The sequence below is a fragment of the Cypionkella aquatica genome (assembly GCF_030161095.1).
Classification (GTDB): domain Bacteria; phylum Pseudomonadota; class Alphaproteobacteria; order Rhodobacterales; family Rhodobacteraceae; genus Cypionkella; species Cypionkella aquatica.
The window spans coordinates 226145-339608 of record NZ_BSPP01000010.1; the positions used below are offsets into that span (position 1 = coordinate 226145).

The 113464-nt window shown below is 60.9% G+C and carries 109 protein-coding genes and 1 tRNA gene (2 of these 110 cut by a window edge); 56 read left to right on the plus strand and 54 right to left on the minus strand.

All coding sequences use genetic code 11. The annotated features are described in order from the left end of the window. From QQJ98_RS14035 to ypfJ, 3 genes are all read right to left on the minus strand, one after another. On the minus strand, positions 1 to 716 hold the 5' end (the start) of the coding sequence (locus QQJ98_RS14035) for a Hint domain-containing protein (protein ID WP_284325973.1). Its footprint begins 1609 nt before the window's first position; the window shows 716 of its 2325 coding nt (coding positions 1–716); it begins with the start codon at positions 714 to 716; the stop codon falls past the left edge of the window. 943 nt (positions 717 to 1659) lie between these two features. Further along, positions 1660 to 1743: transfer RNA gene (locus QQJ98_RS14040), tRNA-Leu, on the minus strand. Between the two features lie 155 nt (positions 1744 to 1898). Continuing rightward, positions 1899 to 2762 carry a KPN_02809 family neutral zinc metallopeptidase gene (ypfJ, locus tag QQJ98_RS14045; RefSeq protein WP_284325974.1) on the minus strand — a complete coding sequence of 288 codons (864 nt, stop codon included), beginning with the start codon at positions 2760 to 2762 and terminating at the stop codon, positions 1899 to 1901. A gap of 130 nt (positions 2763 to 2892) precedes the next feature. Between ypfJ and QQJ98_RS14050 the strand changes: the two genes are divergently transcribed. From QQJ98_RS14050 to QQJ98_RS14060, 3 genes are all read left to right on the plus strand, one after another. Then, positions 2893 to 3477, plus strand: a complete 585-nt coding sequence (locus QQJ98_RS14050; protein WP_284325975.1) for a YqaA family protein — start codon at positions 2893 to 2895, stop codon at positions 3475 to 3477. 7 nt (positions 3478 to 3484) lie between these two features. Beyond that, positions 3485 to 3946: a disulfide bond formation protein B gene (locus QQJ98_RS14055; protein ID WP_284325976.1), complete on the plus strand. Its 462-nt coding sequence runs from the start codon at positions 3485 to 3487 to the stop codon at positions 3944 to 3946. 101 nt (positions 3947 to 4047) lie between these two features. Further along, positions 4048 to 4728, plus strand: coding sequence for an ankyrin repeat domain-containing protein (locus QQJ98_RS14060; RefSeq protein WP_284325977.1), 681 nt, complete (start codon positions 4048 to 4050; stop codon positions 4726 to 4728). A gap of 160 nt (positions 4729 to 4888) precedes the next feature. Here QQJ98_RS14060 and QQJ98_RS14065 read toward each other — a convergent pair whose 3' ends face one another. Continuing rightward, complete coding sequence (locus QQJ98_RS14065; RefSeq protein ID WP_284325978.1) at positions 4889 to 6052, minus strand: deoxyguanosinetriphosphate triphosphohydrolase; 1164 nt, start codon at positions 6050 to 6052, stop codon at positions 4889 to 4891. A gap of 95 nt (positions 6053 to 6147) precedes the next feature. Here QQJ98_RS14065 and QQJ98_RS14070 point away from each other — a divergent pair, with 95 nt between their 5' ends. The 4 genes from QQJ98_RS14070 to QQJ98_RS14085 are packed head-to-tail and all read left to right on the plus strand — an operon-like array spanning position 6148 to position 9320. Further along, on the plus strand, positions 6148 to 6474 hold the full coding sequence (locus tag QQJ98_RS14070; RefSeq protein WP_284326217.1) for a HesB/IscA family protein: 327 nt from the start codon (positions 6148 to 6150) through the stop codon (positions 6472 to 6474). 53 nt (positions 6475 to 6527) lie between these two features. Next, entirely contained in the window at positions 6528 to 7220 is a 693-nt protein-coding gene (locus tag QQJ98_RS14075) for a hypothetical protein (protein ID WP_284325979.1), read from the plus strand. Between the two features lie 40 nt (positions 7221 to 7260). After that, entirely contained in the window at positions 7261 to 8040 is a 780-nt protein-coding gene (gene xth / locus QQJ98_RS14080; RefSeq protein ID WP_284325980.1) for an exodeoxyribonuclease III, read from the plus strand. After that, positions 8037 to 9320 carry an NAD(P)/FAD-dependent oxidoreductase gene (locus QQJ98_RS14085; RefSeq protein ID WP_284325981.1) on the plus strand — a complete coding sequence of 428 codons (1284 nt, stop codon included), beginning with the start codon at positions 8037 to 8039 and terminating at the stop codon, positions 9318 to 9320. The genes xth and QQJ98_RS14085 overlap by 4 nt, the downstream gene beginning before the upstream one ends. A 139-nt stretch (positions 9321 to 9459) precedes the next feature. On the opposite strand, the gene QQJ98_RS14090 is transcribed toward QQJ98_RS14085, so the two are convergent. Further along, positions 9460 to 10653, minus strand: coding sequence for an FAD-dependent monooxygenase (locus QQJ98_RS14090; protein WP_284325982.1), 1194 nt, complete (start codon positions 10651 to 10653; stop codon positions 9460 to 9462). 78 nt (positions 10654 to 10731) lie between these two features. Beyond that, positions 10732 to 11154 carry an RNA polymerase-binding protein DksA gene (dksA, locus tag QQJ98_RS14095; RefSeq protein ID WP_284325983.1) on the minus strand — a complete coding sequence of 141 codons (423 nt, stop codon included), beginning with the start codon at positions 11152 to 11154 and terminating at the stop codon, positions 10732 to 10734. A gap of 171 nt (positions 11155 to 11325) precedes the next feature. Here dksA and QQJ98_RS14100 point away from each other — a divergent pair, with 171 nt between their 5' ends. The 8 genes from QQJ98_RS14100 to QQJ98_RS14135 all read left to right on the plus strand — a co-directional run bounded on the left by QQJ98_RS14100 (position 11326) and on the right by QQJ98_RS14135 (position 18663). After that, the gene (locus QQJ98_RS14100; RefSeq protein WP_284325984.1) at positions 11326 to 12165 is read left to right on the plus strand and encodes an AAA family ATPase; all 840 of its coding nucleotides are present in this window, start codon (positions 11326 to 11328) and stop codon (positions 12163 to 12165) included. Between the two features lie 889 nt (positions 12166 to 13054). Continuing rightward, positions 13055 to 14428, plus strand: coding sequence for a DUF2927 domain-containing protein (locus tag QQJ98_RS14105; RefSeq protein ID WP_284325985.1), 1374 nt, complete (start codon positions 13055 to 13057; stop codon positions 14426 to 14428). A 48-nt stretch (positions 14429 to 14476) separates the two neighbouring features. Beyond that, on the plus strand, positions 14477 to 14647 hold the full coding sequence (locus QQJ98_RS14110; protein ID WP_284325986.1) for a hypothetical protein: 171 nt from the start codon (positions 14477 to 14479) through the stop codon (positions 14645 to 14647). A 4-nt stretch (positions 14648 to 14651) separates the two neighbouring features. Continuing rightward, the gene (locus QQJ98_RS14115) at positions 14652 to 15833 is read left to right on the plus strand and encodes a vWA domain-containing protein (protein WP_284325987.1); all 1182 of its coding nucleotides are present in this window, start codon (positions 14652 to 14654) and stop codon (positions 15831 to 15833) included. Further along, a complete protein-coding gene (locus tag QQJ98_RS14120) occupies positions 15833 to 16183 on the plus strand; it encodes a hypothetical protein (RefSeq protein WP_284325988.1) in 351 nt (116 codons plus the stop codon). Before QQJ98_RS14115 ends, QQJ98_RS14120 begins: the two co-directional genes overlap by 1 nt. After that, positions 16180 to 16776, plus strand: coding sequence for a DedA family protein (locus tag QQJ98_RS14125; protein ID WP_284325989.1), 597 nt, complete (start codon positions 16180 to 16182; stop codon positions 16774 to 16776). The genes QQJ98_RS14120 and QQJ98_RS14125 overlap by 4 nt, the downstream gene beginning before the upstream one ends. 65 nt (positions 16777 to 16841) lie before the next feature. Next, positions 16842 to 17525 carry a M48 family metallopeptidase gene (locus QQJ98_RS14130; RefSeq protein ID WP_284325990.1) on the plus strand — a complete coding sequence of 228 codons (684 nt, stop codon included), beginning with the start codon at positions 16842 to 16844 and terminating at the stop codon, positions 17523 to 17525. A gap of 61 nt (positions 17526 to 17586) precedes the next feature. Beyond that, a complete protein-coding gene (locus QQJ98_RS14135; RefSeq protein ID WP_284325991.1) occupies positions 17587 to 18663 on the plus strand; it encodes an aromatic ring-hydroxylating oxygenase subunit alpha in 1077 nt (358 codons plus the stop codon). Between the two features lie 110 nt (positions 18664 to 18773). Here QQJ98_RS14135 and QQJ98_RS14140 read toward each other — a convergent pair whose 3' ends face one another. From QQJ98_RS14140 to QQJ98_RS14150, 3 genes are all read right to left on the minus strand, one after another. Continuing rightward, complete coding sequence (locus QQJ98_RS14140; protein ID WP_284325992.1) at positions 18774 to 19322, minus strand: RSP_2648 family PIN domain-containing protein; 549 nt, start codon at positions 19320 to 19322, stop codon at positions 18774 to 18776. 9 nt (positions 19323 to 19331) lie between these two features. After that, positions 19332 to 20600, minus strand: coding sequence for an RSP_2647 family RNA methyltransferase (locus QQJ98_RS14145; protein WP_284325993.1), 1269 nt, complete (start codon positions 20598 to 20600; stop codon positions 19332 to 19334). Between the two features lie 75 nt (positions 20601 to 20675). Further along, the gene (locus QQJ98_RS14150) at positions 20676 to 21377 is read right to left on the minus strand and encodes a DUF6778 family protein (protein ID WP_284325994.1); all 702 of its coding nucleotides are present in this window, start codon (positions 21375 to 21377) and stop codon (positions 20676 to 20678) included. Between the two features lie 288 nt (positions 21378 to 21665). Between QQJ98_RS14150 and edd the strand changes: the two genes are divergently transcribed. Next, positions 21666 to 23471 carry a phosphogluconate dehydratase gene (gene edd / locus QQJ98_RS14155; RefSeq protein ID WP_284325995.1) on the plus strand — a complete coding sequence of 602 codons (1806 nt, stop codon included), beginning with the start codon at positions 21666 to 21668 and terminating at the stop codon, positions 23469 to 23471. Positions 23472 to 23601: 130 nt separating this feature from the next. Further along, positions 23602 to 24240, plus strand: coding sequence for a bifunctional 4-hydroxy-2-oxoglutarate aldolase/2-dehydro-3-deoxy-phosphogluconate aldolase (gene eda / locus QQJ98_RS14160; protein WP_284325996.1), 639 nt, complete (start codon positions 23602 to 23604; stop codon positions 24238 to 24240). A 390-nt stretch (positions 24241 to 24630) separates the two neighbouring features. Here eda and QQJ98_RS14165 read toward each other — a convergent pair whose 3' ends face one another. Then, positions 24631 to 24906: a hypothetical protein gene (locus tag QQJ98_RS14165; RefSeq protein ID WP_284325997.1), complete on the minus strand. Its 276-nt coding sequence runs from the start codon at positions 24904 to 24906 to the stop codon at positions 24631 to 24633. A gap of 18 nt (positions 24907 to 24924) precedes the next feature. Then, positions 24925 to 27726: a [protein-PII] uridylyltransferase family protein gene (locus QQJ98_RS14170; protein WP_284325998.1), complete on the minus strand. Its 2802-nt coding sequence runs from the start codon at positions 27724 to 27726 to the stop codon at positions 24925 to 24927. Positions 27727 to 27820: 94 nt separating this feature from the next. Between QQJ98_RS14170 and QQJ98_RS14175 the strand changes: the two genes are divergently transcribed. From QQJ98_RS14175 to QQJ98_RS14215, 9 genes are all read left to right on the plus strand, one after another. After that, entirely contained in the window at positions 27821 to 28285 is a 465-nt protein-coding gene (locus QQJ98_RS14175) for a YbaK/EbsC family protein (RefSeq protein WP_284325999.1), read from the plus strand. A gap of 396 nt (positions 28286 to 28681) precedes the next feature. After that, positions 28682 to 29170, plus strand: a complete 489-nt coding sequence (locus QQJ98_RS14180; protein WP_284326000.1) for a DUF2852 domain-containing protein — start codon at positions 28682 to 28684, stop codon at positions 29168 to 29170. Positions 29171 to 29380: 210 nt separating this feature from the next. Beyond that, on the plus strand, positions 29381 to 30220 hold the full coding sequence (locus QQJ98_RS14185) for an arginyltransferase (RefSeq protein WP_284326218.1): 840 nt from the start codon (positions 29381 to 29383) through the stop codon (positions 30218 to 30220). Between the two features lie 13 nt (positions 30221 to 30233). Next, positions 30234 to 30608 (plus strand): VOC family protein, encoded by a 375-nt coding sequence (locus tag QQJ98_RS14190; RefSeq protein WP_284326001.1) that lies wholly within the window; start codon positions 30234 to 30236, stop codon positions 30606 to 30608. Positions 30609 to 31074: 466 nt separating this feature from the next. After that, entirely contained in the window at positions 31075 to 32829 is a 1755-nt protein-coding gene (locus tag QQJ98_RS14195) for an acetolactate synthase 3 large subunit (RefSeq protein ID WP_284326002.1), read from the plus strand. Between the two features lie 68 nt (positions 32830 to 32897). Beyond that, the gene (ilvN, locus tag QQJ98_RS14200) at positions 32898 to 33458 is read left to right on the plus strand and encodes an acetolactate synthase small subunit (protein ID WP_284326003.1); all 561 of its coding nucleotides are present in this window, start codon (positions 32898 to 32900) and stop codon (positions 33456 to 33458) included. Positions 33459 to 33542: 84 nt separating this feature from the next. Beyond that, on the plus strand, positions 33543 to 35516 hold the full coding sequence (locus QQJ98_RS14205) for a heme lyase CcmF/NrfE family subunit (protein WP_284326004.1): 1974 nt from the start codon (positions 33543 to 33545) through the stop codon (positions 35514 to 35516). Continuing rightward, the gene (locus QQJ98_RS14210) at positions 35513 to 35962 is read left to right on the plus strand and encodes a cytochrome c-type biogenesis protein (RefSeq protein WP_284326005.1); all 450 of its coding nucleotides are present in this window, start codon (positions 35513 to 35515) and stop codon (positions 35960 to 35962) included. Before QQJ98_RS14205 ends, QQJ98_RS14210 begins: the two co-directional genes overlap by 4 nt. A 59-nt stretch (positions 35963 to 36021) precedes the next feature. Continuing rightward, entirely contained in the window at positions 36022 to 36804 is a 783-nt protein-coding gene (locus QQJ98_RS14215) for an enoyl-CoA hydratase-related protein (RefSeq protein WP_284326006.1), read from the plus strand. A gap of 198 nt (positions 36805 to 37002) precedes the next feature. On the opposite strand, the gene QQJ98_RS14220 is transcribed toward QQJ98_RS14215, so the two are convergent. Next, complete coding sequence (locus tag QQJ98_RS14220; RefSeq protein WP_284326219.1) at positions 37003 to 37434, minus strand: Lrp/AsnC family transcriptional regulator; 432 nt, start codon at positions 37432 to 37434, stop codon at positions 37003 to 37005. Between the two features lie 107 nt (positions 37435 to 37541). Here QQJ98_RS14220 and rocF point away from each other — a divergent pair, with 107 nt between their 5' ends. Together rocF and ocd are read left to right on the plus strand one after the other, a co-directional pair. Then, positions 37542 to 38465 carry an arginase gene (rocF, locus tag QQJ98_RS14225; protein WP_284326007.1) on the plus strand — a complete coding sequence of 308 codons (924 nt, stop codon included), beginning with the start codon at positions 37542 to 37544 and terminating at the stop codon, positions 38463 to 38465. Positions 38466 to 38474: 9 nt separating this feature from the next. Continuing rightward, the gene (gene ocd / locus QQJ98_RS14230) at positions 38475 to 39518 is read left to right on the plus strand and encodes an ornithine cyclodeaminase (protein WP_284326008.1); all 1044 of its coding nucleotides are present in this window, start codon (positions 38475 to 38477) and stop codon (positions 39516 to 39518) included. Here ocd and QQJ98_RS14235 read toward each other — a convergent pair. After that, positions 39515 to 40543 (minus strand): lysine-2,3-aminomutase-like protein, encoded by a 1029-nt coding sequence (locus QQJ98_RS14235; protein ID WP_284326220.1) that lies wholly within the window; start codon positions 40541 to 40543, stop codon positions 39515 to 39517. The two genes, ocd and QQJ98_RS14235, sit on opposite strands and share 4 nt — an antisense overlap. 157 nt (positions 40544 to 40700) lie before the next feature. On the opposite strand from QQJ98_RS14235, the gene gyrA reads away from it, so the two are divergent. The 6 genes from gyrA to gluQRS all read left to right on the plus strand — a co-directional run bounded on the left by gyrA (position 40701) and on the right by gluQRS (position 46836). Continuing rightward, a complete protein-coding gene (gene gyrA, locus QQJ98_RS14240; protein WP_284326009.1) occupies positions 40701 to 43418 on the plus strand; it encodes a DNA gyrase subunit A in 2718 nt (905 codons plus the stop codon). Next, positions 43411 to 43734 carry a hypothetical protein gene (locus tag QQJ98_RS14245; RefSeq protein ID WP_284326010.1) on the plus strand — a complete coding sequence of 108 codons (324 nt, stop codon included), beginning with the start codon at positions 43411 to 43413 and terminating at the stop codon, positions 43732 to 43734. Before gyrA ends, QQJ98_RS14245 begins: the two co-directional genes overlap by 8 nt. Before the next feature lie 136 nt (positions 43735 to 43870). Continuing rightward, positions 43871 to 44248, plus strand: coding sequence for a DoxX family protein (locus tag QQJ98_RS14250; RefSeq protein ID WP_284326011.1), 378 nt, complete (start codon positions 43871 to 43873; stop codon positions 44246 to 44248). A gap of 70 nt (positions 44249 to 44318) precedes the next feature. Next, the gene (locus tag QQJ98_RS14255; RefSeq protein ID WP_284326012.1) at positions 44319 to 44669 is read left to right on the plus strand and encodes a DUF6614 family protein; all 351 of its coding nucleotides are present in this window, start codon (positions 44319 to 44321) and stop codon (positions 44667 to 44669) included. A gap of 26 nt (positions 44670 to 44695) precedes the next feature. Beyond that, complete coding sequence (gene trmFO, locus QQJ98_RS14260) at positions 44696 to 46024, plus strand: methylenetetrahydrofolate--tRNA-(uracil(54)-C(5))-methyltransferase (FADH(2)-oxidizing) TrmFO (protein ID WP_284326013.1); 1329 nt, start codon at positions 44696 to 44698, stop codon at positions 46022 to 46024. Beyond that, positions 46012 to 46836 (plus strand): tRNA glutamyl-Q(34) synthetase GluQRS, encoded by an 825-nt coding sequence (gene gluQRS, locus QQJ98_RS14265; RefSeq protein WP_284326014.1) that lies wholly within the window; start codon positions 46012 to 46014, stop codon positions 46834 to 46836. Before trmFO ends, gluQRS begins: the two co-directional genes overlap by 13 nt. Here gluQRS and hisI read toward each other — a convergent pair. Next, positions 46831 to 47187 carry a phosphoribosyl-AMP cyclohydrolase gene (gene hisI / locus QQJ98_RS14270; protein WP_284326015.1) on the minus strand — a complete coding sequence of 119 codons (357 nt, stop codon included), beginning with the start codon at positions 47185 to 47187 and terminating at the stop codon, positions 46831 to 46833. The genes gluQRS and hisI overlap by 6 nt on opposite strands. A 61-nt stretch (positions 47188 to 47248) precedes the next feature. Here hisI and QQJ98_RS14275 point away from each other — a divergent pair, with 61 nt between their 5' ends. Then, entirely contained in the window at positions 47249 to 47677 is a 429-nt protein-coding gene (locus QQJ98_RS14275) for an iron-sulfur cluster assembly scaffold protein (RefSeq protein ID WP_284326016.1), read from the plus strand. Between the two features lie 166 nt (positions 47678 to 47843). Here QQJ98_RS14275 and QQJ98_RS14280 read toward each other — a convergent pair whose 3' ends face one another. From QQJ98_RS14280 to sciP, 5 genes are all read right to left on the minus strand, one after another. Next, on the minus strand, positions 47844 to 47966 hold the full coding sequence (locus QQJ98_RS14280) for a hypothetical protein (RefSeq protein WP_284326017.1): 123 nt from the start codon (positions 47964 to 47966) through the stop codon (positions 47844 to 47846). Between the two features lie 144 nt (positions 47967 to 48110). After that, the gene (recG, locus tag QQJ98_RS14285; RefSeq protein ID WP_284326018.1) at positions 48111 to 50195 is read right to left on the minus strand and encodes an ATP-dependent DNA helicase RecG; all 2085 of its coding nucleotides are present in this window, start codon (positions 50193 to 50195) and stop codon (positions 48111 to 48113) included. Continuing rightward, the gene (gene ligA, locus QQJ98_RS14290; protein WP_284326019.1) at positions 50192 to 52306 is read right to left on the minus strand and encodes an NAD-dependent DNA ligase LigA; all 2115 of its coding nucleotides are present in this window, start codon (positions 52304 to 52306) and stop codon (positions 50192 to 50194) included. The genes recG and ligA overlap by 4 nt, the downstream gene beginning before the upstream one ends. A gap of 72 nt (positions 52307 to 52378) precedes the next feature. Next, positions 52379 to 53092 (minus strand): response regulator transcription factor CtrA, encoded by a 714-nt coding sequence (gene ctrA, locus QQJ98_RS14295; RefSeq protein ID WP_284326020.1) that lies wholly within the window; start codon positions 53090 to 53092, stop codon positions 52379 to 52381. Positions 53093 to 53187: 95 nt separating this feature from the next. Continuing rightward, positions 53188 to 53466, minus strand: coding sequence for a CtrA inhibitor SciP (gene sciP, locus QQJ98_RS14300; protein WP_284326021.1), 279 nt, complete (start codon positions 53464 to 53466; stop codon positions 53188 to 53190). Between the two features lie 139 nt (positions 53467 to 53605). On the opposite strand from sciP, the gene mnmA reads away from it, so the two are divergent. Beyond that, positions 53606 to 54739 carry a tRNA 2-thiouridine(34) synthase MnmA gene (gene mnmA / locus QQJ98_RS14305; protein WP_284326022.1) on the plus strand — a complete coding sequence of 378 codons (1134 nt, stop codon included), beginning with the start codon at positions 53606 to 53608 and terminating at the stop codon, positions 54737 to 54739. Positions 54740 to 54944: 205 nt separating this feature from the next. On the opposite strand, the gene lpxB is transcribed toward mnmA, so the two are convergent. The 13 genes from lpxB to pyrH all read right to left on the minus strand — a co-directional run bounded on the left by lpxB (position 54945) and on the right by pyrH (position 67103). Beyond that, positions 54945 to 56093 (minus strand): lipid-A-disaccharide synthase, encoded by a 1149-nt coding sequence (gene lpxB / locus QQJ98_RS14310; protein WP_284326023.1) that lies wholly within the window; start codon positions 56091 to 56093, stop codon positions 54945 to 54947. Beyond that, positions 56081 to 56875: an LpxI family protein gene (locus QQJ98_RS14315; RefSeq protein WP_284326024.1), complete on the minus strand. Its 795-nt coding sequence runs from the start codon at positions 56873 to 56875 to the stop codon at positions 56081 to 56083. The genes lpxB and QQJ98_RS14315 overlap by 13 nt, the downstream gene beginning before the upstream one ends. Then, positions 56872 to 57669 (minus strand): acyl-ACP--UDP-N-acetylglucosamine O-acyltransferase, encoded by a 798-nt coding sequence (gene lpxA, locus QQJ98_RS14320; RefSeq protein WP_284326025.1) that lies wholly within the window; start codon positions 57667 to 57669, stop codon positions 56872 to 56874. Before lpxA ends, QQJ98_RS14315 begins: the two co-directional genes overlap by 4 nt. A gap of 2 nt (positions 57670 to 57671) precedes the next feature. Then, positions 57672 to 58154: a 3-hydroxyacyl-ACP dehydratase FabZ gene (gene fabZ / locus QQJ98_RS14325; protein WP_284326026.1), complete on the minus strand. Its 483-nt coding sequence runs from the start codon at positions 58152 to 58154 to the stop codon at positions 57672 to 57674. Positions 58155 to 58265: 111 nt separating this feature from the next. Further along, positions 58266 to 58862, minus strand: coding sequence for an OmpH/Skp family outer membrane protein (locus QQJ98_RS14330; RefSeq protein WP_284326027.1), 597 nt, complete (start codon positions 58860 to 58862; stop codon positions 58266 to 58268). Beyond that, positions 58862 to 61186: an outer membrane protein assembly factor BamA gene (gene bamA, locus QQJ98_RS14335; protein WP_284326028.1), complete on the minus strand. Its 2325-nt coding sequence runs from the start codon at positions 61184 to 61186 to the stop codon at positions 58862 to 58864. The genes QQJ98_RS14330 and bamA overlap by 1 nt, the downstream gene beginning before the upstream one ends. Positions 61187 to 61323: 137 nt before the next feature. Then, positions 61324 to 61449, minus strand: a complete 126-nt coding sequence (locus QQJ98_RS14340; RefSeq protein WP_284326029.1) for a hypothetical protein — start codon at positions 61447 to 61449, stop codon at positions 61324 to 61326. Positions 61450 to 61527: 78 nt separating this feature from the next. Continuing rightward, positions 61528 to 62865: an RIP metalloprotease RseP gene (rseP, locus tag QQJ98_RS14345; protein ID WP_284326030.1), complete on the minus strand. Its 1338-nt coding sequence runs from the start codon at positions 62863 to 62865 to the stop codon at positions 61528 to 61530. A gap of 1 nt (position 62866) precedes the next feature. After that, positions 62867 to 64048 carry a 1-deoxy-D-xylulose-5-phosphate reductoisomerase gene (gene dxr / locus QQJ98_RS14350; protein WP_284326031.1) on the minus strand — a complete coding sequence of 394 codons (1182 nt, stop codon included), beginning with the start codon at positions 64046 to 64048 and terminating at the stop codon, positions 62867 to 62869. Beyond that, positions 64049 to 64840, minus strand: a complete 792-nt coding sequence (locus tag QQJ98_RS14355; RefSeq protein WP_284326032.1) for a phosphatidate cytidylyltransferase — start codon at positions 64838 to 64840, stop codon at positions 64049 to 64051. It abuts the gene before it with no gap. Continuing rightward, positions 64837 to 65514 carry a polyprenyl diphosphate synthase gene (gene uppS / locus QQJ98_RS14360; protein WP_431307827.1) on the minus strand — a complete coding sequence of 226 codons (678 nt, stop codon included), beginning with the start codon at positions 65512 to 65514 and terminating at the stop codon, positions 64837 to 64839. Before uppS ends, QQJ98_RS14355 begins: the two co-directional genes overlap by 4 nt. A 154-nt stretch (positions 65515 to 65668) precedes the next feature. Beyond that, positions 65669 to 66232, minus strand: coding sequence for a ribosome recycling factor (gene frr, locus QQJ98_RS14365; protein ID WP_284326034.1), 564 nt, complete (start codon positions 66230 to 66232; stop codon positions 65669 to 65671). Between the two features lie 139 nt (positions 66233 to 66371). Next, on the minus strand, positions 66372 to 67103 hold the full coding sequence (pyrH, locus tag QQJ98_RS14370) for a UMP kinase (RefSeq protein WP_284326035.1): 732 nt from the start codon (positions 67101 to 67103) through the stop codon (positions 66372 to 66374). Positions 67104 to 67267: 164 nt separating this feature from the next. Between pyrH and miaA the strand changes: the two genes are divergently transcribed. The 6 genes from miaA to QQJ98_RS14400 all read left to right on the plus strand — a co-directional run bounded on the left by miaA (position 67268) and on the right by QQJ98_RS14400 (position 75754). Continuing rightward, positions 67268 to 68140 (plus strand): tRNA (adenosine(37)-N6)-dimethylallyltransferase MiaA, encoded by an 873-nt coding sequence (gene miaA / locus QQJ98_RS14375; protein ID WP_284326036.1) that lies wholly within the window; start codon positions 67268 to 67270, stop codon positions 68138 to 68140. Between the two features lie 130 nt (positions 68141 to 68270). Further along, positions 68271 to 69083, plus strand: a complete 813-nt coding sequence (locus tag QQJ98_RS14380; protein WP_284326037.1) for an AraC family transcriptional regulator — start codon at positions 68271 to 68273, stop codon at positions 69081 to 69083. Positions 69084 to 69489: 406 nt separating this feature from the next. Next, positions 69490 to 71184: an ABC transporter substrate-binding protein gene (locus QQJ98_RS14385; RefSeq protein ID WP_284326038.1), complete on the plus strand. Its 1695-nt coding sequence runs from the start codon at positions 69490 to 69492 to the stop codon at positions 71182 to 71184. Between the two features lie 128 nt (positions 71185 to 71312). Continuing rightward, the gene (locus tag QQJ98_RS14390) at positions 71313 to 72398 is read left to right on the plus strand and encodes an ABC transporter permease (RefSeq protein WP_284326039.1); all 1086 of its coding nucleotides are present in this window, start codon (positions 71313 to 71315) and stop codon (positions 72396 to 72398) included. 7 nt (positions 72399 to 72405) lie between these two features. Continuing rightward, positions 72406 to 73578: an ABC transporter permease gene (locus tag QQJ98_RS14395; RefSeq protein WP_284326040.1), complete on the plus strand. Its 1173-nt coding sequence runs from the start codon at positions 72406 to 72408 to the stop codon at positions 73576 to 73578. Between the two features lie 88 nt (positions 73579 to 73666). Next, complete coding sequence (locus QQJ98_RS14400; RefSeq protein WP_284326041.1) at positions 73667 to 75754, plus strand: dipeptide ABC transporter ATP-binding protein; 2088 nt, start codon at positions 73667 to 73669, stop codon at positions 75752 to 75754. A 153-nt stretch (positions 75755 to 75907) separates the two neighbouring features. Here QQJ98_RS14400 and QQJ98_RS14405 read toward each other — a convergent pair whose 3' ends face one another. Together QQJ98_RS14405 and argE are read right to left on the minus strand one after the other, a co-directional pair. Beyond that, positions 75908 to 77251, minus strand: coding sequence for an NAD(P)/FAD-dependent oxidoreductase (locus QQJ98_RS14405; RefSeq protein ID WP_284326042.1), 1344 nt, complete (start codon positions 77249 to 77251; stop codon positions 75908 to 75910). Then, the gene (argE, locus tag QQJ98_RS14410) at positions 77251 to 78408 is read right to left on the minus strand and encodes an acetylornithine deacetylase (RefSeq protein WP_284326043.1); all 1158 of its coding nucleotides are present in this window, start codon (positions 78406 to 78408) and stop codon (positions 77251 to 77253) included. Before argE ends, QQJ98_RS14405 begins: the two co-directional genes overlap by 1 nt. Before the next feature lie 227 nt (positions 78409 to 78635). Between argE and QQJ98_RS14415 the strand changes: the two genes are divergently transcribed. The 6 genes from QQJ98_RS14415 (at position 78636) to QQJ98_RS14440 (ending at position 85481) form a co-directional block, all read left to right on the plus strand. Beyond that, the gene (locus QQJ98_RS14415) at positions 78636 to 79661 is read left to right on the plus strand and encodes an ABC transporter ATP-binding protein (protein ID WP_284326044.1); all 1026 of its coding nucleotides are present in this window, start codon (positions 78636 to 78638) and stop codon (positions 79659 to 79661) included. After that, positions 79654 to 80715 (plus strand): ABC transporter ATP-binding protein, encoded by a 1062-nt coding sequence (locus tag QQJ98_RS14420; protein ID WP_284326045.1) that lies wholly within the window; start codon positions 79654 to 79656, stop codon positions 80713 to 80715. The genes QQJ98_RS14415 and QQJ98_RS14420 overlap by 8 nt, the downstream gene beginning before the upstream one ends. Then, positions 80712 to 82412, plus strand: a complete 1701-nt coding sequence (locus QQJ98_RS14425; protein ID WP_284326046.1) for a peptide ABC transporter substrate-binding protein — start codon at positions 80712 to 80714, stop codon at positions 82410 to 82412. The genes QQJ98_RS14420 and QQJ98_RS14425 overlap by 4 nt, the downstream gene beginning before the upstream one ends. Before the next feature lie 212 nt (positions 82413 to 82624). Next, the gene (locus QQJ98_RS14430) at positions 82625 to 83632 is read left to right on the plus strand and encodes an ABC transporter permease (protein ID WP_284326047.1); all 1008 of its coding nucleotides are present in this window, start codon (positions 82625 to 82627) and stop codon (positions 83630 to 83632) included. Further along, positions 83625 to 84548, plus strand: a complete 924-nt coding sequence (locus QQJ98_RS14435; RefSeq protein WP_284326048.1) for an ABC transporter permease — start codon at positions 83625 to 83627, stop codon at positions 84546 to 84548. Before QQJ98_RS14430 ends, QQJ98_RS14435 begins: the two co-directional genes overlap by 8 nt. Before the next feature lie 6 nt (positions 84549 to 84554). Continuing rightward, positions 84555 to 85481, plus strand: coding sequence for an asparaginase (locus QQJ98_RS14440; protein ID WP_284326049.1), 927 nt, complete (start codon positions 84555 to 84557; stop codon positions 85479 to 85481). 141 nt (positions 85482 to 85622) lie between these two features. On the opposite strand, the gene QQJ98_RS14445 is transcribed toward QQJ98_RS14440, so the two are convergent. The 3 genes from QQJ98_RS14445 to QQJ98_RS14455 form a co-directional block, all read right to left on the minus strand. Further along, positions 85623 to 86897, minus strand: coding sequence for a DUF3422 family protein (locus QQJ98_RS14445; RefSeq protein WP_284326050.1), 1275 nt, complete (start codon positions 86895 to 86897; stop codon positions 85623 to 85625). Between the two features lie 168 nt (positions 86898 to 87065). Beyond that, on the minus strand, positions 87066 to 88499 hold the full coding sequence (locus tag QQJ98_RS14450) for an NAD(P)(+) transhydrogenase (Re/Si-specific) subunit beta (protein ID WP_284326051.1): 1434 nt from the start codon (positions 88497 to 88499) through the stop codon (positions 87066 to 87068). 12 nt (positions 88500 to 88511) lie between these two features. After that, positions 88512 to 90089, minus strand: coding sequence for a Re/Si-specific NAD(P)(+) transhydrogenase subunit alpha (locus QQJ98_RS14455; RefSeq protein WP_284326052.1), 1578 nt, complete (start codon positions 90087 to 90089; stop codon positions 88512 to 88514). Between the two features lie 383 nt (positions 90090 to 90472). On the opposite strand from QQJ98_RS14455, the gene kynU reads away from it, so the two are divergent. The 3 genes from kynU (at position 90473) to QQJ98_RS14470 (ending at position 94029) form a co-directional block, all read left to right on the plus strand. Further along, on the plus strand, positions 90473 to 91666 hold the full coding sequence (kynU, locus tag QQJ98_RS14460) for a kynureninase (RefSeq protein ID WP_284326053.1): 1194 nt from the start codon (positions 90473 to 90475) through the stop codon (positions 91664 to 91666). 241 nt (positions 91667 to 91907) lie between these two features. Continuing rightward, positions 91908 to 92777: a tryptophan 2,3-dioxygenase gene (kynA, locus tag QQJ98_RS14465; protein WP_284326054.1), complete on the plus strand. Its 870-nt coding sequence runs from the start codon at positions 91908 to 91910 to the stop codon at positions 92775 to 92777. A gap of 190 nt (positions 92778 to 92967) precedes the next feature. Further along, positions 92968 to 94029 carry a L,D-transpeptidase gene (locus QQJ98_RS14470; RefSeq protein WP_284326055.1) on the plus strand — a complete coding sequence of 354 codons (1062 nt, stop codon included), beginning with the start codon at positions 92968 to 92970 and terminating at the stop codon, positions 94027 to 94029. Positions 94030 to 94116: 87 nt separating this feature from the next. On the opposite strand, the gene QQJ98_RS14475 is transcribed toward QQJ98_RS14470, so the two are convergent. From QQJ98_RS14475 to QQJ98_RS14485, 3 genes are all read right to left on the minus strand, one after another. Continuing rightward, positions 94117 to 94800 (minus strand): D-lyxose/D-mannose family sugar isomerase, encoded by a 684-nt coding sequence (locus QQJ98_RS14475; protein ID WP_284326056.1) that lies wholly within the window; start codon positions 94798 to 94800, stop codon positions 94117 to 94119. A gap of 111 nt (positions 94801 to 94911) precedes the next feature. After that, a complete protein-coding gene (locus QQJ98_RS14480; RefSeq protein WP_284326057.1) occupies positions 94912 to 95139 on the minus strand; it encodes an N-(5'-phosphoribosyl)anthranilate isomerase in 228 nt (75 codons plus the stop codon). Positions 95140 to 95172: 33 nt separating this feature from the next. Next, entirely contained in the window at positions 95173 to 96042 is an 870-nt protein-coding gene (locus QQJ98_RS14485) for a gamma-glutamyl-gamma-aminobutyrate hydrolase family protein (protein ID WP_284326058.1), read from the minus strand. A gap of 225 nt (positions 96043 to 96267) precedes the next feature. On the opposite strand from QQJ98_RS14485, the gene QQJ98_RS14490 reads away from it, so the two are divergent. Then, a complete protein-coding gene (locus tag QQJ98_RS14490; RefSeq protein WP_284326059.1) occupies positions 96268 to 97170 on the plus strand; it encodes a DMT family transporter in 903 nt (300 codons plus the stop codon). 210 nt (positions 97171 to 97380) lie between these two features. On the opposite strand, the gene QQJ98_RS14495 is transcribed toward QQJ98_RS14490, so the two are convergent. Then, positions 97381 to 97803, minus strand: a complete 423-nt coding sequence (locus QQJ98_RS14495; RefSeq protein WP_284326060.1) for a GFA family protein — start codon at positions 97801 to 97803, stop codon at positions 97381 to 97383. A gap of 183 nt (positions 97804 to 97986) precedes the next feature. Continuing rightward, positions 97987 to 99195 carry a pyridoxal-phosphate-dependent aminotransferase family protein gene (locus QQJ98_RS14500; RefSeq protein ID WP_284326061.1) on the minus strand — a complete coding sequence of 403 codons (1209 nt, stop codon included), beginning with the start codon at positions 99193 to 99195 and terminating at the stop codon, positions 97987 to 97989. A 168-nt stretch (positions 99196 to 99363) separates the two neighbouring features. Here QQJ98_RS14500 and QQJ98_RS14505 point away from each other — a divergent pair, with 168 nt between their 5' ends. Next, positions 99364 to 101106 (plus strand): ABC transporter ATP-binding protein, encoded by a 1743-nt coding sequence (locus QQJ98_RS14505; RefSeq protein ID WP_284326062.1) that lies wholly within the window; start codon positions 99364 to 99366, stop codon positions 101104 to 101106. A gap of 3 nt (positions 101107 to 101109) precedes the next feature. Continuing rightward, positions 101110 to 101859: a CAF17-like 4Fe-4S cluster assembly/insertion protein YgfZ gene (gene ygfZ / locus QQJ98_RS14510; RefSeq protein WP_284326063.1), complete on the plus strand. Its 750-nt coding sequence runs from the start codon at positions 101110 to 101112 to the stop codon at positions 101857 to 101859. A gap of 77 nt (positions 101860 to 101936) precedes the next feature. Here ygfZ and QQJ98_RS14515 read toward each other — a convergent pair whose 3' ends face one another. Then, positions 101937 to 102752: an inositol monophosphatase family protein gene (locus QQJ98_RS14515; RefSeq protein WP_284326064.1), complete on the minus strand. Its 816-nt coding sequence runs from the start codon at positions 102750 to 102752 to the stop codon at positions 101937 to 101939. A 73-nt stretch (positions 102753 to 102825) separates the two neighbouring features. Continuing rightward, on the minus strand, positions 102826 to 103389 hold the full coding sequence (gene efp / locus QQJ98_RS14520) for an elongation factor P (RefSeq protein WP_284326065.1): 564 nt from the start codon (positions 103387 to 103389) through the stop codon (positions 102826 to 102828). 214 nt (positions 103390 to 103603) lie between these two features. On the opposite strand from efp, the gene QQJ98_RS14525 reads away from it, so the two are divergent. Further along, a complete protein-coding gene (locus tag QQJ98_RS14525; RefSeq protein WP_284326066.1) occupies positions 103604 to 103930 on the plus strand; it encodes a DUF6280 family protein in 327 nt (108 codons plus the stop codon). Positions 103931 to 104076: 146 nt separating this feature from the next. Here the strand turns inward: QQJ98_RS14525 and QQJ98_RS14530 are convergent, their stop codons facing one another. The 4 genes from QQJ98_RS14530 to QQJ98_RS14545 form a co-directional block, all read right to left on the minus strand. Then, complete coding sequence (locus QQJ98_RS14530) at positions 104077 to 105009, minus strand: hypothetical protein (RefSeq protein ID WP_284326067.1); 933 nt, start codon at positions 105007 to 105009, stop codon at positions 104077 to 104079. A gap of 190 nt (positions 105010 to 105199) precedes the next feature. Then, positions 105200 to 106621, minus strand: coding sequence for a TolC family outer membrane protein (locus QQJ98_RS14535; protein ID WP_284326068.1), 1422 nt, complete (start codon positions 106619 to 106621; stop codon positions 105200 to 105202). A gap of 51 nt (positions 106622 to 106672) precedes the next feature. After that, on the minus strand, positions 106673 to 107320 hold the full coding sequence (locus tag QQJ98_RS14540) for a protein-L-isoaspartate O-methyltransferase family protein (RefSeq protein WP_284326069.1): 648 nt from the start codon (positions 107318 to 107320) through the stop codon (positions 106673 to 106675). A 112-nt stretch (positions 107321 to 107432) separates the two neighbouring features. Continuing rightward, positions 107433 to 108404 (minus strand): hypothetical protein, encoded by a 972-nt coding sequence (locus tag QQJ98_RS14545; RefSeq protein WP_284326070.1) that lies wholly within the window; start codon positions 108402 to 108404, stop codon positions 107433 to 107435. 177 nt (positions 108405 to 108581) lie between these two features. On the opposite strand from QQJ98_RS14545, the gene QQJ98_RS14550 reads away from it, so the two are divergent. Beyond that, entirely contained in the window at positions 108582 to 108755 is a 174-nt protein-coding gene (locus QQJ98_RS14550; RefSeq protein ID WP_284326071.1) for a hypothetical protein, read from the plus strand. A gap of 187 nt (positions 108756 to 108942) precedes the next feature. Here QQJ98_RS14550 and QQJ98_RS14555 read toward each other — a convergent pair whose 3' ends face one another. The 6 genes from QQJ98_RS14555 to QQJ98_RS14580 form a co-directional block, all read right to left on the minus strand. Next, positions 108943 to 110562, minus strand: a complete 1620-nt coding sequence (locus QQJ98_RS14555; RefSeq protein WP_284326072.1) for an AMP-binding protein — start codon at positions 110560 to 110562, stop codon at positions 108943 to 108945. Further along, positions 110562 to 110966, minus strand: coding sequence for a RidA family protein (locus tag QQJ98_RS14560; RefSeq protein WP_284326073.1), 405 nt, complete (start codon positions 110964 to 110966; stop codon positions 110562 to 110564). The genes QQJ98_RS14555 and QQJ98_RS14560 overlap by 1 nt, the downstream gene beginning before the upstream one ends. Next, on the minus strand, positions 110963 to 111373 hold the full coding sequence (locus QQJ98_RS14565) for an acyl-CoA thioesterase (protein WP_284326074.1): 411 nt from the start codon (positions 111371 to 111373) through the stop codon (positions 110963 to 110965). Before QQJ98_RS14565 ends, QQJ98_RS14560 begins: the two co-directional genes overlap by 4 nt. A 3-nt stretch (positions 111374 to 111376) precedes the next feature. Continuing rightward, positions 111377 to 111826 carry a cupin domain-containing protein gene (locus QQJ98_RS14570; RefSeq protein WP_284326075.1) on the minus strand — a complete coding sequence of 150 codons (450 nt, stop codon included), beginning with the start codon at positions 111824 to 111826 and terminating at the stop codon, positions 111377 to 111379. A gap of 35 nt (positions 111827 to 111861) precedes the next feature. Beyond that, positions 111862 to 112998, minus strand: coding sequence for an acyl-CoA dehydrogenase family protein (locus tag QQJ98_RS14575; protein WP_284326076.1), 1137 nt, complete (start codon positions 112996 to 112998; stop codon positions 111862 to 111864). A 63-nt stretch (positions 112999 to 113061) separates the two neighbouring features. Further along, positions 113062 to 113464: the end of an enoyl-CoA hydratase family protein gene (locus tag QQJ98_RS14580; RefSeq protein WP_284326077.1), read on the minus strand. 407 nt of this gene lie beyond the right edge of the window; only the last 403 of its 810 coding nucleotides appear in the window; the start codon falls outside the window, past its right edge; the stop codon is at positions 113062 to 113064.

Sequence of the window (113464 nt, forward strand, 5' to 3'; positions counted from 1 at the left end):
TCGGGATCGCCCGTGTAGCTGGTGTCGATCAGATCGCCGCCGATTGTGCCATCGACGTAGCCATCACGCTCGGGAGTGTAATTGTCCACAGAGTCAGACAGTTGGAACGTATCCACCGAACCTGCAAAGTGCTGGTCAATATTGTCTAACGAGCTTGCATCCGACAGCGATTGGCCCGCGCCGACGATCCATGGCTGGTTCTCTGCGCCCATATCCATCGTCAGAGTGTTGGGCACGCTGTCGTTGAACGTTGCGGTACTGGTCAGGTTGTTGATCTGCAACGCGCCACCTGCGCCGCCTTCATCCCAGGAATAGGACAGGCTGACAGTATCGCCGGGGTTCGCAAAGCCCGCCGCAGTGCCAAAGGTTTCCGTTCCGGTGCCGGTTTCGTGGCTGATCACGACTGAACCATCGGCTTGAATTTCAATCCGGTAGCTGCCTTCGTTGTCGCCAGCGCTGTCACGCGACAGCACGGTTTGGGTAGCGGTCAGCGGCTGATCTGCCAACGTGAACTGAATGTCCAGCGTGCCGCGATCCATCTGATAGCTTGGGTCCTGGTAGATCTTCACCAGATCATCCTGCCCGTCGAGCACTGCTTGCCCACCCGTGGATGTCGCACCATTGCGGTAGGTGCCAAGCTGATCACCAAACGCCGGCGCACTGTCCAAGGCGTCGGTGCCAACGTCATTGAAATTAAAAAGCGCAAAAACCGGCATGTCATATCCCTCATTTCACCTGAGAGCCGGATCCCCGTCTCTCTCCGACCCAAGCTCAGATCGCGGTTAAGCGACCCCGAATAGGCGCGATCCCGGAGTGATCCGAGGTCGACGCCGTTGCCTGCCGTCTGAGGTGAAGCAAAAGCAATGCTGTTCAGGGGCCGAAGGCTCCTGGTCAAAACGTTACGGTTTTCATGACAAGCCTCTGGTCGCAGAACCCAAGGCTAAGGCAGCAAATCTTTCACAACACATGCGCCTTTCGACGCAACACCATTCAACGACCGCCCCCACGGCCTTTCGTCTTTCCCAGTAAGACTTGCTCTGGATAGCGCCAGTTAAGGATGGCGCAAAGTAAAAAAAGACCGAATTGGGGCCGAACGGCGGCAGGGCATGTCGCTTGGCATTGTTCTGAGAATGGCGATAAACACGCTATGGTTGTATTGATCTTGTGAGGGTTTCTGAACTGAAAACAGTGACTAAATTTGAAAAACCCAGCCATATCAGGCGTTAGACCAAGGTGGTCGCCACATGGTCAGCACCAGTCTGCCACGCGACTGTTTCCATACGAGAAACCTCTAAAAAACGTGATACTACCTTAACCATAACTAAGATTCTTTGCCATTCTTTCACCACAATCTCAAAATGCTGTTGCTTGGGTGGGATCAATCGAGTGGGTTAAGCGAAACTGTGCAGATTTACGCAAGGTAAGCCAGGCACAGCACGCGAATCGGGCAGAGTTCTCATCGGCTAAGCGGCTCAGAATTAACTATAAATGGACGAACGGGACCGGCGATTCTTGGTGTTAACCATGAATCGCCGCAGCTTTGCCACAATCTGCGCGTGCAGGCGCGAAAGCCTTTGCACGGGCTCCCGTCGTAAGCAGTCAGCTTCAGAACCGAATGAAGGTTACGCTAGGATCACGACTGGCTCGGGTATCAGGATTTGGTACGGGCGGCCGGACTCGAACCGGCACTTCTTGCGAAAGCAGATTTTGAGTCTGCCGCGTCTACCATTCCGCCACGCCCGCACAACAAACACTTCTTGGTAGTGACGGCCCGACACACAAACATCGGGCGATCAGAAGTGTCATGGCCAGCAGCTGGCCCATGTAAAGCGCGGTTTAGCCGTGCCTCGCCGCGGCGTCAACTGCCATTGCAACAGTATTTCGAGGCTTTTCGTCGCTTACAGAGAGGCAGCGCTGAAGGTGTCGCAGGTTTTCAGCTGACCCGAGTTCAAGCCCTTGATAAACCACTCTGAACGCTGTGCCGACGTGCCATGGGTAAAGCTTTCCGGCATCGGCACCTGCCCCGCGTTGCGCTGCAAAGTGTCATCGCCGATTTTCTTGGCCGCGTTGACCGCTTCCTCAAAATCGCCCTTTTCGATATTGCCGTAGTTCTGCACTTCACGCGCCCAGATGCCGGCAAGGCAATCTGCCTGCAACTCAATCCGCACCGAGATTTCATTGCTATCGGCTTCGGACGAGCGCGCCCGGATGTCGTTGGCTCTGGCCAGAATCCCCAACTCGTCCTGCACATGATGGCCGATCTCATGCGCGACGACATAAGCCATGGCGAAATCCCCGCCTGCGCCGAGTTGCCGGGACAAGGTGGTGAAGAAGTCGGTGTCGAGGTAGACTTTCTTGTCCCCGGGGCAATAGAACGGCCCGGTCGCCCCCGATGCATCGCCGCAGGGCGAGCGTGTCACTCCCTTATACAGCACCAGCGTCGCGGGCGTGTAAGTCTCGCCCAATTGCTGCTTGAAAATAGTTGCCCAGATGTCTTCGGTATCGGCCAAAACGACCGATACAAACTGCCCGGCTTGCTTGTCGGCCTCGGTAATCTCGACAGGTGCGCCGGATTGCTGGCTTTGACCTTGGCCATCGTTCAGCAAGGGCGTCAGATCGACACCAAGGAAATAGCCGATCACCACCACAGCAATTACGCCGATCCCCCCAACACCGCCAACGCTGGCACCACGAGAGCCACCACCGCGAACGCTGCGCCGATCTTCAATATTGCCGCTGCCTCTGCGCCCACGCCATTCCATCAACCGTCCCCCTCAAGTTCTTATCGGTAACTTAACCGTCAACGCCTGAAGTGCAATGCGGTTGCGTGTGATCTGGGCTTGACCGCAGCGCCCCCGCATGGCCATTGAGCCAAAACGGCGGAGGCTCGGGATGTTTCGCAAGCTTTATGACTGGACGTTGCGTTGGGCGGGTTCGCGCTATGCCGAGCCTGCGATGGGCGCTGTATCCTTTGTTGAAAGCTCGTTCTTTCCGATCCCTGCGGATGTATTGTTCATTCCGATGTGTCTGTCGCGGCCAGATCGGGTCTGGCGCTATGCGCTGATCGCCACGATCACTTCGGTTCTGGGTGGCATCTTTGGCTGGATGATCGGGCATTACGCCTTTGATCTGCTCGCCCGTCCCGCGTTGGAGTTTTACGGCAAGCTTGCCGCGTTCGAGACGTTGAAGGCGCAGACAGGCGATACCGCTGTTCTGGTGATGTTGGTCACTTCGGGCCTGACGCATCTGCCGCCAATGAAGGTTGTCACGATCTTGTCAGGGGTGGTGTCATTCGATCTGAAATGGTTCATCCTGTCGGCGATCGTGGCGCGCGGCGGGCGGTTCTATCTGCTGGCCTTTCTTTTGCAGCGCTATGGTGCCGCGATGGCGGGCTTTATCGAGCGGCGGCTGGCGCTGATCATTGGCGGTCTGGTGGTGGTGGTTGGCCTGATCTGGCTGGCAACCCGGATGATATGAGGCATTTATGACGCGGAATGGTTTGATCTGGATTGCGATGCTGGGCTCCGTCGCGCTGCTGGGCGGGGCGCTGGCGTTTCAATATGTTGGCGGGTTGATCCCTTGCGTGCTGTGTCTTTATCAGCGCTGGCCGCATGGCGTGGCCATTCTGATCGGCCTGCTGGCGCTGCGCAGCCGGGGGGCTGGCCTGCCTCTGTTGGGAATGCTGGCGCTCGCGATCACCGCCGGGATTGGATTTTATCACGCGGGGGTCGAGTTGGGCTGGTTTGCGGGTCTTGCCACCTGCACCGTTGATACTTTGAAAGGCATCAGCGGCGGCGATCTTTTGAACATGGATGTAAGCGTCGGCAAACCGGTGCGCTGCGATGCGGTGCCATGGGCGCTGCTGGGGGTTTCGATGGCGGGATGGAATGCAATCCTGTCGGCTGGGCTTGCGGTGATCTGGGGCATGGCCGCGCGGAAATCGTGACTGTCCACGCGTGGACACACTTCCCAGCCACGCCAAATCAATGGCTTAGAAGGTTTGTTTAAGCATTTGTTAAGCTTTGCCGGGCGTGGCATGATCGCGCAATGACCAGAACTCCACCGCCAACCACCCCAAGGCGCCCCCTGCCGCATCGGTTGCGCGATCTGCGCGCACGCGCGGCATTTTTCGCGCGGCTGATCTGGCGCATCGGTGGCCGGGCGGTGGCGCAGATTGATCGGCCATCCGCTGTAACCAAGCCTGCCGCCACATCCACCACAGATTTCGACGCCATTATCGAGGCGCTGCAATCGGGCGAGCTTGCAGTTTTCGCCCAATTGGGCCCCGATTTCGCCAGCAGCGATGATCCGCAAAGCGGCCAGCCTTGGTTGTTCTATGCGGTTGATCTGGGCAATCTTGCCAGCCTGAAGTGGTTTACCGCGCAAAACGTGGCGCTGGATGGTCTTGATAAAGACGGCCGATCTGTGCTGCAGGCGGCCGTGGAGCGCGCGGCAGCGGTGGATGAATTTGATGACACGCCCGAAGATCCGCTGCCGCTGATCACAGCATTGTTGGATGCGGGGGCTGCGATCAATGCAGCCTCTGGTCAAGGCCTGACCCCCTTGCATATCGCTGCGGCCTTGGGTCTGGCAGATGTGGTCCAGCTGCTGCTGGCGCGCGGCGCAGACCCTAGCCTGCGCGACGAGGGCTTCGCGCAATCAACCCCGCGCGATTTTGCCCTGCAGGCCGGGCATCAGGCAGTTGCCGCCCTGTTGGAACGTCCATAAAGCAGCGCTTTTGTAATTCACATTGGCTTAAATATTCCCGCCGGAGGCTTGGGTGGCTGATGTAGCAGGCCGGCGGGGATTTTTAGGCACAGAGGATGACCAAGAACCTAAGCGCAGCAGTGCAGGTGTATAGTCGAATTTCGAGTCGAAACTCGCCTCTCTAACCCAGCAACCTTTGGCCCTCTTGCAATGCAAAGCGGTCGGTCATGCCTGCGACATAATCCGCCACCAGCCGGGCGAGTTCGATTTGCGATTGCGCGGCGGCGATGTCGCTGTGCCATTCTTCCGGCAGCATTTCGGGCTGGGCGAGATACAACGGGAACAGACCGTTGACCACTTCGGTCACCTGTTTGCGCATCACGATCACCGTTGGGGCGCGATACATGCGGTGGAACAGAAAGCTGCGGATGGCTTTCAGTTCCTGATACAGCGGCTTGGAAAACCGGATGATCGTCATGCCCATCGCGCGGATTTCTTCCACCGATTGCGGTTGGGCTGCATCAAGACGGTTTTTCGCCACCGCAATCACGTCTTCGACCATACGGCCAAACACCCGGCGCAAAGCTTCGTGTCTGCGGCGCATTTTATCAAGGCCGGGGTATAAGGCATCGACTTCGGCAAAAGCCGGGCCAGTGACGGGCAGCTCCATCAGATCATTTTCGTCAAACAGGCCCGAGCGTAACCCGTCGTGCAGATCGTGGTGCGAATAGGCCACGTCATCGGCGATGGCAGCGACTTGGGCTTCGGCGGAGGCATGGGTGTGCAGTTCCAGATCCCACTCGGCGTTCACCTCGGCCAAGGCATAGGGCAAGGGGCCGCTGTGTTTCTCATCGGCATTGGGGCCAGTGACGGGGCCGTTGTGCTTGGCGATGCCCTCCAGGCTTTCCCATGTCAGGTTGAGGCCATCAAAATCGGCGTAGTGACGTTCCAGCCGGGTGACGATGCGCAGCGCTTGAGCATTGTGATCAAAGCCGCCGTAGGGCGCCATCAGCAGCGCCAAGGCATCCTCGCCGGTATGGCCAAACGGGGTGTGGCCCAGATCATGCGCAAGCGCGATGGCCTCGGCCAGATCGGTGTTCAACCCCAAGACGCCCGAGATGGTGCGGGCGACCTGTGCGACCTCGATCGAATGGGTCAGCCGGGTGCGGTAATAATCGCCTTCGTGTTCGACAAAGACTTGGGTTTTGTGTTTCAGGCGGCGGAAGGCGCTGGAATGAATGATGCGGTCACGGTCGCGTTGGAACGGCGAGCGGAAGGACGACATGCGTTCGGGGTGCAGACGGCCACGCGATTGGTCGGGTTGGCAGGCGAAAGGGGCAAGCATAGCGGGACCAATCTTGTTAGGGCCGTTCTTGTTCAATAGGTTCGCATCCCCTATATTCGGATTCAGCCGCCAATGGATAGAGAAATGCCATGGAATTGAACTTGCCCCCGCGTGTGACCCCCCGTGCATTTGCCCGGCTGGCCGAAATTGCCGAAATGACCGGCGAAAAGAAAGCCTTGCGGGTCGCGGTTGAGGGCGGCGGCTGCTCGGGCTTTCAATATGATATCAAGCTGGATGAGCCCGCGGCTGACGATCTGGTGCTTGAGGGCGACGGCCAATCGGTGCTGGTCGATCAGGTGTCTTTGCCGTTTCTGGCGAATGCGGTGATTGATTTCAGCGACGAGCTGATCGGCGCGCGGTTTGTGATTGAAAACCCCAATGTCGCCAGTGCTTGTGGCTGCGGCACCAGTTTCTCGATTTAGGGCTGGACGTCGGGCAGCTGTGATCTAGCTTTGGCCTCTGATTTGGGGGCGCTATGACGACTGTTTTGATGCTGGGCTCGGCACCGATGGCGGTGCAGGCGGCGGGGTGGCCGCGCTGTTTTGATACGGTTTTGGCGATCAACAATGCGTGGCGTGTACGACCCGATTGGGATTACTCGATCTATCCTTGGGATTTCGATGCAGCGCGGGTGCCGGTGGCGGGTGCTGGTCAGGTCTTGGTGACAGAAGCTGATTTTGTGCCCGCGCAAAACGCCTATGGCGGATTCGTCTATGCCGGAGCGACGATGGCCTACACGGCGGCCTACTGGGCGCTAGCGACGCTGAAGCCGCGCGTGTTGGCGGTGTTTGGCTGCGATATGCACTATCCCGCCGGGCAGACGCATTTTTATGGCACTGGCACGCCGGACCCTTTGCGCGCCGATATCACCCTGCGCAGTCTTGAGGCGAAATCGGTGAGGCTGATGGTTCTTGCGGCGGCGCAGGGCTGTGCGGTGGTGAACCTGTCGCAGGGCGTGTCGCGGTTGCTTTGCCCGCGGGCCGCGCTGGCAGAGTTTGGCGATGCGCAGCCTTTGACGTTTGATCCGGGCCGCGTGCAGGCCGCACAGGCGCGCGAGGCAGAGTTGGGTTACTTTGCGCCATCGGGGCGGTATTGGGAGGATCTGTCGGCCTATGACGTGGCAGAGATTGACGCACTCGATGCGCTTTGGCTGGCTTGTTTGCCGTAACGGCTCGGCCTAAGACTGCGGTGTAACCCCGGAGGCCCGCATGAAAATCGCCACATTCAACATCAACGGCATCAAGGCGCGGATCGAGGCATTGCCGCGCTGGTTGGAAGCGGCGGCACCCGATGTGGTCTGTTTGCAGGAAATCAAGTCGGTGGATGAGAATTTCCCGCGTGAGATCTTTGAGGCGATCGGCTACCGAGTGGAAACCCATGGCCAGAAATCGTTCAACGGGGTGGCGATCCTGTCGAAACTGCCGCTTGAAGATGTGACTCGCGGTCTGCCGGGCGATGCGGAGGATGAGCAGGCGCGCTGGATCGAGGCCACCGTGATCGGGCAAAAAGCGGTGCGGGTCTGTGGGCTGTATCTGCCGAACGGAAACCCGACTCCGGGCCCGAAATATGACTACAAGCTGGCATGGATGGCGCGGATGCAGGCGCGGATTGAGGCGCTTTTGCCGCTGGAAGAACCGCTGGTCTTCTGTGGCGATTACAACGTGATCCCGCAAGCCCAAGATGCCGCCCGCCCCGAGTTGTGGCTGGAAGACGCGCTGTATCTGCCGCAGACCCGCGCCGCCTTCCGCCGCCTGCTTAACCTTGGCCTGACTGAAGCGTTCCGGGCGCGCAACCAAGCCCCCGGCCAATATTCGTTCTGGGATTATCAGGCCGGCGCGTGGGAGCGCAACAATGGCATCCGCATCGACCACCATCTGCTGTCACCGCAGGCCGCCGATCTGCTGCGCGATTGCCAGATCGACAAGCAAGTGCGCGCGGGCGACAAACCCTCAGATCATGTGCCGGTCTGGATCGAATTGGACGCATGATGCCCCTCCCCTATCCCGCCACCTATTATGCGCAAAGCCTGAACGATAGCGCCGCGCGCCCTGCCCTGCGTGGCATCGAGCAAGCCGATGCCATCGTGGTGGGCGGCGGTCTTGCGGGGCTGATCACCGCGCTTGAACTGGCGAAGGGCGGCTTGAAGCCAATCGTGCTGGAGCAGCACGTCGTGGGCTGGGGGGCATCGGGACGCAATGGCGGCATCGTCTCGCCTGCTTTTGCCTGTGGCGCGGATGCGATTGCGGCGCGGGTGGGGGTGCCTGCGGCGCGGGCTCTGCACAAGCTGACAATTGAAGGTGTGGCGCGGGTGCGCGGCTATATCGACGATCTGGGCATCAGCGGGGCCGATCCGATCCCGGGGCTTTTGAACCTGCGGCGGTTTGACCGCAGTGACGATCTGCATGCCTATGCGGCGCAATTCGCGGATGATTTCGGCTATGAGCTGACTTATCTGAACCGCGCCGCCATCCGCGAGCGACTGGTCAGCAACCGTTATTATCACGGGCTGGTGGATGCCCAAGCGTTCCATATCCATCCGCTGAACTATCTGCGCGGGCTGGCGGCCGAGTTGGAACGCCTTGGCGGGCGGATTTATGAAGGCTCGGCGGCGGGGCAAGTGCGCTTCAGCGGTGCGGAAAAGTCGGTCAAGACCGCGCAGGGTGAGGCGCGCGCGCCGCGCGTGGTGTTTGCGACTGGCGGCTATACTGGCGGGTTGGTGCCGCGATTAAGGCGCGCCGTCCTGCCGATTGCCACCTATATGATGGTGTCAGAAGTCGCCCCCGATCTGATCGCCAGTGCCATCCGCACGCGCGAGGCGGTGCTGGATGACCGGCGCGCGTCGGATTACTACAGGGTGATCGAGGGCGGGAACCGCTTGCTTTGGGGCGGGCGGATCACCACCCGCGCCGCCGATGCGGCGGGTGTCGCACAAGAGTTGCGGCGCGAGATGATCGGGGCGTTTCCGCAGCTGGCGGGGCTGAAAACCGAACTCAGCTGGTCGGGCCAGATGGGCTATGCCCGGCATCTGATGCCGCAGGTTGGCATGATGGAACCCGGAGCCTGGCATATCACCGCATTTGGCGGTCATGGGCTGAACACCACGGCGGTGGCGGGCAAGGTCTTGGCCGAGGCGATCCTGGGAGAAAGCGACCGGCTGGCGATGTTCGCGGGTTTTGGCCTTGATTGGGCGGGCGGCCCACTTGGCTTGGCAGCAGCACAAGCGACTTACTGGAAATTGCAGCTGCAGGATTGGTGGCGCGAGCGCTGAACGATTTCTACTGGTCTAAATATCCCCGCCGGAGGCATCCGCGGCCCACCGAAGGTGCCTCCGGCGGGAGTATTTTGAAAAGAGCAATTCCTTGCGGCCCTGCCATGGGTTACGCCCAGCTTTACATCTGGCCCCCGCCTTACGTCTGGCCCCCGCCCTGCGTCACATCGTAATCGTAAAGCCAATCAAAGCGTTTCAGCGCGAGGTTGGGGGCAAGCATGCCGCCAAGGCGCAAGCCGGTATGGGCGATTTTCTGGCTGAGCCCGGACAGATGATAGATCCGGGCATTGCTATTTGCGGCGGCGACGGTGCGGCTGGTGCGGGGGTGGCGGGCGGTCTGATAGTCGGCCAGCGCCTCGGGCAGCGGCAGGTTTGCCAATCGGTCGGCCAAAAGCCAGGCATCCTCAAGCGCCATCGCGGCCCCTTGGGCGAGGAAGGGCAGCGTCGGGTGTGCGGCGTCGCCCAAGATCACGGCGGCACCTTTGGGCAGGGCTTTGCCCCAGATCTTGGCAACGTCGTGGCGGAAAAGGCCCCACAGATTGACCTCTTGCACCTGCGCCAACCAGCCTTGCACGCGGGGCGAGAAGTCACCAAAGGCCCGTTGCAGGGTTGCGGGGTCATCCGGTTGCGCCCAGCTTTCGGCGGTCCAAGCGCTGCGCTCCTGCACTGCGACGATGTTGCGAACCTGGCCCCCACGCAGCGGATAGCTGACCAGATGGCTGCCCGACCCCATATGAATTTCGGCGATCGGGCTGGGGTTTGGCTCGGCTGCGATCAGGCTGCGCCATGCGACATGGCGGGTAAAAAACGGCGCTGACCGGCCATTGAGGGCGGCGCGGGTTTTAGAATGCAGTCCATCCGCCCCGATCAAAATGTCGGGGTGGTGTGTTTCGGCCAAAGTGGTGACAAGGCGCGGACGCACGCCCGTCAGATCGACGGTTTCGATCTGTTGTGACAGCGTGATCTGCACTCCCGCAGCGCGTGCGGCCTCTGCCAGCAGATCAATCAGATCGGCGCGGTGCAGGAAAAGATAGCTTTGCTGAGGCCGCAACCGGGCAAGATCCAACCGCAGCACCCGGCGGCCCGAACGGCCATCCAGCAGATCAACCGCCTGTGCGCGCATTGCGGTCGCATCCACGGCCGCGCCCAGACCCAAAGCGCGCAGCACGCAGGCCGCGTTGGGCGAGATTTGCAGCCCCGCGCCAACCTCGCGGATCGCATCCGCCTGTTCCAACACGGTAACTTGAGCACCCTGCCGCGCCAGCGCAAGGCTGACGGCAAGCCCCGCCACACCCGCCCCCAGCACTGTGATCTGTTGCCCTGTGATGCCCATCCGAGCCCCCAAATGAAAACGCCGGACCCAAAGGCCCGGCGCTATCTGTTTCGCATCCACGTCTTGGCTGCAAGCGGCTCAATCGTCGCGGTGAACCTTCTCGCGACGCTCGTGCTTTTCTTGCGCTTCCAGCGTCATGGTTGCAATCGGGCGCGCATCAAGGCGACGCAGGCTGATCGGCTCGCCGGACATCTCGCAATAGCCGAACTCGTTGCTGTCAATGCGGCGCAGGGCGGCGTCGATCTTGGACACCAGCTTGCGTTGACGGTCGCGGGTGCGCAACTCCAACGCGCGGTCGGTCTCTTCCGAGGCGCGATCGGCGATGTCGGGCACGTTGCGGCCAGAGTCTTGCAGATTGTCGATGGTTTCGGCGGATTGACCTTGCAGCTCTTGCTTCCAGGTCAGCAGCTTGCGGCGGAAATACTCCAGCTGCCGGTCGTTCATGAAAGGCTCATCCTCGGCAGGACGATAATCGTCTGGCAAGAAGGTTTCGGCTTTCATTGCAGCACTCTCCTTTTTCCCAGGATGCGCTGCCAGGTGGGCTAATGTCATGGCGCGCTCCTGCATGGGCGTGCATCTAACGGAATCATTAGGGATTGTCACTAGTGGTTGCGACAAATTTGCGTGGGCGGTAGTCTTTCACTGAACTTCGCGCATTACCTTGGAAAGCCAATGAAATTTGACTCGACTGACCGCTACATCGTGGCCGACGATCTGGGCATTGCTGTCAATGCAGCGGTGACGTTGCAGCGGCCCCTGCTGGTCAAAGGAGAGCCGGGAACCGGCAAGACCGAACTGGCGCGGCAGGTTGCCAGCGCATTGGATATGCCGCTGATTGAGTGGCATGTGAAATCCACAACCAAGGCGCAGCAGGGTCTGTATGAATACGATGCCGTCAGCCGGTTGCGCGACAGCCAGCTGGGCGATGCGCGGGTACATGACGTCGCCAATTACATCAAGCGCGGCAAGTTGTGGCAAGCTTTCACCGCCCCTGCCCGCGTGGTGCTGCTGATTGACGAGATCGACAAGGCCGATATCGAGTTTCCGAACGATCTGCTGCAAGAATTGGATCGGATGGAGTTTCATGTCTACGAGACCGGCGAGACGGTGCGCGCGTTGCACCGACCGGTGGTGATCATCACCTCGAACAATGAAAAGGAATTGCCGGATGCATTTTTGCGCCGCTGTTTCTTTCACTACATCCGCTTCCCGGACGCGGATGTTTTGGCAGCCATCGTGCGGGTGCATTTTCCCGACATAAAGCCCGCCCTGTTGACGACGGCGCTGACGCAGTTTTTTGAAATCAGGGAAACGCCGGGGCTGAAGAAAAGGCCATCGACCAGCGAGGTGCTGGATTGGCTGAAGCTGCTGCTGGCAGAGGATCTTTCGCCAGAGGATTTGCGGCGCGATGGCAAGCAGGCTTTGCCCAAGCTGCACGGCGCTTTGTTGAAGAACGAGCAAGACGTGCATCTGTTCGAGCGGCTGGCGTTCATGGCACGCGGCCAGCGCTAAGAGGCGCTGATGCAGATTCGATACTCCGCGCCGGACTTGAGTCCGAGCCTTATTGCTGGGTGACGAACCGAGGCCCCGGATCAGGTCCGGGGCGGCGGGGTGAGAGTAGTCCCAATTGCGCCTTTCCAGAAACAATCGCGGATGGATCGCGGAATTGTGCGGGAAGAATCGAGAATCGGGCGATTCTGCCGTGGTTTAGCCTTAGTCTTGCCACAATGTGCTCACGAAAATCATCATTTTTGCAATATATTGCAACATTTAGCGATCAGTGAATGGATAATCTGGCGTTTCCACCCCGGCGACCATCCATAGGTAGACTCTGTCATTTTGTTAAGATTTCTAAAGATTGACATGATCATGCCCGAAAACCGACACTGCAAGCCTGTTGTCTCGCCTTTAGAGTGAGCTTCCTAACTGCAATGAGTTCCAATGACTTACGACCTGCCTTTGTCACCTTGCCAAGCCGCCCTGCCGGGCTGGCTTCAGGGGCACAAAGGTGCTGTGCCGCTGGTGATCTGCCACCAGAGGACTGCAGCAGGGTCTGAGGGTCTGGCCCCTGCGCCGCTGCGGCGCGGTCGGGCGATCAGTGCAGGCAGGAGGCCCATGACAGGAGGCAGGGGCGCTACGGGACGCGCGTTTTGCTTGCCAAACCGGGCCCTTCATCCCTCCACAAGCGTCGGTCTGCTCCGGCGTGCGTGGTTTGGGGTGAAGGGTGACGGCGCCGGGGATATGCGGGCGAAGGACCGGTTGGGCAAGGCTTTGGTGCGGGATGCGGGGGCATCTTTCATCAAAGGTCTGACCGGGGTTTTGCGCGCGTCCCGCCACGCTTCACCAACTCAGAACGGGCCGCTGCGGTCCGTTAAACCCTGTATGAATGGTCTGCCAGCCCATGCGCCTTGTATCCATGATCGCCCTTCTGGGGCTCACCGCCTGCAACCCTGTCCAAAACGCGCAGGTCTCCAAGAATTACACTGAAGCGGGCACGAATGGCATGGGCTTTGCTGCGATGCAAAGCTTTGGCCCGGTGGTGACAACCCGCACCCAGCGTGCCAACGCTGAAACCGCACACGACTTTCTGGATCTGGAGTTCCGCATGGAAAGCGGGCGGGCAAACCCCAGCTTTTCACGCTTTGAAGGTCCGATCACTGTGGCCCTGAAAGGCGACGTGCCGCCGACCGCAACTGCCGAAATGACGCGCCTTATCAGTCGCTTCCGCAGTGAAGCTGGCCTGCCGATCAGCTTTGCCAAGCCCGGCGACAACCCGTCGATCACCGTTGAATTCCAGCCCCGCGCCCAAATGGCCCGCGTGGTGCCGATGGCCGCCTGTTTCGTGGTGCCGCGCGTGCAATCCTGGGCCGAATACAAAGCCGAGCGTGACGGCCCCAAGGTCAACTGGACAACGATGACCTCGCGCGAGCATGTCTCGATTTTCGTGCCGTCAGATGCCGCCCCGCAAGAGGTGCGCGATTGTCTGAACGAAGAAACCGCGCAGGCGATGGGGCCGCTGAACGACCTGTATCGCCTGACGGACTCGGTGTTCAACGATGACAATTTCAACTCGGTGCTGACCGGGTTCGACATGATGATACTGCGCCTGCACTACGCCCCCGAGCTGCGCAATGGCATGAACGAGGCCGAGGTGGCCAAGCGGGTGCCAGCGATTCTTGCGCGGATCAACCCGCAAGGCGAAGGCGGCTCGGCCAATTTCAAGCGAATCGCACCGCGTTCGTGGGTCGCACAGGTTGAAGGCGCGTTTGGCCCGCGTGGCAGCAATGCGCAGCGCCTGCAGGCCGCCAACATGATGCTGTCGATCGCTTTGGCCCAAGGCTGGCAAGATGCGCGGCTGGGCTTCAGCTATTACGCCAAAGGCCGTTCGCTGGCCAATTCCGACCCGGTACAGGCTGTGGCTGCGTTGCAGGAAGCTGCGCGAATTTACCGCGCCATTCCCGGAGCAGGGCTGCATGTGGCGCATGTCGATATGCAGCTCGCGGCGGTTGCGCTGGCGGCAGGCCAATCAGAGCAGGCGATTGCCTTTGCGGACCGCGCCATTCCGGCGGTGAAACGTGCGGAAAACGCCTCACTACTGGCGACTCTGATGTTGATCAAGGCCGAGGCTCTGCAGAATGAGGGTCAGGTTGCCGAGGCGCGGGCCTTGCGGCTCGACAGTCTGGGTTGGGCGCGTTATGGCTTCGGATCAGAGCGGCAAGTGCGCGCAAGGATGGGTGAAATCGCCAATCTGGGCGCGCGCGGCCATCGGGGATAATTTCAGGGTATCGGTCTTTGGCGGCCTGCCCTTGCAAAGGGGCGGGCCGTGATCGTTTTGGCAGGTTTGGTGATCGGGGCGGCATTGGGTGCGTTCAATGCGCGCAGACGTGGTGGGCGCAAGTTGGATATGCTGCAGTATGGTGCGGCTTACGCGATCTGTTTCGCGTTGGTCGGGCTGTTCCTGACGATTTTCTTGTCGCGGACCTTGGCGGGCTAAGGCAATGTTCCTGCCCTTCTTCCAAGCGTTGCGGAAAGAAGGCGTGCCGGTCAGCTTGCGCGAATATCTCGCATTTCTGGAAGGGCTTGCGGCGGGTCTGGTGACCTATGACGCACAGGGTTTCTATCACTTGGGCCGTCTGACCATGGTGAAAGATGAACGTCATATCGACCGCTATGACCGGGCATTTTCACAGTCTTTCAATGGCTTAGAGGGCATTTCCGAGGCAGAAGTGCTGGATGCGCTTGACTTGCCTGCCGAATGGCTGGAAAAGCTGGCCGAAAAGCACCTAAGCCCGGAAGAACGTGCGGCCATCACGGCTTTGGGCGGGTTTGACGCGCTGATGGACACCCTGAAACAGCGGCTTGCCGAACAGAAAGGCCGCCATCAGGGTGGCAACAAATGGGTGGGCACGGCGGGAACCTCGCCCTTCGGGGCTTATGGCTATAATCCCGAAGGCGTGCGGATCGGTCAGGATCAAAGCCGCCACCAGCGCGCGGTCAAGGTCTGGGACAAGCGCGAGTTTCGCAATCTGGATGATCAGGTTGAACTGGGCACCCGCAACATCAAAGTGGCGCTGCGGCGTTTGCGCAAATGGGCGCGCACGGGTGCGGCGGAGGAATTGGATCTTGATGGCACCATCCGCGCCACCGCCGAGCATGGCTGGCTGGATGTGCAGGTGCGGGCCGAGCGCAGAAATGCCGTCAAGGTGCTGATTTTCTTTGATATTGGTGGCTCAATGGACCCCTATGTCAAGGTGATGGAGGAATTGTTCTCTGCCGCGCGGGCCGAGTTCAAGCATCTGGTGCCGTTCTATTTCCACAACTGCCTGTATGAAGGTGTGTGGCGCGACAACGCCCGCCGCTGGAACGCGCAGACCCGCACAGATGAGGTGCTGCGCACCTACGGCGCTGATTACAAATGCATTTTCGTGGGCGATGCTTCGATGAGCCCCTACGAGATTTTGCAACCGGGCGGCGCGAATGAACATTGGAACCCAGAAAGCGGCCAAATCTGGCTTCAGCGCGCCTGTGATCGCTGGCCGAACCATCTGTGGATCAACCCGGTGCCCGAGGCGCATTGGGGGTACACCGCCTCGATCCGCCTGATCTCGCAGATCTTCGCGGGCCGGATGGTGCCGATGACGCTTGAAGGCATTTCCAAAGGGATAAAGGAGTTACGCTGATGTTAACGCTCTGGCGCGCGCGGCCTTATCTGTTTGGCTGCTTTGTTCTGGCCTGTGCCGTGACGCTGTTTTTCGCCGGGCGCTTTGCCTATTCGGTTGTCTATTGGGCCAACCCTGCGCATCAGAACCAAGCGGTGGAGCCTTGGATGACGGCGGGATATATCGCCAAATCATGGTCTGTGCCGGGGCCAAAACTTGATCTGTTGGCGGGTCTGCCGGGTCCAGCGGTCAAGGGCCATCCGCAACCGATGGCCGAGATTGCCCGTGATCGCGGTGTGCCGGTGGCAGAGGTAATCGCGCGTGTTGAAAAAGCCATCAAGGTCTTGCAGTTGTTGGAGCCCGCCAAATGACCGATTGGTTGCTGGCCTTAGTGCCGCAATACGGGCTGTGGCTGTTGGCGGCGACGACGTTTTGTTCCTGTCTGGCGCTGCCGTTTCCAGCCTCGATCTTGATGCTGACTGCGGGTGGATTTGTTGCTGCGGGTGATCTGGATCTGATTCCGACATTTGCTGCGGCGGCACTGGGCGGCATTGCGGGTGATCAGCTGGGCTTTTGGGCCGGGCGCTTGATTGGGGTGCCATTGCTGGCCCGCCTGCGGCAAGACCCGATGCGCGACAAGTTGCTGGGCCGCGCGGTGACGATGCTGCAAAGCAAAGGCGTTCTGGCAGTGTTTCTTTCGCGCTGGTTGTTCAGCCCGCTCGGGCCTTGGGTCAATGTGATCACCGGCAGCACAGGCTATGGCTGGCACCGCTTCAGCCTTGCCAGCGTTGCGGGCGAAGCGGTCTGGGCGGGGCTTTATGTCGGCATGGGCTACAGCTTTGGCGGCAATATCTCGGCGGCAAGCGATATGCTCGGCTCGGGGTTGGGGATGCTGGCCGGCGGCGCTGTCGTGGTGGTGCTGGGAATGTGGTTGCGCAACGCCGTCAAGACCCAACCCGATTAGCGCAGAGCAAACGCCAGGCCAATCTGACCCATTGCGCAGACAGCGCCTTGCACCATATTGGCAGCATGCTGAAACTCCTCCCCCTGCTGCTGATGATTGGCTATGGCCTGCTGATGATGCGCTTTTCGGTGTGGCGCACCAAAAAGCAACTGGCCGAATACAGCCAACCGTTGCGCGACCCTGCCCTGCTGGCCTTGACGCAAAAGCTGGCGGTGGCACTGGAGCTGCCGCAGATCAAGGTCAATGTCTATCAGATTGCTGCGGTGAATGGTCTGGCAGCACCGGATGGGCAGATTTACCTTACGCAAGGCTTTCTGGACCGCAAAGCCGCGGGCGCAGTTTCGGATGCCGAGCTGGCGAGCGTGATCGCGCATGAACTCGGCCATGTCGCTTTGGGCCACACACGGCGGCGGATGATTGATTTCACCGGGCAAAATGCGGTGGTCGTGATGCTGTCGGCGCTGCTCAACCGGATGTTGCCGGGGCTTGGCATGTGGATTGCCAATATGATCTCGGGTCTGCTGATGGCGCATCTGTCGCGGCGCGATGAATTCGAGGCCGATGCCTATGCGGCGGCTTTGCTGGTGAAAGCCGGGATCGGCGTCGCTCCGCAGGTCTCGCTGTTTCGCAAGCTTTCGGCGCTGACCGGAAGTGCGGGTGCAGGCACGCCGGCATGGCTGCTCAGCCATCCCAAAACCGATGACCGCATCGCCGCAATCGAGGCTTTGGCGACGCGCTGGGACGCTTGATCTGCGGCTTGCACCGCGGTGGGGAATTTGCCAAGCTGGCAGCAATCGAAAGGATGCCAGCATGTCGCTAGACACTCCGCCGAACAATGTTGCGCCCAAGGCTATTGCGTCGCAAACCGAGGCCCCTGCGCAATATCTTAACCTCGATCCGCAGCTTTACGTCCGCGAGGATATATTCCAGCAAGAGCGGCGCGAGATTTTCGCGCGCTCGTGGCAGTTCATCGGGCCTGCGCAATCGGTGGCCGAGGTTGGCCAATATCTTGCCATCGACATCGCAGGCACCCCTGTTTTCGCAATACGGGGCCGCGACGGTGCGCTGCGTGGCTTCAAAAATGTCTGCCGCCACCGTGGTGCCAAGCTGCTGGCGGATGGAACGGGCAGCTGCGGGCTTATCGTTTGCCCCTATCACAAATGGAGCTTTGCCGACACCGGACGGCTGGTGCAGGCGCCATGGTATGGCAAAGATCCCGCGATCATCCCTGAAGATTGGCCGTTGGAGCCCGTTGCGGTCGACATATGGCGCGGCTTGCTGTTCGCAAGGCTTGATCCGGCGCAAAGCCTGCTGGAGCAATTGGGCGATCTTCCCGACGAACTCGCAGCCGAACCGATGGAAAGCTATGCGGCCACCGACACCGCGACCGTCAGCTTCGACGCCAATTGGAAAATCTACACCGATAATTTCGTCGAGGGCTATCATATCCCAGGCACGCATCCCAGCTTTTACGCCGCGATCGAGTTTGAGGCCTTTGAGACCACCGCGCACAACGGCTTTGTCAAGATGACCGCGCCGCCGAAACAGGGGCTGTTCTATCGCGGCAAATGGCTGTGGATGTGGCCGAACTGGACGTTGAGCCTGTTTGACGGCGGCATGAATGTCAGCCGGATCAACCCGGCCTCGACCCATCACACCGACCAGCACTACCATTTCTTTTTCGCCGATACCTCTGCCAGCGGAGCCGTGGCGCGGGCGAAATCAGTGGATGGCACTTTGGCGGTGGTGAAAGAAGATTACACCGTCTGCGCCGAAACCCATCGCAACTATGCCTCAGGCGCATACACCGCCGGACCGCTCAGCGGGCGGCATGAAAAAGGCGTGCAGTATTTCCAGACCCGGGTGGCGCAGGCTTTGGGGCGTTAACCTCAAACCCGGCGGCACGAAAACCCTTCCTGCGGCCGAGACCCGGAGGGGCGAGGCTGCGGGGCGGGACGCAAATTTTCAAATTGTTTTACGCAAAGCCCGCGCTGGCGTCAGGCTGCGGCCGCGATGGCTTTGGCCAAGCGTGGCAGGCCTGCGCGTTTCAGCAGTGATTTAAGCACCACCGGCGCGCCGTTCATGGCTTCGGCCGTCGCGTGGACATTTGCGACCACGGCACCAACTTCGAGCGGGTGAAATGAATAGAGTTGCCACAGCAGGCCATCGGGGTCGCGGCGTTCAAGGCCCTCTTCTGCCAGCAGGTGGCGGGGAAAGTCTTTGGCGTTGAAGGTCACGATACAATCGGCATTGCCCGCGATAGCAATGGCCAGCACATGCACGTCGTTTTCATCCGGCAGCATCAGCCGGGCTTCGATGTTGGGCTGCTCGCGCACGAAACCGCGCGCGAAGCTGGCGCGCATCAGGGCGGCTTCGGTTTCGGCCTGCGCCTGGGCTTGGACGCCCAGTTTCGCGGTGGCGCGGGTCCATTCGGCGAGGATCCGATCGGACCACAGGGCCTGATATAGCCCCTTGGCCGCCACGCCGAGCAGAATCTCGCGCAGCACGGGCGGATAGAGCACGCAAGCGTCCAAGACGGCTTTCATCACCAATGCTCAATCCAACCGGAAGAAAAGCGCCTTGAGATAGCCGCTTTCGGCCAGTTGCGGCAGCATCGGATGGTCCGGCCCGGCAAATCCGGTGTGCAACAACTGCCCACGTCGCCCACCACGTCCGATGCCGCGTGCGCTTGCGTTGCGGAACGACGCAAGATCGGCGGCATGGCTGCACGAACACAGCACCAGATAACCACCCGGAGCAACCAAGGGTGCGGCCAGCCGGGCGATGCGCTCGTAAGCACGCAAGCCTGCCTCCAGCGCCGGTTTGGCGGGGGCGAAGGCGGGCGGGTCGCAGATCACCAGATCGAACTGCGCGGCCTCTGCGCCCAGCGCTTCCAGCACTTCAAAGGCATCTCCCTGCCGGGTGGTGAAGCGATCCGCAAAGCCCGAAGCCGCCGCCCCCTGCCCGGCCAAGGCCAAAGCTGGGGCCGAGGCATCCACCGCAAGGGTCGAGGCCGCACCGCCCGCCAAAGCCGCCAGCCCAAAGCCGCCGACATGCGCAAACACATCCAGCACCCGCGCATCGCGGGCCAAACCGGCAGCAAACGCATGGTTGGGGCGCTGGTCAAAGAACAAACCGGTTTTCTGCCCGCCAGTGACATCGGCGAGATAGGTCGCGCCGTTCATCGGCACTTGGATCGGGGCAGACACGCCACCCACCAGCACCAGATTTTCTTCGTTCAGCCCTTCCAGCCCGCGCGAACGGCCGGTGGCGTTTTTCACCACGGTTTGCACCCCGGTGACCGCCTGCAAAGCCGCGACCAAAATCGGCAGATGCGCCTCGGCCCAAGCGGCGTTGGGTTGGATCACTGCGGTATCGCCAAAGCGGTCAATCACGATGCCCGGCAAGCCATCGGCTTCGGCATGCACCAACCGGTAGAAGGGTTTGTCGTAGATCCGGGCGCGCAGGCCCAGCGCGCGGGTCAGTTTGGCCTCAAACCATGCCTGATCCAGCGTGGCCTCGGGGTTGCGATCCAGCATCCGGGCGATGATCTTGGAATTGGTGTTGACCGTGACCAGCCCCAGATCGCGGCGCTCGCCATCAACCAGAATCGCCAAAGCGCCGGGGGCGAGGTTGTTGGTGCGCCGGTCGGTGACCAGCTCATCCGCATAGACCCAAGGAAAGCCGTGGCGAATAGCCCGGGCTTCGGCCTTGGGGCGCAGACGCACGACCGGATAGCGGCGCTGCGTGGTTTCCGGGGAAACCAAGTCGGCGGCATCATCGGCAGAGTTCGGGGCGGGTTCATGTGAAATGGGGAGGCTCATACCCCCCCATACTAAGATATCGCGTCTGTGAAAAGGCCCCGTTGGATCTGGGCCGGGGTTCGATTGCTGTGGCAATCAGCGCGTTGGATAGGCCGAGGCAAGTTGCACCGGGCTGCCATCGAAGCGCGTCACCACGGCATCATCGGGCAGCACTTTCACAGGTGCCGACAATTCCCGGCGGATCACTTCGGCAAGACGATCTGTCACCACGACCTTCTGCGTGCGGCCAGCCTGATCTTCGGCGACAGCGCGATTGCCGCCCGCCGCTTTGACATCGGCCACAATGCGGCGCGGGCCTTGCAGGACCGCACCCGTGGTCGCATCACGCACCGTCATCATGAAGTGCATGGAATGAACGCCGCCCACGGTATAGCGGGTCTTTTCGGTCAGGCAATGAAAGCGCACGACTTCAAGATCGACCACCACGGGCGCGCCGCTGTGCATGGTTGCGGTGCTGCGTGCGGCTGCGGTCTCAAAGATCGCCTTGACTTGCGCATGACGCTCTCCCGGTTGATCGCCGCGCCAGACGATATCGGCGCTGGGATGGAATGTGTTGGCTTCTGACACCCGCAGGCTTTGCGGCACCGAGATGTTGACCGCTTTCACGTCATATTCCGACTGCATCATCATGGCTGTCTGCCCCGAAGCGGTCTGCGGCAACAACGGTGCCTGCGAGACATCGGACGAGACCTGATTTTGCGTGGACATCGAGGTGGTCTGCGCACAGGCCGAAAGACCCAAGGCCAGTACCAGAATGGAAAGAGACGTGATCTTCATGGCTTCACCCTTTGGTTTGCCCCCGGCGTTAAGCAATAAAGCCCGGTAAATGTGGCAGGTTTTGGGTGAACATGGCGCGAAACCAAGGTATGATGGCGGTGGTTTCACGACGCTTTGCCTTTCGTATCGACGTGCCCCCCCTGCCATCAACAGCTTTCGCAGAATTTCGCGGCGCTGATGCGCAATCGTGTTGTTAGCGCTAACAGTTTCTGCTATCCTATGATGAATGCAGCTTTGACCCAGCCTGTTTGTCCTAACCTGCCGATCCGCCAAGCCCGAGGTGCCCCCATGTCGCTGAACTCGACCATTGACCGCGTGACCGACCGCATCCGCGAACGCTCGCAGCAGACGCGGGGCGATTATCTGGCGCGGCTGGCGGCGGCGGTGGCGCAGGGGCCGGCGCGCGGGCATCTGGCTTGTGGCAATCAGGCGCATGCCTATGCGGCGATGGGGGGCGATAAGGATGCGCTGGCGACGGGGCGCAGCCCCAATATCGGCATCATCACCGCCTATAACGATATGCTGTCGGCGCATCAGCCCTATGAGGATTACCCCAAGCTGATCCGTGACACCGCGCGCCGCGCCGGGGCCACGGCTCAGGTCGCGGGTGGGGTGCCTGCGATGTGTGACGGTGTCACCCAAGGTCAGGCGGGGATGGAGCTGTCGTTGTTCTCTCGCGATGTGATTGCTTTGGCCGCTGGGGTTGGGCTGTCGCACAATACGTTTGATGCGGCGGTGTTCCTTGGGGTGTGCGACAAGATCGTGCCGGGTCTGGTGATGGCGGCGGCGGCGTTTGGCCATATCCCGGCGGTGTTCGTGCCTGCGGGGCCGATGACCAGCGGGTTGCCGAATGACGAGAAAGCCCGCGTCCGCAATGCTTTTGCCACCGGCGAAGTTGGCCGCGAAGAATTGATGGCAGCCGAGATGGCCAGCTACCACGGCCCCGGCACCTGCACGTTTTATGGCACCGCCAACACCAACCAGATGCTGATGGAGTTTATGGGCCTGCACCTGCCCGGTGCCTCGTTCGTCAATCCCAACACCCCCCTGCGTGAGGCTTTGACCACCCATGCTATCGAGCGTGCCGTGGCGATCACCGCTTTGGGCAACGACTTCCGCCCGGCGGGTGAGATTCTGGATGAACGCGCCTATGTCAACGGCCTTGTCGGTCTTATGGCGACGGGGGGCTCCACCAACCTTGTGCTGCACCTGCCTGCGATGGCGCGGGCTTCGGGCGTTTTGCTGGATCTGGCGGATTTCGACGAGATCAGCCAAGCGGTGCCGTTGATGGCCAAGGTCTATCCCAATGGTCTGGCCGATGTGAACCATTTCCATGCCGCAGGTGGGCTTGGTTATATGATCGGGCAGTTGCTGGATCACGGCCTGCTGCATGGCGATGCCAAGACCGTGGCGGGCGACGGCTTGCGGCACTACCGCTCAGAGCCGACCTTGCGCGACGGCAAGCTGACGTGGGCGGCTGGGGCCAACCACACGCTGAACGACAAGATCCTGCGCCCGGCCTCTGATCCGTTCCAGCCGACTGGGGGCTTGCGGCAGTTGTCGGGCAACCTGGGGCGCGGCGTGATCAAAGTGTCGGCGGTGGCGCCCGAGCGGCATATCATCGAGGCGCCTTGCCGGATTTTCCACGATCAGCACGACGTGAAAGCCGCATTCAAGGCGGGGGAGTTCACCTCTGACACCATCGTCGTGGTGCGTTTCCAAGGGCCGCAAGCCAATGGCATGCCGGAATTGCACAGCCTGACGCCGATGTTGTCGGTGTGTCAGGATCGCGGGCTGAAAATGGCGCTTGTCACCGATGGCCGGATGTCAGGCGCATCGGGCAAAGTGCCAGCGGCGATCCATGTCTCACCCGAGGCTGCCAAGGGTGGCCCGCTTGCCCGGCTGCGCGATGGCGATATCGTGCGGCTGGATGCGGTGGCGGGCACGTTGTCGGTGCTGTCCGATGATTTCGAGACCCGCGAGCCCGTCACAGCCGATCTGTCCGCCAACCGCTTTGGCATGGGCCGCGAATTGTTTGAGGCGTTCCGCCAGTCGGTCGGCACCTCTGAAACCGGCGCGGCTGTGGTAATCTGATTTTGCCTCCGGCGGGGATATTTAGACAGAGAGGATGACCAGAAGCCTTCGGTTTATCCTCTCTGTCTAAATATCCCCGCCGGAGGCTTCGACCTTTCAAACTGCCCCGCGATCGGGGATGGAGATACAAATGACCCCCACCGAACAATCCCGCTTGGCTTCCGAAATCTGCCGCCTTGCCCCGGTCGTCCCCGTCTTGGTGCTGGACGATCTGGCACATGCCAAGCCTTTGGCCGAGGCTTTGGTCAAGGGCGGCTTGCCTGCTTTGGAAGTCACCTTGCGCACCGCTTGCGCGCTGGATGCGATCCGCGCCATGGCGGAGGTGCCGGGGGGTATGGTTGGGGCTGGCACGTTGTTGACGCCTGCGGATGTGAAGGCGGCCAAGGCGGCGGGGGCGAAGTTTGGCGTCTCGCCGGGGGCGACCGAGCGGTTGCTGGACGCTTGTGCCGAATATGAATTGCCGCTGTTGCCGGGGGCTGCCACCGCATCCGAGATCATGGCGCTGCTGGAAAAGGGCTATACCGTGCAGAAGTTCTTTCCGGCAGAGCAGGCGGGCGGTGCGCCTTATCTGAAATCCATCGGCTCGCCTATTCCGCAAGTGTCGTTTTGCCCGACGGGTGGCATCAGCCTGAAGAACGCGCGGGATTATCTGGGGCTGAAGAATATCCTGTGCGTTGGCGGGTCTTGGGTCGCGCCGAAAGACGCGATGGCCAAGGGCGATTGGGCGGCGATCACCGCTTTGGCTGCCGAGGCCGCCGCACTGCGCTAAGGCGCGATTTTCGCGGGCGCGTTGCGGATAAAGCCAGAGGCGCTTTGGGTCGGCTTGCAACCGGGTGTTGCTGCGGGGGAAAGTGGTGATTTGTCCCCGCGGGGACAGATCACTTGCCCCACCCACTGGCCCCGTCGTTGGCCGCGTTACTGTCCCCGCGGGGACAAATTGCGACAAGATCGCGGGCTGCGTCTCTGTCCCCGCGGGGACAGAATGTTAGAAATCACTGTCCCCGCTGGGACAAATCTCTTTAGCTTGCGGTTTTTGGACTTGTCACCGCATCATGTTGATGCGCGCGGCATAGAGCCTGCTACGGCCTGAAGAGGTTGTTAACCAGTTTCGTCAGCGGCTGTTTTCCGCAAAGGCCGGTTTCCTCAGGGGCCGGTTTGTTCAGGGGCGGTCGGCAAACCGGGCGGCGCGACCACCACGGCGTTTGGGCTCGGTGGGGGCGGTCAGCGCCTCGGTCAGCACGCGGCTCATGGGGTGATTGGGGTTTGGCAGCGCGTAATGCACGATCAGGGCGCGGATATAGTCGGGCGTGTCGACCACTGCGGGCAGGCTGAGCACCCAATCAATGAAGATCTGGCCACATTCGCCGTAGCTGATGCCCTCGATGTTGTAGCTTTCGCGCACCAGCCCTTTCGGGTCTGCCTGAGATAAATCCACTGCGCGTCTCCCCATAGATCACCCGTTCAGATGGGCCAGAATGGCCCGTTCCGCAAGGGCCGCCGCCTGCGCCAGCCGATCTGTCAACGTCTGGGTGCTGGCTTCGGTTTCCGCAGCCCCAACCTCGCGCAGCAAGAACGCCTGACCGCCCAGCCCCACAGTCGCAGGGTCGAGCGGTTTATCGGACAGCAGCTTGCTTGCCGCCTGCATTTGCCAGCATAACCTGTAGGCATCCAGCAGCGCCGTCTGATCCGAATACGACAGTTTAGCCTTGGTTTCACCGCTGATCTGGCTGCCTGCCGCGATCTGGCGTTCAACGCTGCGCGCGGGGCTTGCGGCTTGCAGGGCAAGGGTTTGCGCCAGCAGTTCAATATCCATCAGCCGACCGGGGCCGAATTTCGCATCCCAGCCGCCTGTCCCCGGTTTGGCTTCGGCCAAGCGCGCGCGCATATCGGCCACGTCTTTAAGCACCGAGGCACCCTGCCCCTTTTCGGCGATGATGGCGCGGCGAAAGGCTTCGACCTCGGCGGCAAGCGTCGGCTCGCCTGCCAGCACGCGGGCGCGGGTCAGGGCAAGGTGTTCCCATGTCCATGCCTCGGAGCTTTGGTAGTTGCGGAACGAGTCGATCGAGGTGGCAACCGGGCCTTGCCGCCCCGAGGGACGCAGGCGGACATCGACTTCGTAAAGGCGGCCCTCGGCCATTTGCGCCGACAGCGCTGTGACCATGGCTTGGGTCAGGCGGGCGTAATAGGGGCGCGCGGCCAGCGGGCGGTTGCCGTCAGAGCTTTCCACCCCGGCGGCGTCGTAGATCATGATCAGATCAAGGTCTGATCCGGCGTTCAAGCGCCCAGCGCCCATGCTGCCCATGCCCAGCACGATGGCACCGCGCCCCGGAGCCGCGCCGTGTTTGGCGGCGAAATCGGTGCAGACCACAGGCCACAGGGCGGCGATCACGGCCTCGGCCAGATCGGCGTATTGCTTGCCAGCCTCAAAGCCATCAATCAGACCGCGCAAATGATGCACGCCGATGCGAAAGTGCCATTCCTTCATCCAGCGGCGGGCGGCGTCGAGTTTACGCTCGTAATCGGGGATGTCGTTCAGACGTTTGCTCAGCTCGGCGGTCAGGGCCGGGGTGCCGGGCCAAGCGTCAAAGAACGACCCGCCGATCACCGCATCCAGCACCGAGGCATTGCGCGAAAGGTAGCGGGCAAGGTTTGGCGAAGTGGCGGCGATGTCGATGATCAGATCGACCAGTTGCGGATTGGCCTCGAACAGCGAGAAGATCTGCACGCCCGAGGGCAGGCCAGCCAGGAAGCCATCAAGGGCCACAAGCGCCTCGTCGGGGTTGGCAGCACGGGTCAGGCGTTTCAAGAGCACCGGGCGCAGGCGTTGGAAGATCGCAGCCGCGCGGTCCGAGCGCAGGGCGGGATAATTGGCCCAGCCTTTGACGATTTGCGCCGCGTGATCGGACAGCTCGGGCCCGGATTCCACCGCCGTTGGGGCAAAGAAGCCTTCGGTGAGGCGGTCGGTGCGGGCGATGCGGTCAAGCAGATCTGTGCGGAAAGCGGCCTCGGTCTGACCGCAGAGAGCCGCGATGCGGGCGATGCCTTCGGGCGTGGTCGGCAGGGTATGGGTCTGCTCGTCGTTCACCATCTGGATGCGGTGTTCAAGGTCGCGGTGCTGGGTGTACAGGCTTGAGAGGTCAGCGGCGACTTCGGACGGCAGCCAGTCCTTTGCCGCAAGCGCGCGCAGGCCGCCCAAGGTGGTGCGGTCGCGCAGGGTCACATCACGACCCCCGGCGATCAGCTGCCGGGTCTGGGTGAAGAATTCGATCTCGCGGATGCCGCCCTGACCGAGTTTCATATTGTGGCCTTCGACAGTGACGGCGCCATTCAGGCCGCGATGCTCGCGGATGCGCAGGCGCATGTCATGGGCATCTTGGATGGCGGCGAAATCGAGGTGTTTGCGCCAGACAAACGGCGTCAGCGCTTTCAGAAAGCGCTCCCCCGCCGCGATGTCGCCTGCGCAGGGACGGGCTTTGATATAGGCGGCGCGTTCCCATGTGCGGCCATGCGCCTCGTAATAGGCTTCCGCGGCGGCCATCGACAGGCACACTGGCGTCACCGAGGCATCGGGGCGCAGGCGCAGATCGGTGCGAAACACATAGCCTTCGGCGGTGTTATCCGACAGCATCGCGGCCATTTTGCGGGTGACACGGATGAAAGCGGCGCGGGCGTCTTGCCAATCGGTGCCGTAGCGATCCTGATCGAACAAGCAGATCAGGTCGATGTCAGAGGAGTAATTCAACTCTGCGGCGCCCATCTTGCCCATCGCAAGGCTGACCATGCCGCCCGCTGTGGCCGCATCATCGGCGGTGGCACCGGGCAGTTTGCCGCGGCGGATTTCATCGGCAACCAAGCGCTGCATCGCAAGGTCAACGGCGCGGTCGGCAAGATCGGTCAAGGCACCCGTCACCTGCATCAAGGACCACACTCCCCCCAGATCGGCCAAAGCCGTCAGCAAGGCCGCGCGGCGTTTGGCTTGGCGCAGCGCATTGGGTAGCTGATCAAGGGGGATTTCATTCAGCGCCACCATCACCGCGTTAAAGGCAGTTTCGGGCGACAGGGTCAGGGCGACGCGCAGCCAATCGGCCTCTCGCCGCATCAGCGCTTTCAGATAGGGGCTACAGCCTGCCGTATTGGCCAGCAGGCCGCGCAGGTCGGGGGCGAGATCGGCGAAATGGCTCGCAATATCGCTGGCCTGATCGCGGTCATAGGCGATGGGTTGTCGGGTGAGGCGGGCTGCAAAATTCTGGCTCATCCTTGCAATTTGCGCAGGCTTGCGGGCGCGGTCAATCCGGCAGACTTGTCGAGGGGCTTAGGTTTGTCGATAAAGCGATGAAGCGGAGGATAGGATGAGCAAAAGTCTGGCGCGGGTGCTGGCGGCCATGCAGGCGCATGGCGTGGCGGGGGTGCCGCTGGAGATGCCGGGTGAGACACGGACGGCGGTGCAGGCGGCGGATGCGGCGGGGTGCGTGTTGGATCAGATCGTGAAGTCGATCATTTTTGGCGGCGCAAGTGGCATGTATCTGTTTCTGACGGCGGGCGGCAATCAGGTCGATCCGGCCCGCGCCAGCGCTTTGGCAGGCGAGACTTTGGGCCGCGCCGATGCCACCCAAGTGCGGGCCGTGACCGGGTTTGCGATTGGCGGCGTGTCGCCTTTGGGGCATCTGAACCCTCTGCCCTTGTGGATCGACCCTACCCTGCTGCGCTACGAGGTGGTCTGGGCGGCGGCGGGCACCCCGCGCCATATCTTTGCGATCCCGCCCTTGCAGTTGCAGCAGATCACCGGGGCGGTGGTGGCGGATTTCACCGCGTGATGGCACTGGCGCGGCTGTGCTGCCACTTGAGCAAGGTGCCCCGGAGTTGATCTCGCGGACTTGATCTTGGGCCTTTGGGGATGAGGCGAGGCCCCGGATCAGGTCCGGGGCGGCGCGGCGTGGGGATGGGGCGGCGCAAGGAGGGGATGGCGCGGCGCGGGATGGCGCGGTGCGGGATGGCGCGGCGCGGGATGGCGCGGTGCGGGATGGCGCGGCGCGGGGATTGGGGCAGTTTGGCGATTAGGCGGGTTTTCGCTTGGGGTTTGGCTTCAGAGCGGCTCAGATGTAAATATCTTTTACATAGCCCTTGAAAGCGAGGGCAAGGCAGCGCATCTTGGCTCATGTGAAAGACATTCACATACGATCAAACCTGTAGTTTCAACCGGGAGTCCGCCGATGCCTATGAATTCGACCACCGCCCCTGCCTCCGGCGGAGTCTTCTCTTTTCTGCGCCGTGCCGAGGCCTGGCTTGACGATCGTGGCAGAACTGCCTGGATCGCGGCCATGGTGCTTGGGTTCATCTTCGTCTGGCCCGTGGGCCTGGGCCTGCTGGCCTATATGATCTGGAGCAAACGTATGTTCAGCCGTTCTTCCTGCGCCGACCGCCGCGCGCGTCACTTTGAAAAATGGGCTCACAAGTCGCAGCACTGGGGTGCTTCCGCGATGCGGCCTTCGGGCAATGCGGCGTTTGACGCCTATAAATCTGACATGCTGCGCCGCCTTGAGGACGAGCAGACCGCTTTCGAGTCGTTCTTGCAGCGTCTGCGCGAAGCCAAGGACAAGTCAGAGTTCGACAATTTCATGGAAGAGCGGGCGCGGGCAGCCTCGGCACCGCCAGCGACCACGCCGTCCAGCGCTGATGTGGCGCGCCCCGGCGAATACTGACTTTGCGGTAAGCGGCTGCCAGCGTGACGGATACCAGTCGCTGACCTGTTGACATTGAAAGCCCCCGGTTTCGCGCCGGGGGCTTTTTGCTGTGGTGGGTTGCTGCGGGAAGTTGCGGGCGGGGCCGCGCAAAGGCAGTTGGCGATTGCTCTTGGCGAGGGGGCTTGGCCTTGCTAGGGTAGCGCATCCCGAACTTTGCAGCCCGAGATGATGCGCCACACCCTTCCGATTGCGCCCCAGTTTTATGTGACGGCTCCGCAGCCCTGCCCCTATCTTGAGGGCCGGATGGAGCGCAAATTGTTCACGGCCTTGCAGGGCGATCAGGCGCAGCGCTTGAACGACTCGCTGTCGAAACAGGGATTCCGGCGCAGCCAGAACGTGCTTTATCGGCCGTCTTGTGCGGAATGTTCGGCCTGTTTGTCGGCCCGCATCCGGGTTGCGGATTTCAAACCAAGCCGCACCCAGCGCCGGATCATGAAGAACGCGGCGCATCTGCGGCGCAACGCCACCAGCCCTTGGGCGACCGAAGATCAGTTCGGGCTGTTCCGCCGTTATCTGGATGCGCGGCATGCCGATGGCGGCATGGCGGATATGGATGTGTTTGAATTCGCGGCGATGATCGAGGAAACCCCGATCAAAAGCCGGGTGATCGAATATACCCGCGCGGCAGGGCCGGGGGAACGCGGGCGGCCCTTGGCTTGCGTTGCGCTGACGGACGTTTTCGACGACGGGTTGTCGATGGTTTACAGCTTTTATGACCCCGACATGATTGATCTGTCTTTGGGCACCTTTGCCATTCTGGATCATATCGACATCGCGCAGGAAGCCGGGCTGCCTTACGTCTATCTGGGCTATTGGGTGCCGGGCAGCCGCAAGATGGGCTACAAGGCCGGGTTCAATGCGCTGGAGATTTTCAAGCATGGCGCGTGGCAGGATATTGGCGACCCTGCCGACCACCGGGCCGAGTTGCATCCGCTATCGGTCGATCCGATTGCCGAGCAGGTGGCGCGGATTTCGCTGCCCGAGGCGCGGTCTGTGCCGCGCGAATGAAAGCGGTCGATAAATGATCGGAGCATTTGCGCTGGTGGTGCCGGATTATGACAGCGCGATCCGGTTTTTCTGTGACGGTTTGGGCTTTCGGCTGACGGCAGACCTGGATCAAGGCAACAAGCGCTGGGTGACGGTGCAGCCTGCGGGCGGCGGGGTGCAGATCGTGCTGGCGCAGGCAGTGGGGGCGCGGCAACAGGCGGCGGTCGGGGATCAGGCGGGCGGGCGGGTCTGGCTGTTCTTGCACTCGGACGATTTTGCCCGCGATGCCGCACGGATCACGGCGGCGGGCGGGGTGTTCGAGGAAGCGCCCCGACATGAGGATTACGGCATCGTCGCAGTTTGGCGCGACCCTTGGGGCAACCGCTGGGATTTGCTGCAACCCATTTGAGCGCGCAAGCTGCGGTCTGACGGTTTGTCCCCGCGGGGACGGACTTGTGGCAGGCATCGCAAATTTTACAACATATGGTGGGTGACGAGATCCACGCGCGCAGGTGGTTTTACGGCGGCAGCGCGGATCGCTGGTGCAGTTGGAGATCGAATCAGCCTTGTGCGCGGCTCTATCCCGCAAATAATTGCTAAAATTACTTATGGATGGCCAATTTCGTAATTTAAGTTCAAAAAATCACCGCCCAGCGACACTTTCCGTGTCGATTTGCTGTTGACGCCCCTGCCCTGCCGCCATAGTTTCCCCCTCGAAGCAAATGGAGGTAGGGATGCGCCGCATTCTAGTCGTCGTAAGGAAGAAGCGCATGGGCCGGTAACGGTTTGACCATAAGGTTTCCCATGCGCCCCCGAGTAACCTCCGGGGGCTTTTTGTTGAACAAAGGCCAGTGGGCCGAACTTAGGATAAGATCATGACGCGTCAGATGACCGGAGCACGAATGGTGGTTCAAGCCCTGAAGGATCAGGGTGTTGAAGTTGTCTTTGGCTATCCGGGTGGCGCGGTGCTACCGATCTATGACGAGATTTTCCAGCAAAACGACATTCGGCACATTCTGGTGCGCCACGAACAGGGCGCGATCCATATGGCCGAAGGCTATGCGCGATCAACAGGCAAGGTCGGCGTGGCTTTGGTGACATCGGGTCCGGGGGCGACCAATGCCGTGACCGGGTTGACCGATGCGCTGCTGGACAGCATCCCGATTGTGGTGCTTTCGGGTCAGGTGCCGACCTTCATGATCGGCACGGATGCGTTCCAAGAGGCCGATACCATTGGCATCACCCGGCCCTGCACCAAGCACAATTGGCTGGTGAAGGACACCGACAAGCTGGCGGAAACCATCCATCAGGCGTTTCATGTGGCGTCGCATGGCCGCCCCGGCCCGGTGCTGATTGATATTCCGAAAGATGTGCAGTTTGCGACTGGCACCTATATGGAGCCTGCCACCGCCCGGGTGTCGCATTATCAGCCGCGCATGAAAGGCGACCCCGAGGCCATCGCGGCCATGGTCGAGATGATGGAAACCGCCGAGCGCCCGGTGTTCTACACCGGCGGCGGCGTGATCAACTCAGGTCTCAAGGCCAGTGCGTTGCTGCGTGAATTTGTGGCGGCGACGGGCTTTCCGATCACCTCGACCCTGATGGGTCTGGGGGCTTATCCGGCATCGGGCAAGAACTGGCTGGGCATGTTGGGGATGCATGGTCTTTATGAGGCCAATCTGGCCATGCATGGCTGCGATCTGATGATCAACATCGGCGCGCGGTTTGATGACCGGATCACCGGGCGCATCCCGGATTTCTCGCCGAAGTCGAAGAAGGTGCATGTCGATATTGACCCGTCCTCGATCAACAAGGTGATCCGGGTGGATGTGGGGATCGTGGGCGATATTGCGCATGTGCTGGAAGAGGCTTTGGCCCTGTGGAAATCGCGCGGCAGTAAGGTCAACAAGGACGGCCTTGCGAAGTGGTGGAAGCAGATTGCCGAATGGCAGGCTGTGAAGTGCTTGGGCTACAAAGGCTCGGCCAAGGTGATCAAGCCGCAATATGCGCTCGAGCGGCTGGAAGCGCTGACCAAGGGCATGGATCGCTATATCACCACCGAGGTCGGCCAGCATCAGATGTGGGCGGCGCAATATCTGGGCTTTGAAGACCCGAACCGTTGGATGACGAGCGGCGGTTTGGGGACGATGGGCTATGGTTTGCCTGCGAGCATTGGCGTGCAGGTGGCGCATCCTGACAGTCTGGTGATCAACGTGGCTGGTGAGGCGTCGTGGCTGATGAACATGCAGGAAATGGGCACGGCGATGCAGTTCCGCGCGCCCGTCAAGCAATTCATCCTGAACAACGAGCGTTTGGGTATGGTGCGGCAGTGGCAGGAATTGCTGCACGGCCAGCGCTATTCGCAAAGCTGGTCGGAAAGCCTGCCTGATTTCGTGAAATTGGCAGAAGCCTTTGGGTGCAAGGGGATACAGGTGACCGACCCCGCCGATCTGGATGATGCGATCATGGAGATGATCCGCTATGACGGGCCGTTCATCTTTGATTGCCGGGTGGAGAAGCACGAAAACTGCTTCCCGATGATCCCGTCGGGCAAGCCGCATAACGAGATGCTGTTGGGCGATGCGGACACGCAGGGCGTGATCGGTGCCAAGGGCGCGGTTTTGGTTTGATCTGTTGAGTCGGGGGGGCTCGCCCCCCCGGACCCCCGAGGATATTTATACAGAGAGGATGACCAAAGATGTCTCCGCTAAACATCAAGAAATCGGCTTCCAGCCATTCGGCTTATGAGTTGCGCGACCCCAACGCCCCGGTGATTGAGACGCATACTCTGGCGGTGATCGTCGAGAACGAGCCGGGGGTTCTGGCCCGGGTGATCGGGCTGTTTACGGCGCGCGGCTATAACATCGACAGTCTGACGGTGGCCGAGGTGGATCATTCCAGCCATCGCAGCCGGATCACTGTGGTCACAACAGGCACGCCTGAGGTGATCGTGCAGATCAAGGCGCAACTGGCGCGGATGGTGCCGGTTTACGAGGTGCATGATCTGACCGTTGAGGGGCCTTCGGTGCAGCGCGAACTTGCGTTGATGAAGGTGGCGGGTCGCGGTGAGGCGCGGATCGAGGCTTTGCGTTTGGCCGAGATTTTCCGCGCGCATGTGGTTGATTCTACGCTGGAATCTTTCGTGTTCGAGATGACCGGGACGCCCGAGAAGATCGACAGCTTTGCCGAGTTGATGCGGCCTTTGGGCCTGCGTGAGATGGCGCGCACCGGTGTGGCGGCGCTGTCGCGCGGGCTGTGAGGGTAACGGCTGCGCGACATGGACGCGCAGCCCATTTCCGCGCCTTGGGTTGTCGTCTATACAGGGGATAATCGGGAGGCCGCGATGATCATTGAATTTGGACATTTCTGCTTGGTGCTGGCCTTTGTGGTGGCCGTGGTGCAGACGAGCTTGCCGCTGTGGGGGGCGCATCGTGGTGATGCGCGGCTGATGGCGGTGGGTGATCCGGCGGCGGTGATCCAGTTTTTGCTGATCGCCGCCAGCTTTGCGGCGCTGACCTATGGCTTTGTCACCTCGGATTTCTCGCTGAAACTGGTGGTGGAAAACTCGCATACCGACAAGCCGATGCTGTATAAGGTGGCGGGCGTCTGGGGCAACCATGAGGGCAGTTTGCTGCTGTGGGTGCTGATCTTGGCCGGGTTCGGTGCTTGTGCCACTTGGTTTGGCGGCAATTTGCCAGCGCGGTTGAAGGCGCGGGTTTTGGCGGTGCAGGGTTCGATCGGCGTGGCCTTTATGGCGTTCATGCTGTGGACATCGAACCCGTTCCTGCGGCTGGAAAACCCGCCGATGAATGGCCATGATCTGAACCCGCTGCTGCAAGACCCCGGTTTGGCGTTTCATCCGCCGTTTCTGTATCTGGGCTATGTCGGGCTTTCGATGAGCTTTTCCTTCGCCATCGCGGCGCTGCTGGAGGGGCGCGTTGATGCGGCATGGGGGCGCTGGGTGCGGCCCTGGACGCTGGCTGCGTGGATTTTTCTGACCATCGGCATCGCGATGGGGTCGTGGTGGGCGTATTACGAGCTCGGCTGGGGCGGGTTCTGGTTCTGGGACCCGGTCGAGAACGCAAGCTTCATGCCGTGGCTTATCTCGGCGGCCCTGCTGCACTCGGCCATCGTGGTGGAAAAGCGCGAGAGTTTGAAGGCATGGACGATCCTGCTGGCCATCCTCGCGTTTGGCTTTTCGCTGACGGGGACGTTCATTGTGCGGTCCGGGGTGATCACATCGGTGCATGCCTTTGCCAATGATCCGGCGCGGGGCGTGGTGATACTGGGGATTCTGGGCGTGTTCATGGGTGGCGCGCTGACGCTGTTTGCGTTTCGCGCCAGTGTGTTAGAGGCCAAGGGCGTGTTTGCGGTGATCAGCCGGGAAACCGCATTGGTCGCCAATAACCTGCTGCTGGCAGTCGCGGCGTTTGTGGTCTTTACCGGCACAATCTGGCCGCTGATCGCGGAATTGGTGTTCGCGCGCAAACTGTCGGTCGGCCCGCCGTTCTTTGATGCGGCCTTTACGCCCTTTATGGTGGGGCTGGCGGTGATCCTGCCGGTGGGCGCGATGCTGCCGTGGAAACGCGCCGAGATTGGCCGGGCGATGCGGCCGTTGCGCGGGGCTTTGGTGCTGGCTTTGGCGGTGGGTTTGCTGGTCTATGCGGTGCAAACCGGGCGCAGTGCTTTGGGTCCAGTGGGGGCGGCTTTGGGCGCTTGGGTGGTCAGCGGAGCGCTGGTTGATCTGTGGCAACGGTTGGGGCGCGGTGCGATCTCGGCCCGTTTGGGGCGTCTGACCCGCCTGCCCCGCGCCGATCTGGGCAAGATGCTGGCACATTCCGGCATGGGTGTGACGATTTTCGCGGTGGCCGCGATGACGGCTTGGGTGACGGAAGACATCCGCACCGTGAAGATTGGCGAAAGCTTTGCCTTGGGCCGTTATGATGTGACGCTGCTGGCGGTCAACTCTGTGCAGGGGCCGAATTACAGCTCGGTGATGGCGGATATGCGGGTCAGTGCGGGCGGCGCGCAAGTGGCGCTGCTGCATCCTGAAAAGCGGATTTATCCGGTGGCGGGGATGCCGACGACCGAAGCTGCGATTGATCTGGGGGTGTTTCGGGATCTGTATCTGGTGATCGGCGATGCGCAGGACGATGGCGGCTTTGCGGTGCGCAGCTATATCAAGCCGTTTGCGAACTGGATCTGGGGCGGGGCTTTGCTGATGGCTTTGGGCGGCTTGGTCAGCCTGTCGGATCGCCGGTTTCGGGTGGCAGCGGGGGCGCGCAAAGCCGCCGCTTTGCCGTTGGCTGCGGAATGATGCGCGGGGCTTTGCTGGCGCTGCTGCTGTCAGCCTCGCCTGCCTTTGCGGTGCAACCGGATGAGATTTTGTCCGATCCGGGGCTAGAGGCGCGGGCGCGGGCGATTTCGCAAAACCTGCGCTGCCCGGTGTGTCAGGGCGAGGATATTGACGATTCCAACGCGCCGATCAGCCGGGATTTGCGGCTGGCGGTGCGGGCGCGGCTGGTCGCGGGCGACAGCGATGCACAGGTGGTGGATTACGTCGTGGCACGCTATGGCGAATTTGTGCTGTTCAAGCCGCGGGTTGACGGATCGAGCCTGATCCTGTGGCTGGCCGGACCTGCGATGCTGCTGGCGGGGGCCGCGATTGCCCTCGCGATGACACGCAGACGGGCTGGGGCTGCCGAGGCGGAAAGCCTGAGCGCTGCCGACAAGGCGCGGCTAGAGGCCCTGATGAAAAAGTGACGCGGGGTTTCGCTGGCCCAAGCCCCCTGCCCTGATAATCTGGCCGCAATCGGGGGGCTTTGATGTATCAGACAATTTCCTATCAACTTGCGGATGGCGTGGCGGTGATCACCTTGAACCGCCCCGAGGTGATGAACGCCCTCTCGCGGGCGTTGCGGGCCGAGATGCTGGCGGCGGTGCTGCGCGCGGGCTCAGAGGCGCGGGTGTTGGTGATCACCGGGGCGGGTCGGGCGTTCTGCTCGGGTCAGGATCTGGGTGATGCGTCTGGCAAATCGGGGGCGCCGCTTGATCTCGAAAAGGTGCTGAACGAAGAATATGTGCCGCTGCTAAAGGCGATCACGGATTGCCCGATCCCGACGCTTGCCGCCGTGCAGGGCGCAGCCGCCGGGGCTGGTGCGAATTTGGCGCTGGCGGCGGATGTGGTGATCGCTGCAGAGAGCGCCAGTTTTATTCAGGCCTTCACCCGGATTGGCTTGGTGCCAGATGCGGGCGGCAGCTACTGGCTGCCGCGCCAGATCGGCCTGGCCCGCGCGATGGGCTCGGTTTTATTCGCCGACAAGATCACCGCACGGCAGGCGGCTGAGTGGGGCATGATCTATGAAGCGGTCGCAGATCAGGGCTTTGACGCCCATTGGCAGGCGCGGGCCTTGTCGCTGGCCCATGGGCCGACGCTGGCCTATCGCGGCGTGAAAACCGCGCTTCGGGCGTCATTTGGCAATGATCTTGACCAACAATTGGCGTTGGAGGCGCGCTTGCAGGGCGCTTGTGGCGCGACGATGGATTTCCGCGAAGGGGTTGCGGCCTTTCTGGAAAAGCGCGCTGCAAAGTTTCGCGGCGCTTGAAAGCCTAAGAATTGCGTGCCGTTTCAGCCGTTCTTAAATATCCCCGCCGGAGGCTTCCGACATTGGCCGCAGAAGCCTCCGGCGGGAATATTTAGACCAGTATGAAATCCCTTGCCGCGGCCAAGATCCGCAGGAGCGAGGCCGCGGGGGCGGGACGCAAATTTTAGTCTTATTTGAATTAACCAGCGGTTTGATCCGTTAGCGCCGGCCCGCCTTGCGGGTGGACAGCAGCAGGTTGGTTTCCGAGGTCAGCACGCCGTCGATGTTGCGGATGCGGTTGATCACCTCATCCAACTCGATCAGGGTCTGGGTGGCAATCTCGGCAATCACGCTCCATTTGCCATTCGTCGAATGCACCGCCATCACTGCAGGGATACCGGCCAAACGCGCCATGATTTTCTCGCCGCCCTTGCCTTCGATGATAATCATCATCAGACCGCGCACCGGGGCTTCGGCGACATCAGAGCGGGTCAGCACTGTAAAGCCCGCGATCTCGCCCTTGGCGGTCAGACGCTCCATCCGGGCGCGGACCGTGGCGCGTGACAGGCCAAGGCGCTCGGACAGATCGGACAAAGCCGCACGGCCATCACGGCGCAATTCGGCAATCAAGCGGGTGTCGGTTTCGTCCAACATGGGCAAATTTCCTGCCGTTATGAGAAAGCTCTTGTACGAAGCGTCGTAAATATCTGTATGATTCGGCGCAAGATGCAAAGAGTATCACGCAAAAGGAGATGACCATGCCCAACACTGTTCTGATCGGCGCGCCGATTGATGAAGGCCAACGTCGACCCGGATGCGTGATGGGGCCGACAGCGTATCGCGTGGCGGGTTTGGCGCAGGCGATTGGCGACTTGGGCCATGGCGTCGAGGATTGGGGCGATATGGTGCTGCCCGCCGTGCAGGCGGTCAGTTGCCCGAACCCGGCGGTGCATCATTTGGCAGAGCTGTTGGCTTGGACAGAGATTCTGGCCGATAAGGTCGATGACGCGCTGAGCCAAGGCGGTTTGCCGATTGTTTTGGGCGGCGATCATGCGTTGGCTTTGGGCTCGGTTTCGGGGGCTGCGCGGTTTGCGGCGCGGCAGGATCGGCCGTTGTTCCTGCTGTGGCTGGATGCTCATTCTGATTTCCACACTCCGCTGACCACGCAAAGCGGCAATCTGCATGGCACACCTGTGGCTTATATCGCCGGGCGCGCCGGGTTTGAGGCGTTTCCGCCCTTTCCCAAACCGATCCCGGCAGAGCGGATTTGCTTGTATGGCATCCGCTCGGTCGATCCGGCTGAACATGCAGCCTTGCTGAAACATGACATTGCGATCAATGACATGCGGGTGCTGGATGAGCGCGGCATCGTGGCCCCCCTGCGCGAGTTTCTGGATATGGTGCGCGCGGCGGGCGGCATGTTGCATGTGTCGCTTGACGTCGATTTCCTCGACCCGTCGATTGCCCCCGCCGTCGGCACCACCGTTCCGGGCGGCACCACTTTCCGTGAGGCGCATCTGGTGATGGAATTGCTGCACGAATCCGCGCTGGTGACCTCGCTCGATCTGGTCGAGTTGAATCCGTTTCTGGACGAACGCGGCCGCACCGCCAAGCTGATGGTCGAACTGGTGGGCAGCCTGATGGGCCGCAAAGTGTTCGACCGCCCCACCCGTAGTTTTTAAGGAAACCCGATGAACACGCCGTCGCATCAGGCCTATGTGCCCTTCGTCTCGGTCGACAATATGCTGAAACTGGTGCTGCATCTGGGGGTGGAGCGGGTTTTGGCCGATCTTGCCGCTGAGATCGAGGCTGATTTCAAGCGCTGGCCGCTGTTTGACAAGACCCCGCGCGTCGCCAGCCATTCGGATGTGGGTGTGATCGAGTTGATGCCGACCTCTGACGGGGAAACCTATGGTTTCAAATACGTTAACGGCCACCCGTCCAACATGAAGCAGGGATTGCAGACCGTAACGGCGTTTGGGCTGTTGGCCGAAGTGGCGACGGGCTACCCGGTTTTGTTGTCGGAAATGACCATCCTGACCGCATTGCGCACGGCGGCAACCAGCGCCATGGCGGCAAAGTGGCTGGCACCTGCGGGATCCACCACGATGGCGCTGATCGGCAATGGCGCGCAGTCAGAGTTTCAGGCGCTTGGCTTCAAGGCGATCTGCGGGATCTCCGAGGTGCGCTTGTATGACATTGACCCTGCCGCCACCGCGAAATGCGCAGCTAATCTGGCAGGGCGTGGGCTGAAGGTGGTGTCCTGTGCTACGCCCGAGGATGCGATTTTGGGCGCGCAGATCATCACAACGGTGACGGCAGACAAGCAATATGCCACGATCCTGACCGATAACATGGTGGGCGCGGGCGTGCATATCAACGCGGTCGGCGGCGATTGCCCCGGCAAGACCGAGCTGCACAAGGATATTCTGCTGCGTTCCTCGATCTTTGTCGAATACCCCGAGCAGACCCGGATCGAGGGAGAGATTCAGCAACTTGCGCCGGATCATCCGGTGATCGAGTTGTGGCAGGTGATCAATGGGCAGGCGACCGGGCGGAGTGATGCGCGCGAGATCACCTTGTTTGATTCTGTCGGCTTTGCGGTCGAGGATTTCAGTGCGCTGCGCTATGTGCGCAGCAAGCTGGACGAAACCGGGTTGTTCACCCAGCTTGACATGATCGCCGACCCTGATGATCCGCGCGATTTGTTCGGGATGATCTTGCGCGCTTCCTAGGCGGGGTCGCGGTAAGCGTGGCGCCTGCCCTGCCAATCGGTGATTGTGTAGGCGTCGCCTTCGGCGTCGACATAGCCCGGACCGATGGGGACTTTGCCAAAGCCGCCCGGGATATCAAGCACATAGGTTGGCAGGCCAATGCCCGAAAGCCGCCCGCGCAGCTGCGCCATGATCGCTTGGCCCGCGGCAATCGTGGTGCGGAAATGGCTGGTGCCGCGCGCCAGATCACAGTGATGCAGGTAATAGGGTGTCACGCGATTGCGCAGCAATGTGCGGAACAGGGTTTCCAGCGTCTCGGCCTTGTCGTTGATGCCGCGCAGCAGCACGGTTTGCGACAGCAGCGGAATCCCGGCATCGGCGAGCGTGGCCAAAGCGATCTGCGCAGCAGGGGTGATTTCCTGCGCGTGGTTGGTGTGCAGCACCAGGTAAGTGGTGGGCCGGGCCTTCAGCGCCTTGATCAAGGCAGGCGTGATCCGCGTCGGGTTCACAGCGGGAACGCGGGTGTGAAAGCGGATGATCTCGACATGCGGGATCGCTGACAGCCGCTGCATCAGCGCGGTCAGGCGGCGCGGGGACAGCACCAGAGGGTCGCCACCGGTCAGGATCACCTCCCATATCTGCGGGTTTGCGGCGATATAGGTGAGGGCGGCGTCCAAATCGGCCTCGGGCAGAGCACCCTCTTCACCGACCGCCTCGCGCCGGAAGCAAAAGCGGCAATAGACCTCGCAGGTATGGGTGGCGGCAAGGATCACCCGGTCGGGGTAGCGATGGGTCAGGCCGGGGGTCGGGCTGTAGGTGGTATCGCCGATCGGGTCGTGAAGTTCCTCGGGGCGGATGGTCAGCTCGGCGGTGTCGGGCAGGAATTGGCGGGCGATGGGATCATCACTATCGGTCAGGGCACCGTGCATCTCGGGCGACAGGCGGATGCGGAAGGCTTCGGCCACCGGGGCCAAGGCGCGGGCCTGCGCCGCGGGCACTAGGCCCGCGGCGACAAGCTCGGGTATCTGGGTCAGCGCGTTTTTCATCATCGTCCAAGGCTGCGGCGGGCTGGCTTATCTGCCGAAGGCGCGCAAAGCACAAGCGCGATTGGTGCGGTTTTGCCCCATCGTCTTGCACACCACGGCTAGAATGGTGTAGAGTTGCGGCAGCAATATATAGACCTCGGCAGCAAGGCGGCTTTACGTGAACGATACCCCGGAAACCCCTGAAAACGCAGACGAAAAGCCGACACGCATGGCCCATGATGGCCCGCAGATCGACATCGCCGCCGAGATGAAGACCGCCTATCTCGATTACGCGATGAGCGTGATCGTCAGCCGCGCGATTCCTGACCTGCGCGACGGGCTGAAACCTGTGCATCGGCGCATCCTGTTTGCCATGCACGAGACCAACAACGCGCATGACAAACCCTACCGCAAATCGGCCCGCCCGGTCGGCGATACGATGGGGAAATACCACCCGCATGGCGACAGCGCGATCTATGATGCGCTGGTGCGGATGGCGCAGCCGTTCTCGATGAGCCTGCCTTTGCTGGATGGGCAGGGCAATTTCGGCTCGATGGATGGCGATACAGCTGCGGCGATGCGCTATACCGAAGTGCGGATGGACAAGCCTGCGGCGTTTTTGCTGGCCGATATCGACAAAGAAACCGTTGATTTCCAAGACAATTATGACGGAAAAGACCGCGAGCCTACTGTGTTGCCCGCGCGTTTCCCGAACATGCTGGTCAATGGCGCGGGCGGTATTGCTGTGGGCATGGCCACCAACATTCCGCCGCATAACCTTGGCGAAGTGATTGACGGCACTTTGGCGATGATCGAAAATCCCGACATCAGCATTGAACAGCTGATGGAGATTATCCCTGCCCCGGATTTCCCCACCGGGGCGACGATTCTGGGCCGGGCTGGCGCGCGCAAGGCTTATCTTGAAGGGCGCGGCTCGGTCATTATCCGCGCCAAAACCCGGATTGAGGAAATCCGCGCGGGCCGTTGGGCCATTATCATCGACGAGGTGCCGTATCAGGTCAACAAGGCCCGGATGATCGAGATTATCGCCGAACAAGTGCGCGAAAAGAAGATCGAAGGCATCGCCCATGTGCAGGACGAATCCGACCGGATCGGCGTGCGCGTGGTGATCGAGTTGAAGCGCGACGCGACGGCGGATGTGGTGTTGAACCAATTGTATCGCTTTACCCCGATGCAAACCTCGTTCGGCTGCAACATGCTGGCACTGAATGGCGGGCGGCCGGAACAACTGACCTTGGCCGATTTCCTGAGACATTTCATCACCTTCCGCGAGGAAGTTGTGGCGCGCCGCACCGCCTATGAATTACGCCGCGCCCGCGAGCGCAGCCATATCCTGTGCGGTCTGGCGGTTGCGGTATCGAATGTCGATGAGGTGGTGGCCACCATCCGGTCGTCAGCCGATCCTGCCGAGGCGCGCGAACGGTTGATGACGCGGCGCTGGCCTGCGGGGGAAATCATCCCCTATATCAAGCTGATTGATGACCCAAGCCACCCGATCAACGACGATGGCACCTATAATCTGTCGGAAATTCAGGCCCGCGCGATCCTTGATCTGCGTCTGCAACGCCTGACCGCGATGGGCGTCAAAGAGATCACCGACGAGTTGCAAGAGCTGGCTGGCAAGATCAAGGATTACCTTGAAATTCTGGGCTCTCGTGAGCGGATCATGGCGATCATTTCCAGCGAATTGAGCGAAGTGAAGCAGATGTTCGCGGTGCCGCGCCGCACCGAAATCGTCGATTGGGCCGGCGATATGGAAGACGAAGACCTGATCGAGCGCGAGGATATGGTCGTCACCATCACCTCTGGCGGCTATATCAAACGCACGCCGCTGATCGAATTCCGTTCGCAAAACCGTGGCGGCAAGGGTCTGGCCTCGATGGCGACCAAGGAAGACGATGTCGTCACCACGCTTTTCGTCGCCAATACCCACACAAACCTTTTGTTTTTCACCACCGATGGCATGGTCTACAAGCTGAAAACCTGGCGCCTGCCCTTGGCGGGGCGGACGGCGAAGGGCAAGGCGATGGTGAATATTTTGCCGATTGCACAAGGGGTTAGCATCGCGGCCTTGATGCCGGTGGACGCACCCGAGGCCGAATGGCAAGACCTGCAAATCGTGTTTGCCACCAGCGACGGCGACGTGCGCCAAAACGATCTGTCGGATTTCACCAATGTGATGCGCAACGGCAAGATCGCGATGAAACTGCCGGACGGCGTGTTCTTGGTGAACGCTGCGATTGCCGATGAGAATGACGATATCATGCTGGTGACGGCGGGCGGGCGGGCGATCCGGTTCTCGACCCAGGAAATTCGCGTGTTCAAATCGCGCGGCTCGACTGGCGTTCGGGGCGTGCGGCTGGGCAAGGATGACAAAGTGGTGTCGATGTCGATCATCCGGCATTTTGAGGCCGAGCCTGACGAGCGTGCCGCCTATCTGAAACAGCGTCGCCTGATGGCAGGCGCGGTTGAAGATGAAGCGGAAGCCGATGACGATGAAGAAGCCGTCAATGCGGGCCAGCTTTCGACCGAACGCTATGCAGAGATGTCGGCCGCCGAGGATCTGATCCTGACGATTACCACCTCGGGTTCGGGTAAGCTGAGTTCCAGCCATGATTATCCGGTGCGTGGCCGTGGCGGCATGGGCGTCAAGGCGATGGATGGCGCGATGCGTGGCGGGCCGCTGGTGGCATCCTTCCCGGTGGAACTGTCAGATCAAATCATGCTTGCGACCTCTACAGGGCAGTCCATTCGGGTGCCGGTTGACCAAATTTCGTTCCGTTCGCGCTCGGCTGGTGGCGTGAAAGTATTCAACACCGGAAAAGGTGAAGAAGTCGTTAGCGTCGCCCGCGTGGCTGAACAGGGCGATGAATGAGCTTGAGGCGCGGCTGGCAACGCTGGCCGCGCAACAGCAGACCACGACCTATGGGGCATTGGTGCGCGATTTGGCGATCCCCGGCCCCGGCGCGATCGCCAAGCTGACGGCGGCGCTAGAGCTGCTGATGGAGCACGACGCCGCGCATGGCCTGCCGCTGCGCGCGGTATTATGCGCGGGGCGGCTGGCGCAAGGGATGCCCGCACAGGGGTTTTTCGACAAGGCGCGGGCGTTGGGGCGGTTTGAAAGCGTTGATGCGCAGGGCTTCGTTACGACAGAACGGCAACGGCTTTTCGCGCTATTTGCTGCCAGCTAAATGGTCGTCCTGCGTATTTTCGCACAGTCACCGCGCCGCTGCAGGTATTTTCTGCAAATTCTGTCTGGGCTATGCCTAACTGACGCAAGATCGCAAAGACGGTCTGGCGCAGGGAAACGGATGGACAGGTTAAATCATGGATAAACTTACGCAATACGCGCCGCTGATCGCGCGCATCATCATCGGCGGCTTTTTCCTTCTGGCCGGCATCGGCAAGTTGGGCGACGTGGCTGGCACTGCGGGCTATATGCAAATGGTGGGTCTGCCGGGCTTTCTGGTCTGGCCCGCGATCATTTTTGAAATCGTGCTTGGGCTGTGCATGATCGTGGGTTTCAAAACCCGGATCGTCGCACTGGCTGGGGCCGCTTTTTGCGTGGTGACAGCAGTGCTGTTCCACAACAACTTTGCCGATCAGACCCAAATGATCATGTTTCTCAAGAACTTCTCGATCGCTGGTGGCTTCCTGATGTTCTTTGCCCATGGCGCGGGTGCCGTGGCTTTGGACAAAGCCTGACGCATTTTTCCTTGCCAAGTTAAGCGCTTGGCAAGGAATTTCTGCTGTTCTGTGTGAAACAGGAGGCAGCATGAACATCTACCATTGCATGATCGAATTGCGCGATGGCGCGCGGGCCTTGGCCTTTGCCGCCGCGGTCGAAGCTTGGATGAGCTATCTGAAAGCCCAGGGCCTTATCCTGGATTGGCGGCTGATGCGGCGGAAATTTCGCCTTGCCTCGGGCCCGCATACCGATTTCCTGCTGGAAATTGATGTCGGCGGGCTTGCCGATCTTGATGCGGCCTTTGCCGCACTTTCCACCCCTGATGAAGCCGCCGAGCGACGATATGATCACATGCACCAGATGATCGCCGAGATCGAGGTTGGCTTGTATCGCCCCTTCCCCGACCCGGCCCAACGCGAACGCATCGCCTTGATCTAGCGGCCGCGCAGGGCTACATCGGCGGCATGACACAAGAATTGCACATCATCGGCGGCGGCATGGCCGGATCAGAAGCGGCTTGGCAAGCGGCAGAACAAGGCGTGCGCGTGGTGATCCACGAAATGCGCCCCCAAGTCGCAACCTTCGCGCATCGTACCGGCAATTTTGCCGAAATGGTGTGTTCGAACTCTTTCCGCTCGGATGACGATGAACGCAACGCGGTGGGTCTGCTGCATTGGGAAATGCGCGCCGCGAATGGGCTGATCATGCAGATGGCCGAGGCGCATCGTTTGCCCGCTGGTGGGGCGCTGGCGGTGGACCGTGACCCGTTCGCCGAGGCTGTCACCGCGCGGCTGAACGCGCATCCGCTGATTTCGTCGTCGTTCGAGGAAGTGACAGAGCTGCCAGACCAAGGCCATTGGATCGTGGCCACAGGGCCGTTGACCTCGGGGGCGCTGGCGGAAAGCATACGCGCAGCCACAGGCGCCGATGCTTTGGCGTTTTTTGACGCCATCGCCCCGATTGTCTATGCAGAATCGGTGGATATGTCGAAAGCATGGATGCAAAGCCGCTACGACAAGGGCGAGACGGTCGAAGAACAGACCGCCTATATGAACTGCCCGATGACGAAAGACGAATACTACGCCTTCATCGACGCTCTGCTGGCCGCTGACAAAACCGAGTTCCATGAAGGTGAAACCGCTGGCTATTTCGACGGCTGCCTGCCGATCGAAGTGATGGCAGAGCGCGGCCGCGAGACGTTGCGCTTTGGTCCGATGAAACCGGTGGGCCTGACAAATCCGCATGAAACCATCAAACCCTATGCCGTGGTGCAACTGCGCCGCGACAACAAACTGGGCACGCTCTATAATATCGTAGGCTTTCAGACCAAGATGAAGTACGGCGCGCAAACTGCTGTTTTCAAGATGATTCCAGCGTTGCACGATGCCAGCTTCGCGCGGCTTGGCGGCATCCACCGCAATACATTCATCAACTCTCCGACCTTGCTGGACGATCAGATGCGGCTGAAATCGCGGCCCAATATCCGCTTTGCGGGCCAGATCACTGGGGTGGAAGGCTATGTCGAATCTTCGGCGATGGGCCTGCTTGCGGGCCGGATGGCAGCCGCCGAGTTGCAGGGGCGCGTCTTGCCGCCACCGCCCGCCGATACTGCAATGGGCGCGTTGATCACGCATATCACCGGCGGCGCCGAGGCGAAAACGTTCCAGCCGATGAACGTCAATTTCGGTCTGTTCCCGCCCATTGACGCGCGCGGTGGCCGCAAAGGGCGCAAGGATCGCTATAAGGCCTATACGGACCGGGCGAAGGAATCGTTCACGGCATGGCTTTCGTAACGCGCTTTGCGCCGTCGCCCACCGGCCCTTTGCATCTGGGCCATGCCTATTCTGCGCTGCTGGCGCATGACATGGCGCGGGCTGCGGGCGGCGTGTGTTTGCTGCGGATCGAAGATATCGACCAAAGCCGCTGCCGCCCTCAATGGGAAGCTCAGATTTATGATGATCTGCAATGGCTTGGGCTAAACTGGCCCGAGCCTGTTCTGCGGCAATCCGACAATCTTGCAGCCTATGATCGGGCATTGTCCAAACTGGACCAATTTTGCTACCCCTGTCGTTGCAATCGCGCTGATATCCGCGCCGCGCTGTCTGCGCCGCAGGAGGGCGTGTTGCACGCCGGCCCGGATGGCCTGATTTATCCCGGCACATGTCGGCATCGGTCGCTGGCCGAGACAACTGAGGCTGATGCAATCCGGCTGGATATCACCAAGGCGATGCAAGATCAGAGTGTAAGCTATTGCGAAGGCAGCACAATTATTCAGGCTGATCGTGCTGCAATGCTGCATTCTGTCGGCGATATCATCCTGTCTCGGCGCGATATTTCCACCTCTTACCATCTTTCAGTCGTGGTCGATGATGCGGCGCAGGGCGTCACGGATGTGGTCAGGGGCATGGATTTGCAAGAGGCGACCAAGATCCATGCGCTGTTGCAACGCGCGCTTTGTCTCCCCACACCCATCTATCACCATCACCGCCTGATCCGCGACGAGCAGGGCAAGCGGTTGGCGAAACGTGATGATGCGCGCGCCTTGTCGAAATACCGGGCCGAGGGCGCGACACCTGCCGATATTCGCCGCATGGTCGGGTTATAGCGGGTCGGAAATCACCACTTCGACGCCATCGCGCAGCGCCGTATAGAAACAGCTGCGCCGATTGGTGTGGCAGGCAGGCCCCTCTTGCGTGACCAAAGCCAGCAGGCAATCGCGGTCGCAATCCAGCCGCAACTCGACCAATCGCTGCACATGACCCGAGGTTTCGCCTTTGGCCCAAAAACTGCGACGCGACCGCGACCAATAGGTCATCGCACCTGTTTCCAGCGTGCGCGCAAGCGATGCGGCGTTCATCCATGCCATCATCAGCACCTCACCCGACACATGATCCTGCGCGATGCAGGGGATCAGGCCATTGGCATCAAAACTCAGCGTGGTTGGATCAAATTGCATCGGCTTCTCCTTGGCGAAGGCGTGGCTTGGGCTTATCTTGCGGAATAGAAAAGGGGAAGCCATGAGCGACAGCGATCTTGTCAAACTCTACTCGGGCCGGATTTTGGCGCTGGCGGCGGATATTCCGCATCTGGGGCGGCTTTCCGCACCGGGTGGCACGTCGCGCAAACGTGCGCCGCTGTGTGGTTCGACGGTGACCGTGGATCTGGTGCTGAAAGACGGCCGGATTGCCGAATTTGCGCAGGATGTGAAGGCCTGCGCCTTGGGGCAAGCCTCGGCTGCGCTGATGGGGCAGGTGATTCTGGGGCGCAATCAAGCCGAACTGACCGCCGCGCGGGAAGCGTTGCGCGCCATGTTGCAAGACAACGGCCCTGCCCCCGCCGCGCCCTTTGACGGCTACGAAGTGCTGATCCCGGCGCGCGACTATAGAAATCGCCATGCCTCTATCTTGCTGGCGCTGGATGCTGCGATTGAGGCGGCTTCGGTATAAAAAAACCGCCGCACATCCAAAGGGATGGCGGCGGAAAGTGGCGTTCTTGAACCAAAGCGTGTGGCCGGGCAGCCACGAGGCGCATCACTTGGGGACAGATGCGCGGCAAGGTTCATCAAGACCGCAGGCAGAAACTTAAATCAGGCAGGATTTGGCCAATCAGACCCTAAAGGGTTCCAGACATGCCCAATCCGGCAAAAAGCAAAGCGAACAACGACACAACACCGATTGCCTCGGGCAGAAGGCTGGTTTTGGACCGTTTCAGGATTTCGGTAATCTCGGTGAGCATGTCGACCTCCGTTGTTGTTGCTGTATTGTTCTCATATTCTCAACGCTCTGTAAAGAACTTTATGAGAACATTTGCGAACCGATGAGAACATAACCCAGCAGGGCCCAATAGGTTCCCCGCCGCAGCACACAAGATTGTGAGGTTTTATCCGACAGAGATCAGTTTTATCGCACGATCTTGATTTAGCAGCCACAGCAAGACCCGGGCTGCGCGGCCGCGTGGGCTGGTCAAATCAGGATCAACCACCAACAAGGCCCGCGCGTCGGATTGCGCAACGGCCATCAGCCCGGCCTGCCGTTCAAGATCGGCAACCCGGAACCGCGGCAATCCAGATTGCGCGGTGCCAATCAGATCGCCCGCGCCCCGCATTGACAGATCTTCCTCAGAGATGCGAAAGCCGTCTTCGGTATCGCGGATCACCTTGAGCCTGCGCGCCCCAGTTTGCGACAGCGGTGCTTGATAGACCAAGAGGCAGGTCGACTCGACATGGCCGCGCCCAACCCTGCCGCGCAGCTGATGCAGCTGCGCCAGTCCAAAGATTTCGGCCCGCTCGATCACCATGATAGAGGCATTTGGCACGTTCACGCCGACCTCGATCACCGTTGTTGCGACCAGAATCTTAGTCTGCCCGCTGGCAAAACCTGCCATCGCGGCGTCTTTTTCGGCGGCGGGCATCTGGCCATGCACCAGCCCCACCACATCCCCCAAAGCCGCGCGCAGGCTGGCAAAACGCTCTTCCGCGCTGGCGTAATCGACCAGCTCGGATTCCTCGACCAAGGGACAGACCCAATAGGCCTGACGGCCTTCGGCGACGGCACGGGCAAGGTGGCCAACCACCTCATCCATCCGCGCGCCCGAGATCATCACCGTCTTGATCGGCTTGCGCCCAGCCGGTTTTTCATCCAGCACCGAGACATCCATATCGCCGTAACTGGCCAGCGCAAGGCTGCGCGGGATCGGCGTTGCGGTCATCACCAGCACATCGACGCCCTGCCCTTTGGCGCCCAGTTCCATGCGTTGTGCGACGCCAAAGCGATGCTGTTCATCGACCACCGCCAAGCGAAGATCTTGAAAATGCACATCCTTTTGAAACACCGCATGGGTGCCCAGCAGAATGTGGATGCGCCCCTCGGCCAGATCGGCAAGCTTGGCCGCGCGCTCGCTGCCCTTGTCGCGCCCGGTCAAAAGCGCAATCCTGATGCCCGCAGCTTCAGCCAAAGGCAGCAAGCCTTCGCGGTGCTGACGCGCCAAAATCTCGGTCGGGGCCATCATCACGCCCTGCCCGCCGGATTCCACTGCGATCAGCAAGGCAAGCAAAGCCACCAGCGTTTTGCCCGAGCCGACATCGCCTTGCAGCAGCCGGTTCATCCGCACAGGCTGCGCCATATCTGCGGCGATCTCGGCCACAGCCCGGTTTTGCGCCGACGTGGGGCGGTAAGGCAGCGCTGCAAGCACAGGCTTTTGCAAGCGGCCATCCCCGATGCTGACGCGGCCCTGCCCCCGCCGCATGCTGGCGCGGGCCAAGGAAAGCGTCAGCTGATGGGCAAAAAGTTCATCATAAGCAAGACGTTGGCGGGCGGGGTCGGTGAAAGCCAGCGCCGCCTGATCGGGGGGCGCGTGCACGGTTTGCAGCGCCGCGTGCCAATCCGGCCACGCCTCGCGCGCCTTCAGGCCGGGATCAATCCACTCTGGCACCAGCGGCGCGCGGGCCAAAGCAGAGGCCACCGCTTTCGCCACCACCCGCTGCGTGATGCCGGCGGCAAGCGGGTAAATCGGTTCAAACTGCGGCAGCTCGCCCGCCTCTTCGGGGCGCAAAACATGGTCGGGATGCACCATTTGTGCAATGTTATCAAAGAGCTCGACCTTACCTGACACAAGGCGGCGCTGCCCGGTGGGAAGCAGGCCCTGCAGATAATCACTGCGCGCGTGAAAGTAGACCAACTGAAATTCAAGCGCCGCATCGCGCACCATGATGCGGTAGGGACGGCCCTTTTGGCGTGGCGGCAGATGCAGACCAACCTCGACCTCGACCGTCACGGTGCAGGGCGGCACCACATCGCGCAACGAGGCCTTGCGGCTGCGATCCACAGCGGAATGGGGCAGCAAAAACAACAGGTCTTTGGGCTTTTCAACGCCAAGTGCCTCAAAGGCTTTGGCGGTCTTTGGGCCGACCCCTTCAAGGGTTTCCAAGCCTGCAAACAGTGGAAACAAAATTTCCGGACGGCTCATGCCTGACCTATCAAGGCAAGCCAGCCGTCTTCGTCAATCACCGTAACCCCATGTTTTTCAGCATCTTTCGCCTTAGAGCCTGCCCCCGGCCCAGCCACCAGCAGATCGGTTTTGGCCGAAACAGAGCCCGCAACCTTGGCCCCCAATGCCTCGGCCCGGGCCTTGGCTTCGGCGCGGGTCATCTTTTCAAGCGAGCCGGTGAACACCACGATCTTGCCTGCAACCGGGCTATCCACGGGCGCACGGGCCTGCACCGATTGCACCGAAAGTTCGGCCACAAGCGAATCAATCGCCGCGCGCTCGGGGCCATTTTGAAACGCCGCGACCAAAGATCCAGCCAAAACCGCGCCGACACCATCAATCGACGTCAGTTCGGCCCAATCAGGGCTGTCTGGCAAGGCATGGGTGATCGCGGCCTCAAAATGTTCCCAACTGGAATAATGCCGCGCCAACAGGCCTGCTGCGGCCTCGCCAACATGACGGATGCCAAGTCCGAAAATCAGCCGGTCGAGCGGAATGTTGCGCTTGGCTTCAATCGCCGCGAACAGCTTTTTGACCGAGGTTTCCCCAAAACCATCGCGGTTCTTCAGCTTTTTCAGGCCGTTGGCTGCATCCCGCGCGGCAAGGGTGAAAATATCGGCGGGCGTTTTCACCGGAAGGTCGGCATCGTGGAAAAACATCTCTACCTGCTTGGCGCCCAAACCTTCGATGTCAAACGCGCCGCGCGAGACGAAATGCTTCAAACGCTCCACTGCTTGCGCGGGGCAAATCAGCCCGCCCGTGCAGCGACGCACGGCATCACCGGGCTCTCGATGCGCGACGGAACCACACTCGGGACAAATATCTGGGAAAACATAAGGTTGCGCGTCATCCGGGCGCCGCGTCAAATCCACATCGGCGATCTTTGGGATCACGTCGCCCGCCCGGTACACCTGCACAAAATCGCCGATGCGGATGTCGCGGCCGTCGCGGATGGCGGTGCCTTTGGCATCGCGGCCAGCAATGTAGTCTTCATTGTGCAACGTGGCGTTTGAGACCACGACCCCGCCCACCGTCACCGGGGTAAGCCGCGCCACGGGCGACAAGGCGCCGGTGCGGCCAACCTGAATGTCGATCGCCTCAAGCCGGGTCCAAGCCAGTTCGGCCGCGAATTTATGCGCAATCGCCCAGCGTGGCGTGGCAGAGCGAAACCCAAGCCGCGCTTGCAGCGCGAGATCATTCACTTTGTACACAACGCCGTCGATGTCATAGCCCAAAGTCGCGCGCAGGGTTTCAATCTGGCGGTAATGCGCCAACATCTCGGCGGGGCCAGTGCACAGGGTGGTCAGAGGATTTGTCTGAAATCCCAAAGCGTTAAGCCGCGCGATTGCTTCAAACTGAGCCGGTGCCAGCGGGGCCGATAGTGCCCCCCAAGCATAGGCAAAGAATCGCAAAGGCCGGGCCGCCGTGATGCTGGCATCCAGTTGGCGCAGACTGCCAGCGGCGGCATTGCGCGGATTGGCAAACAGCTTTTCCGCCTTGGCCGCCTGCCTTAGGTTCAGCGCGGCAAAATCCGCATGGCTCATATAGACCTCGCCGCGCACCTCCAGCAAGTCGGGCGCATCGGTCAGCTTTTGCGGAATGTCGGCAATGGTGCGGGCATTTTCGGTGACATTCTCGCCGATCTCGCCATCGCCACGGGTGGCTGCTTGCACCAGCACGCCGTTTTCATAGCGCAGCGACAATGACAGGCCGTCAATTTTCGGCTCTGCCGTGTAGGCGATGCCGGTGCTGGTGCCGAGATATTTGCGCACGCGTTCATCGAAATCGCTGATATCGGCATCCGCAAAGCCATTCTCCAGCGACAGCATACGGATGGCATGTGCCACTTTGCCAAAGCCGTCCGACACCGCAGCGCCCACCTGATCGGATGGGCTATCAGCGCGTTTCAACGCCGGAAACGCTGCTTCTATGGCCAGATTTCGGCGCTTCAGCGCGTCAAATTCTGCGTCGGACAATTCTGGCGCATCCAGCGTGTGATAGGCACGGTTGGCCGCGGCAATGGCCTTGGCCAGCCGCGCAAGCTCGGCGCGGGCCTCAGCCTCGGTCAAATGCTCTGTCTCCGCCGCCATTGCCGCCCCCATTCCAGTTTGCCACAAGTTATGCGGCGCACCGGGAATGGGCAAGCGCGGCCAAACCGCTGATCAAGCGCTGGCGGCGAGGCGCGGCGTCGCCAAAACCGGGCCCGGATCGCGCAACACATAGCCGCGCCCCCAGACGGTTTCGATGTAATTCTGCCCGCCGGTTGCCTCTGCCAGCTTTTTGCGCAGCTTGCAGATGAACACGTCGATAATTTTCAACTCTGGCTCGTCCATGCCGCCGTAAAGATGGTTCAGAAACATCTCTTTCGTCAAAGTGGTGCCCTTGCGCAGAGAAAGCAGTTCCAGCATCTGATATTCTTTGCCAGTCAGATGCACCGTGCCCCCGCCGACATCAACGGTCTTGGCGTCAAGGTTCACATTGACGCTGCCCGTCTTGATCACCGACTGGCTGTGCCCCTTGGAGCGGCGGATGATGGCATGGATGCGGGCGACCAGTTCTTCGCGGTGGAACGGTTTGGTCAGGTAGTCATCCGCACCAAAGCCAAAGCCCTTGATCTTGTTTTCGGTGTCGTCCGAGCCGGAAAGAATCAGAATCGGTGTTTCAATCCGCGCGAGTCGCAGTTGCCGCAGCACCTCGTGCCCCGACATATCTGGCAGATTGAGATCCAAAAGAATCAAATCGTAATCATAAAGCTTTGCCAAATCGATGCCGTCTTCACCCAGATCGGTGCAATAGACATTCAAATTCGCGTGGGTCAGCATCAGTTCTATACTACGGGATGTGGTGGGATCGTCTTCAACCAGCAAGATTCTCATTCTGAGGGCTCCGTCACAGGTTCTTGTTCGTTAATGACTTTGGCGGGCAATGGTTAACCACACGTTACTGTGACGAAATGAATCTGACAAACAACTTAAAGTTGTCGGTATTTTTGAATTGTGGTCACCCGCAAAGCCTTTTCGCCATGCGTTTCAACCGCTTGCCGCCAAAGAATGAACTCTTCCTCGGATAAAGCGTAGCGTTCCAAGGCCTCTGCCTCGGAAATCAGGCCGTAAATCACCGCCTTGACCACCACGGCCTTGCGGCTGGCCACCCAACGGTCGGTTTCAACCGGGGGCAAATCGGCGCGCGACAGGGTGCTGCCATCGGGTAAAGTGACCTGCCTTGGGCCATCAACTTTCTTGAGATACATGGTGATTTCCTCGCTTGCATCCCGGCAGCTTGGGCGAACGGGCTTAAACAACCGTAAAGCCGGGGGTTGAGACTATGTGGCATTTTCTTATATTGTGATGCATTGGCCATAATGTTGCCCCCATCCCCCGGAACATAAGATGTTTGATCACCCGCTGAATTCGCTTGGTTTTGCCAAGCCCCCCTCCGAGACCCGCGTGGTCGTTGCCATGTCGGGCGGCGTTGACAGCTCGGTTGTGGCGGCACAGCTGGCCGAAGAAGGCTATGACGTGGTGGGCGTCACCCTGCAGCTGTACGATCATGGTGCTGCGCTGGCGAAAAAGGGCGCGTGCTGTGCGGGGCGCGATATTCACGATGCGGCGCGGGTGGCCGAGGTGATGGGCTTTCCGCATTATGTGCTGGATTACGAGAACACCTTCCGCGAGGCGGTGATCGAGGAATTTGCCGACGCTTATCTGGCGGGGGCGACGCCGGTGCCCTGTATTCGCTGCAATGAGCGGGTGAAGTTCAAGGATCTGCTGGCCACCGCCCGCGATCTGAACGCCGATTGCATGGCGACGGGGCATTATATTCAGCGCAAGGTCGGCGATGGGCCAGAGCTGCACATGGCGACGGATGCGAACCGAGATCAAAGCTATTTCCTGTTCTCGACCACGCCTGAGCAGTTGGCTTATCTGCGGTTTCCTTTGGGGCATTTGGCATCAAAGGCGGAAACGCGGGCTTTGGCGGCTAAATATGGGCTGTCGGTGGCGGATAAGCCGGACAGTCAGGATATTTGCTTCGTCCCGAACGGCAATTATGCGGCGGTGATTGAGAAATTGCGGCCAGGGTCTGCGGATCCGGGCGATATCGTTGATCAGTCGGGGCGCGTGCTGGGGCAGCACCGCGGCGTCATTCACTACACGATCGGGCAGCGCAAGGGGCTGGGGATCGGCGGGCTTGGCGATCCTTTGTATGTGGTCAAGCTGGACCCGGCGTTGCGGCAAGTGATTGTCGGGCCGAAGGAGGCGCTTTCAACCAGAGTGATCCCGCTGCGTGAGATCAATTGGCTGGGCGAGGCTCCGTTTGAAAGCCGCGAAGAGTGGCATTTGAATGTGAAGGTCCGCTCGACCCGGCCGCCACGGACAGCGGTGGTGCGTCCTATATCGGCGACCGAGGCTACGGTAGAACTGCTTGATCCTGAAGATGGCATCTCGCCGGGGCAGGCTTGCGTGTTTTACGCGCCCGAAGGCAGCCGGGTGTTTGGCGGCGGCTGGATCTGGCGCGGGCGGTGAGTGTGTGTCCACGCGTGGACAGCTTTGGCGTTTGTGTGAATTCAAAGGGTTAGAAGGGCTGCTTCACTCTTTGTAAACCTTTGCACTCCTGCAATCTGCCGTTTCATCTGTTCATAAATATCCCCGCCGGAGGCTTCTGTGGTTGATGCAGGAAGCCTCCGGCGGGAATATTTAAGCCAGTCTGAACGTAAATTTTAGCTAAATTTTAGCGGGATTTGAGCGCGGACAGGACGGATTTTGCCGCCCGCAGGCCGGGGGCTTCGCCGCCTTGGCCAAGGCGTTGCATGGTCAGCTGCATCGCGGCATCCTGGGCGTGAGGATGCGCCAGCAGGTTCAGCAAAGCCGGGGCGATCAGGGTGGGCTTGCAGCTTTCGCCGATGAATTCGGGAACCACCCGGGTTTCCGAGACGAGGTTGACCAAAGTAGCCGTATCAACAAGGGCGGCGCGGCGCATCAGCCAGAGCGTCAGCTTGTGCATGTCATAGGCGATCAGCATCGGGCAGTTATTGGCGGCAAGTTCCAGCGAGACGGTGCCAGAGGCGGCGATAGCTGCATCGGCAGCGGCAAAGGCTGCGCGCTTAAGCGCGGGGTCGGTGATGATCTGCGGTTTAATCGGCCATGTGGCGGTAAGCTCGCGCACAAGCGCCTCTACCCCGCGCACGGTTGGCAGCACGACGCGGGCTTGGGGGTATTCGACCTTGATCAGCGCGAGGGTTTCACCGATCACCGGGGCAAGACGGCTGACTTCGCCTTTGCGCGATCCGGGCAGGGTCAGGATCAGCGGGCCGCACTCGGCGCCTTGCGGGGCATTGAGCAGGGCGATCTCGGCGGCGGTGGCGAGGGGTTCTGCCACCACCGGATGGCCGACGAAATCGCAGCTCATGCCGGCCGCTTGCATCAAGGGCGGCTCGAACGGCAGCAGGGCCAAGACATGGTCGATCACGCCGGCCATTTTGGCGGCGCGGCCGGGGCGCCATGCCCAGACCGACGGCGCGACGTAGTGGATGGTGCGCAGGTTTGGCGCTGCGGCTTTGACGATTTTCGCCACGCGCAGACAGAAATCGGGGCTGTCGATGCTGATCAGGGCGGCCGGATGGGCGGCCAGTGCTGCGGCAGCGGTTTCGCGGATGCGGCGTTTCAGATGCAGGTATTTCGGCAGCACCTCGACCAGCCCCATGATCGACAGTTCTTCCATTGGGAACAGGCTGTTAAGCCCCTCGGCCTGCATCAATGGGCCGCCTACGCCTTGGAATGTCACCTCTGGCTGCAGGAGCTTCAGGCCCGCCATCAAAGCCGCGCCCAGACGATCACCAGAGGGTTCCCCGGCGATCAGGAACAGCGTTAGCGCGCCCATAGCAGCAAATTCTGCGCTTGGGCGAAGGCGGTCATCGCGGGCAGATCGAGGCAGATCACCGATCCGGCCTGAAATGCCACGCCCGACAGGCCAGCCTCAGCGACAAGGCGCAGCGTCTCAAGGCCCATGGTGGGCAGATCAATGCGGCGGTCTTGGTCGGGTTTGGCGGCCTTGTAGTAAAGCCCACCTTTCGGGCGCAGGTTCGGCGCGATTTGGCCAAGGCTTTTCAGCATGGCATCGGTGCCGGGAAGCGCTTCGACCGCGAGGCACAGGCCCTGCGCGACAACACAGCCCTGACCGACATCGACGGCACCGAGGGCTTGGGTGATCAAGGCGGCGCGGGTGGCGTCGGATTCGTCGCGCGGGGTGATTTCGCCTGCCAGAACAGCGGCTTGCGGCAACAGAGCTGGGGCGATGGCTTCAACCCCGACCACCTCGAACCCGGCTTCTTCAAAGATCGCAATGACTGCGCGCAGGGTAGCATCATCGCCCTGCCCCATCGCGGACAACAGGCGCGGCACCATTTGCGCGGTTTGCGGATCGAACAGGGACGGATCAAGCCGGGGGCGTTGCACAGCACCCGCAAAGGCGATCTGGCTGATGCCTTGATCTTCCAGATGGCGCAGGAACAAGGCCAGACGCTCAATCCGAAAAATTTGATCCACTTTCAGGTTTTCCGGGGTGAACCCATCCAAAGCGCAGATCATCGGCGGGGTGGCACAGGCGGCGGCCAAGGCGGCGGGCAGGCCACCCTGCCCCGCGATGATGGCAAGGCGGCTCATTTTGGCGTCAGGAAAGAGCGGTCACTGGCCGAGAGGATGAAGTCGGTCATCTCTCGCACATATTGGCTTTCGGTCTGCTCGGCCAAACTGCGGGCGCGGTCAAGAAAGCTGCCCTCGCCCTGCGACAGAGCCTGAAAGGCGGCGCGCATGGCGGAAATGTCGCTGCGATCAACGCCTTTGCGTTTCAGGCCGACGAGGTTCAGGCCATCCAAGACGCCGCGCGGGCCCTGCACAAGGCCATAGGGGAGAACGTCATTCGTCACCATCGTCACCGCGCCGATGATCGCCCCACGGCCAATGCGCACCCACTGGTGGATGCCGGACAGACCGCCAATGATCACATCATCGCCGATCTGGCAGTGGCCAGCGATGGCGACCTGATTGGCCAGCACGATGCGATTGCCCAAGGTGGCATCATGGCCGATATGCGCGCCGGTCATCAGCAGGCAATCGTCGCCAATGCGGGTGATGCCGCCGCCGCCCGCTGTGCCGGTGTTCAGGGTCGCACCTTCGCGGATTTTGCAGCGTGCGCCCACGATCAGGCGGGTGCGTTCGCCGTTGAATTTCAGATCTTGCGGCACTTCCCCGACGCAGGCGAAGGGGAAAATCGTGGTGTCGTCGCCGATCTCGGTCCAGCCTGTCACCACGGCATGCGATTTCACCGTGACGCCTTTGTGCAGCGTGACTTCGGCCCCGATCAGCGCGAAGGGGCCGATGAAGCAATCGGGGCCAATCGTGGCGCCTTCCTCGACAAAGGCCGAGGGGTGGACTAGGGCTGTGCCGTGAATAGCCATGCTCAGGCCTTTTTCGGGACGTCGAACATCGCCATGAATTCGGCCTCGCACGCGAGTTCGCCATCGACCATGGCGCGACCGGCGAATTTCCAGACCCGACCGCCGCCGCGCAATGCCGTGACATGAAGTTCCAGCACATCACCCGGCACGACTTTGCGGCGGAATTTCACGCCATCGACGCCCATGAAAAACACGGTGGCGTTTTTATCGACCAGATCCATCGACAGGCCAACAAGGATGCCAGACGTTTGCGCCATAGCTTCGATGATCATCACGCCCGGAAAGATCGGCATGCCGGGGAAATGGCCCTGAAACTGCGGCTCGTTGAAGGTGACGTTCTTGATGCCGACACAGGATTTGTTGATGTAGATGTCGCGGACTTTATCGACCAGCAGGAATGGGTAGCGGTGCGGGATGATGCGTTGGATCAGCGCGAGATCGGCTGACAGCGGGGCGTCTGCGGGTGCGGCGGTCTGGTCGGTCATGCGGGATCTCCGAGGGTGCAGCCCTCTTGCCGGGGCGTGGTATTTGACTAGCGAAAAGCGCCGGGTGAAACAAGAGACTGGCCGGATTTGTCCAGAAATCAGCGCGGGGCTTTAGGGTGTGGGGGTGGGCTGAGGTTGGGGCTGCAGTGGCGGATCTGTGGGTTTGCTGCCATCACCCAAACGCGCGTCGATGCGGGCGACCACTTCGGCGGTGATGTCTATGGCGCCGAGGCTGACCACGATGGCGGATTTATCAAGGATGGCGACGGCACCGCGCTCGACCATGTAATCACCCAACAAGGGGGCTACGGCCTGAAAAAACCTCTGGCGGTCTTCATCGCGGCGTTTGGCAAGATCTCGGGCCTTGACCTCTTGCGTGCTGCGCAGGCCGTTGGCCTTCAGATCAAACGCCTCGGCGAGCGGGCGGAAGTCCTGCGCGGTCATCACGGCACGTTTGTCGGTCAAAGCCCGCTCTTCTGTTTCAAGCTCGGCGTCGATTTTGCGGTTCTCGGCAAGAAGTGCGGCGGAAGACGTTTCAAACTCCGCCTGCAACGCCTTGCCGTATTGGGTGGCGAGGAACAATTGTTCCTGATCCAGCGTCACAACCACCGACTTCTGCACCACACTGGGGGCCACAGTCTGCGCCTGCCCGATCAGAGGAAGCATAGGCAGCAGCGCCGCAATCAGCCCTGCTGCCGCCCGGTTCATCAGAACTTGGTCGCGATCGTCAGATCGAAGCTTTGCTCTTCGTCATAGCTTTCTTTCTTGATCGCATTCGAGAAGTTGAAGCGCAGCGGGCCAATCGGCGTGGTCCACAGCACCGAAACCCCGATGGCAGAGCGCAGATGTGCGCCGGAATCGACACCATCCGGGTTCGCATCCAAGCCCCAGACCGAGCCCATGTCATAGAACACGCCGCCTGTGATGCCATATTCTTCTGGCAGACCAAGCGGAAACTCGGCCTCAAGCTTGACGGTCGCGTAGAAATTGCCGCCCAAGGCATCGCCATCCGCTGTGCGCGGGCCGATGCCGTTGGTGTCAAAGCCACGCATCTTGCCATTGCCAAAGTAACGGTCGGTGACGCGGGTATCATAGCCGCCAAAACTTTTGACAGCCCCGCCTTCAAACACCGCGCGCAGGGTCACGTCTTCGTTGAACACCTTGGTTTCAGCCACCGCCAAAGCCGTGGTTTCAAAGAACTTCGCATCGCCACCCAGACCGATGTAGTCTTGGCCAAAGCGGAACAGCAGACTGCTTTTCGGGTTCAGGCCGGTGACGCGGTTGTCGAATGTATAGATATAGCCGATACCCGAGCCAAATTCCGAGCCACGGTCGCCTTCATCAAGCAACAGCAGCGAGGTCGAGGTGACATCTTTGACTGTATCCTGGAAAGCTTTGTAACGCAGTTCCAGCCGCGACTGTTCGGCAATCGGGAATTCCAACCCGGTGCTGAAGGCAATTTTGCGGGTGTCGTAAAGCGCGTTGGCGTTGTTGGCCTCATCATAAGACAGGCCAAGTTTCAGCTTGAGATCACGGCCCAGAAGGGCTGGTTCAACAAAGGAAATCCCGCTGCTTTTGGTATCAGAAGCAGAGCCGATATTCACCGCGAACGACTGACCACGGCCAAGGAAATTGGTTTCCGAGAAGCCAAGGTTCAGACCCAGACCCGACGCCGTGCCAAAGCTGGCACCAAAGCTGATCGAGCCGGTGGGCTGTTCTTCGACATCGACGTTAACGACCACGCCATCGGCGCTGCTGCCGGGTTTGGCATCGACTTTGGCATCGGTGAAGAAGCCCAAGGCGCGGATGCGTTCAGCGGCCTGACGGATTTCGCGCGGGTTGAAGGGGTCGCCTTCCACCGTGCGGAACTGGCGGCGCACCACCTGATCCAGGGTCGTGGTATTGCCTTCAATATCAATGCGTTCGACGAAGACCTTATCACCGCGCTTTATGACATATTCGACATCCAGCACCTGCCCGCGATCATTGCGGACCAGACGCGGTTCGATGCGCACAAAGTTCAAACCCTTGCGCAGCGCCAGATTTTCCATCCGGGCGATGTTGTTTTCAATGATCGACGGCGAATAGGTGACGCCCGAGCGCATCTTCTGCACGGCGGCAAATTCTGCGGCATCGACGCCTTCAACTTCGGAGACGGTGTTGACGCGGCCGATCTTCCAGCTTTGACCTTCCTTGACGGTGTAGGTCACGAAGGTCGCATCACGCTCGCGCGACAATTGGCCAGTGGCATCAACCACTTGCACGTCAATATACCCACGCGACAGATAGAAGTCGCGCAACATCTGCTTGTCGACCTCAAGCCGTTCCGGCACGAAAGTATCGGATTTGATCAGCTGGCGCAGGAAGCCCGCCTGTTTGGTTTGCAGCACTTGCTTCAGGCGACGGTCGCTGAAATGGCGGTTGCCGACAAAGGAAATACCTTCGTTTTCAACTACTTTGCCTTCGGTGATCTCAAACACCAGATCCACCCGATCATCCGAGCGACGGATGATCTTGGGATCAACCGTGGCGGCCAGACGGCTCTGCACGCGGTAGACTTCTGCGATCTGGGCGGCATCGGCTTCGGCCTGCGCCGGATTATAGACCAGACGCGATCTGGATTTCACCAGCTCTGTCAGTTTTTCGTCTTTGACCAGTTTGTTACCTTGGAAATCGACAACATTCAGCGTCGGCAATTCTTTGACCCGGATCACCAATGTGCCGCCCTGCGGCACCAGATCAACGGTTTCAAACAAGCCAGAGGCAAAAATGCGCTGATACGCGTCGTTCAGCTGGCCAGCGGCCAAGGATTGACCGCGCGCGATTCCCGCATAGCTTAGAATGGTTTTCGCATCGACGCGTTTGTTGCCTTCAACCGTCACGCTGTTGAAGCTGAAAGTTTGTGCAATTGCTTGCGTCAGGAACGGTTCGGAAACCATTGCACTGGAAAGCAGAATTGCGATCAGGCTTGGTCGCAGGGCGCGTCGGAACACACCCTTGCGCGTGGTGTTTGCGCGTGCTGTTTCCCGCATGGCTGCTCCTGAATACACTAAATCCTGTGCATCTGACTACCTGCAACCGCAAGCAATGTCAAAAGGATGGCCGAAAAAATCGTAAACAATATGGTGGAATTATGCAGCCTGTGTCGGGCTGCAACACGGGGTTTCGATCAGGGAGCGATCAGCGCCGTGCCAAGGAAGGCCCCGGCCAACAGCCCGACCACCACGGTGCCTGCGGTGAACAGGCGATCCCAGTTCAGCCACACCAAAAGCGACAGGCTTTTGTAGCTTTTCATGACAGCTTGCATGGTGGCACCTTTCCCGCATCGGACGATACTTCGCCATACGCGGGGATTGTGGCAGCAGTATGGCCGTTATTTACAAGTGAAATCATTGCCCAAGGCGAAGAACATAAAGCTGAGCACGCAGCCAAGCCCGATCAGCATAAGGACATTCAGAACCGCCGGATTGGGCGGGCGGCGGAACACCGCCTCATAGGCAAAGAACACCAGATGGCCGCCATCCAGCACCGGGATCGGGAACAGGTTCAACAGGCCGATGCCCAAGGACAACATGCCAAGATAGCCAAGAAATTCCTGCAGCCCCTGCCGGGCCGCATCGCCCATCACCTGCGCCATGCCGACCGGGCCAGACAGATTGCAGCTGCTGATCTGGCCAGTGACGACATGCCACAGCCCGGAAAGCGAAGATTTGGCGGTGAAATAGGCCTGATCAACCGCAAGAGTCACGGTTTCCCAAGCGCCGGGCTGACGGGTTTGCGGCTCGAACAGCATGCCGCCTGACAGACCGAGCATCCAGCGGGTCTCAAAACTGCCATCGGCTTTCGGCAGATCGCGGCGGTTGGGCGACAGGGTCAGGTCTATGATGCTGCCATCGCGCCAGATTTTCAGCGCAATCGGCTGGCCGTTGCTGGCCTCGACAATGGCGGGAAGCTGGCTGAAGGCGGTGACATCCTGACCTGCGGCTTGCACGATGACATCGCCGGTCTGGATGCCGGCATCGACGCCCGCGTTGCGCGGCATCACCGCCCCGACCAAGGGCAGGAAAGGCAGCGGGCCTTGCACGTCAAGCGATTGGCCATTGCGATCAACGGTGTAGGTGACGGCGGCGGCGGGTGGCAGATCAACGGCGACTTTCACGAAATCGATCATATCGGCGGTTGCGGTGCCGTTCAGCGCCAGAATCTGATCGCCCGGTTGCAGGGTTTGACCGGTAAACGGCGTCGGATTGACCCGGCCCACAACCGGAGTATCGGTGGCCACGCCCGTGTAAAGGATCATGCCGATGAACACGGCCAGCGCGAGGATAAAGTTGAAGATCGGCCCTGCCGCCACGGTGGCCGCCCGCGCCCACAACGGGGCACCCAGCATGGTGTGGCGCCGCTCTGCTGCCGAAAGCCCGCTGACTGCGGTGTGATCCGGGCTGGAGGCCGCATCCTTGTCGCCCATGAATTTCACAAAGCCACCAATCGGCAGCGCCGCAAGCTGCCATTTGGTGCCGCGCTTATCCACCCGCGAATAGACCACAGGGCCGAAGCCAAGTGAAAACACCTCGGCATGGATGCCAGACCAGCGACCGACGATGTAATGGCCGTATTCATGCACAGCAACGATGATGGCGATGGCCACAATAAAGAACAGTGCCGACCAAACCGTGCCGCCGACCGATGCCAATACGCTGCTGAAATCCACGCTACCTGCCCTTTACCATTGTCACCGCTTCGGCGGCTTTGATCCGTGCCAGATGATCCATTTGCAGCACATCCTCAAGGGTCAGCACGGCATTTCCAAGGCTGCAATCGGACGAAACACGGTTAAGTGTAGCCTCAACCACAGCAGCCATCTGCATGAAGCCAAGCTCGCCCGCGATGAAATGATCCAAGGCCACCTCTTTGGCAGCGTTGAAGGCAGCGCCTGCAAGGCCGCGCACAGCCATCACCTCACGCGCAAGGCGCAGGGCGGGAAAGCGGATCTCATCCGGGGCGCGAAAGCTCAGGCCGCCCAAGGCTGCAAGGTCCAGTCGGGCGACAGGCAGGGTTTGGCGTTTCGGCCAATTCAGCGCATAGCCGATCGGATGGCGCATATCGGGCGCACCCAGATGCGCCATCACCGCGCCATCGCGGAAACCAACCAGCGAGTGGATGATGGATTCGGGGTGAATGATCACCTCGATCTGCGCGGGGTCAACGCCGAAAAACTCGCGGGTTTCAATGACTTCCAAGGCTTTGTTAAACATCGAGGCCGAGTCGATGGTGATGCGGGCGCCCATAGACCAGTTCGGATGCGCCAGCGCTTCGGCGACGGTGGCGCTTGCCAACCGCTCTAACGGCCAATCGCGCAAGGCACCGCCAGACGCGGTCAGGATGATACGCTCGACCGCCGCGATATCTTCGCCGACCAAGGCCTGAAAGATCGCGGAATGTTCAGAGTCCACCGGCAGAACTGTGGCCTCGTTCGCCGCCGCCGTGGCCATCAGCAACTGGCCTGCGGTCACCAAGCTTTCCTTGTTGGCCAAGGCGAGCTTGCCGCCGTGCCGCAGAGCGCGCATCCCCGGCACAAGGCCAGCTGCGCCGACAATCGCGCTCATCACCCAATCGGCGGGGCGGTCGGCGGCGTCATGCACGGCTGCGCTGCCTGCGGCAACTTCGATGTCGGTGCCTGCCAGCGCGTCGCGCAGCGCGGGCAGGCAATCGTCAAACGCCGTCACCGCGATTTCGGCGCGCAGAGCACGGGCCATCTCGGCCAGCCGCGCCACATTGCGCCCGCCCGTCAACGCCACGGTGCGATAGGCGGATGCCCCACCTTCGCGCATCAAAAGATCGAATGTGTTTTCCCCAACCGATCCGGTGGCCCCAAAAACCGAAACCGAGCGCATCTAGCCCCCAATCGGCAAGGGGAAAAACCGGGTCAGCACCATCACCAAAACCATCGCGCCGACCAAAGCATCAAAGCGGTCCAGCACGCCACCATGGCCGGGGATCAGGTTAGAGCTGTCTTTCGCCTGCAACTTGCGCTTCAGCCAGCTTTCGCCGATGTCACCCATCTGCCCGGCAAAGGCCACCAAAGGCGACAGCGGGATCAGCCAAAAGCTGCCGTGCCCGGCGGCGACAAAGCAGGCCCCCAGCACAGCGGCACCAATCCAGCCCGCAATCGTTCCGGACCAAGTTTTCTTCGGGCTGATCGCGGGCCAGAATTTTGGCCCCCCCAAAGTGCGCCCGGCAAAATAGCCCATCACATCCGAGACGATGACCACGCCCAGCAGCCACAGAAAGGCGATGGTGCCCTGCTCGTCGCGCAGCACGAACAACCCGTGCCCGGCAATGAGAATAGCCACCGAAATCGCCGCAACTGCGCTTTGCTGTTTGCGCGGCGTGGCCATGAAGGCCAAAGGCACCAGCGGGAACACAATCCACGCGGAAAGCGATGGCCAGCCTTCATCTGCAATCAGGCACAGCGCAGCAAGGCCTGCAATCGTCAGCGCCTGCCGGGGGGCAAGGCGCTGCGACAGTTGCGCAAGTTCCCATATCATCACGGCGGTCAGAAGCGTGATCAGGATTAAAAACCACCAGCCGCCCAGCCAGATCTCTACCGCGCCAACCGCCAGCATCACCGCAGCCGAGAGAACGCGCGGTTTCAGATCGCTCCATTGTTGCGAGGGCGCGGTCATGCTGTGGCCACGCCGCCGAAACGGCGGTCCCGGTGGCCAAAGCGGCCAAGGATTTCGCTTAGCTCGTCGATGGTGAAATCGGGCCACAGCGTCGGGGTGAATTCATATTCGGCATAGGCCGCCTGCCACGGCAGAAAGTTCGAGGTGCGGGTTTCGCCAGAGGTGCGGATCACCAGATCAGGGTCTGGGATGCCAGCACTATCAAGGTGTTGGCTGATCATTGCATCATTGATCTGGGCGGGGTCAATGCGGCCAACTGCAGCTTCAGAGGCCAGATGGCGGATGGTGCGGGTGATTTCATCGCGGCCACCGTAGTTGATCGCGACGGTCAGGTTCAGCCGGGTGAGGCCCGCCGTGCGCGTCTCAATCCCCACCATCAGGCGCTGCAACTTGGCGTCAAGCTTGGAGCGGTCGCCGATGAAGCGCATCCGCACACCGTCGGCGGCAAGACGGTCGGCCTCGCGTTCGATGTAGCGGGCGAAAATCGACATAAGCCCGAGGACTTCTTCGGTGGAGCGTTTCCAGTTTTCGGTCGAAAACGCGTAGATCGTCAGCCACTGGATGCCGATTTCGGGGGCCGCGCGGACGATCTGTTTGACACGCTCGGCCCCTTTGCGGTGGCCGACCAGCCGGGGCCAGCCGCGGTTGGTCGCCCAGCGGCCATTGCCATCCATGATGATGGCAACATGCGAAGCCTCGCGCGGCGCTTTTGCGTCAGATTTATCGCCCAAGGCCACGCCCTACCCGGTTAAATTGCCCGTCATGTCTGGGCAGGGGAAAAATTCGCGAAAATGACTGGCGCGCGACAGCAGGCCGCGCGCCAAGATCTTAGACCTGCATGATCTCGGCTTGTTTGGCTTCCAGCGCGCGATCAACGGCGGCGATGGCTTTGTCGGTCAGGTCTTGCACCTCATCCGACCACATCTTTTGATCATCTTCGCCCATGCCTGCGGCCTTGGCCTTCTTGATTTGATCCATCCCGTCACGGCGCACGTTGCGGATCGCGACCTTTGAATTCTCGGCATAGCCAGCCGCCACTTTGGTCAGCTGCTTGCGGCGTTCTTCGTTCAACTCGGGGATCGGCAGGCGGATCAAGGGGCCATCGGAAATCGGGTTGATGCCGATACCGCTTTCGCGGATGGCCTTTTCGACCTTGGCGATCATCGCCTTGTCCCAGACGTTGATCACCACCATGCGGGGTTCCGGCACGTTGACGGTGCCCAACTGGTTGATCGGCGTCATCTGGCCGTAAGCATCGACCATGATCGGCTCGACAATCGAGGCCGAAGCGCGGCCGGTGCGCAGCGAGGCGAATTCCACCTTGAGCGCATTCATCGCGCCGTCCATCCGGCGCTGGATCGCGTCGAGGTCAATTTCGAGATCGTCGGACATCGGGTCTTCCTTCGTGTCTTCTTGCCCAAAACGCGAGGGGCTTTCGGCGTTCTATAGCAGCAAGTGGTTTGGCAGGTATAGGGGTTAGGCTTTGGTGCGGTGGGTTTGACCCAGCCTGCACCATTGAGACAGCATTCTGTCAGCCGTGCACGCGGGTATAGGTGCCTTGGCCTGCAAGGATGGTTTTGAAGCCGCCGGGTTCGTCCAGCGAAAACACAATGATCGGAAGATCGTTATCGCGCGCCAAGGCGATGGCCGAGGCATCCATCACGCCGAGGTGTTTTTGCAGCACTTCGTCGTAGCTTACATTTTCGTAGCGCTTGGCGTCAGCATGCTTTTTCGGGTCTTTGTCATAGACGCCGTCAACTTTGGTGCCTTTGAAAATCGCCTCGCAGGCCATTTCATTGGCGCGCAGGGTGGCGGCGGTGTCGGTGGTGAAATAGGGGTTGCCGGTGCCTGCGGCAAAGATGCAGACGCGCTTTTTCTCAAGATGGCGGACGGCGCGGCGGCGGATATAGGGCTCGCAGACCTGATCCATCGGGATGGCGGAAATCACACGGGTGAAGACGCCGATGGATTCGAGCGCCGATTGCATCGCAAGCGCGTTCATCACCGTGGCGAGCATGCCCATGTAATCGGCAGTGGTCCGTTCCATCCCTTGGGCAGAGCCGGCAAGGCCGCGGAAGATATTGCCGCCGCCGATCACCATGCAGATTTCAACCCCCAGATCGCGGACAGATTTCACCTCTTCTGCGATGCGCTGCACGGTCGGCGGGTGCAGGCCAAAACCTTGGTCGCCCATCAGCGCCTCACCCGATATTTTCAGCATGACCCGGTTGTAGGTCACTTTTGGCTCGCCGGGGTGAGACATGGGGTATCCTTAGGTTTATGGCTTGGATTGACTGCGGCGTAAAATGTCGCAAAACGGGGGCGGGTTCAACGGGGGAAGCGACATGCGGCGTCGGTTTGCCGTGAAATCAGCGGGGGCCAGCCCCCACACCCCCGGGATATTTGAGAACAGATGAAAGGGCAGACGTGGCGTTTGATTTGAAGCCGATCTCGCGCGAGGCTCCGGTGTTGCTGGCGGGGCCTACGGCGAGTGGCAAATCGGCTTTGGCGTTGGAACTCGCGGCGCGGGATGGGCGGGTGGTCGTCAATGCCGATGCGTTGCAGGTTTATGGCTGTTGGCGGGTGTTGTCGGCGCGGCCATCTGAGGCGGATGAGGCGCAGGCGACGCATCTGCTTTATGGCCATGTGGCGCGCGATCAGACCTATTCGGTGGGACATTGGCTGCGCGAGGTGCGGGCGGTGCTGGACCGCCCTGTCGTGATTGTCGGCGGCACCGGGCTTTATTTCTCGGCCCTGACCGAGGGGTTGAGCGAGATTCCGGCGACCTCGGCTGAAGTGCGGGCAGTGGCGGATCAGCGGATGGCGTCCGAGGGGATTGCGGCACTGCTGGCAGAGTTGGACACCGCGACTTTGGCGCGGATTGACCCGTTGAACCCGGCGCGCGTGCAAAGGGCTTGGGAGGTGCACGCGACAACCGGGCGCGGTTTGGCCAGTTGGCAGGATGCGACTGGGCCCGCGGTTCTGCCACGCGCGGGTGTCGAGGCCATGGTGATGCGGCCCGATGTGGCGTGGCTGGATGCGCGAATCGCGCGGCGGTTTGCAGCGATGCTGCGCGAGGGTGCTTTGGACGAGGTGCGCGCCGCCCTGCCACATTGGCAGCCCAACCAGCCTTGGGCGAAAGCCATCGGTGCGCCGGAATTGGTGGCGCATCTGCGCGGGGAAATCGGGCTGGATGCGGCCAGCGCGGCCGCGACCTTGGCCAGCCGCCAATATGCCAAGCGACAGCGCACTTGGTTCAGATCGCGGATGAAAGACTGGCGGGAGATCACGCTGCCGTAAGCTTCCACAGGGTTGTCCACAGCTTTCCGCTGCTTCTGTGGACAACTCCACGCCACTGCCATTATTTCGCTTGGGTTGTGCCGCATGCCTCGTTTACATGTTGGAAAAATACAAAAGCAGGCAGAGCATCATGAAGACTTCAGCGCCCAAATCCGGCCCCGATACCGATCAAATGCGGCTTGTCGCCATCCCGCGTCTGGCCGCAGGTGGCCGTTGGCGGGTTGAGGCGATGCGCTCGCTTTCAGAGGGCTGCTTTTTGTGGTTCACCAAGGGCCAAGGCCGCATCACTGTGGCAGGGCAAACCCGTGGCTATACCGCCAACAACGCGATCTACATTCCGCCCGGCGTAATGCATGGCTTTGAGGTCGGCCCGCAAGTGTTTGGCACAGCGGTGTTTTTCGGAAAATCGTCCACCGTGACCTTGCCTGCCGAACCCTTGCATCTGCGCATCCGCGAAGTCCACGCGCAGCAAGAGGTCAACGTGACGCTGGATATGATTCAGCGCGAGATGGACAGCGATACCCCGGCGCATGACCGCGCCACCCGGCATTATCTGGGGCTGCTTGGGGTCTGGCTGGAGCGTCAGGCCAGCAAAGCCAGCGCCGACGCGCCGCGCCCGGATGCGGCCAAGCGGTTGGTGGCGCGATTCACCGACCTTCTGGAGAAAGAATTCCGGCGCGGCAAAGGTGTGGGTGAATTGGCCTGCGATCTGGGCGTGACCGCCACGCATCTGACGCGCTGCTGCCGCGAGACTTGCGGGCGCTCGGCGATTGATTTGCTGCAGGACCGGCGGATATTTGAGGCGCGCAAGCTGCTGCTGGAAACCAACACGCCGGTCGGGCAGATCGGGTCGAGCCTTGGCTTTGCCTCGGCTGCCTATTTCACCCGCGCCTTTCAGCATCTGACCGGGGTTTCGCCGACAGCGTTCCGCCGCACGATCTGAGACCTTTGCGTCGGGATTGCCGCAGGTTTGCAGCCGGCAAATTTAGCTAACATTTGATCGAATCGTCAATCCATTGGCAGGACGTGCGATTCGTCCGCGATTTCGGATGATCTTCCGTGTCTGGCGGAATTATTCGCACACCACGGTATGCCGAAATTTGCAGCGGTTTGAGCATGGAATCCGTCACCCCAATGTCGCTAACGTGTCATGCAAGGGCGAATCCAGCCGTTGACGGATCGGCGGAAAAGGTGCCGAATAGACGCGTGAGACGCATCACTGCCGCTGCGGCATTTACGCGAACCCTTCGTGGGGACGGGGACGTAGAAATCCGCATCGGTTCAAGCGCATCGCCAGATTAGAAACGGCCAAAAAAACGTCAAGGCTTCAGCCTTACAGGGAGATACCGATGACCGATACCCGCACCACCGAGCGCGATCTGCACCCGGCTGCTTACATGCATGCGCAAGAAGTTCAGGATGGCAAACTCAGCCGTCGTGAGTTTTTGTCGCGCACCACCGCTTTGGGCGTTTCTGCCGTGGCGGCCTATGGTCTGCTGGGGCTGTCTGCTCCTGCGAAAGCGCAAGACGCCAAGGTTGGCGGGATCTTGCGCTGTGCGATGGAAGTCAAAGCGCAAAAAGACCCGCGCACCGCTGACTGGCCGCAGATCGCCAACATCTATCGTGGCTGGCTGGAATATCTGATCCAGTACAACGCCGATGGCACCTTTGAAGGCCGCCTGCTGGAAAGCTGGGAAGCCAATGCGGACGCCACAGAATACACGCTGAAAGTCCGTCAGGGCGTGACCTGGAACAACGGCGATGCCTTCACCGCCGACGACGTGGTGCGGATGTTCACCCGTTGGACCGATGGTTCGGTCGACGGCAACGCAATGGCTTCGCGCTTTGCCGGTCTGGTCGAGTCGGTTGCCGCGAAAAACGCCGATGGCACCGACAAGATGGATGAAGCCGGCGCTGCCGTGATGGTCAACAAGCTGCGCGATGGCGCGGTGACCAAGGTCGATGAAGCCACCGTCAAGCTGGCGATGTCGCAATCGGATATCGCCGTTGTGGCCAACCTTGCCGACTACCCGGCTGCGGTTGTGCACAGCTCTTACGTTGACGGCAGCGATCCTGCGACCAACGCCATCGGCACCGGGCCTTACATCCCGCAAGAAGTCTCGGTCGGCCAAAAGGTCGTGCTGGTGCGCGCACCGAACCACACTTGGTGGGGCGGCACCGCACCGCTGGACGAAGTGCACTACATCGACTTCGGCACCGACCCGTCTGCCATGGTGCAGCTGGCCGGTTCGGATGAGATCGACACCAACTACGAGACCACCGGCGATTTCATCGAGCAGATGGATGGTCTGGGCTGGAAGAAGATCGAAGCGGTCACTGCCTCGACCATCGTGATGCGGATGAACTCGGCCAACGGCGATCTCTACAAGGATAAAGCCGTCCGTCAGGCGATCCAGAAAGCGGTTGACCCGAAAGTTGTGCTGGAACTGGGCTATAACGGCCTTGGCACCACCGCAGAAAACCACCACGCCTGCCCGATTCACCCGGAATATGCCAAGATCGCACCGCAAGTGATTGATCCGGCTGGCCTGATGCCTGCGCTGAAAGCGGCTGGTCTGGATACCACTGAATTCGAGATCATCTCGCTGGACGACGGCTTTGAAGCCGCCACCACCGACGCCGTTGCAGCGCAGCTGCGCGACGCAGGGGCGACTGTGAAGCGCACCGTGATGCCGGGTTCGACCTTCTGGAACGATTGGCAGAAATACCCGTTCTCTTCGACCACCTGGAACCACCGACCGCTGGCCGTGCAGAACATGTCGCTGGCCTATACCTCGACCGGGTCGTGGAACGAGACCGGCATGGCGAACGCTGATTTCGACGCCGCGATGACCAAAGCCTTGGCCTTGGACAACGCCGATGCCCGCCGTGAAGTCATGGTGACGCTGGAGACGATCCTGCAAGACGAAGGCTACATCATCCAGCCTTACTGGCGCTCGCTGTTCCGGCACGCCAAGGAAGGTGTCAACGTCGAGATGCACCCGTCGTTCGAGCATCACCACTACAAATGGTCGCTGTCCTAAGCTGATCATCGGTCCGGGCGCGGCAGCGTGCCCGGACCATTTCAATTGCCTCCCGAACCAAAAATGACTGAACGCAGGCAACAACGCACAGTCCGCCGCCGAGTGTTTGGCGCATAGGGGAACCATTCATGTTGAATTTCGTGGCAAGGCGCTTGGGCGTCATGGTCTTGACTGCGCTGGCGCTGACCTTCGTGGTGTTTTACCTGACCAATTTGCCCCCGAACCTTGAGAAACTGGCGCGCACCGAAGGCTCGGTCCGTATGACGGATCAGGCGGTTGCGTCTTGGATCGAAAACAACGGCCATGGTGGTTCGGTGTTTGGTCGCTATGCGCAATGGCTGGGGATTGCCCCCGGTTGGGTGCTGACGGATGCCAAGGGGGTGACGCGCGGGCGCTGTATCCAAGGCAATGCCGATGCTGCCACCGCCGCCACCTATTGCGGCGTGCTGCAAGGAGAATGGGGCTTTTCCACCGTTTTCAAAAAGCCGGTGCTGGATTCGGTGCTGCAAAAGCTCGGATCGACCGGTTGGCTGATGATGTGGGTGATGATCGTGATGGTGCCCTGCTCGTTGATCATGGGGGTGTTGTCGGGGATGCGCGAAGGCTCGCGTCTGGACCGCAGCCTGTCGATCGTGGCCATCGCCACCACGGCGACCCCGGAATATGTCTCGGGGGTTATTCTGGTGGCGATCTTTGCCTCGGCCACCGCTGGCATCTCGCCGATTTTGAATGAATGGGGCTGGATCAGTAGCAAGACGCTGTTTCTGGGCACCGCAACCAGCGCTATGGACAAGATCACTTTCTGGAACTTCGCGCTGCCGGTGATGACCATTGCGCTGTACGGCATCGGCTATATCGCCCGGATGACCCGCGCGAGCATGACCGAAGTGATGACCCAGCAATATATCCGCACTGCCCGGCTGAAAGGCGTGCGGTTCCGCGATGTGGTGATGAAACATGCTTTGCGCAACGCTTTGATCGCGCCCTTTACCGTGATCATGCTGCAATTTCCCTGGCTGCTGAATGGCGTCGTGATCACCGAAGCTTTGTTCAACTACAAAGGCTTTGGCTGGACGCTGGTGCAAGCCGCTGGCAACAATGACATCGACCTGCTTTTGGGCTGTTCGGTGGTCGCGGTCCTCGTCGTTCTGGTCACGCAACTGATCTCCGACATCGGCTATGTGTTCCTGAACCCCCGTATCCGGCTGGCATGAGGCAATAATGGACGAAACAACCCTTCTTTCATGGGGCCAGATCATTGCCCGCATCGCCACGCAGTTCCTGCCGGTGTGGATCGCGCTGATTTTGACCTTCGCCATCTCAATCCGCTACAAACGCCGCCTCGGGCTATACGGCAAGCTGTTTGACAGCCCGGTGGGCATGGTCGGCTTTTTGCTGGTGATGTTCTGGGTCTACACCGCGATCTTCGCCGATATGATCATCACCATGGACCCGATCGCACAATTTGGCCGGGTGAAGAACCCGCCGCCCGGCACGCCGTTGAAAGACGTGGTCGAGGGTCAATATGCCTATTTCCTGCTTGGCGCCGATCACCTCGCCCGCGATGTGTTCAGCCGGGTGGTGATGGGCGCGCGCCGGGTGCTGACGATTGCACCTGCGGCAACCACTTTCGCCTTTATCATGGGGGTGACGCTCGGGCTGCCTGCAGGCTATTTCGGCGGCAAGCTGGATACGGTGCTGTCGTTCCTTGCGAACCTCGTGCTGGCCTTCCCGGTGATCTTGCTGTTCTACCTGCTGGTCACCCCGGAAATCCGCAACACAGGCATCCCGGTGGTGCTGGCCGCCGTGCTGTTCATCTTCCCGGTGATCTTCTTCTGCACGCTGTTCAACGCGCGGTTCTTCACCAACCCGCCCAAGCGCAACCTCTATGTCGGCATCACTTTGGCGATCGGGCTTTGGGCCTATGCCGGGCTTGCGTTCAACGCCGATCCTTTGGGCGTGTGGTCGATGGACCCGAACCTTTTGAACGTGTTCGTGTCGGTGGTGTTTGTGAACTCGCCCACCGTGTTCCGCATCGTGCGCGGCATCGTGCTGGATCTGAAAGCCCGCGATTACGTCGCAGCCGGTCAGACTCGGGGCGAAGGCCCCTGGTACATCATGCTGTGGGAGATTTTGCCCAACGCGCGCGGCCCGCTGATCGTCGATTTCTGCCTGCGCATCGGCTATACCACGATCCTGCTTGGCACCTTGGGCTTCTTTGGCTTGGGCGTCAGCCCGGAATCCCCGGATTGGGGGTCCACCATCGACGATGGCCGCAAACTCTTGTCGCTTTACCTGCACCCGGCGATCACCCCTGCCCTTGCGCTGATGAGCCTTGTGCTGGGTCTGAACCTGCTGGCCGATGGTCTGCGCGAAGAAAGCCTGAAGGACTGACCGTTTTGGTCATCCTCTCTGCCTAAATATCCTGGGGGTCCGGGGGCTAGCCCCCGGTCCTGCCCCTTCCGACAAAGCGAGGCGAGCCATGTCTGACACCACCTGGGATCCATCCAAACCCATCCTCGAAATCGAGAACCTGTCGATCAGCTTCTTCACCCGGATGCGCGAAATTCCTGCCGTGATGGATTTCTCCTGCTCGGTGATGGCAGGAGAATCCATGGGGCTCGTGGGCGAGTCCGGTTGCGGCAAATCGACCGTCGCCTTGGCGGTGATGCGCGATCTGGGCAAGAACGGGCGGATTGTGGGCGGCAGCATCAAGTTCAAGGGCCGCGATCTGACCCATATGACCGAAGAAGAGCTGCGCCACATTCGCGGTTCGGAAATCGCGATGATCTATCAGGAACCGATGGCCTCGCTGAACCCGGCGATGAAGATCGGCGCGCAGTTGGCCGAAGTGCCAATGATCCACCAAGGCATGGCCAAGGAACAGGCGTGGGCGCTTGCACGTCAAATCGTGGCCGACGTGCGCCTGCCCGACCCCGACCGCATGCTGCAAAGCTATCCACACCAGCTGTCGGGCGGCCAACAACAGCGCATCGTCATCGCTATGGCCCTCATGTCGAAACCCGCGCTGCTGATCCTGGATGAGCCGACCACCGCTTTGGATGTGACGGTTGAGGCTGGGATCGTCGATCTGGTCAAAGCTTTGGGTGAGAAATACGGCACGTCCATGCTGTTCATCAGCCACAACCTTGGCCTGATTCTGGATGTCTGCGACCGCCTTTGCGTGATGTATTCCGGCGAAGCGGTGGAAACCGGCAATGTCGTCGAAGTGTTCGACAAGATGCGCCATCCCTACACGCAGGCCCTGTTCCGCTCGATCCCGCTGCCCGGGGCTGACAAGAACTCGCATCCGCTGGTGGCGATCCCCGGCAACTTCCCCTTGCCGCATGAGAGGCCCAAGGGCTGCAATTTCGGGCCGCGCTGCGATTACTTTCAGGATGGCCGCTGCAACGCCGCAGATGTGCCGATGTTCACGGTGCCGGGCGACGACCGCCATGCCTCGCGCTGCATCAAATGGACCGAGATCGACTGGAACGCGCCGATGGCTGTGCGTGCCAGCAAGCCGAAAACCCCGATCGGCGAGGTGGTTTTGAAGATGGAGGATCTGCGCAAGTATTACTCCGTCTCTTCTGGCGCCTTCGGTGGCGGCACTGCCAAAGTGGTGAAGGCCAATGAAACCCTCAGCTTTGAGGCGCGCGAAGGCGAAACTTTGGCCATCGTCGGCGAAAGCGGTTGTGGTAAATCCACCTTCGCCAAGGTGCTGATGGGGCTGGAAACCGCGACCTCTGGCAGCATCCTGCTGTTTGATGAAAACGTGCAATCGACGCCGATCCAGCAACGCAACACCGATACGGTATCCTCGGTGCAAATGGTGTTCCAGAACCCGTTTGACACGTTGAACCCGTCGATGAACGTCGGGCGCCAAATCATCCGTGCGCTTGAGATTTTCAAGCAGGGCAAGTCGGATGAAGAGCGGCAGGCCCGCATGCTGGAACTCTTGGACCTAGTAAAGCTGCCGCGCGCCTTCGCCGAACGCATGCCGCGCCAGCTGTCAGGCGGGCAAAAGCAGCGTGTGGGTATTGCGCGGGCTTTTGCGGGCGGTGCCAAGGTTGTGGTCGCCGATGAACCGGTCAGCGCTTTGGATGTGTCGGTGCAGGCGGCGGTGACTGACCTGTTGATGGACATTCAGCGCGAGAACAAAACCACGCTTTTGTTCATCAGCCACGATCTTTCCATCGTCCGCTACCTGTCTGACCGGGTGATGGTGATGTATCTGGGCCATGTGGTGGAAATGGGCACCACCGATCAGGTGTTCCAGCCGCCCTACCACCCGTACACCGAGGCTTTGCTGTCCGCCGTGCCGATTGCCGACACCAAGGTGATCCGCAAACGCATCGTGCTGGACGGCGACATTCCCTCGGCGATGAACCCGCCCCCGGGCTGCCCGTTCCAGACCCGCTGCCGCTGGAAGTCTCAGGTGCCGGGCGGCTTGTGCGACCGCGAAATGCCGCCGGTGCAGATGCTGGAGGACGGCCATCAGGTGAAATGCCACTTGTCGGCAGATGTGCTGGCCTCGATGGAGCCAGTGATCAAGATAGCGGCGGAGTAATTTTCGGTGAGGGTGCGTGAGATCACGCTGCCTTGCCCTTGTCAGATGTCGAAGCCTCCGGCGGGGATATTTAAGCAGAGAGGATGACCTTAAGTCATTGCTCTTTCTGAAATACTCCCCGCGGAGCGTGCGACGCCTCAGCCCTTGCCGACCCTACAAACTTGGCCCCGGTGCGATCCTGCTGCCATCGCTAAAGCGTGACAGCCGGAAGCGGGTCAGATCATGGGTTTCGGTATTGCCCGCGACCAGATCGGCCACCACCCGCCCCATGCCGGGGCCGATGCCAAAGCCGTGGCCGCTCATGCCCGTCGCAATCACAAGGCCGGGGATGGCCGCAACGCGGTCTATCACCGGCACCACATCGGGCATTGTGTCGATCATGCCCGCCCAAGCGGCTTTCAGTTTGGGACGGCCTAGTTCCGGCAGGGCATTGGCGAAACTGTCCTGCACATCCGACAAGGCCTTCATATTCGGGCTTGGGTTCAGCACGCGGATTTGCTCGAAGGGCGAGACTAGATCGGCCTGCCATTTGCGCGGCGTACCCCAAGCGTCGGGATAATGTTTCGGCGCGGCAGGGCGGAACACTGTTGATCTGAAATCTTTTTTCAGCACAGGAATGTAGCTGAGCATATGGCGGAACGCATCGGGGCCGATGAAGAAATCATGGCTTGCCCCGGGCGCGATGGTGTAGCCGCCATCCAGACGGCGGCGGAAGGCGAAGCGGTCATCGGCGGCATTGCCTGCATAGACCTCTGGCAGACTTTCGGTGGCAGCCACCGATGCCAGCACCGCCAGTTGCGGGATCACCACGCCCTCGGCGCGCAGGAACAACGACGACCACGCGCCGCCTGCCACCACCACCTGATCGCAGGCAATGCGGCCTTTTTCGGTATAGACCCCGGTGATGCGCCCGCCTGCCCGGTCAAGGCGACGCACGGCGCAATCTTCGATCAGGGTAGCACCGCGGGCGACGGCACCCTCCGCCAACATCGGCACGGCAGACCATGGCTCGGCCCGCGCATCTGATGGCGTCAACAGACCGCCGATCCACGGCGCTTCCGCCCCCGTGATGGTGGCCTTCACCTGCCCCGGCGATTGCATCACCGTATCAAGGCCATGCGCGCGTGCATGCACCAGCCAATCGGCAAAGCCCTGCATTTCTGCGTCGGTGCGGGCGAGATACATCACGCCTTCCTGACGAAACCCCAGGCCTGCGCCAAATTCCTGCGCCAAAGATTTCCAGATCCGCAAACTCTCGACCATAATCGGCAATTCGTCCAGATCGCGGCCTTGCTGGCGGATCCAGCCCCAGTTGCGACTGCTTTGCTCGCCCGCGATACGGCCCTTTTCGCAGAGCACCACTTTCATGCCACGCTCGGCCAGATGCCAAGCAGTCATCACACCAATCACCCCGCCACCCAGCACCACCACATCGCATGCGGCTGGCAAGGCAGAGGTAAATCGCGGTTTAGAGGCTTCCGAGATCGGGAATTGCATCACCGCAGACTCTCCAGCAGATTTTCCATGAAGCGCAGGCCGGCGTTCCATTCCGACAGTTCCAGATATTCATCGACTTGATGCGCCTGCGCGATATCGCCCGGCCCGCAGACCACGGCGGAATAGCCCGCCTCTTGGAATTGGCCCGCTTCGGTGCCGTAGGACACAACGCCCGTGCTGTTATCGCCCGTCAGCTGCCGCGCGAGGTGTTCGGCTGCACCATCCACTTCGGGGCGCAGGCCGGGCACGCCGAAAAACCGCTCCAGCGTCACACCCGCCTCGGAGCGCACGGCTTTCAGCGCGGCATCCAGACGCGCGGCCTCGGCCTCAAATTCAGCGGCCAAAGCCTCGGCATCCTCGCCCGGGACCACCCGCATTTCGACCGCGAATTTGCAATCGGCGGCAGTGATGTTATGCGCGGTGCCGCCTTGGATCATGCCCACATGCAGGGTGGTGAAGGGCGGGTAGAACGTGGCGGCGATATCCGTGATCGGGCGCGCCTGAATCTCGGTATTCTTGGCATTGACCCAACCAATCAGCCGCGCGCCTTCCATGATCGCCGATACGCCATAGGGCAGCAGCGAGGAATGGACCTCAAAGCCCTTCACATGCACATGATAGCCGGTGCCGCCCTTGTGGCCGTGGATCAGCTTCATGCGCGAAGGCTCGCCGATCACCGCAGCCGAGGCTTGCGGCAGCACAGCTTGCATCGCTGCGATCATTGGCGGGGCGCCGGTGCAGCCCAATTCCTCATCATAGGACAAAGCCAGTTGCAGCGGGCGGGTCACCCCCTGATGCTTGGCCCGCACCAAAGCCCAGACCGCTTGCGCCACATAGCCCTTCATGTCGCAGGTGCCGCGGCCATAAAGCCGCCCGTCGCGTTCGGTCACCACCCAAGGGTCAGAGGACCACGCCTGCCCGTCCACCGGGACCACATCGGAATGGCCCGACAGCACCACGCCCCCCGCCTCCCACGGGCCGACATGCGCGAACAGGGCGGCTTTGCTGCGGTCTTCGTTCCAGTGCCGATGCGCCTCAATCCCGTGGCTGGCAAGATAGCTTTCCAGCCAATCAATCAGATCCAGATTGCTGCGGCGACTCACTGTCGGGAAGCCTACGAGGTGGTCCAGCACTTGACGCGGCGTCAGTTCGTTCATCTTAGCCCCCATATGTTGTGGGCGAACGTGGCCCCGAGCACCGAAACTGTCAATCCCGGCGAAATGCCGCTGTTGTGCTACAGAATGTCGGAAAAACAATCTGGATCGCGGCCCAATTTCAGGATTGATAGCTACGAAGAAATGGTCAAGACTTGGGTGATACAACCGGGGCGGCAACGACCGACCTTGGATAAAACTAAAGAAAACAACGAACTGGGGAGTTCCATATGCCCGATAGGGCCGCGCCCGTCCTTGATGTAAGGGGGCTGAAAACCGTATTCCGCACCCGTGGCGGTGAGATTCACGCTGTCAACGATGTCAGCTTCCATTTGGAACGCGGTGAACTTTTGGGCGTTGTGGGCGAAAGTGGTTCTGGCAAGTCAGTGACGATGATGTCGTTGATTGGATTGCTGCCCAGCCCGCCTGCCGAAATCCGCGCAGGATCGGTGATGTTGGGCGAACTTGACCTGCTGAAAATCTCGCCCGAGGCATTGCGCCGTGTGCGGGGGGCCAAGGTGGGGTTCATTTTTCAAGACCCGATGACCAGCCTGAACCCGGTGTTCAACATCGGCTTTCAGATTGCCGAACCTTTGCGTCGCCACATGGGCATGACCAAAGCGCAGGCGGCGGCGCGCGCGGTCGAACTGTTAGAGCTGGTCGGTATTCCCGATGCGGCCAAGCGATTGGGCGATTATCCGCATCAGTTTTCGGGTGGCATGCGCCAACGGGTGATGATCGCGATTGCTTTGGCCTGCGACCCGGATGTGTTGATCGCCGACGAGCCGACCACCGCGCTGGATGTGACGATTCAGGCGCAAATTCTGGAATTGGTCAAAGAATTGCGGGTCAAGCTGGGCATGGCGATCATCTGGATCACGCATGATCTGGGGGTAATTGCCGCCATCGCCGACCGGGTGATGGTGATGTATGGCGGCCAGATTGTCGAGCAAGCCCCGGTGCGAGAGCTGTTTGCTAATCCGCAGCACCCCTACACGCGGGCGCTTCTGAAAACCATTCCCTCACTGACGGGCGCGCGTGAGGCACGCTTGCAAGTGATCGAAGGCCAGCCACCCATTATGACCGCCGCCCCCACCGCCTGCGCCTTTCGTGCCCGCTGCACCCATGCTTTCGCGCGCTGCGAGGTTGAAAACCCGCAACGCGCGCGGATTGATACGATGGGTCTCAGCTTTGGCCACGATGTCGCCTGCCACTGGGCCACAGCACCCAAAACTTCCGAGGTGAGCAATGCTTGACGCCAAAGCTGCCCCCTTGGTGCAGGTTGACGGTCTGAAGATGTATTTCCCGATCTATTCCGGCATCCTGCGCCGCCATACTGGCAATGTGAAAGCGGTTGATGGGGTGTCGTTCGACATTCAGGCCGGCGAAACTCTGGGCCTTGTTGGCGAATCTGGCTGTGGCAAGTCCACGGTGGGGCGGGCGCTTTTGCGGCTGTACGAGCCAACCGCAGGGGCTGTGATCATCGACGGCGAGAATATCGCCAGCCTTGCGCCCGAGGCGTTGCGCAAAAAACGTCCCACGATGCAGATGGTGTTTCAAGACCCGCAAGCCAGCCTGAACCCAAGGATGACCTTGGCGGCGATCATCTCGGAACCTTTGGTGGAACATACCAGCTGGAACGCCGAGCGCCGCTTGGAGCGGGTTTATGAATTGATGGATGCGGTGGGGCTGAACCGTCGCTTTGCCAACCGCTTTCCGCATGAGTTTTCCGGCGGCCAGCGTCAACGCATTGGCATCGCGCGGGCTTTGGCACTGAATCCCAAGTTCATCGTCTGCGACGAGCCGATTGCGGCGCTGGATGTGTCGATTCAGGCGCAGGTGGTCAACCTGCTGGAAGATTTGCAGGAAAAGCTGGGCCTGACCTATTTATTCATCAGCCATGACCTTTCGATGGTCCGCCATATCGCCGACCGGGTCGCGGTGATGTATCTGGGCCGGATCGCGGAGCTTTCCCCCCGCGATGCGTTGTTTGAACGCCCGCTGCATCCCTATGCCGAGGCTTTGCTGTCGGCTGTCAATGAACCTGACCCGTCGCTGGCCCGCCGCCCCCGGATCATTCTGAAGGGCGATGTGCCCTCGCCTGCGCGGCCACCTAAAGGCTGCAATTTCAGCACGCGCTGCCCGAAAGCCTTCGCGCGCTGTCATGCCGAGAAACCCGAATTGCAAGAGGTAGAGCCGGGCCGTCAAGTCGCCTGCTTCCTCTACGACGCCAAACCCGGATCAACCGGGACGACTGAGGCCCCAGCCAATCTGAGGCAAGAGCACAATCAACAAGGAGAGTATCAATGAAGCTGAAAACAGCCCTTCTCGGGGCGGCCTGCGCGCTGACCTTCGCGCCCGCCGCCTTCGCCGAGCGCGGCACGGATGGCGAGGTGAAATTCACCTTCCCACAGGCCGTCTCGATCATGAACCCGTTCCTGTCGTCTGGCACCAAGGATGTCTATGCGGCCTCGCTGGTGTTGGAACCGCTCGCGGGTTTTGATGCCGATGGCAATATCATCCCAAAGCTGGTCACTGAAATCCCGACCATCGAGAATGGTGGCATCTCGGCCGATCTGACCACGATCACCTGGAAGCTGCTGCCCGATCTGAAATGGTCGGATGGCTCGCCCGTCACCGCCGATGACGCGGTGTTCACCGCTGCCTATTGCATGGACCCTGCAGGCGGTTGCGCGCAGTTGTCCAAGTTTGATGGCGTGGCGAAGGTAGAGGCCGTCGATGCCTCGACCGTGAAAGTCACCTTCAGCGGGCCAAAGCCGAACCCCTATACCGCTTTTGTCGGCGCGCTGTCGCCCTTGTTGCAAAAGGCGCAGTTCACGCCTTGCCTTGGCGCCGCCGCCCCGACCTGCACCGATCCGAACAACATGCCGATCGGCACCGGTCCGTTCAAAGTCACCGGCTTTACCGTCAATGACACCGTGACTTTGGCGATGAACGACCAATACCGCGACCCGGCGAAACCTGCGTTTGCCTCGGCTGTGATCAAAGGCGGCGGAGATGCCGAAGGTTCGGCCCGTGCTGTGATGGAGACGGGCGAGTTCGACTATGCCTGGAACACCCAAATTCCGCCCGACAGCCAAGCCTCGATGACGGCGGCTGGCAAGGGCGAGTTCGTGGTGGCCTTCGGCACGCTGGTAGAGCGTATCGAGATGAACATGACCGACCCCGACCCGGCGCTGCCGGAAGGTGAGCGGTCTACCGCCAAGCATCCGCATCCGGTTCTGTCGGATATCAAGGTGCGCACCGCTTTGTCGAAAGCTATTGATCGTCAGATTCTGTCGGATGTGGGCTATGGTGCGGGCGGCAAGCCGACGTGCAACGTGGTACCAGCCCCCGATGCTTGGGCGTCTGACAACACCGGCTGCATCGCGCAAGATATGGAAGGCGCGAAAAAATTGCTGGACGAAGCTGGCTGGGTTCCCGGCGCAGATGGCATCCGCGAAAAAGACGGCAAGAAGCTGCACATCCTCTATCAATCCACCGTCAACCCGATCCGTCAGGATTTCCAAGCCTTGGTCAAGGATTGGTGGACCGAGTTGGGTGTGGATGTCGAACTGAAAGCCATCGACCCGTCGGTGTTCTTCGGCGGCGATGCGGGTTCGCCCGACACGTTCCAGAAGTTCTATGCCGATGTCGAGATGTATGCCAACAACTCGGACGGCACCGACCCGGAAACCTATCTGTCGCAATACCAATGCGTGAATGCACCTTCGCCCGACAATCAGTGGCAGGGTGAGAACATGAACCGCTACTGCGATCCGGCTTATGATGCCAAGGTCAAGGTTCTGTCGGGCACGGTCGATGTGGCCGAGCGTCAGAAAATCGCCAAGGAACTCAATGACATGGTGACGAAAGACAGCATGACCGTGATCCCGCTGGTTCACCGCGGCACGCTGTCAGCCCATTCCAACACCTTGGGCGGCGTCCAGATCAACGCTTGGGATTCCGAGATGTGGAACGTGGCCGATTGGTTCCGCGTGAAGTGATCTGATGCGGCGGGGCCAGCGATGGCCCCGCCGTTTCCTGCCTCGCGCAGCTGCCCTCTCCCTACCCTCACCACTCCCCCTCTCCCGCCACCCTCACCGCATCCCCTCTCTCGCCACCCTCACCCCTTCCCCTCTCCCGCCACCCTCACCCGTCTCTCTCCCGCCACGCTGACCCGTCCCTCTCCCGCGCTCTGACCAAAGGCACAGCCGCCATGCTAACCTTCACGCTCCGCAGGCTGTTATTGGCCATCCCGACGTTGCTGGTGATTTCGCTGGTGATTTTTTTGCTGGTTGATCTGGCCCCCGGCTCGCCAATGTCGGAAATTCCGCTGACCGTGCCGCCGGAAGTGCGCAAGAAAATGATCGAGGCTTTGGGCGCCGATCAGCCGGTTATGGTGCGGTATGTGTTGTGGCTGCGGCAGTTTTTCTGGGTCGAGCCTGCGACCCTGATCGACGGCTGGTTTGGCACCAATTGGGCGGGCGGCGAGCAGCGCATCCTGTCGTGGCAATCGCGCGCGCCGGTGTTTACCGTGATCGGCCAGCGCATCCCGCAAACCCTGACAGTGATCGGCACCGCCTATCTGGTGGGTATCCTGATTGCCTTGCCGATCGGCATCTACTCGGCCTATCGGCAATATTCGCTGTTCGATCAGCTTGGCACATTGTTTGCGATGATCGGGTTTTCAGTGCCGACCTTCTTTTCGGGCACCCTGATCATCATCATTTTCGCGGTAACTTTGGGCTGGTTTCCAACCAAATATGACACCAATCTTTCGGTCACAGACTGGCCGTCCTTCGTCAAACAACTGCAGCAAATGGCGATGCCGGTGATGACCTTGGGGCTGGCCAATGCCGCTGTGATCAGCCGCTACATGCGGTCGTCGATGCTGGACAATATGGGCATGGATTACGTCCGCACCGCCCGCGCCAAGGGGCTGACCGAGCGTGTTGTGGTGCTGAAACATGTGCTGCGCAACTCGATGATCCCGGTGGTGACGGTGATTGCACTGGGCATCCCATCAATCTTTGGCGGGGCGATCATCACCGAAAATCTGTTTGGGGTGAATGGCATAGGGGCGGCGCTGATCGGTGCGATCCATGCCAGCGATTTGCCGATGGTGCAGACGCTGGCTTTCATTTTCGCGGTGCTGATCGTCACCTTTAACCTGATTGCCGACGTGCTTTATGGCCTGCTTGACCCGAGGATCCGCTATGACTGAGGCCCCTATCCTTCCGACAACGGCCATCGCCAAACCCGAAAGCGCGCTGAGGGCGATTTGGCAGCAATTCCGCAGCCACAAAGGCGCGGTGTTCGGCCTTGTCGTGTTGTCACTGCTGATCATCGCCGTGGTGATCGGCCCCTACCTGTGGCACCCCGAGAAGCTGACGGTGGTAGAGGCGATCAAATCCAAAAACAAAGGCCCAAGCCTGAAATTCCCTTTGGGCACCGATCAGTTGGGCCGCGACATGCTGCAACGGATGATTGCAGCGGGCAAAGTGTCCTTGGCGGTCGGCTTTGTCGCAATGATCATCGCCATCGTGTTCGGCACGCTGATCGGGGTGCTGGCGGGGTATTACCGCCGCTTGGATGGGCCGCTGATGCGGCTGACGGATATGTTTCTGGCGCTGCCGCTGATCCCGTTGCTGCTGGTGATCATGATGCTGTTCCGCGACCGCACCGCAAGCATTCTGGGCCCGGAATTGGGCGCGTTCACCCTGATCGTGTTTGCCATTGGAATCACCTCGTGGATGCAAGCGGCCCGGATTGTGCGCGGCGAAGTCTTGGCGCTGAAAGAGCGCGAATATGTCCTCGCGGCGCGCTCGATTGGCTCGGCTTCGCGCCGCATCATCACCCGGCACATTCTGCCCAACGTGGTCTCGCCCGTGATGGTGGCGGCTACCTTGGGCATTGCCGAGGCGATCATCACCGAATCCGTGCTGTCGTTCCTTGGCCTTGGCTTTCCGCCCGATTTCCCCACTTGGGGACGGCTGCTGTATGATGGGCTGTCCTATATGCAGGTCTACCCCGAGCGGGTGATCTGGCCCGGCCTTGCGATCTCGTTGACGGTGCTGTCGGTCAACTATATCGGAGACGGATTGCGCGACGCTTTGGACCCGCGCATCCGGGGGCGCTGATATTCTATGAAGCTATTGTTGATCCACACCGGCGGCACCATTGGCATGGTGGCAACCGAAGCAGGCTTTGCACCGGCCGAGGGCGTGATCGAGGCGGCCTTGGCCGATCTGGGCGCGCGCGATGTCACCCTGCTGCCGTTGTTGCCGCTGATTGATTCCGCCCAAGCCACCCCTGCCGACTGGAACCGCATCGCGCAGGCCATCGTCGACAATCACAACGATTACAATGGCTTCATCGTTACCCATGGCACCGATACGCTCGCCTTCACGGCCAGTGCCTTGTGCTTTGCGCTGGCGGGGCTGCAGCGCCCGGTGGTGCTGACCGGATCAATGCGACCGTTGACCGTGGCAAAGTCGGATGGCTTGCAAAACCTGTCCGACGCCCTGCACGCCGCGAAAACTGCGCCGCCCGGCGTCTGGGTGCAATTCGCGGGTCAGCTTTTGCATGGGGCGCGGGTCCGCAAGGCGCATAGCTCGGCGCTGGATGCGTTTACCGCCAGCCGCAGCGCCAAGCCGCCGTTGCAACCCGGCAAGATCGCCAGTTTCACCGCCTACAAGCCCGCTGAAATCGGCATCCTCAGCATGGCCCCCGGCCAATCCGAGGCTTATCTCTCGCATGCGCTGTCCAGCTTGGACGCCGTGGTGCTGCGGGTTTTCGGTGCGGGCACCCTGCCAGAAACCGCCGCCCTGCGCGCGGGCCTGCTGGCGGCGCAATCCCGGCAAACCCCCGTCATCGCCATCAGCCAATCGCCCAAAGGCGGCGTGGCGCTTGGCACCTATGCCGCGGGCGATCTGATGCTGCAAGCGGGCGTGATCGACGGTCGCGACATGACGCCAGAGGCTGCCTATACCAAGCTTTACCATGTGTTGAGCCTGCCCGAAGATCAGCGCCAAACTACGCTTGCCCGCAATATCGTGGGCGAGTGCAGCTAGACTGCAATCCTCGCCGCAAGGCGTGGAGCGGTGATATCCTCGCAGCGCCGCCCCGGACTTGATCCGGGGCCTCACCTCACAGCAACACGCCCCGGATCAAGCCCGGGGCGGCGGCGGGAACGGGGCCAAGACCGCCAAAGGTCACTGCATCCCGGCCTTGATCCGTCGCAAGGCCCCCCAAACACCCAGCACCACCAAGGGCGTCAGCACCGCCATCGCCACGCCCTTAGAGACGCCAAATTCTTCGATCAGCGGATAGGCGACATAGCCCGCCAGCGAGACCGCATAATAGCTGATCGCCACCACAGACAAGCCTTCAACCGTGTGCTGCAAGCGCAGGGCAAGATCGGCGCGGCGGTCCATGCTTTCCAGCAGTTTCTGGTTCTGGGCGGATCGTTCGACATCCACCCGCGTGCGCAGCAACTCCGCCGCGCGCTGCGCCCGTTCCGCCATCGAGACCAACCGCGCCTCGGCTGATTTCACCGTCCGCATCGCCGGATCATAGCGCCGCATCATGAATTCGCCAAAGGTCTGCCGCCCCTGCACACGCTCTTCGCGCAGGGCCGCAATGCGCTGGTTCACAATCGCCTCATAGGCCCCGGTTGCACCAAAGCGAAACGAGTGCTGCACCGCCAAGGATTCCAACTCCGCCGAAATCGCCAGCAATTCATGCAAAGCTGATTCCGCAGGGCGCGCCACGCCGTCAAGCCCCGACACCAAATCCGACAATCTTGGATCAAGCGTATTCAACCGCCCCGTCAGCCCACGCGCCCGCATCAGGCCCAGCATCGACATGGCGCGGTAAGTCTCAACCTCGCACAACCGCTGCACAATCCGGCCAATACGGCGCGCGCCAGTATCGGGGCGCACGAACACCGCAAACCGCATGTTGCCCGCCGGATCAATGCGGAAATCACCAGCGATCAGCGCAGCCCCTTCCACCACCCGCGCCACCGCAAGGCTTTCGGGCACGAACCATTCTTCCAGCTTGGCCAGCATCGCGGCCTCGTCTTCCATCATCTCGACCCGGATCAGCACCGCTGCCACACGTTTGCCGGGGGCCTGCTCGACCCAATCTTCGGGGAAAACCTCCATCTCGGCGGGATCAAAGGCGCGGCTTGAAAGCCCCGGGGTGAAGGCAGAATAGGTCACAAACTCGGTATGGCTTTCCCATTTGACATCCGCCCGTCCCAGCGGCCCCGAGAAATGCGTGGCATCGGGCTGCGGATGCGCCGAGGCATGCCTGTCCAGCAGCGCCAGCAGATGCGCGCGGTCCAAACGGCGGTCGCGGTTATGCGCCTCTTGTGGTTCCTTGATGGCGATATAGGCGGCAACGCAGGGGGCGCTCAGCGCTGGAAACGGGCGGGCGTGCAATTCGTTGACAAGAGCGTAACGCAGCGGGTGGTCGGTGTTCATCAAGCGCCTCGGGTCAGGACATTCGCGCGATCTGGCAAAGTTTTCAGCAAAACTGCCAGCGCTTTCAAAGCATACCGGGGTATGCACACAGGTTGTTGCAAGAAAAGCAAAACCCCGGCGTCTCCACCGGGGTCTGGCCATAGGCTGGGTGATCTCACGCAGCTTGCCTCAGTCAATCATCGGCAACAAAGCATCCAGAGATTTCTTGGCATCGCCATAGAACATCCGGGTGTTTTCCTTGTAGAACAGCGGGTTCTCGATGCCCGAATACCCGGTGCCCTGCCCGCGCTTGGAGACAAACACCTGCTTGGCTTTCCAACATTCCAGCACCGGCATGCCCGCGATGGGCGAGTTCGGATCTTCCTGTGCTGCCGGATTGACGATGTCGTTAGAGCCGATCACGATCGCCACATCCGTTGTCGGGAAGTCGTCGTTGATCTCGTCCATCTCCATCACGATGTCATAGGGCACCTTGGCCTCGGCCAGCAGCACGTTCATATGCCCCGGCAAACGGCCAGCCACCGGGTGAATGGCAAAGCGCACGGTTTTACCGGCCGCCCGCAGCTTGCGGGTAAGCTCGCTGACCGATTGCTGCGCCTGCGCCACCGCCATGCCGTAACCCGGAATGATGATGATGCTGTCGGCTTCGTTCAGCGCAGCCGCCACCCCTTCGGCGTCAATCGCAATCTGCTCACCCGTCACCTCCATCGCAGGGCCGGTGGTGCCACCAAAGCCGCCAAGGATCACGCTGACAAACGAGCGGTTCATCGCCTTGCACATGATATAGCTCAGGATAGCACCCGAAGAGCCCACAAGCGCGCCCACCACGATCAAAAGGTCATTCGACAACGAAAAGCCGATCGCCGCTGCCGCCCAGCCGGAATAGCTGTTCAGCATCGACACCACCACCGGCATATCCGCGCCGCCGATGCCCATGATCAGGTGATAGCCGATGAACAGCGCCGCCACCGTCATGCCCAGCAGCGCCAAAGTGCTGCCCGATTGCAGATAAACCACCAGCAAAACCAGCGACACAATCGCCGCCGTGGCGTTCAGCAGATGCCCGCCTGGCAGCTTTTTCGCTTTGCCATCAACTTTGCCCGCCAGCTTGCCAAACGCAATCACCGAGCCGGTAAAGGTCACAGCCCCGATGAACACGCCAAGGAACGTCTCCACCCGCAGGATCGACAACTCTACCGGTGCTTTATGCGCGATAACAGCCGCGAAACCCTCCAAAGCCGCGCGTGCGGCCTCATCAAGGCCCGCCACCCGCACCATCTCGATATGGGTGTTATAGCCGATGAACACCGCCGCCAAACCGACAAGACTGTGCATCGCCGCTACCAGCTGCGGCATTTCCGTCATTTGCACCTTTTGCGCGACATACCAGCCAATCGCGCCACCGGCTGCGATCATAACCAGCGAAATCAACCAGTTGCTTGATCCCGGCCCGTACAGCGTGGCCGCAATCGCCAGCGCCATGCCAAAGATGCCATACCAGACCGCGCGCTTAGCGCTTTCCTGCCCGGACAACCCGCCCAAAGATTGAATGAACAAAACGGCTGCAACCACATAGGCTGCCGTGGTGAATCCATATTCCATATGCCCGCTCCCTTACGACTTCTGGAACATGGCAAGCATCCGCCGTGTCACCATGAAGCCGCCGAAAATATTGATCCCCGCCATGAACACCGACAAAGCGCCCAAGATCACCACCAGCCAGTTGCCCGAGCCGATCTGCATCAAGGCCCCCAGAATGATGATCGAGGAAATCGCGTTGGTCACCGCCATCAGCGGCGTGTGCAGGCTGTGACTGACGTTCCAGATCACCTGAACGCCGACGTAGACCGAAAGCACGAACACGATCAGATGCGACATGAACGCTGCTGGTGCATAAAGCCCCGCCAACATGATCAAACCGCCGCCAATCACCAGCATGCCGACCTGATTGCGGGTGGCCAGTTTGAACGCTGCGACCTCTGCCGCGCGCTTTTCTTCCGGCGTCAGCTCCTTGACCTTTTCCTTCGGCTTTTGCACCGCAATTGCCGCGATCTTCGGCGGCGGAGGCGGGAAGGTGATCTCATGCGCCTTGGCAACCGTCGCCCCCCGGATCACATCATCGCCCATATTGTGATCAATCACACCGTCTTTCTTTGGTGTAAGATCGGTCAGCATGTGCCTGATATTGGTAGAATAAAGCGTAGACGCCTGCGCCGCCATCCGGCTGGGGAAATCGGTATAGCCGACAATCGTGACGCCGTTGTCAGAAACGATTTTCTGATCCATCACCGTCAGATCGCAGTTACCGCCACGCTCCGCCGCAAGGTCAACCACCACCGATCCGGGCTTCATCGCAGCCACCATATCGGCGGTCCACAGCTTTGGCGCAGGCCGTCCGGGGATCAGCGCGGTGGTGATCACGATGTCCATCTCTGGTGCCAACTCGCGGAACTTCGCCAGCTGCTTGGCCGCGAAGGCCGGGCTGGAAGGTGCCGCATAGCCGCCCGTCGCAGCTCCATCCGGCAACTCGCTGGCATCAAACTCCAGATAGACGAAACTCGCACCCATCGATTCAATCTGCTCGGCCACTTCGGGGCGCACGTCAAACGCATGCACAATCGCGCCCAACGAAACGCTGGTGCCAATCGCCGCCAGCCCCGCAACGCCCGCACCCACGACCAGCACTTTCGCCGGAGGCACCTTGCCAGCCGCCGTCACCTGCCCCGTGAAGAACCGCCCGAAATTGCTGCCCGCCTCGATCACGGCGCGGTAGCCCGCAATATTCGCCATCGACGACAAAGCGTCCATCTTTTGCGCGCGCGAAATCCGCGGCACCATGTCCATCGCCACCACGGTAGCGCCACGCTCCTTGACGATCTCTAAAAGCTCGGGGTTCTGCGCCGGCCAGAACATCGAGATCAGCGTCTGCCCGTCGCGCAACGCCTGCGCCTCGGCCACTTCCGGTCCGCGCACCTTCACCAAAACATCAGCGGCCGCGACCACATCGGCAGCTGTGGCCAGAACCTCAACCCCGGCGGCTGCATATAAAGCGTCGGAAAACCCCGCCTTTGCCCCCGCTCCGGCCTGAATGACACAAGTATGTCCCAGTTTCACCAGTTGCAGCGCCGAATCCGGGGTCATCGCCACCCGGTTCTCGCCCACAAAAATCTCGCTCAAAGCACCTATTTTCACTGTGTTCCCCCGTCGTTTGCGCGGTTCAAGGAGCAACCGTGACCGCCAAATCCCCCAGAGGCTTACCATCGCAGCCCGATAGTTCAACGCCTGATTGCCGCTTCTGGTCAAAAACCTGTCGGCTTCGATGGGTAAGGCAGGCTTGCCCCACCAAACACTTGGCTTTCCAAGGCAAAAGTTCCGGGCGAAACCCCTGTATCGGACGATTATTTTGATCAAACTTTTGGCTCAATATCAAACACATAGGGCCTCTCGCGATGATAGCGCAAACATCGGGCGGCCAAAGATCACCCCTCGAATCGAAACAATTTCAAGCTTGAAATTTCAAGCCAATCCGCCTAATGCTGACCACATCCCACCCCACTGACGCCAAGGACCCGCCCATGACCGATTTCGCCGCCACCAAAGCTCAGTTTCACCTGCCCGAAGGCATGATCTATCTGGACGGCAATTCGCTGGGCCCACTGCCGCGCGCGACGGCGGCGCGGGTGGCACAGACGGTGACGGCAGAATGGGGCGACATGCTGATCACGGCCTGGAACAAGGCGCAGTGGATGGACAAACCAATGCGCGTAGGCGACCGCATCGCGCGGCTGATCGGGGCCGAGGCGGGCCATGTGGTGATGGGCGACACGCTGTCGATCAAGGTCTATCAGGCGCTGGCATCTTGTCTTGAGATGAACCCGACGCGGAAGGTGATCCTGTCTGACACCGGCAACTTCCCGTCCGATCTCTACATGGCAGAGGGCCTCTGCCGCACCTTGGGCAACGGCTACACCCTGAAAACCGTCGCCCCCGAAGATGTTCTGGACGCGATAGACGATACAATCGCCGTCACCATGATCACCGAAGTCGATTACCGCACCGGGCGGCGGCATGACATGGCCGCCATTACCGCCCGCGCCCACCAGCACGGAGCACTCACGATCTGGGATCTGGCCCACAGCGCGGGCGCGTTTCAGGTGGAACTCGCCAAATGCAACGTCGATTTCGCGGTCGGCTGCACCTACAAATACCTCAATTCCGGCCCTGGCGGCCCGGCCTTCATCTACGTCGCCCCCCGCCATGCCGAAGTCGCCCGCCCGGCGCTGTCGGGTTGGCAAGGCCACGCCGCCCCCTTCGCCTTCGATCTCGACTACCGCCCCGCGACAGGGGCCGAGCGGATGCGCGTCGGCACCCCGCCGATCCTGCAACTGGCCGCCTTGGAAGCCTCGCTCGACATCTGGGACAGCGTCGATATGGGCGCGCTGCGCAAAACCGCGCTGGCACTGCAAGACCAATTCATCGCAGGCATCGAGGCCGCCTGCCCGACCCTGACCCTCGCCACCCCCCGCGCGCATCAAGAACGCGGCAGCCAAGTCAGCTTCCGCCACCCCGAAGGCTACGCCATCATGCAAGCCATGATCGCGCGCGGCGTGATCGGCGATTTCCGCGCCCCCGATATCATCCGCTGCGGCTTCATTCCTCTGTTCATCGACGCCAGCGATGTTGCAAAAGCCGTCGAAATCATCGCAGATATCATGCAAAACAACCTCTGGGACCGTCCCGAATACAAAACCCGCGCGAAAGTCACCTGATGCCGCTTCGGTCATCCTCTCTGCTTAAATATCCCCGCCGGAGGCTCTTGCCGCCAGCCGCGGATGCCTCCGGCGGGGATATTTTGACCAGTGCGAAAGCCACAAGTGCAGCCCTCTGCCGCCCTGCCGGATGGATCGCCCTGTGGCGCACCATCGGCACACTTTCCGTGCTGAACCGCCAATCTCATTCCATCGCCTGACGCCCCATATGGGGAAACCGCAAGTGACAGGAGAGAATGACATGACCAACGATCCCAAACCCGGCTGCCCGATGCACGCGGCACCTTACAATCCCGCAACCGAAGGCGCGCAAATGTCCTTCGATGGCCGGATGTCCTACGGCGATTATCTGCACATCGACCAGATCCTTTCAGCCCAACGGCAACTGACTCCGGCGCATGACGAGATGCTGTTCATCATCCAGCATCAAACATCTGAACTGTGGATGAAGCTGGCCCTGCACGAGTTGAACGCCGCCCGCCAAGCCATCGCCGCGTCGCGCACGCCGGAAGCGTTCAAGATGCTCGCCCGGATCAGTCGCATATTCGAGCAGTTGAACAATGCCTGGGATGTTTTGCGCACCATGACCCCGTCGGACTACACCACCTTCCGCGAAGGCTTGGGGCAATCTTCGGGGTTTCAGTCCTGGCAATACCGCCTGATCGAATATGCCGTCGGCAACCGCAATCTGGCCATGCTGAAACCCCACGCTCATCGCGCTGATCTGACCGCGCTGCTGGAAGCCGAACTCGCCCGCCCCAGCCTTTATGACGAGGCGTTGCGCCATCTTGCCCGCGCGGGCTTGCCAGTGCCCGATGACGTGCTGAACCGCGACCTCCGGCAGCCGTGGGTGGTGCATGAGGGGGTGCAGCGGGTCTGGGAAACCGTCTACCGTGATCCCGCCCAGCATTGGCAGGCTTATGAGTTGGCCGAGAAACTGGTGGATTTCGAGGATTACTTCCGCCGCTGGCGCTTTAACCATGTCACCACGGTCGAGCGCGTCATTGGCCTTAAGCGCGGCACTGGCGGCACCGGCGGCGTCAGCTATCTGCGTCGGATGCTGGATGTGGAGTTGTTCCCCGAACTCTGGCATCTGCGCACGACTTTGTAGCAGCGCGCATTGCACGACTTTGTAGCAGCGCGCATTGCACGACTTTGTAGCTGCGCGCATTGCACGACCTTGTGATTATTCGCGCATTGGAAACATCGGGCTTTGACCTTGCTTTTCGCCTGATCTAGCGTCTTTACAAGAGAATCTGGGTGGCACGCTACGCCACCCCCCTTTTGTGATGGGCTGACGGATGCGTTTTTTGACGGTTAAACTTTTGGCAGCGACAGCTTTGTCGCTGACACTCGCGGCCTGCGTGCCCGGTGCAGTGCCTTTGGACGGGGCCACCCCCGGCGTGGCACAGGCTCCGGTGCCGACCGATAACGTGGCGCATTACATGGGCGTCACCGACGATGGCTTTACCGTGCCGACGGTTCCGGTGGAAAAGGTGCCTGCCGCCTATCAGGTGCAGCAGGTTGAGTTTGCCAGCGCCGAAGCGGTGGGCACCATCATCATCCACCCCGCTGAAAAGCATCTCTACTATATCAACGGCAAAAACACCGCGTTGCGCTATGGCATTTCGGTTGGCAAAGCTGGCTTCCAATGGGCAGGTGTCGCCGATATCACAAGCCGCACGCATTGGCCGAAATGGACTCCGCCGCCAGAAATGATCGAGCGCAAGCCCGAACTGGCCAAATGGGCCAAGGGCCAACCGGGCGGTCCGACCAATCCTTTGGGCGCGCGCGCGTTGTATCTGACCACCAATGGCGTCGATTATGGCTACCGCATCCACGGCACGCCGGAATGGTCGTCGATCGGCAAGAACGCCTCTTCGGGCTGTATCCGCATGATCAACCAAGACGTGATGGATCTGTACAACCGGGTGCAAGATGGCGCCAAAGTCGTGGTTCTGAACGCCGATGGCACATACCCCGACAAGCTGAAACTGCCGCCACCCGCGCCGAAAAAGAAAAAACCCGCAGTCGCGCCGGTTGAAGCTGTGGCACCTGTGCTAACCGCAACCCCAACCATGTTGCCGGGGGCCGCGACCCTGCCAACAGCACCAACTGCGGCAACGGCACCAGCCGCAACTGGCACGATGTCCCCCGCCGAGACGATGGCACCAGATGCAACCATGGCCCCTGCAGAGACGATGGCCCCTGCAACCACGGTCCCCGCTGCAACCGTAGCGCCCGCAGCCCCTGCCCCAGTGGCGACGGCACCCGCAGCCACGGCACCCGCCGCAGCGCCCGCCACGACCACTCCCAGCACCTGCACGCAGCCCCTGGTCAATGGCCTGTGCCCGCAGCCTTAAGGCCGCAACCGTAAACCACTAACAATGCCAATAGAAAAACCCGCCTCAATCCGAGGCGGGTTTTTTGCTTTTGCAAGCGCTGCTAAGTTACAGCCACTTGTCGTAATCGCTGACCAGCAGATGGGTCGGGGCCACATCCTCGTCAATATCGGCAAAACGGCCAATGGGCTCGCGGAACACATTGTCGGTCACATCGTCATTGACGGTCGATACCTCGCCAATCAGCACATCGCCACCCTCGCCCCAAAACGCGTGCCAATCCCCCGGCATCAGCGTCACGGACTCACCCGGAGCCAGCCGCAGCTTGTCGCCCGGTTTATAGGCCCGTTCGATCCCGTCACACCGCACCACGCCGCCGCGATCCTCTGCCCAGTTGCCCGCGTCGTCCGAGCCATAAAGCTCCACGATCAAAGTCGCCCCGCCGCGGTTGATGATATCCTCGGCCTTGATGACATGGGTATGCATCGGCGACAGCTGATCCTGCCGCGAAATCAAGAGCTTCTCGGCATAGCACATGCCACCGCCACGTTGCAGATCGTCCAAAGAGCCATTGCGCAAGGTGAACAGAAACAGCCCCATCTGATCAAACCGACCCTGACCGTAATCGGTGATATCCCAGCCACAACGGCCCTCGATCACGCGGCCTGCGATCGGTTTATGCGCCTTAAATTCCTCTGGCGACCAGTTGGCAAACGGCGGCAACACAAAGCCATATTGGCGCACCATCTCTTCTGCGCCAGCCATAATCTCATTGATACGCGACCGCTTCATCTTCATCCTCCCAAGAATCTCGCCGCAGTATACCGTCAATGTTTGCGCCAACAACGCCAATCAGGATCGGAATTCGCGCGAATTCCGGCACGATTTTCGCGCGAAAATCGGCTATGACAACCGCCTGATCGGTTCATTGTTGCAAAAAATCACAAACTGCCCGGCGTTTTCCACCACGGGAAATCCCCGCCGCTTGGCTTCCGTCAGAAACGCATCACGCCCGATGTAGTGCTCCACATCCCGAACCTTGCGCCTGACGATGGCACCACGCGCCGCCGCCTGCGAGCCAAAAAGCTCCAAGAAAAATTGCTGCGGGCTGATCGGAGGCAAAGCGGACATGCAGATATCTTGCCGCACTTTGGTTAAAAAACCCTAAACGCGCGCCGCCCAAGCCCGCACGGCATCGCCAAAGGCGGTGAACAACGGCCGCGACACCGGGTCATTGGCGGCGTTCCACTCAGGGTGCCATTGCACCGACAGCGTAAACCCCGGCGCATCCTGCACATATAGCGCTTCGGGGGTGCCATCGGGGGCTGTGCCATCAATCACAATCCGGCTGCCCACCCGCGCCACACCCTGACCATGCAGGGTATTTGTCATCACCTCGGCAGCACCCATCATCCGGGCGAACACCCCGCCGGGGTTAAAGCTGACCACATGGCGATGCGCGAACACCTCTTCCATCGTGCCCTCGGGCGGCATGCGGTGGTTCAAGCGCCCCGGCAGATCCCGGATCTCGGGGTAAAGCGAGCCGCCCATCGCCACATTGACCTCTTGAAACCCCCGGCAAACCCCCAAAAACGGCTGCCCGCTGTCGACACAAGCCCGGATCAGCGGCAAAGTGATCGCATCACGCCCCCGGTCAAACGCGCCATGCGCCGGGGTTTCCGGCTCGCCATATTCATCGGGATGCACATTCGGGCGCCCCCCGGTCAGCAAGAACCCATCACAGGCCGCCATCAGATCGGCCACCGAGACGAAACGTGGATCAGCTGGCACGATCAGCGGCACGCAGCCCGCCACTTCTGCCACCGCTTCCGAGTTGATGTGACCCGCCGCATGCACCTCGTAGCGATCATTCATCATATGCGCATTGCCGATGATCCCAACCACCGGGCGGCGCTGCGGTGCCGCCCTGCCCAAGCTGGGTGCCGTCAGTTTGGGCAAGGGAGTGTCGGGTTTCGCAAGATCGGGCTTAACAAGATCGTGTTCCGCAAGATCGGGCATCGCAAGATGGGGCATGACGGGCCTGCTTTGATAATCTGCCCCCAACATAGCAAACCACATGGCAAGATGAAGGGCCAAAGCCACACTCTGCCCGCCATCTTGTCACATCTGCCTGATTTTGCGCCACTGCAGCGGCCCAATCGCAGGCCCCGCCCCCGCAATGCGCCGAATATTATCGCAAACCCGGTGGACCAACCTTGCCGCATTGCCTAAACAAGCGCCAATCCAGCAGGAATTTCGATGCCAAGCGTCCGTCCCCCACCCGCATCGCCGCTGATCGGCGTCGCTTTCATGCTTGGGGCGATGGCAAGCCTGCCCCTGATCGACGTTTTCGCCAAGCTCCTTGGCCAACAAGGCGTGCCTGTGCTGCAAATCGTCTGGGCCAGACTGGCGGTCGGAGCGGTGGTGGCGCTGCCCTTCGCGCTTGGCCATCGCAGCCCGAAAGGCCTGATCCCGGATCGCCCGCTCTATCATTGCTTTCGCTCGGGCTTCCTGATCCTCGCCACCTTCTGCTTTTTTCTGGCGCTGAAATTCCTGCCCATCGCCGATGCCTTGGCGATCTTCTTCGTGCAGCCATTGGTCGTCACCGTGCTGTCAGTGCTGGTGCTGAAAGAGGCGGTGCCGCGCAACCGCTGGGCCGCAGTCGCCGTGGGATTTATCGGCACGCTGATCATCATTCGCCCCGGCTTTGTCGCGCTGAACCCCGGCAGCCTGCTGGCCTTGGCCGCAGGCAGCTTCCTTGCGATCTATTTCGTGATGACCCGGCATATCGCTGGCCGCGCCCCGGCGATGGTGACAACCTTTCAAACCAATGCTGTTGGCGGCTTGATGCTCAGCCTTGCGATGCCCTTCATCTGGCATCCCCCCACCGCAACCCAATGGCTGATGTGCGCGGGCCTTGGCGCGATTGCCACCTTCGGCCACTACCTGATCGTGCGCGCCTATGACTACTCCGAAGCCTCGCTGCTGGCCCCGCTCGCCTATACCGAGATGATCGTCGCCACTGCCGCAGGCTGGTATTTCTTTAAGGACTTCCCCGATGCGATGACCTTCCTTGGCGTCGCGGTGCTGATCGCCTGCGCGCTTTACATCACCCTGACTGAACGCAGCCGCCCCACGCCAGAGGCGATCGAGCAGCCCTGACGCAAAGTGCTTCAAAGCAACCGCCCGCCGCCTGCCACCGCGCAAGGTGAGTATTTGGAAAAGAGCAACTCGAAAGCAGCTTGCTCTTTGCGAAATACTCCCCGCGGAGCGTTCCACACCGCCCCCAAGCCCAATGCCAAACAACGATGCCCCGGCAGAGCGGTTTTGGCGGCCTCGATGGCGGCCAAAACCGCACCACCTGCCAGCTGCTCAGGCGCGCGAGAACCGCAATACCCCGGCAATCCCCGAAGCGCCGCCGTTATCTGCGCTGTGATTAACCCCATCCACCACCACAACTTCGGCAAAATCAAACGGAGATACCCCCGCCAGACAAGCCACATTGATGCCCAACTGCTCTGGGTTCGAGCGCCGCTGATGATGCGTGTAGATGCCGCAGGTCTTGCAGAAGTAATGCCGCGCGGTCTTGCTGTTGAATTGATAAAGGCTCAGATGATCCGCGCCCTGCACAAAACGGATGTCGCCAACCTGCGCCGAGACCGCAATCGCCCCGCGCATCCGGCAATAGGAACACGAACACCGCCGCGCCGTGTTGAACCCATCGCTCAGCCGCACATGAAACTGCACAGCGCCACAATGACATTGGCCAAAATGCGCGGTGTCACTGGTCTCCATAGCATCCCCCTTTCGCTCTGCCCAAACTCAGGCTCACAGCCTGCATTTAAAACGACGGATCACGTCCAAAACCCCTGATCGCCGATCCCGATCCTGGCAATGCGGCACCGGCAGGACAATTGCATCCCCGGCAGCGCGATCCTGGCCGCCTCGATGGCGGGCAGGATCGCCCCTCCTACAGGGTCACCCCCCCGCGCCAGCCGCAACCACAGCCGCCGCCGCAGCCAGTGCCCCCGGACCATGCGGAATATCCAGCGCGATCATCCCCGCCTCCATCACCGCCACAGCCCCCAAAGTCATATGCGCGTTGACATGCCCCATATGCGCCACCCGCAAAAAGCCATGGTAAGCCGGGTCCGAACTCGGCGCCATGCCAAGCCCGATCCCCAAAGTCACCCCAGCCTTATGCTCGCACCATTGCCGCAACCGCGTCGCATGCGGAGCGCCAAACCGCGCCGCCGTCACCGAGCGTCCACGATGGGCCGCATCCGCCACGTTCATCCCAATGGCAGGATTGCCCGAAGACCAGCAGTCAAACGCTGCCCAGACCGTGCGCGCCAGACACTCATGCCGCGCCCAGACCGCAGGCAAACCCTCGTCCAAAATCATGGTAAGCGCCTCGCGCAACCCATAAAGATGATGCGTGGGCGCAGTGCCATTCCACAGCTGCCAGAACTCTGCCCCATCGGCGCGCGGCGTCCAATCCCAATAGGGTGAGCGTAGATCCGCCGCCGCTGTCGCCGCCCGCGCCTTGTCGGAAAACCACACGAACCCCATGCCCGGCGGTGTCATCAAGCCCTTCTGGCTGGCGGCCACCGTGATATCGACCCCCCAGTCATCCATGCGGTATTCATCGCAGCCCATACTGGCAATGCAATCCACCGCCAGTAAAGCCGGATGCCCGACCAGATCCATCACCGCCCGCAGCGCCGCCACATCGGTGCGGATGGTCGAGGCCGTGTCCACCTGCGTCGTCAGCACCGCCTTGATCCGGTGCGCGGGATCCGCCCGCAGCGCGGCCTCAACCAAGCCCATATCCATCGGTGCGGATTTCCCGAAATCCAGCACCTCGACCTCGATGCCCACCGCCCGCGCCGAATTGGCCCAACCAATGCCAAACTGCCCGGTCGCCAGCACCAAAGCCTTGTCCCCGCGTGAGAACATATTGGCGTTCGCCGCCTCCCAGACCGCATGGCCGTTGCCAATGTAGGCCGCAACCGATCCCTTGGTCCCGGCCACCGCCTTTAGATCCGGCCACAGCGAGTCGACCAGCGCATAAAGATCGCCCTCATAGATATTGGGGGCTGCGCGGTGCATCGCCGCAAGCACCCTGTCGGGCATCACAGAAGGGCCGGGAATGGCAAGGTAAGCGCGGCCGTTGGCAAGGGTCATGTCAGGCTCCAGATATAGACGTCACATGGCTATCGGGGCACTGATGCCGCGTCAATCGCCAGCCGCCACACCGCCGTTGCTGCCCCACCACGCTTGCCCTTGGCCGACGCGCAAGCTAGACCAAAGCAACGCCAGCCCCCAACCGACGCGCAACCGAAAGCCTCGCCTTTGTCCGCAGCCTCCGCCAACCCCAGCCTGTTCCGGCGCTTTTGGGCGAATTATATCCATCGGCACAGCTGGGGCATCCTGTTGTGCCTGCTGTTGATGATCGTCGAAGGCAGCGCGCTTGGCGGCCTGTCCTACCTGCTGAAGCCTTTGTTCGACGTCGTCTTCACCCCCGGCGGCGAAACCGCGCTCTATGGTGTGGGGTTCGCCATCTTCGGTCTGTTCGCCGCACGCGCCTTCACGGTGGTGGTGTCGCGGACCTTGATCTGGTCGATCTCGCAAAAAGTCTCGGCCGCGATGCAATCTGATCTTTTGCGCCATATCCTGACGCTGGACGCGCCATTTTTTCAAACCAACCCGCCCGGCGTGCTGATCGAGCGCGTGCAAGGCGACACCGCCGCCGTGCAAGGCATCTGGAGCGCTTTGGTCACCGGCATCGGCCGCGATCTGTTGGGGCTGGTGGCGCTGATGGCGGTCGCGGTCTCGATTGATCTGCGCTGGACGCTGGCGGCGCTGATCGGCGCACCCTTGCTGATCCTGCCCGCCGCCCTCCTGCAACGCTATGTGCGGCGCAAATCGCGCGAACTGCGCGAGCAAGCCGGCCAACGCGCCACCCGGCTCGATGAGATTTTTCACGGCATCAACGCAGTTAAGTTGAACCGGATGGAAGATTACCAGACCACCCGCTTTCGCAACGTGCTGAAAACCATCCGCCGCGCCGAAGTGCGTTCGGTGTTTGGCCGCAGCCTGATGCCGGGGATGATTGATCTGGTGACGGGCCTTGGCTTTTTCGCCGTGCTGCTGATGGCAGGGGATGAGATTTCCTCGGGCCAGCGCACCACCGGCGATTTCATGTCGTTTTTCACCGCAATGTCGCTGACCTTCCAGCCTTTGCGCCGTCTGGGGGAAATGTCTGGCACTTGGCAAGTCGCCTCCGCCAGTCTGGAGCGGATCTATGCCCTGCTCGACTCCCGCCCCGCCTATCCGCGCCCGCAGATCAGCGGCACCGTGCCCGCCGCAGGTCCACCCGAAATCCGCTTTGACAATGTGACCTTCGCGCATGGCGACCAAGCGGTGCTGCACGGGCTGTCCTTTGTTGCCGAGGCTGGCAAAACCACCGCCCTTGTCGGCGCGTCAGGCGCGGGCAAAAGCACGGTGTTTCATCTGCTGACCGGGCTGCTGGAACCCGCTTCGGGTGCTATACTGATCGGCGGTGCCACAACCACGCAGATGTCGCTGGCCGATCAGCGCGCGCTCTTTGCCACCGTGACCCAGGATTCCGCGCTGTTTGATGAGACGTTGGCTGAGAATATCGCCCTTGGCCGCGCGGTTGATCCCGATGCGCTGGAACGCGCGCTGCAAGCCGCCCATGTGGTGGACTTTCTGCCAGCCCTGTCGCGCGGAGTGCAAACCCCGGTCGGGCCGCGCGGCTCGGCCTTGTCGGGCGGTCAGCGGCAGCGGGTCGCGATTGCGCGCGCGCTGGTGCAGGACGCCCCGGTGCTGCTGTTGGATGAAGCCACCTCGGCGCTGGATGCCCAATCTGAATCGGTGGTCGCGGGGGCCTTGGCTTTGGGCAGCTTGGGCCGCACCACATTGGTGATCGCCCACCGCTTGGCCACAGTGCGCGATGCCGACAAAATCGTGGTGATGGATCACGGCAGGGTTGCGGAAACCGGCACGCATGACCAACTTCTGGCACAGGGCGGGCTTTATGCCGGGCTCTACCGCCTGCAATTCAAGGACTAGATCATGCTGGGTGAAACCGCCGCCGACCGCCGCGTCTACACCGTCACCGGGGCCGATCGGCTGACATTCCTGCAAGGCATGGTCAGCAATGATGTGCTGCCCTTGGGGCGCGGCGATGGCGCGGTTTGGGCAGCGCTGCTGACCCCACAAGGCAAATATCTCGCCGATTTTCTGCTGATCGCCCAAGGCGACCGCCTGCTTTTGGACATCAAAGACAGCATTGCCGAACCCACCATCCGCCGCCTCTCAATGTATCGCCTGCGCGCCGATGTGCAATTTGCCGCCAGCGATCTGAAGGTCGCGCGCGGCTTGGGCGCGACCCCGCCCGGCGCGATCGCCGACCCGCGCCACCCGGCGCTTGGTTGGCGCGGCTACGGCGCCGCTGGTGGCGCACCCGAGATCGACTGGGACGCCATCCGCGTCGCCCATTGCATCCCCGAGTCCGGCATCGAGCTGATCCCCGATGACAGCTACCTGCTGGAATCCGGCTTTGAACGCCTGCACGGCGTCGATTTCCGCAAGGGCTGCTATGTCGGCCAAGAAGTCACCGCCCGGATGAAGCACAAGACCGAGCTGAAAAAGGGCCTGATCACCGTCAGCATCGACGGCGCAGCCCCCCCCGGCACCCCAATCTTGCAAGGCGAGAAACCCGCAGGCACCCTGTTCACCCAATCTGGCAACAAAGCCATCGCCTATTTGCGCTTTGACCGCAGCGATAACCTCACCGCAGGCAGCGCGAAAATCACGCTGTAATCCCTGCGCAATACCTCATCCTCTCTGCTTAAATATCCCCGCCGGAGGCATCCGACCTTTCAACCTATGCCCAAACCTCAAACCGCAAGCGCCGCATAATCCCGCGCCACCCGCGCCCAAGTTGCCTCGGAATTGGCCACCACCAACACCCCGAACCGCCGCGCCAGATCATAGGCACCGCCATCCAGAAACCGCGCCACGCCGCCCGCCGCCTGCACCGCAAGCACCCCCGCCGCATGGTCCCACGGATGCGGCTCTGGCCCCGAGATCACAAATTCCACATGCCCCTGCGCCATCAGCCGATATTCATGGCACGAACAGCGCAAGGATGTGACCCGGCCATACGCCAGCCCCGCCAACACCGCCGCCCGCTTCTGCGTGGCCTCAAACAGCCCCACCGGAATAAAGCCACACATCTGCGCCGGGTCCGCAACATCAGACACCCGCAACTGGGCTGCGCGCCCATCCGCCTGCACAAACCGCGCAGGCCCGCCCGCCACCACCTCGACCCAATCATCGCACAGCGGATCATACAGCAGGCCATAGCGCGCCACACCGTCCTGCACCGCCACCGCGATCATGCCAAAGCTCGCCAGCCCCTTGGCAAAGTTCCAGGTGCCATCGACGGGGTCCACGATCACCTGCCACCTTGGTCCCGCCATCGCCCCGCGCAGGCCCGGATCCGCCGCGACAGCCTCTTCGCCCAGCACCCGCGCCTCGGGCCAGCTTTGCGCCAGCAATGCGCCGATCATCGCCTCGGCCTCGGTATCAGCCACCGTCACCAGATCGGCAAAATCGCGTTTCTGGCTGACCTCGCCCACCTCAAGGGCGCGAAACCGGGGCAACACCACCGCTTTGCCCGCCGCCCGCATCGCCTGCAACACCTGATCCATCGCATCCGCCCCCTGCCAAACAAAAGGCCGCCCAAAAGGACGGCCCTGAATTTATCTATACCAAACCCGGCACTTATGCCCGCTCGGAATATTCCATCAGCTCGGTATGCACGATGATATCTTCATCCGGCCCGATGAACGGCGGGATCATGATGCGCACGCCATTGTCCAAAATCGCCGGCTTAAAGCTGCTGGTGGCCGTCTGGCCCTTTTGCACAGGCTCGGTTTCAACAACCTTGCATTTTACCTTTTGCGGCAGGCTGACGTTAAGCGGCTCTTCACCGAAATAGTTCACGGTCGCCGTCATGCCATCTTGCAGGAACGGCCGACGGTCGCCCAGCAGGTCAGCATCAATTTCAACTTGCTCGTAGGTTTCCGCATCCATGAACACCAAGCGCCCGTCGGTCTCATACAGGAATTGCTGGTCCTTATTCTCCAGCTCGACCTTTTCGACCTTGTCTTCCGACCGGAACCGCTCGTTCAACTTGCGCCCGTCGCGCAGGTTTTTCAGCTCTACCTGAGCGAAAGCCCCACCCTTGCCCGGTTTGACATGGTTGACCTTGACCGAGGCCCAAAGCCCCCCATCGTGTTCAATGATGGTGCCCGGCTTGATTTCGTTTCCGTTTATCTTCGGCATTGTGGCAAAACCTTGTCAAAAGGTTGAAATGAGTTAAGCGCCCCCTATATATCGGGTTCGACCGCCAAGCAAGACGACTAGATACAGTAGGATGTTTTCCAAGCTATGCGCGCACCGCAACTTAGGTATGCAAAACTTAGCCCCCCGAATCGTTATCAAAACGTTACAAGCGCGGAAGTTACGGAAAGACAAGAGCAAGAAAAAGGACGATGTGATGTTCGATACGGTTGACAGCACAGCCTTCAACTTTGAGCAAGGCCAGCGGGCGCGCAAGCTTTTTGCGGCGGTGGTTTTGGCTGCTTTGGATGATGCCATTGCAGACGACAAGAAATACGGCAACGGCCCTGATCAGATTGCGCGTTGGGCGCGGTCGCGCGATGGGCGTGAAGTTTTGTCCTGTTCGGGCATCGACCCGAACGAGCGTGTGGTCAAGGGCCTGATGGAATTCGTCTCCAAAGGCGTGCGCACTTCGGTGGCATTGTCGCGCGAAGAATCCGAGCGCCGTCACGCGCTGGAGTTGGAGCATGCCGAGGCTGCATAAGCCCGCGCTGTGACAGTTTAAGCTGCGCCAGACCAAGCAGTGAATTGATAAAAAGACGCGCCCTAGGGCGCGTTTTTTATGTGGTATCTTGGCTGCGGCGCGTCCGAACTGGCACTGTCAAAGGCACATAAGCCGTTCAAAAAGCGCTATTCAAACTCTTGCGCCGCCAAGGCCCGCGCGATTTCTGCCCGCACCAGTTTGCGGATGTTGCGGGTGATGCGTTCGCCCATCTTGCCCGCCAATTCTTCGCGCAGCATGTCACGCACCAATTCGCGCAGCACATCCTCGTCAAACCGCATGCCAAGATTGAACTCATCTTCCTCAGACGCCATCGCATCGTCGCTGCGGGGGTCAGGTTCAGCCAATTCGGCGATCACGCTGGCTTCGGCTTCATCTGCCCAGATCGGATCAGGTTCGACCGTGCCATGCAGCGCCACAGCGGGTGCGTCACTCTCATCCGAGCCATCCTGCTGCGCCCAACCCGGCATATCCAAAGCGGCAGTCTCGGCCTCATATTCAAAATGGTCATGGCGCTGTGCTGCGTCTTCGGCCAAAGCCTCGCCAAAATCGCCTGCATCCTCTTGTGGCATCGACCACGGATTGCCGAGCACATCTTGCGTCTGCGGCGCGGTGTCGCCGATCTCGGCCTCCCAATCATCGGGGGCGGCATCGACCGCCGCACCGACGCTGGCCACCACACCGCCCAGATCACGACCACCGCCATGCTGCGCGCCACCCACAGCCAACGGCTCTTCTTCGCCCAAATGCACGCGCGGCACGGCCACGAACATCGGCATCGCATCCGGCGCGGGCATCAGCACCGTCGTCTGTGCCAACGGCGGCACCATTTCAGCCATCGGCGCTTCCGCGACTGGGGTCTGCGCAACGGCCGCTTCCGCTGGCCGCGTCACCGCACCTTCTGCCCCAACCTCAGCCTGCACCACGCGCAGCGCGGGCGTCAGGATCAGCTTGTCACCCACCGCCACCGCACGCGGGCTTGGCCGCATGTCATCGGACACCAGCCTGCGAATAGACGACAACACATCCTCAATCTCGGTCGAACTCAACGGCTCTGACATCAAACGCTGCCCTACGCATTTCAAACTTTGTTATTCGTCTCCAGTGTAGCGACAGAACCCGGCCATGACAAGGAATTGGCGCAATACCCAGAACGATCAAGCGGATAGAGTGCCAAGCAGTTTAACGAAAACGGCCCCCGCACCGCATCCGGGCAGGGGCCGCTTGAAAATCAGACCGATCAGAACCGACTTAATTGCCGATCTTCTTCAAAATCTTGTCCAGCTTCTTGCCGCGGGTCGAGGTCAGCGGCGCCGATTTGACCGCGTTGTAATAGGCAGTCGGATCGAAGGTCGGGATGCCAAGGTTCAGCTGTTCAGCGGTCAACTGGCCCATGCTGGACAGCAATTGATAGACACCAACATAGCGGCTGGCCTCGGATTGCAGCTTGTCGGCGCGGGCCGACAGCAACTCCTGCTCGGCGTTCAGCACATCAAGCGTGGTGCGCGCGCCCAAGGTGGCCTCTTCGCGCACGCCGTCAAACGCCTTTTGCGCCGCCGTCACCTGCAAACCGCCAGCCTGGATCGAGGCTTGCTGCACCATCAGGTTGGACCAAGCCTGCCCCACCGCTTCGGACACATTCACCACCGATTGCAACTGCGCGGCCGCCGTGGCCTCTTTGCCCGCCAAGGCTTGCCGATACAAAGCCGAGCGTTCGCCACCCTGATAGATCGTGTCGCTGAACGTCACCGATCCCACCGTGTTGCCCGAGCCGCTCAGCCAGTCTTCCGTCACCGACAACTGGCTGCTGACCGTTGGCAAAAACGCCGCTTCCGCGATCTTGACGCGGATATCCGAGATTTTCACCTCGTGCCCCGCCTGAATGATCACGGGATGGTTGCGCACAGCAATCGCCCGCGCGGCTTCTTCCGATTTCGCCGCGAAAGGCAGCTTTGGCAGACCGGAAAGGTTGCTTGGGTAATGGCCGATTGCCGCCTTATACCGCTCGCGCGCCACTTCCAACGCGCCTTGCGCCGCAGCCAGACCCGATTGCGCCGCCGCACGGCGGGCTTCGGCCAAAGACACATCGGTCAGCGTCACTTCGCCGACATCAAAGCGGTCGCGCGCCGCCTGCAATTCCTGACTGATCAGCCGCACGTTGGATTCGCGCAACGACACGATCTCGGCCTGCAAACGCACATTGACATAAGCCGACACAGCATCCAGCAACACCTGTTGCTCGATATTGACCAGCGACGCCCGCGTGGCCAGCACGCTTTCTTTTGCCGCCTCAACCGCCAACTTGCCGCGCCCGCCCGCATAGATCACAAATTGAGCGGTCACGCCGACGGTGGCATCCTTGGTTTCCGTGTAAAACGGCCCGCTCACACCGCCAAAAGCGCTGGTTCTGAATGCGTTATCCAGCTTGGTCCAGCTGGCCTGCGTCACAAAGCTGACCACCGGCCGCAACTGCGCCAAGGCAATCGCCGCATCTTCATCCGATGCCCGCAGCACCGCCTGATTTTGATCCAGCAAATGCGAGGTTTTGTAAGCCGAGATCAGCGCATCCGCCAAAGTCTCTGACCGCGCGGCGGGGGCCGCCACCATTGCTGCCGTCACCGCCACTGCTGCCCAGAACTTCTGCATCACGACCTCATATATCTGCTCGCGCATTTTGCGCTTGTTGTCAGTGGCCAGATCACGCCCGGCCACCCCGTCCATCTTTTACAGCGCGAAAGCCGGCGCCTTGGCAAAGCCCGCCAACACCGGTGCCGTCGCATTGAACGCAAAGCGCCAGCTGACCCGACCATCGGCCTTATGCCCGATCTTGACCGAGCCCAGCGGCCCCTGCATGTAAATCGCCGCGATCCGGCCACCTTCGGCCAGTTGCGACAGCAAAGCTTCGGGCACGTCATGCACGCCGCCTTCGATCAGGATGATGTCATAGCTGCCAGCCGACCCGGCCTCCAGCGCGCCCGTCACCACCGACACATTGCCCACGCCCTGCCCGCCCAAAGAGCCTTGCGCAGCCCCCGCCAGCCCGGCATCAGCCTCAACCATCACGACCGAGGCCACCATGCGCGCCAAGACAGCCGCGCCATAGCCCAAACCGCCCGCAATATACAAAGCCCGATCCGTGGGCTGCACATCCAGCGCATCCAGCATCTTCGCCAAAGTGCGGGCCTCGACCATCACACGGCCAGCGCCGATCTCAATGTTCTCACCAACATAGGCGGCTTCGATTTTGGAATGGGGCACATAGGCCTCACGCTGCACCGACAGCATCGCCGCGATAATCGGAAATTTTGTGACATCCGAAGGCCGAACCTGAGTATCGACCATTGTCACGCGGCGGGCAGAAAAATCGCTCATCGTCTAAACTCACCAGTCTAGTTTGCGTCTCTTTCCTCTTGCCACATCTGATCGGACAGAGCAACGCCCCATCGCAACCGCGCGGCGATTGTGATGCGGCATTGGCCGCCAGTCAGCTTGCGCTGCCGCTAAATCTGGCACCAACCCAGCCCGAAGCCCGCCTGCCCAACTCTTTGAACTTGTCAGTGGCTCCGTCCAGTTTCGCGCGCCACACCGGATCGGGCTGCTGGCCTTCGGTGACTTTGAAAAACACCTGCAACAGACAGGCAATCGCAAACGGCTCGATCAGCGCGGCCTTCACCGCCCAAGCGAACAGAATGGCGAACACAAAGCCCCCCGCCGACCACGATCCCGGCAAAAGGTAAACCACCAATGCCGCCGGGGCCAACATCACCAGAAACACCACGAACGACAGCGCATAGCTGAACAAGGTCAACCAAGCCGCGTTGATCATCAAAGGCCTGGCATTTTGCGCATAAAGCACCAGCCCATCCTGCGCCGAGGCCCAAGGATTTTCCGCCTTTGTCTTGATGCCATGCGCCAAAATCACCTCATCGACCAACCCGACCGAGACTTTCAGATACGCCCGCACCACCCCCATCAACTGATCCACGCCCGGAATCGGCAGAAAATTCAGGATGCCTTGGATCAATCCCGTGACCACGCCCACCACCCCCTTGATCAACCGATCCAGCGCAAACAGGGCCGAGGCTTCGCCAAACCGCGCCTTCACCACCGCCGTCGCATGTTCAATCTGCCCACGCCCGCCCGGCACCGCGCCGCCCTGCATGATCTCGACCATCACCGCGATATGGCCGGCCTTCACGATATACAGGATATAATCACGCACGAAAAACAGCACACCCGCCGTCGCCGCAAAGCCAAACAGCCCACCGTAAAAGGTCGAGCTGACCTGAAAATCACCATCGCCAAACGCGCCGACACCCCAGCCAATCCCCGCCCCGGTGCCCGTCGCCAGAATAAACGCCGCCGAGATGCCAAAATAGACGATCACCCGAAACAGCACAAAAGGCGCTGTGCGCCGCATCAGGCCAAGAGCCTGCGACATCGAAAAGTCCCACATGAAAATCTCCAAATAAATTGCCGCTCAACAGGCTCAGAATTCGCCCGCACCGCGCGCAAAGCAAGAAGATTTATCAACGGCAGTTCGAGATAAATTTTCAGCAGGCGTTGGATGGAAACCCAAGATTAACCCAAACAGCCGCAAACTCAGGCAGCAGATCCCCTACAGGAGCCTTCAATGCCAAGCCTTAGCCCGACCGACGAGCTGTCAGAAATCCGCGCCACTCTGGCCCGCTTGAAAACCCGCGAGGCCAGTCTGTGCGCTGCATTGCACCTGGCGGCACAACATCCCACAGCCCCCGCGCCGCGTCCGGGCTGGCCGATCCAACGCGCAGGCACAGAGTTGCACTGAAACCCTTGCGAAAATCGCGGTGCCAAATCCAAATCGCAAAACAGCCATTGGGCGCAAAAACCACAACATGTTGTGGAAAATGCCCCAATAATCCGCCCAAATACACAAGTCTGTCCCCGCTGGGACAGAATCCGTCGCAAGATACCGCCGCAAAGCCACCCATGACACCGTCACGCGACGCGAAACCCTAGGCCCCGTCGCGCAGCCGGAATCGCTGGATTTTCCCGGTCTGGGTTTTCGGCAAAGCCTGCACAAACAGCACGCTGCGCGGATACTTATAAGGCGCGATCACCCGCTTTACATGATCTTGCAGCGCCTTGATCATCACCGCATCGCCCTCCCGCCCCGGCGCCAGCACCACATGCGCCTCGACAATCTGGCCGCGCTCTTCATCCGCCCGCCCAATCACCGCACATTCCAGCACATCCGCATGGCCAAGCAGCGCCGCCTCGACCTCTGGCCCCGCAATGTTATAGCCCGCCGAGATGATCATATCGTCCGAGCGCGCGGCAAAATGGAACCGCCCCTCGTCATCCTGCCAGAAACTGTCCCCGGTCAGGTTCCAGCCATCTTTGACATATTTATCCTGCCGCACATCTGCCAGATACCGACACCCGGTCGGCCCCCGCACCGCCAAACGCCCCACCTCGCCGCGCGGCAATTCCGCCATATCCGCACCTACAATCCGCGCCTGATACCCGGTCACTGGCCGCCCCGTGCAGCCGGGGCGATGATCCTCAAACCGGTTGGTCAGAAAGATATGCAGCATCTCGGTCGCGCCAATGCCATCCAGCATCGGCTTGCCGGTTTTCGCCATCCACTCCTCATAAACCGGGGCAGGCAAAGTTTCCCCCGCCGAAACCGCAGCCCGCAAGCTGGACAAATCCGCCCCCTCAGCCATCGCCTTCAGCATCACCCGATAGGCCGTGGGCGCGGTGAAACACACCGTCGCCTTATGGGTCTGGATCAGCTCGATCATATTGCCCGGCGTCGCCTGCTCCAACAACGCCGCCGCCGCGCCAAAGCGCAACGGAAACACCGCCAAACCGCCCAATCCAAAGGTAAACGCCAAAGGCGGCGAGCCTACGAACACATCCTCTGGCACAACATTCAGCACTTCTTTCGCATAGCCATCCGCGATGATCAGAATATCGCGGTGAAACGCCATGGCCCCCTTCGGCTCTCCGGTGGTGCCGCTGGTGAACCCGATCAGCGCCACATCATCGCGCCCGACTTTCGGCGCCACAAACCGCACCGGCTTCGACAAAGCCGCCCGATCCAGTTCCGCATCGTGGTTCGCGGTGCCGTCAAACCCGACCACCGTTTTCAAAAACCCCGAGGTTTTGGCGCAAGCTACCAATTCCTCCATCAGCCGCGTATCGCACAAAGCCAAAGCGATCTCGGCCTTATCGACAATCTGGCCCAATTCGCCCGCCCGCAGCATCGGCATGGTGTTGACCACCACCGCCCCCGCCTTGGTCGCACCCAACCAACAGGCCACCATCGCCGGATTGTTGGCCGACCGAATAAGCACACGATTGCCGGGCTTTATGCCGTAATCTTCAACCAACACATGCGCGATGCGGTTCGACCAATCGGTGAGTTCTTTATACGTCCGCTGCCGACCGTTGCCGATCAGCGCCGTATGGTCGCCAAAGCCCTTTTCCACCATGCGATCCGTCAATTCGACCGCAGCATTGATGTAATCGGGGTAGTCAAACCCATCCAGCAAATATTCAGGCTGCTGATCCGCAGGCGGCAAACGGTCACGGGTGAAGGTGTCGCTATGTCCAGTTGGTCCCAACATCACATCGCCTCCGGTATAACGGCCGTCGCCTCAATCTCGACCTTGGCGCGGTCCTCGACCAAAGCCACCACTTGCACCAGCGCCATCGCTGGATAATGCCGCCCGATCACCGCTTTATAGACAGCGCCCAAGCCCTTCAGGTTGCTCAGGTATTCCTGCTTGTCGGTCACATACCAAGTAAGCCGCACAAGATGCTCTGGCCCCGCCCCGGCACAGGCCAACACTTCGACAATACCGCGCAAAGCGGCCTCGACCTGGCCCACGAAATCATCAGTTTCAAACTCCTGATCCGCGTTCCAGCCGATCAATCCGCCCGTAAACACCATCCGCCCCGAGGCCGCGACGCCATTGGCATAGCCGCGCGCGGCTTTCCAGTTTTTCGGGTGCAAAATCTCATGGCTCATGCCGCGTCCTCCATATAAGCCTGCAGGCGCTCCCGCATCGCATCCGGCCAAGCGGCCGATTTCATCCCATCAATCCACACCAGCACCAGCGCCACCCGCAGCCGCACCTCCGCGCCCATGTGGCCTTCGATGCGAAGGCTGACCGACGATCGCCCCAGCTTTTCGACCTTCAGCGAAAACAGCACCTTATCGCCCAGCCGCGAGGGCGCGACAAATTCCGCAGTCAGCGAAACCGTCGGCACCCCGTTGCTTGCATTTTGGTGCATCGACGCAAAACTGCGCCCCACCACATCGTTGAAAAAGTTCTCAACGACCGAGTTTGTCATCTCGAAATAGCGTGGATAAAACACGATCCCCGCCGGGTCGCAGTGGTTGAACTCAATCTGGGTGAGGCGCTGATAAACCATGGCTCAGTCGTTGGCTTCGGGCGGCAGGAAATCCACATCATGCGCCGCCGAGGTCGCAACCACTTCGGGAATATCGGTCATGTTGTGCAGTTTTTCGAACAAAGCCTCCAGCTTGCCCGCAGGCGAGACCCAGAACAGCGCACGGCACGGCTTGTCGGATTTGTTGAAATAGCCATGCGGAATTCCGCGCGGCATCCGCACCAGATCACCGGCGCGGGCGGTCTGCCATTTGCCATCAAGCTTCAGCTCCAACTGGCCTTCCTGCACCAGAATGAACTCGTCCTGCGTGTGATGGATATGCACAGGCACAAACTGCCCGGCCTCGCTGTTGGTCTCAAAGCTGTAGGTGCTGTCGCACGAGGCTTTGGGGAAATACCGCTGACCAAGGATGTTCAGCATCCGGCCATGATAGGCCGCGCCATTTGCGGTGATACCGCCGTCAAGATCTGCCATTTTAGTCCTCCTTGAGTGAACACAAAATTATCAAATTATCCCAGAATACTGCGCGCAATCACCACCCGCTGCACGTCCGATGCACCTTCATAGATGCGCAAAGCCCTGATTTCGCGGTAAAGCGCCTCAACCACCACGCCATGCCGCACGCCGTCGCCGCCATGCAGTTGCACCGCCATGTCGATCACTTTCTGCGCGGCCTCGGTGGCGTATAGCTTGGCCATCGCGGCCTCTCGGCTGACCCGAGCAGCCCCCTGATCCTTGACCCATGCCGCGCGGTAAATCAGCAGGGCCGCTGCATCAATCTGCAACGCCATATCGGCAATATGCCCCTGCACCATCTGCAATTCAGACAGCGCCGCCCCCTGAATCCGCCGCGATTTCACCCGCGCCAAAGCCTCATCCAATGCCCTGCGCGCAAAGCCCAAAGCCGCCGCGCCCACGGTGGATCGAAACACATCCAACACCGACATCGCGATCTTGAAACCATCCCCGGCCTTCCCGATCAGCGCGGATTCGGGCAAAATCACATCCTGCAACGCCAGATGCGCCAAAGGATGCGGTGCGATCACCTCGATCCGCTCCACCACCCGCAGCCCCGGCGTATCGGCAGGCAGCAAAAACGCCGACAGCCCCTTGGCACCCGGCGCTTCCCCGGTGCGCGCAATGATCACATAAACATCGGCAATGCCACCATTCGAGATATAGGTCTTCTCGCCGTTCAGCACCCAACCACCCTGCCCGCGTAAGGCCGTGGTGCTGGTCGCCGCCACATCCGACCCCGAGGCAGGTTCCGTCAGTGCAAACCCCGCAATCGCCGTCCCCGCCCGCGTCCGCACCAGCCATTCCCGCTGACTATCCGAGCCGAACAGCGACACCGCCCCCATGCCAAGCCCCTGCATCGCAAAGGCAAAGTCCGCCAGCCCATCATGCCGCGCCAAAGTCTCGCGGATCAGACACAAGCTGCGCACATCCAGCTTTTCGCCCGCAGCGGCGGCCGAGTGCTGCAACCACCCCCCGGCACCCAAACCAGCCACCAAACCCCGGCAGGCCGCATCAACATCGCCGTGATCGACCGGCAGATTTGCCCCAGCCCAAGCCTCCAACGCCGCCGCCAAAGCCCGATGACGGTCCTCAAAAAACGGCCAACTCAGAAAACTCTCATCCGCCATGTTTCATCCGTTCCTAAATATCCCGGGGTCCGGGGCAGCGCCCCGGGGCTTGCCGAAAGCGCCTTAATCCCCCGCAAACACCGGCTTTTCCTTGGCCACGAACGCCCGATAAGCCCGCTCAAAATCCTTGGTCTGCATACAGATCGCCTGCGCCTGCGCTTCGGCCTCAATCGCCGCCAGCAGCCCCATATCCCATTCCTGCAAAAGCTGAGTTTTGGTCACACCATGCGCAAACGTCGGCCCCGCCGCCAACCGCCGCGCCAGAACCATCGCCTCGGCTTCCAGATCGGCGCTGTCATGCAAAGCGTTCCAGAACCCCCAGCGCTCGCCCTCCGCCGCCGTCATCACCCGGCCCGTGTAAAGCAATTCCGCCGCCCGGCCCTGCCCGATGATGCGCGGCAGCATCGCACAAGCGCCCATATCGCAGCCCGCAAGCCCCACCCGCGTGAACAGAAACGCGCATTTC

Excerpts from the sequence above, each read along its gene's own strand:
- QQJ98_RS14420 (WP_284326045.1), top strand. The coding sequence starts at position 79,654 with ATGCTTGACGCCAAAGCTGCCCCCTTGGTGCAGGTTGACGGTCTGAAG.
- frr (WP_284326034.1), bottom strand. The coding sequence starts at position 66,232 with ATGTCCGACGATCTCGAAATTGACCTCGACGCGATCCAGCGCCGGATG.
- QQJ98_RS14560 (WP_284326073.1), bottom strand. The coding sequence starts at position 110,966 with ATGAGCCATGAGATTTTGCACCCGAAAAACTGGAAAGCCGCGCGCGGC.
- QQJ98_RS14400 (WP_284326041.1), top strand. The coding sequence starts at position 73,667 with ATGTCTGACACCACCTGGGATCCATCCAAACCCATCCTCGAAATCGAG.
- pyrH (WP_284326035.1), bottom strand. The coding sequence starts at position 67,103 with ATGTCTCACCCCGGCGAGCCAAAAGTGACCTACAACCGGGTCATGCTG.
- QQJ98_RS14570 (WP_284326075.1), bottom strand. The coding sequence starts at position 111,826 with ATGGCAGATCTTGACGGCGGTATCACCGCAAATGGCGCGGCCTATCAT.
- QQJ98_RS14380 (WP_284326037.1), top strand. The coding sequence starts at position 68,271 with ATGAAGACTTCAGCGCCCAAATCCGGCCCCGATACCGATCAAATGCGG.
- QQJ98_RS14340 (WP_284326029.1), bottom strand. The coding sequence starts at position 61,449 with ATGAAAAGCTACAAAAGCCTGTCGCTTTTGGTGTGGCTGAACTGGGAT.
- QQJ98_RS14525 (WP_284326066.1), top strand. The coding sequence starts at position 103,604 with ATGTTCGATACGGTTGACAGCACAGCCTTCAACTTTGAGCAAGGCCAG.
- efp (WP_284326065.1), bottom strand. The coding sequence starts at position 103,389 with ATGCCGAAGATAAACGGAAACGAAATCAAGCCGGGCACCATCATTGAA.
- QQJ98_RS14475 (WP_284326056.1), bottom strand. The coding sequence starts at position 94,800 with ATGAAGCGGTCGCGTATCAATGAGATTATGGCTGGCGCAGAAGAGATG.
- QQJ98_RS14515 (WP_284326064.1), bottom strand. The coding sequence starts at position 102,752 with ATGGATCAGGTGTTGCAGGCGATGCGGGCGGCGGGCAAAGCGGTGGTG.
- QQJ98_RS14485 (WP_284326058.1), bottom strand. The coding sequence starts at position 96,042 with ATGCCCCATCTTGCGATGCCCGATCTTGCGGAACACGATCTTGTTAAG.
- QQJ98_RS14140 (WP_284325992.1), bottom strand. The coding sequence starts at position 19,322 with ATGAAAGCCGTCTTGGACGCTTGCGTGCTCTATCCGCCCGTGCTGCGC.
- QQJ98_RS14180 (WP_284326000.1), top strand. The coding sequence starts at position 28,682 with ATGCCTATGAATTCGACCACCGCCCCTGCCTCCGGCGGAGTCTTCTCT.
- QQJ98_RS14250 (WP_284326011.1), top strand. The coding sequence starts at position 43,871 with ATGGATAAACTTACGCAATACGCGCCGCTGATCGCGCGCATCATCATC.
- QQJ98_RS14480 (WP_284326057.1), bottom strand. The coding sequence starts at position 95,139 with ATGTCCGCTTTGCCTCCGATCAGCCCGCAGCAATTTTTCTTGGAGCTT.
- QQJ98_RS14390 (WP_284326039.1), top strand. The coding sequence starts at position 71,313 with ATGTTGAATTTCGTGGCAAGGCGCTTGGGCGTCATGGTCTTGACTGCG.
- lpxB (WP_284326023.1), bottom strand. The coding sequence starts at position 56,093 with ATGGGCGCGCTAACGCTGTTCCTGATCGCCGGGGAACCCTCTGGTGAT.
- QQJ98_RS14085 (WP_284325981.1), top strand. The coding sequence starts at position 8,037 with ATGATGCCCCTCCCCTATCCCGCCACCTATTATGCGCAAAGCCTGAAC.
- QQJ98_RS14430 (WP_284326047.1), top strand. The coding sequence starts at position 82,625 with ATGCTAACCTTCACGCTCCGCAGGCTGTTATTGGCCATCCCGACGTTG.
- QQJ98_RS14415 (WP_284326044.1), top strand. The coding sequence starts at position 78,636 with ATGCCCGATAGGGCCGCGCCCGTCCTTGATGTAAGGGGGCTGAAAACC.
- QQJ98_RS14435 (WP_284326048.1), top strand. The coding sequence starts at position 83,625 with ATGACTGAGGCCCCTATCCTTCCGACAACGGCCATCGCCAAACCCGAA.
- QQJ98_RS14330 (WP_284326027.1), bottom strand. The coding sequence starts at position 58,862 with ATGAACCGGGCGGCAGCAGGGCTGATTGCGGCGCTGCTGCCTATGCTT.
- QQJ98_RS14185 (WP_284326218.1), top strand. The coding sequence starts at position 29,381 with ATGCGCCACACCCTTCCGATTGCGCCCCAGTTTTATGTGACGGCTCCG.
- QQJ98_RS14395 (WP_284326040.1), top strand. The coding sequence starts at position 72,406 with ATGGACGAAACAACCCTTCTTTCATGGGGCCAGATCATTGCCCGCATC.
- QQJ98_RS14175 (WP_284325999.1), top strand. The coding sequence starts at position 27,821 with ATGAGCAAAAGTCTGGCGCGGGTGCTGGCGGCCATGCAGGCGCATGGC.
- QQJ98_RS14090 (WP_284325982.1), bottom strand. The coding sequence starts at position 10,653 with ATGGGCATCACAGGGCAACAGATCACAGTGCTGGGGGCGGGTGTGGCG.
- QQJ98_RS14445 (WP_284326050.1), bottom strand. The coding sequence starts at position 86,897 with ATGAACACCGACCACCCGCTGCGTTACGCTCTTGTCAACGAATTGCAC.
- QQJ98_RS14565 (WP_284326074.1), bottom strand. The coding sequence starts at position 111,373 with ATGGTTTATCAGCGCCTCACCCAGATTGAGTTCAACCACTGCGACCCG.
- QQJ98_RS14050 (WP_284325975.1), top strand. The coding sequence starts at position 2,893 with ATGTTTCGCAAGCTTTATGACTGGACGTTGCGTTGGGCGGGTTCGCGC.
- QQJ98_RS14425 (WP_284326046.1), top strand. The coding sequence starts at position 80,712 with ATGAAGCTGAAAACAGCCCTTCTCGGGGCGGCCTGCGCGCTGACCTTC.
- ligA (WP_284326019.1), bottom strand. The coding sequence starts at position 52,306 with ATGGCGGCGGAGACAGAGCATTTGACCGAGGCTGAGGCCCGCGCCGAG.
- kynA (WP_284326054.1), top strand. The coding sequence starts at position 91,908 with ATGACCAACGATCCCAAACCCGGCTGCCCGATGCACGCGGCACCTTAC.
- QQJ98_RS14540 (WP_284326069.1), bottom strand. The coding sequence starts at position 107,320 with ATGAGCGATTTTTCTGCCCGCCGCGTGACAATGGTCGATACTCAGGTT.
- QQJ98_RS14145 (WP_284325993.1), bottom strand. The coding sequence starts at position 20,600 with ATGAGCCTCCCCATTTCACATGAACCCGCCCCGAACTCTGCCGATGAT.
- ctrA (WP_284326020.1), bottom strand. The coding sequence starts at position 53,092 with ATGAGAATCTTGCTGGTTGAAGACGATCCCACCACATCCCGTAGTATA.
- argE (WP_284326043.1), bottom strand. The coding sequence starts at position 78,408 with ATGAACGAACTGACGCCGCGTCAAGTGCTGGACCACCTCGTAGGCTTC.
- ygfZ (WP_284326063.1), top strand. The coding sequence starts at position 101,110 with ATGCTGGGTGAAACCGCCGCCGACCGCCGCGTCTACACCGTCACCGGG.
- QQJ98_RS14100 (WP_284325984.1), top strand. The coding sequence starts at position 11,326 with ATGAAATTTGACTCGACTGACCGCTACATCGTGGCCGACGATCTGGGC.
- QQJ98_RS14210 (WP_284326005.1), top strand. The coding sequence starts at position 35,513 with ATGATGCGCGGGGCTTTGCTGGCGCTGCTGCTGTCAGCCTCGCCTGCC.
- QQJ98_RS14550 (WP_284326071.1), top strand. The coding sequence starts at position 108,582 with ATGCCAAGCCTTAGCCCGACCGACGAGCTGTCAGAAATCCGCGCCACT.
- kynU (WP_284326053.1), top strand. The coding sequence starts at position 90,473 with ATGACCGATTTCGCCGCCACCAAAGCTCAGTTTCACCTGCCCGAAGGC.
- QQJ98_RS14495 (WP_284326060.1), bottom strand. The coding sequence starts at position 97,803 with ATGGAGACCAGTGACACCGCGCATTTTGGCCAATGTCATTGTGGCGCT.
- rocF (WP_284326007.1), top strand. The coding sequence starts at position 37,542 with ATGCCCAACACTGTTCTGATCGGCGCGCCGATTGATGAAGGCCAACGT.
- QQJ98_RS14500 (WP_284326061.1), bottom strand. The coding sequence starts at position 99,195 with ATGACCCTTGCCAACGGCCGCGCTTACCTTGCCATTCCCGGCCCTTCT.
- QQJ98_RS14405 (WP_284326042.1), bottom strand. The coding sequence starts at position 77,251 with ATGCAATTCCCGATCTCGGAAGCCTCTAAACCGCGATTTACCTCTGCC.
- QQJ98_RS14535 (WP_284326068.1), bottom strand. The coding sequence starts at position 106,621 with ATGCGCGAGCAGATATATGAGGTCGTGATGCAGAAGTTCTGGGCAGCA.
- uppS (WP_431307827.1), bottom strand. The coding sequence starts at position 65,514 with ATGGATGGCAATGGCCGCTGGGCGACCAACCGCGGCTGGCCCCGGCTG.
- dksA (WP_284325983.1), bottom strand. The coding sequence starts at position 11,154 with ATGAAAGCCGAAACCTTCTTGCCAGACGATTATCGTCCTGCCGAGGAT.
- recG (WP_284326018.1), bottom strand. The coding sequence starts at position 50,195 with ATGAGCCGTCCGGAAATTTTGTTTCCACTGTTTGCAGGCTTGGAAACC.
- QQJ98_RS14530 (WP_284326067.1), bottom strand. The coding sequence starts at position 105,009 with ATGTCAGAGCCGTTGAGTTCGACCGAGATTGAGGATGTGTTGTCGTCT.
- QQJ98_RS14490 (WP_284326059.1), top strand. The coding sequence starts at position 96,268 with ATGCCAAGCGTCCGTCCCCCACCCGCATCGCCGCTGATCGGCGTCGCT.
- QQJ98_RS14115 (WP_284325987.1), top strand. The coding sequence starts at position 14,652 with ATGTTCCTGCCCTTCTTCCAAGCGTTGCGGAAAGAAGGCGTGCCGGTC.
- sciP (WP_284326021.1), bottom strand. The coding sequence starts at position 53,466 with ATGTATCTCAAGAAAGTTGATGGCCCAAGGCAGGTCACTTTACCCGAT.
- ocd (WP_284326008.1), top strand. The coding sequence starts at position 38,475 with ATGAACACGCCGTCGCATCAGGCCTATGTGCCCTTCGTCTCGGTCGAC.
- QQJ98_RS14150 (WP_284325994.1), bottom strand. The coding sequence starts at position 21,377 with ATGAAGATCACGTCTCTTTCCATTCTGGTACTGGCCTTGGGTCTTTCG.
- QQJ98_RS14135 (WP_284325991.1), top strand. The coding sequence starts at position 17,587 with ATGTCGCTAGACACTCCGCCGAACAATGTTGCGCCCAAGGCTATTGCG.
- gluQRS (WP_284326014.1), top strand. The coding sequence starts at position 46,012 with ATGGCTTTCGTAACGCGCTTTGCGCCGTCGCCCACCGGCCCTTTGCAT.
- QQJ98_RS14355 (WP_284326032.1), bottom strand. The coding sequence starts at position 64,840 with ATGACCGCGCCCTCGCAACAATGGAGCGATCTGAAACCGCGCGTTCTC.
- QQJ98_RS14075 (WP_284325979.1), top strand. The coding sequence starts at position 6,528 with ATGACGACTGTTTTGATGCTGGGCTCGGCACCGATGGCGGTGCAGGCG.
- QQJ98_RS14575 (WP_284326076.1), bottom strand. The coding sequence starts at position 112,998 with ATGGCGGATGAGAGTTTTCTGAGTTGGCCGTTTTTTGAGGACCGTCAT.
- QQJ98_RS14245 (WP_284326010.1), top strand. The coding sequence starts at position 43,411 with ATGAATGAGCTTGAGGCGCGGCTGGCAACGCTGGCCGCGCAACAGCAG.
- hisI (WP_284326015.1), bottom strand. The coding sequence starts at position 47,187 with ATGCAATTTGATCCAACCACGCTGAGTTTTGATGCCAATGGCCTGATC.
- QQJ98_RS14385 (WP_284326038.1), top strand. The coding sequence starts at position 69,490 with ATGACCGATACCCGCACCACCGAGCGCGATCTGCACCCGGCTGCTTAC.
- fabZ (WP_284326026.1), bottom strand. The coding sequence starts at position 58,154 with ATGACCGACCAGACCGCCGCACCCGCAGACGCCCCGCTGTCAGCCGAT.
- eda (WP_284325996.1), top strand. The coding sequence starts at position 23,602 with ATGACCCCCACCGAACAATCCCGCTTGGCTTCCGAAATCTGCCGCCTT.
- edd (WP_284325995.1), top strand. The coding sequence starts at position 21,666 with ATGTCGCTGAACTCGACCATTGACCGCGTGACCGACCGCATCCGCGAA.
- QQJ98_RS14470 (WP_284326055.1), top strand. The coding sequence starts at position 92,968 with ATGCGTTTTTTGACGGTTAAACTTTTGGCAGCGACAGCTTTGTCGCTG.
- QQJ98_RS14205 (WP_284326004.1), top strand. The coding sequence starts at position 33,543 with ATGATCATTGAATTTGGACATTTCTGCTTGGTGCTGGCCTTTGTGGTG.
- lpxA (WP_284326025.1), bottom strand. The coding sequence starts at position 57,669 with ATGGCTATTCACGGCACAGCCCTAGTCCACCCCTCGGCCTTTGTCGAG.
- QQJ98_RS14065 (WP_284325978.1), bottom strand. The coding sequence starts at position 6,052 with ATGCTTGCCCCTTTCGCCTGCCAACCCGACCAATCGCGTGGCCGTCTG.
- dxr (WP_284326031.1), bottom strand. The coding sequence starts at position 64,048 with ATGCGCTCGGTTTCGGTTTTTGGGGCCACCGGATCGGTTGGGGAAAAC.
- QQJ98_RS14055 (WP_284325976.1), top strand. The coding sequence starts at position 3,485 with ATGACGCGGAATGGTTTGATCTGGATTGCGATGCTGGGCTCCGTCGCG.
- QQJ98_RS14235 (WP_284326220.1), bottom strand. The coding sequence starts at position 40,543 with ATGAAAAACGCGCTGACCCAGATACCCGAGCTTGTCGCCGCGGGCCTA.
- QQJ98_RS14280 (WP_284326017.1), bottom strand. The coding sequence starts at position 47,966 with ATGCTCACCGAGATTACCGAAATCCTGAAACGGTCCAAAACCAGCCTT.
- QQJ98_RS14555 (WP_284326072.1), bottom strand. The coding sequence starts at position 110,562 with ATGTTGGGACCAACTGGACATAGCGACACCTTCACCCGTGACCGTTTG.
- bamA (WP_284326028.1), bottom strand. The coding sequence starts at position 61,186 with ATGCGGGAAACAGCACGCGCAAACACCACGCGCAAGGGTGTGTTCCGA.
- QQJ98_RS14545 (WP_284326070.1), bottom strand. The coding sequence starts at position 108,404 with ATGTGGGACTTTTCGATGTCGCAGGCTCTTGGCCTGATGCGGCGCACA.
- mnmA (WP_284326022.1), top strand. The coding sequence starts at position 53,606 with ATGTTTGATCACCCGCTGAATTCGCTTGGTTTTGCCAAGCCCCCCTCC.
- QQJ98_RS14170 (WP_284325998.1), bottom strand. The coding sequence starts at position 27,726 with ATGAGCCAGAATTTTGCAGCCCGCCTCACCCGACAACCCATCGCCTAT.
- QQJ98_RS14440 (WP_284326049.1), top strand. The coding sequence starts at position 84,555 with ATGAAGCTATTGTTGATCCACACCGGCGGCACCATTGGCATGGTGGCA.
- QQJ98_RS14130 (WP_284325990.1), top strand. The coding sequence starts at position 16,842 with ATGCTGAAACTCCTCCCCCTGCTGCTGATGATTGGCTATGGCCTGCTG.
- QQJ98_RS14255 (WP_284326012.1), top strand. The coding sequence starts at position 44,319 with ATGAACATCTACCATTGCATGATCGAATTGCGCGATGGCGCGCGGGCC.
- QQJ98_RS14190 (WP_284326001.1), top strand. The coding sequence starts at position 30,234 with ATGATCGGAGCATTTGCGCTGGTGGTGCCGGATTATGACAGCGCGATC.
- QQJ98_RS14195 (WP_284326002.1), top strand. The coding sequence starts at position 31,075 with ATGACGCGTCAGATGACCGGAGCACGAATGGTGGTTCAAGCCCTGAAG.
- QQJ98_RS14105 (WP_284325985.1), top strand. The coding sequence starts at position 13,055 with ATGCGCCTTGTATCCATGATCGCCCTTCTGGGGCTCACCGCCTGCAAC.
- QQJ98_RS14275 (WP_284326016.1), top strand. The coding sequence starts at position 47,249 with ATGAGCGACAGCGATCTTGTCAAACTCTACTCGGGCCGGATTTTGGCG.
- trmFO (WP_284326013.1), top strand. The coding sequence starts at position 44,696 with ATGACACAAGAATTGCACATCATCGGCGGCGGCATGGCCGGATCAGAA.
- QQJ98_RS14120 (WP_284325988.1), top strand. The coding sequence starts at position 15,833 with ATGTTAACGCTCTGGCGCGCGCGGCCTTATCTGTTTGGCTGCTTTGTT.
- xth (WP_284325980.1), top strand. The coding sequence starts at position 7,261 with ATGAAAATCGCCACATTCAACATCAACGGCATCAAGGCGCGGATCGAG.
- ilvN (WP_284326003.1), top strand. The coding sequence starts at position 32,898 with ATGTCTCCGCTAAACATCAAGAAATCGGCTTCCAGCCATTCGGCTTAT.
- QQJ98_RS14315 (WP_284326024.1), bottom strand. The coding sequence starts at position 56,875 with ATGAGCCGCCTTGCCATCATCGCGGGGCAGGGTGGCCTGCCCGCCGCC.
- ypfJ (WP_284325974.1), bottom strand. The coding sequence starts at position 2,762 with ATGGAATGGCGTGGGCGCAGAGGCAGCGGCAATATTGAAGATCGGCGC.
- QQJ98_RS14060 (WP_284325977.1), top strand. The coding sequence starts at position 4,048 with ATGACCAGAACTCCACCGCCAACCACCCCAAGGCGCCCCCTGCCGCAT.
- QQJ98_RS14450 (WP_284326051.1), bottom strand. The coding sequence starts at position 88,499 with ATGGAATATGGATTCACCACGGCAGCCTATGTGGTTGCAGCCGTTTTG.
- QQJ98_RS14125 (WP_284325989.1), top strand. The coding sequence starts at position 16,180 with ATGACCGATTGGTTGCTGGCCTTAGTGCCGCAATACGGGCTGTGGCTG.